Here is a 112,988-nt window from a genome sequence, read left to right on the forward strand (position 1 = left end):
TTCGCCGAGCAGCACGAGAAGCAGCTGCAGGCGACGCTTCTGCCCGCCGGACAGGTCGCGCACCGGTGTCGAGAGCTCCGAGGAGCGGAAACCGAGGCGCTCGAGCAGCTGCGTCGGGGTGAGCTCCTTGCCGCCCGTGACGTACGACGTCTTCTGCAGGGAGAGCACGTCCCGCACCCGCTCGTTCGCGAACTGGTCGAGCTCGGTCAGGCGCTGGCTGAGCTGCGCGACCTGAACGGTCTTTCCGCGCTTGACCCGCCCGGACGTCGGTTCTATGGTTCCCGACACCAGTCCGAGCAGCGTCGACTTGCCGACCCCGTTGGGACCCAGGATGCCGGTGCGCTCGCCCGGCGCGATGCGCCACTCGACGTCCTTCAGCACGGTCACCGGGTTGCCGTCGCCCGCCGCCGCGCCCCCGCCCGCCGTGCCGCCCGCCGCCGCGGAGCCCGCGGCCCCTGCCCCGGCGGTCCCCGAGCCTGTCGAGGGGTAGGTGACCCCGGCATCCAGCAGGTCGACGACGTCTTTGCCCAGCCGCGCCGTGGCGAGCTTGGCCAGTTCCACGTTGTCGCGCGGCGGCGGCTCGTCCGCGATCAGCTGCGTGGCGGCGTCGATGCGGAACTTCGGCTTGGACGTGCGCGCCGGCGCGCCCCGTTGCAGCCAGGCCAGCTCCTTGCGCAGGATGTTGCGACGCTTGCTCTCGGCGACAGCCGACTGGCGCTGGCGCTCCACGCGCTGCAGAACATACGCCGCATAGCCGCCCTCGAAGGGGTCGACGGTGCCGTCGTGCACCTCCCACATGCGGGTGCAGACGGCATCGAGGAACCACCGGTCGTGCGTGACGAGGAGCAGCCCACCGGTACCGCGGGGCCACCGGGCGGCGAGGTGCTCCGCGAGCCAGGCGATGCCCTCCACGTCGAGGTGGTTCGTCGGTTCGTCCAGCGCCACGACATCCCACTCGCCGACGAGCAGACGCGCGAGGCCGACGCGCCGACGCTGCCCCCCGCTGAGGCCCGTCACGACCGTGTCGAGCGGCACATCGCGCAGCAGCCCGTCGAGGACGTCCCGCACGCGGGCATCGCCGAGCCACTCGTGCTCCGGCCGATCGCCCACGATAGCGTGCCGCACGGTCTCGTCCTCCGGCAGGTCGTCGTCCTGCGCGAGCATCCCGACGCGCACGCCGCCTCGCAGTGTCACGCGCCCCTCGTCGGGATCCATCCGGCCCGTCAGCACCTTCATGAGCGTCGATTTGCCGTCGCCGTTGCGGCCCACGATGCCGATGCGGTCGCCGCCGTCGATGCCGACCGTGACGTCGTCGAGGACGACTTTCGCGGGGAATTCGACGTGCAGATGCTCTCCGCCGAGGAGGTGGGCCATCCCTCCAGCTTAAGGCGCGCGTCAGCAAGCCGGGGGTGTGGGGCGGAGCCCCGCAAAGGGGCGCGCGTCAGCAAGCCGGGGGTGTGGGGCGGAGCCCCACAGAGGGGCGCGCGCCCGGATCCTCCTGCTCAGGCGTCGAAGCCGAGGCTGAGCTTGCGCAGCAGTCCGGCGAGACGCTCTCGATCCGAACGGGAGAGGGTTGCGAGCAGCACGGCCTCCGCGTCGACCAGGCGCGTGATGGCCGCATCGACGCGCAGGCGGCCGTCCGCCGTGAGGATGACGAGGATGCTGCGCCCGTCGTCCGGGTCGGCTTCCCGCCGCACGAGCCGGCGCGCGACCAGGCGATCGATGCGGTTCGTCATCGTGCCGCTCGAGACGAGCGTCTGCTGCAGCAGCTGCTTGGGGCTCAGCTGGAAAGGCTCGCCGGCGCGGCGAAGAGCCGACAGCACATCCCACTCCCACGGCTCGAGGTCGCTGCGGCGGAACGCCTCGCGGCGCGATCGATCGAGGTGGCGCGACAGCCGGTCCACCCGGGAGAGCACCTCCAGGGGCGAGAAGTCGAGGTCGGGGCGCTGCGCGCTCCACGCACCGACGATGCGGTCGACCTCGTCGGTCGGCCGAACGCGGTCTGCCTCGGCATCCGTCATGATCGGCACTCTATCGAAGCACCGGTCGGCTCCGGTCACAGGCGCTCTCGCGCCGGATGAAAGACGTCGGCAGCGTAACCGCCGTTCCGGTGCCGCCGGCGATGACCTCCAGCGGCAGGAAAACGAACACGGAGCGGGAAGCGCACGCGTGGCCGTCTGGCAGACTTGTCAGGCGGCCGCGCCATGCCCGGAGCGGCCCGTCATCCGCCGTGGTGTAATGGCAGCACGACAGCCTTTGGAGCTGTTAGGTCTAGGTTCGAATCCTGGCGGCGGAGCGTGACCGACATCGACATCGACGACCACCTCGCCATCGTGATCCTGGCCGCCGGCCAGGGGACCCGGATGAAATCCGCCCTGCCCAAGGTGCTGCACCGCATCGGCGGCCGCCCACTCGTGGGTCACGTCATCCACACCGCCCAGTCGCTCGGCGCCGGGCACATCCGCGTGGTGGTGCGGCACGAACGCGACGCCGTCGTCGAGGCGATCCACTCCGACGCCCCGCACGTGGACGTCGTCGACCAGGACGACATCCCCGGCACCGGCCGAGCCGTGCAGGTCGCCCTCGCGCAGCTGCCCGAGGGTTACGACGGAGACGTGCTGGTGCTCAGCGGCGACGTTCCGCTGCTCTCGGCGGAGACCCTCTCCCAGCTGGTGGCGGCGCACCGCGCCACCGGCGCCGCGGCGACGCTGCTGAGCGCGCTCCTGGATGACCCGACGGGCTACGGGCGCGTCATCCGCGGAGCCGACGGCGGCGTCGAGCGCATCGTCGAGCAGAAGGACGCATCGGACGACGAGGCATCCGTGCATGAGATCAACGCCGGCGTCTACGTCTTCCGGGCTCCGCAGCTGCGGGCGCACCTCGAGCTCGTCGGCACCGCCAACGCGCAGGGCGAGCGCTACCTGACCGACGTCATCGCGCTCCTGCGCGACTCGCGTCACGACGTGGCCGCGACGACCGCGCCGGATCCGCGCGTCGCGCTCGGGGTCAACGACCGCGTGCAGCTGGCCGAGGCGGCCGGCATCCTGAACGAGCGGATCGTGCGCCGGTGGCAGCTCGAGGGCGTCACGATCCTCGACCCCGCCAGCACGTGGATCGATGACACGGTGACGCTCGCCCGGGACGTGACCGTGCTGCCCAACACCCAGCTCCTGCGCGCGACCACGGTCGCCGAGGGCGCTACGATCGGCCCCGACACGACGCTGGTCGATTGCGAGGTGGGGGAGGGGGCGAGCGTCAAGCGCGCCGACGCCACCCTCGCCGTCATCGGCGCGGGCGCCACCGTCGGCCCGTTCGCGTACCTGCGACCCGGCACCTACCTCGGCGTGGACGGCAAGATCGGCACGTTCGTGGAGACCAAGAACACCACGATCGGCGTCGGCAGCAAGGTGCCGCATCTCTCCTACGTCGGCGACACAACGATCGGCGAGGGCGTCAACCTCGGCGCCGGCGCGATCACCGCCAACTACGACGACATCGCCAAGCACCGCACGGAGATCGGCGACCAGGTGCACTCCGGGTCGCACAACGTCTTCGTCGCTCCCGTTAGGGTAGGAGCCGGGGCCAAGACCGGCGCCGGCGCCGTCATCCGCAAGGATGTGCCGCCAGGGGCGCTCGCGCTCTCGGTCGCCCCCCAGCGCAACATCGAGGGCTGGGTCGCGAAGAACCGACCGGGCACGGCTGCGGCCGAGGCCGCAGAGAAGGCGAGCAATGGCGAAGAAGGCGAAGCGCGGTAAGGCGGACAAGGGCGAGCCCCACACCATCGTCGCCCGGACGAAGAAGAAGCTCGTCATCGTCGCGGGGCGCTCGCACCCCGAACTGGCGGCCAGTGTCGCGAAGGCGCTCGACACCGAGGTGCTGCCCACCGAGCACCGCACCTTCGCCAGCGGCGAGATCTACACCCGCTTCAGCGAAAGCGTCCGCGGCTGCGACGTCTTCGTCTTCCAGACCTTCAACGGACCGCTGAACGAGTGGATCATGGAGCTGCTGATCATGCTCGATGCCCTCAAGCGCGCCTCGGCGAAGCGCGTCACCGTCGTCGCTCCGTACTACCCGTACTCCCGCCAGGACAAGAAGGGCCGGGGCCGCGAGCCGATCAGCGCCCGCCTCATCGCGGACCTCATGAAGACCGCCGGTGCGGACCGGGTCATGAGCGTCGACCTGCACGCCGCCCAGATCCAGGGCTTCTTCGACGGCCCTGTCGACCACCTCTTCGCCCAGCCGGTGCTGCTGGAGTACTTCGAGCGCAAGATCATCGAGGACCGGGAGCTGCTCACGGTGGTCTCTCCGGACATGGGCCGCGTGCGCGTAGCGGACAACTGGTCCGACAAGCTCGGCGCCCCGCTGGCGATCATCCACAAGCGACGCGATCCGAAGGTCGCGAATCAGGTCACGGTGCACGAGATCGTCGGTCAGGTCGACGGGCGCGTCTGCCTGCTCGTCGATGACATGATCGACACCGGGGGCACGATCGTGAAGGCGGCCGAGGCCCTCAAGCGCAGCGGCGCCAAGCGCGTCATCGTCGCCGCCACCCATCCGATCTTCAGCGACCCCGCGCCCACGATCCTCGACAACGCCGCGATCGACGAGGTCGTCGTCACCGACACGCTTCCGGTGCCCGAGCACCGCCGCTTCCCGGGGCTCACGGTGCTGCCCATCGCCCCTCTCCTCGCCCGCGCCATCTACGAGGTCTTCGAGGACGGTTCCGTAACGAGCATGTTCGACGGCGCGGCCTGACCCCCGTCCTCGCCGTCGAGGTGCTGAAGGCCCTTCGTCGACGGGGCGAGCTCAAAGCAGGTTCATAGGCGAAACAGGGCTCGGAGCCTCGGTGGCCTCAGTAGCGTGGGAGTTACGCCGCCGCGAATCCGCAGTCGCGTGAGGCACGACGAAGGAGGACCCCATGATCCGCGCCGCCGCCCCCCGCTCGCCCCGCAGCACAGCCGTCCGCTCCGGCGCCGCCCTCGCCGGTGTCGCGGGCATACTCATCCTCGCCGGCTGCGGCGCCTCGACGCCCGAGACCGGCGGTTCGGGATCCGGCGCAGACACGGCCGATGGAGCCACTGCGGGCGGCTCGTACACCGACGGCACCTACACCGCCGACGGTTCGTACCAGACCCCCGAGTCGATCGAGACGATCGAGGTGACGGTGACGCTCGCCGGAGGCGTGATCGAAGACGTCGAGGTGGTCGGCAATCCGACCAAGCCGGAATCCGAGGAGTACCAGGGTCGCTTCATCGGCGGCATCGCGGATGAGGTCGTCGGCCGAAGCATCGACGAGATCGAGGTCAGCCGCGTGGCCGGATCGTCGCTGACCAGCGGCGGGTTCAACGAGGCGATCGAGCAGATCAAGACCGACGCCGCTTCCTGACGTCCCGCCCATCGTGAATCAGCCGACCGCGTCGCACTCGTGGCGCTTCGAGGCCATCGGCACGCCGTGGGAGATACAGACGTCGTCGCCGCTGGATCGTGCGGCGCGCGCGGCGGTGGACGGGCTCATCGACCGTTTCGATCGGGAGTGGTCGCGGTTCCGCACCGATTCGCTCGTGGCGCTCCTCGCGCAGGGCGAGCGGAGTGTGCCCGTGCCCCCGGATGCCGGCGACATGCTGTCGACGTACGCCGCCCTCTCGCACGCCACCTCCGGGGCCGTGAATCCGCTCGTCGGGGAGTCGCTCGCGCACCTGGGCTACGGACGCGGCTATCGGCTGACGGCCGAGGCTCCGGTGCCCGCACCGACACGGTGGCAGGACGTCGTGTTCTGGGACGCCGACCGCCTCTGGATGCGGGAGCCGTCCACGCTCGATGTGGGTGCCCTGGGCAAGGGGCGACTCGTGGACCGCGTGCTGTCGGTGGTGCAGGCCCACGCGAGCGGCGACATCGTCGTCGACGCGAGCGGCGACCTCGCGGTGCGCGGTGCTCCGGTGCGCATCGGGCTCGAGCATCCGTACGACGCGGCCCGCGCGATCGGGGTGGCGACGATCCAGGATGCCGCGCTGTGCGCGTCGGCGACGAACCGGCGGGCGTGGGGCGACGGACTCCACCACGTGCTCGATGCGCGGACGGGCACGCCGATCCAGACCGTCGCCGCGACGTGGGCGATCGGGCCGGACGCGATGCGCGCCGACGGGATCGCCACCGCCCTCTTCTTCGACGGCGGCCCCGAGCTCGCCTTCCGATGGGGGATCCAGTGGGTGCGGATGCTGACCGACGGCCGGGTCGAGTACTCCCCGGGCAGCGCAGTGGAGCTCTTCTCGCGCGCTAGCGTGGACTCATGAGCGACTCCTCGTCTGCCGGCCGGGTGGTGGCCGTCGCGCGCGATGACACCCACCGCTTCAGCAAGCCGACCCGAGACGCCATCACGCTTGTCGCGGGGTTCGGGGTAGAGGGCGACGCCCACGCCGGCGCGACGGTGCGGCATCGGTCGCGGGTGCGCCGCGACGCCGAGCAGCCGAACCTGCGCCAGGTGCACCTGATGCACGCCGAGCTCTTCGACGACATGGCCGAGCGCGGCCATTTCATCGATCCCGGTCAGCTCGGCGAGAACGTGACGACCGAGGGAGTCGACCTCCTCGCCCTGCCGCGCGGCAGCCGCCTGCACCTCGGGGAGGACGCCGTCATCGAGGTCACGGGGCTGCGCAATCCCTGCACCCAGATCAACGGGCTCTCACCCGGGCTGATGAAGGAGCTGATCTCCGTCGACGAGGCGGGCGAGGTGGTGCGACTGGCCGGAATCATGGCGGTGGTCCTGCACGGTGGTGTCGTGCGGCCGGGCGACGGCATCCGCGTCTCGCTCCCCGTGGGCGAGTACGTGCCGCTCGGGCCGGTGTGATGTGATCTCCACGCTCACCGCCGGCTGGAGCCGTGTGCTGCAGTTTCTCGGCCAGGTCTCGATGTACCGGCTGGTGCTGCTCTCGCTCGGCACGTTGACCGCCATCGCATTCGTGGTGTCGTTCTTCGGGGTGCTCGTACCCGGCCCGCTGGAGATCGTCGCGACGCTCGCCGTGCTGACCGCTGTATGCGTCGGAGTCGATGCGATCGCGCACCGCGTGATGAGACTGTCGCACCGCATCGAGTCCTCGCTCATCACCGCGGCCATCCTGCTCTTCGTGCTGCGCCCGAGCATCGAGATCGCCGACATGCTGGGCCTCGCCTTCGCGGGCGCCGTGGCCTCGCTGTCGAAGTACGTGCTCGCCTGGCGCGGGCGGCACATCTTCAACCCCGCGGCCTTCGGCGCCGCCGTGCTGACGATCTCGGGACTCGGAGCATCGGCCTGGTGGGTCGGCAGCCCGTTCCTGGCGGCGCCGGTGCTGCTGCTGGGCCTGGCCGTCGTGCTGCGCACCGAGAGGCTCCGCATCATCACGCTGTTCGTCCTGATCGCCGTCGCCGTGACGGTCCTTCGGCTCTCGGTGCAGGCCCAGCAGGCCCAGTTCGAGGTGACGACGGGCGAACTGCTCTCCCTCGCGCTCTGGCAGTCGCCGATCCTCTTCCTCGGAGCTTTCATGCTCTCGGAGCCGCTCACGATGCCGCCGCGGCGATGGCAGCAGATGGCGGTTGCCAGCCTCGTCGGTGTGTTGGTGGGCTGGCCGATCGACGTCGGACCCTTCACGCTCGGGCAGGAACGCGCCCTGCTGATCGGCAATCTGCTCGCCTTCGCCTTCGCGCTGCGCACGGCCGTTCGGCTCACACTCGCCCGTCGTGCCGCGCCGACGCCGACGGTGCAGGAACTGGAGTTCACCACGAAGCGGCCGCTGCGCTTCGTGCCCGGACAGTACCTCGAGCTCGAGGTGCCGCACCGCCGCCCCGACGCGCGCGGCACGCGCCGCGAGTTCAGCATCGCCTCCGCCCCCGAAGACCTCCCGACGCTGCGCATCGCGTTCCGCGAGGGCGGAGCGAAGCATCCATCCAGTTACAAGAAGGCGCTCGCCGCGATGAGCCCGGGCGATGCCCTCGCCGTCACGGGCGTCTGGGGCGACTTCCTCCTGCCCAGCAACCCCACCGCGCCGGTGCTCATGGTCGCGGCCGGGATCGGCGTGACGCCGTTCGTCTCCCAGCTTCGGCACGTGCGGCTCGCCGAGGAGGACCGGGACATCGTGCTCGTCTACGTGGCATCCGAGGCCGCCGAGCTCGCTTTCCGGGAGGACATCGAGGCATCCGGCATCCCGGTCATCGTCTTCACCCGCGATCAGCCGCAGAACATGCCCTCGAACTGGCATTGGGCGCGCGGAGTGCGCCTCGATGCGGAAGGTGTCGAGCGTGTCGTCCCCGATCTGTCAGCGCGGCACGCCTACATCTCCGGTCCGCCGGGGCTCATCGCGGAGCTCGCACCCGCGCTCGAGAAGGCCCGTTCGCTGACCACCGACGCCTTCGCCGGGTACTGAGCCCGGGGCTCAGGCGAGCTCAGGCGGGCTCGGCCGCGGCAGCGGGGGACGCCGGCACGGGGGCGTGCGGCCGCGCCGGCAGACGCAGCGTGAAGGTGGTGTCGCCCGGCTTGCTGTCGACCTCGACGGTTCCGTGGTGCGCCGTCACGATGGCCTGGGCGATCGACAGACCGAGCCCCGTCCCCCCGGTCTGCCGGGCGCGCGAGCGGTCGGCGCGGGCGAAGCGCTCGAAGAGCTCCGGCTGCAGTGCGGGGTCGATTCCCGGCCCGTCGTCGTGCACGCTCAGCACGGCATCCTTCCCCTCCGGGAACACCGTGACCGTCACTTCGGTGCCCGCCGGCGTGTGAGTGCGTGCGTTTGCCAGCAGGTTGGCCACGACCTGATGCAGCCGCGACGCGTCGCCGGCGATCACGACGGGCTCCTCTGCGACCTCGACACGCCACACGTGGTCGGGACCGGCGGGGCGTGCATCGGCCACCGCCTCGAGCGCCAGCTGGGTGAGATCGACCGAACCGTACACGAGGTCCTGACCCTCATCCAGTCGGGCGAGCAGCAGCAGGTCCTCGACGAGACGGGTCATCCGGATGGACTGCGCCTGGATCCGCTCGAGCGCGGACTCGCTTCCCTCGAACACCGGGTGCTGGCCGCCGCCGGAGGGCACCGGTCCCTGAGCCTGTCGAAGGGCGCGGAGGGACAGCTCCGAGTACCCGCGGATCGAGGCCAGGGGAGTCCGCAGCTCGTGACTCGCATCGGCGACGAACTGCCGCATCCGCTCCTCGTTGCGCTGACGTGCGTGCAGGGAGGAATCGACGTGGTCGAGCAATGTGTTCAGCGCCGCGCCGACCTGCCCGATCTCCGTGCGCGCATCGGCCTGTTCGTCCGGCACGCGCTCCGAAATCGAGACCGCGCCGTGGTCCATCGGCATGCTCGCCACCCGCGTGGCGGTGTCGGCGACGGCGCGCAGGGGACGCAGGCCGACCCGGATGACGAGGGCCGTCGCCCCGGCGAGCACAAAGAGCCCACCCGCTGTCAGCAGGCCGATGGTGGTGAGCGTGCGGGCGATGGCCTGTTCGACCTCGGTGCGGGGCAGACCGACGACGGCGACCGAGTTCTCCACCGCCGAGCCGCGCACGAGGTACGAGCCGACGCCATCGATCTGAACGGTGGCCGGACCCGGCCCTCGGCGCTCGAGATCGTCGGCGAGATCCTGGAGCTGCGTGTCGGTCAGCGCCGTCACGGATCCGTTCTGCTCGACATAGGCGCCACTGGCCGGCGCGAGACGCGATCCGATGACGAGCAGGAAGCCCGGCTGCTGAGGAGAGGCTCGGAGAATGGATGCCGCGTCGATGTCCGCTCCCTCGAGCCCGCCGGGCGGTTGCCCTGACAGCGCGAAGCGCGCTGCCGACCGCAGCTGGTCATCCAGCCGCCCCTCGAGCACCGCCCCCAGGATCGCGCTCATGGTGACCGCGACGATCACGAGGATCGCCGACACGATGCCGATGACCGTGACCATCAGCCGGGTCTGCAGCGTCCAGGCCGGGCGCCGCCGCTTCGCCTCGGTCCCGCTCACGCGGGCGCCTTGATCATGTAGCCGACGCCGCGCACGGTCGAGATCAGCGGCTCCCGGCCCTGATCGATCTTCTTGCGCAGGTACGAGATGTAGAGCTCGACGACGCTCGAGCGGCCGCCGAAGTCGTAGTTCCACACCCGATCGAGGATCTGCGCCTTGGAGACGACACGACGCTGGTTGCGCATCAGGAAGCGGAGCAGCTCGAATTCCGTGGCGGTCAGCTCGATGGAGGTGCCGCCTCGCTCCACCTCGTGGCTGTCCTCGTTCAACGTCAGGTCTCCGACGCGCAGGATCGGCTCGGCGTCGCTCGAGAAGGCCGACCCGGCGCGTCGCATGAGACCGCGCAGTCTGGCGACGACCTCCTCCAGGCTGAACGGCTTGGTGACGTAGTCGTCGCCGCCGGCCGTGAGACCGGCGACGCGGTCGCTGACGGCATCCTTCGCGGTCAGGAAGAGCACGGGCACGTCATTGCCGGAATGCCGCAGGCGCTGCAGCACCGCCATCCCGTCGAGGTCCGGCATCATGATGTCCAGCACCAGGGCGTCCGGGGCGAACTCGCGCGCGGACTGCAGCGCCTCGAAGCCCGACCCGGCGGTTCGCACCTCCCAGCCCTCCATGCGCAGCGCCATCGACAGCAGGTCGGTCAGCATCTGCTCGTCGTCGACCACGAGCACGCGCAGGGGAGAGCCGTCAGGGCGGTGCAATGCGGGAGAGGTCGCCATGAGTCCAGTGTGGCGGCCCAACCTATGAGCCTGCTATGGGAACGGCTATGTGTTCGCTGTAGGTCAGGACGGGGTTGTGCGCGACATCACGCGCCGAGGGCGAAGGCCGCGAGCCGGTCGGACAGTGCGTCGAACTGGTCGTCGACCTGCTGGCCGTCCGGCGTGGCCTCGTAATGGGCGAGGATGCGGCGGGCGCCCTCGTCGAAGGTGATCGTCGTCCGGAACTCCGGCACGAGCGCCCGCACCTTCGCGTTGTCGAAGACCATGGAGTGCGCCTTGTCGCCGAGCAGTCCGGGTCCGAGATCGGGGCTCATCCGGGCGATCGTCTCGGACGCGACGTGCACGAGCTCCGGGGAGGTCACGCCGGCGGCATCCGCCAGCCAGCCGTAGATCTGGTTCCAGGTCGGCGCGTGCGTCCCGGTGATGTGGAAGGTCTCGCCGATCGCGGCGGGGTTGCCGAGCAGTCCGGTGAAGGCGACGGCGAAGTCATCGCTGTGCGTGAGGGTCCAGAGGCTGGTGCCGTCGCCGTGCACGATCACGGGCTTGCCGGCCCGCATGCGGGCGATATCCGTCCAGCCGCCGAGGTTGGGCCACAGCGTGTGATCGTAGGTGTGCGACGGCCGGACGATCGTGATGGGGAAGCCGCGCTCGCGGTACGCCCCCACGAGCAGGTCCTCGCAGGCGATCTTGTCGCGGGAGTACTGCCAGAACGGGTTGCGCAGCGGTGTGGACTCGGTGACAGGCAGACGCGTCGGGGGCGTCTGGTACGCCGATGCCGAGCTGATGAAGATGTACTGCCCGCAGCGGCCCTCGAAGAGCCCGAGGTCGGTCTGGATGTGTCCCGGGGTGAAGGCGAGGAACTCCGCCACCACGTCGAAGTGCGCATCGCCGAGGGCGGCGCGAACCGATTCCGGTGTGCGGATGTCGCCGACGGCCTCGCGCACGCCGTCCGGGAGGGCTCGTCGCGCCGAGCCGCGGTTTAGCACCGTCACATCGTGTCCCATGGCCAGGGCGCGGGCGACGCACGCCGTGCTGATCACTCCGGTGCCGCCGATGAACAGGATTCGAAGACTCGTCACCCTTCCGACCCTAATGCCGTCAGACCCTCACCTAGGGTGGGCTCATGCCATTGGTCGACGCCGCCGTCTATGTCGAGGGACGGCGAGAGTCGGACGGCTCGATCGCGGACGTCATCACCCAGGCTCGGACACGCGGTGGAATGGCCTGGATCGGACTGTACCGACCGAACGAGTCCGAGATGCGCCAGCTGGCGCTCCTGCTCGATTTGCATCCGCTCGCGGTCGAGGACACGCTCAAGGGGCATCAGCGCGCCAAGCTCGAGCGCTATGGAGACAAGACGTTCCTCGTGCTGCAGCCGGCGCGCTACCTCGACGAATCCGAGACCGTGGAGTTCGGCGAAGTGCACCTGTTCATCGGGCTGGACTTCGTCATCACCGTGCGGCACGCGGAGAATCCGGATCTCGCTGCCGTCCGGCGTCGGCTGGAGGCCACCCCCGAGGTGCTCGCCCAGGGGCCGTACGCGGTCGCCTGGGCGATCTGCGACGACGTCGTCGACCAGTACGCACCCGTCGTGGCAGGGCTGGAGAACGATATCGACGAGATCGAGGACGAGCTCTTCTCCGGCGACCCCAACGTCTCGAAGCGCATCTTCGGGCTGCAGCGGGAGGTGATCGACCTGCAGCACGCCACGGTGCCGCTCGTGGACATGTTCGATCGCATGCAGCAGATCGTGACGGCATCCACGGGCAAGGCGGAGGCGCCGGCCTTCCGGGATGTCGATGACCACGCCAAGCGCGTGGTCGACAGGGTGGACACGTTCCGGGCGACCCTCGGCAGCGCGCTCACCGTGCACGCGACCCTCGTCGAGCAGCAGAGCAACGAGGAGATGCGGCGGATGACCGAGTTCGGGCTCGAGCAGAACGATCAGGTGAAGAAGGTCTCCAGCTGGGCGGCCATCCTGTTCGCGCCGACCCTGGTGGGAACTATCTACGGCATGAACTTCGACAACATGCCGGAGCTGCACTGGCAGTTCGGGTACGCCCTGGCCTTGACGCTGATGGCCGCGACGAGCATCACGCTCTATCTCGTGTTCAAGCGGAAGGGCTGGCTGTAGCCGCCACACCGGTGCGCGATGTCGGTCGGCTGCGGTAGTTTCTGCGCCATGCGAATCGATGTGCTTCGAGCGGGAATGACGGGGCGCGTGACCGCGCCGGAAGACGACGGGTGGGATGCCGCACGGCTGTTCCACTCGGGGATCGGGGAGCCGGCGGTCATCGTGCGGCCTGGATCGGTGCAGGACGTCGTGGCGGCCGTCCGCTGGGCGGCCGAAGAGGGCCAGCCGATCAACGTGCGCGGCGGCGGGCACAGCGCGTGGGGCACGCTGCCGGGCGGACTTACCGTCGACCTCGCTGAGCTGAACGGCGTGGACGTGGAGGGAACCGTCGTTCGCGTCGGCGGTGGCGCGACGTGGGGAGCGGTGGCGGCCACCCTCGCGGAGCACGGGCTGGGCATCAGCTCCGGCGACACCGCGTCCGTGGGCGTCGGCGGGCTGACCCTCGGCGGGGGAATCGGCTGGATGGTGCGCGCGTGGGGGCTCGCCGCCGATCAACTCCTCGGCGTGCAGCTCGTCACGCCGGCGGGAGAGCTTGCAGAAGTCTCCGCGGCGAGCCACCCCGAGCTCTTCTGGGCGCTGCGCGGCGGCGGCGGAAACTTCGGCGTCGTGACGCGGTTCGATTTCCGTGCGCACGCTCTGCCGGGTGTGGTCTTCGCGGAGCTGTCCGTGCCCGGCGATGTGCGGCCCGTGCTGCGAGCGCTTCGCGACACCCTTCGCCACGCGCCGCGTGAACTCACCGTCACCTACATGGATGTGCCGGCGATGGATCCGAGCGCGCCGGCGGGGGCCACGATCACGGCGTGCTGGATCGGAGAGGACGTCGACGCGGCCCTCGCGGCCCTCGGCTCGCTCCTCGCCGTGGATGGCGTCTCGGTCACCGATGTGGGTGCGCGTTCCTATCCCGACGTGCTGATGGACATGCCGCCATTCGACCCGGACCAGCCCATGCCGGGGTTCATCGGCGGCAACACGCTCCTCGTCGAGCCGGACGACGACGTGCTCGATGCGCTCGCTTCCTTCCGCGAGGCGCACGAGGCGTCGGTGCTCTTCCTGAGGTCCCTGGGGGGTGCCTTCGGCGACGTCGGTCCGGACGAGTCGGCCTTTCCGGCCCGGAACGCGACGTGGTTCGCGATGGCAGGGGTCTTCGACCTGCCGGGCACGACCGACGAGCAGCGTGCGGCGATCCACGCCGAGTGGTCCGCCATCGCCGCGCGCGGCGCCGGCGTGTACGGCAACTTCACGCAGGAAGTCGACGGCTCGGTAGTCGGGCGGATCTTCTCGCGCGAGTCGATGGCACGCCTCGGCGAGGTGAAGCGGGAGTGGGACCCCCGCAACCTGTTCTCACGCAATCACAACGTGATGCCCGTCTGAACGACGAAATGCCGCCGGGCGAACCCGGCGGCATGTCGAGACCCGAGCGGGTCAGTGCGTGTCTTCGGCCTCGATCTCGGTGCGATCGCCCGACCACAGGGTGTGGAAAGTGCCCGGCTTGTCGATGCGCTTGTAGGTGTGCGCCCCGAAGAAGTCGCGCTGCCCCTGCACCAGGGCGGCCGGCAGGCGGTCGGCTCGCAGACCGTCGTAGTACGACAGCGACGACGAGAACGCGGGGGCGGGGATGCCGGCGCCCGCCGCGATGGAGACCACGCCGCGCCACGCGTCCTGCGCGCGGTCCAGCGCCTCGACGAAGTACGGGGCGGTGAGCAGCACCGGAAGATCGGGGGTCTCGGCGTATGCGTCCGCGATGCGGTTGAGGAACTGCGCGCGGATGATGCAGCCGCCGCGCCAGATCTTCGAGATGGCGCCGAGGTCGATGTTCCAGTCGTATTGAGCGGCGCCCGCCCGGATCTCGTCGAAGCCCTGCGAGTACGCGACGATCTTGGAGGCGTACAGCGCGAGGCGCACGTCCTCGATGAAGGCGTCGGGGTTGTCCACCGCGAAGGCGGCGTCGGTCCCCGGACCCGCCGAGGGGCCCGGCAGGTCGCTCGAGACGGCGCGCTGCTCCGGGTGCGATGACAGCGAGCGAGCGAAGACGGCCTCGGCGATCCCCGAGACAGGCACCCCCAGGTCGAGGGCCGTCTGCACCGTCCACGCGCCGGTGCCCTTGGCGCCGGCCTGATCGAGGATGACGTCCACCAGCGGCTCGCCGGTTTCGGCATCCACCTGGCGCAGCACCTCGGCCGTGATCTCGATGAGGTACGACTCCAGCTCGCCCTTGTTCCAGTCGGCGAACACATCGGCGATTTCGGCCGGGCTCTTTCCCGTGCCGCGGCGGATGAGGTCGTACGCCTCGGCGATCAGCTGCATGTCGGCGTACTCGATGCCGTTGTGCACCATCTTGACGAAGTGACCGGCGCCGTCGTGGCCCACGTGGGTGACGCATGGCTCGCCCTCGGCGATCGCCGCGATCGAGCGCAGGATCGGGCCGAGCGTGACCCACGACTCGTCGGAGCCACCGGGCATGATCGACGGTCCGAGCAGTGCTCCCTCTTCGCCACCCGAGATGCCCGCGCCGACGAAGTTGATCCCCGTCTCGCGCACCGCCTTCTCGCGACGGATCGTGTCGGTGAAGAGCGCATTGCCGCCGTCGACGATGATGTCACCCGGTTCGAAGACGTCCACGAGCGCGTCGATCACGGCATCCGTCGGTCTACCGGCCTTGACCATGATGACGGCGGTGCGGGGCTTCTGCAGGGACGCAGCGAATTCGTCGTAGCTCGGAGTCGGGATGAAGCCGGCTTCCGGATGCTCCCCGACCAGGTGCTCGGTCTTGACGTAGCTGCGGTTGTAGATGGCGACGGTGTTGCCCTCTCGGCTCGCGAGGTTGCGTGCGAGATTCGATCCCATCACCGCGAGGCCGACGACCCCGATGTTGGCGACGGCGCTCGGCGTGGCGACCGGTCCGGTTGCATCCGGAGCCGGACGGGGCACCTCTTCGGGGGCCGGAGCACCCTCGTGGACGGGGGCCGAACCCGGGGTGTCGTCCCGGTCGCCGGAGACTTTCGTCCCCGCGGTGGGGTCATCCGTCGGCTCGTCGGTGGCAAGGTCGTTCTCGGGCACGGTCTACTCCTCGGATCGTCGCAGGGGGCGCTCCCAGGCTATCGCGTCGGCTGATAGCGGCCCCGCGGTGTGACGTTCCCGGTCCGTGCGCCGGAGTCAGTCCTTGCGGTACGCCGACCGGCCCATCTCCCAGAAGGCGAGGGTGGTCAGCACCGCCCCGGCCACGGCGAGGCCGCCGATTCCCCAGGCGATCAGATTCGCGATGAAGGCGCCGTCGAGCATGAGTCCTCCGGAGGTCGAGTGCGTGTGGCTCCACCGTACAGCCCTCGGGCGGGGAGGACCCGGTCACCCCGTGTATCGGCCGGTGTCCTCGCCGAACGGGGGAGTCGGGTAGACTGGTGGATCGACCCTCGGCGAGGGATGCGGCATACGACCAGCGCGTCGGCTCCGGCATCCGTTATCGACGCGGTGATGTGGGCTCCCCGGCTTTCCTCACGCGTCTGCGTTCGAGTCGAAAACCAGAGACCACCGTGCGACCCGATCCTCGTCGCACGCCCAGAAGGAGAACCCCCATGTCTGACGACAACAAGGTCCAGGCCGAGCTTCGCGAGAACTTCGGCAAGGGCTACGCCCGCCGCCTCCGTGCCGCCGGCAAGATCCCCGCCGTGATCTACGGCCACGGCACCGACCCCAAGCACGTCGCGCTTCCCGGTCACCAGGTGTCGCTGCTGATCCGCCGCGCCAACGCGCTGCTCGAACTCGACGTCGCCGGCACGCCGGAGCTCGCGCTGGTGAAGGACGTGCAGAAGGACCCCGTGCACCAGATCATCGAGCACATCGACCTCCTCGTCGTGAAGAAGGGCGAGAAGATCCAGGTCGACATCCCCGTCTCGCTGATCGGCGAGCCCGCCCCCGGCACGATTGCGGCACAGGACGCCAACACCGTGCTGCTCGAGGTCGAGGCCACCCACATCCCGGAGCGCATCGAGCTCGACGTCGAGGGCCTCGAGGACGGCACGCACATCACCGCCGCCGACCTCAAGCTGCCCCAGGGCGCTTCGCTCATCGTCGACCCGGAGACGCTGATCGTCGCGATCTCGATCCCGACCGACACGCTCGCCGCCGAGGACGAGATCGCCGAGGCCGATGCGGCCGTCGCCGCCGAGCAGGCCGAGGAGTCTGAAGAGGCGCGGGAGTCGTCCGAGTAATCAGGCGACCCGAACGACAGCCCGCTCCCGCATTAGTGTGGGGGCGGGCTTCGTTCTGGCGTGCCCGCACGGGCTCCCGCATCCGCCCTCCCCATCCCCCTCTCTCGATCGAAAGGCGCGCACGTGGCTGAGACGTGGCTCGTGGTCGGCCTCGGCAACCCGGGCCCCCGCTATGCAGCCACCCGGCACAACGTGGGCCAGCTCGTGGTCGACGAGCTCGCCGCCCGCCGGGGCGAGGTGTTCAAGGCGCACAAGACGAACGCGCGGGTCGTGGAGACCTGGCTGCGTCCCGGCACCCAGAAGATGGTGCTGGCCAAGCCGAACTCGTTCATGAACGTGTCGGGAGGTCCGGTCGCCGGCCTGGAGCGGTTCTACGGCGTCGCGCCGGAGCGCATCGTGGTCGTGCACGACGAGCTCGACATCCCGTTCGACACCATCAAGCTCAAGGTGGGCGGTGGACCCGGTGGGCACAACGGCGTGCGGGACGTCGCGAAGGCGCTCGGGACGCCCGAGTTCGCCCGTGTGCGCGTCGGGGTCGGCAGGCCGACGGGCCGCCAGGATCCGGCGGACTGGGTGCTCGATCCCTTCAGCGCCGCGGAGCGGGCGACCTTGCCCGTGCTCGTGGCGGAGGCGGCGGACGCCGTGGAGCAGCTGATCGGCGAGGGTCTGGTCGAGGCGCAGCAGCGCTTCCATGCGCCGCGGGCCTGAGGCGCCTTCGCGCGGATGCGTCAGCTGTGCACCGCGTTCAGGCTCGCTGGGGTCGGAGGTGCCGGGAGGTGTCCGATGAGCCCGTCGCGCCACTCGAGCCACATCTGTCCTGAGCGCGGCACGAGGCGCGGCCCCCGAGGCGATCGGAGGGAGGCGCCTCTGTCCGAAGTGAGCCATAGACTCGTCCGGTGACTGTCTCGGGAATCGTGCGCGGGCTGGAGCGCGCCGAGTCCTTCCGCGACGCCCTGGCCGCGGCATCCGTCGACGCGGAGTTCTCGCTGGTCGATGGGCTGGACGCACCGCTGCTGGCCGCGCTGCTGTCCCGGCGGGCGCAGGCCGGCCGGCCGCCCGCGCTGCTGGCGGTGACGCCGACGGGTCGCCGTGCCGAGTCGCTCGGACCTGCGCTCGCCGCACTCATCCCCGGGGCCACCCTCCTGCACTTCCCCGCGTGGGAGACGCTGCCCCACGAACGACTCAGCCCCAGTGCGGAGACGGTCGGGCGACGCCTCGCGGCGCTTCGCGCCATCGGCTCGTGGGACGGGCGGACGCCGCTGGTCATCACCGCCTCCGTGCGCTCCGCGCTGCAGCCCCTCGCCGCGGGCCTTGCCGCGATCGAGCCGATCGCCCTGTCGGTGGGCGGGCGCGGGCACGATCTCGCCCAGGTCTCGGACCGGCTGGTCGAGCTGGCATATGCCCGCGTCGACATGGTGTCCCGGCGCGGTGAGTTCGCCGTACGCGGCGGCATCCTCGACGTCTTCCCCCCGACGGCGGATCACCCGTACCGGGTGGAGTTCTTCGGCGACGAGGTCGACCAGATCCGGGCGTTCCAGGTCGCCGATCAGCGATCGCTGCCCGGCGACATCCCGGCTGTCGAGCTGGCCCCCAGCCGCGAGCTGCTGCTCACCCCCGAGGTCCGCCAGCGGGCGCGCGAGCTGCGCGACGAGTTCCCCGCCATCTCCGGCATGCTGGAGCGGATGAGCGAGGGCATCGCCGTCGAGGGGATGGAGTCGCTGACTCCCGCCGTCGGCGGCCCACTCGTGTCGCTCGCCGATTACCTGCCAGAGGGATCGGCGGTGGCGCTCGTCGACCCCGAGCGCTCCGTGACGAGGGCGATCACCCTGGGCGACACCAATCGCGAGTTCCTCGAGGCGGCGTGGAGCGCCGCGACCTCCGGCGCCAGGGCCCCGATCGACCTGGGCGCCGGCGACTTCCTCACGATCCCGCGGCTGCGGGACGACGCTCACGAGCGCGGCGCGGTCTGGTGGACGTTGAACCCCTTCGACAGCGGCGCGGCCGACATCCCGCAGACGCCCGGTGAGGCGGCCGCCGTGCGTGTACCGGGGTCGGCCGTGCCGTCGTTCCACGGCAACGTCGACGGTGCCACGGCCCATGTGGGCGAGCTGCTCGGCCGCGGGTGGAGCGTCGTGGTCGCGGCATCCGGAGCGGGCCTCGTCGAGCGCGCCCGCGACGTGCTCTCGGAGCGGGGCTTCGCCGCACGCATCGAGGATGGGCTGGAAGCGGCCCCCGAGGCCGGTGTCGCCGTGGTGGTGCAGTGCACCATCGAGCAGGGCTTCGAGGTCGAGGATGCCCGCTTGGCGGTGCTCACCGAGGCCGAGTTCTACGGCCGGACGATCGGCGGCGACAACCGGGTCATCAAGAAGCTCGCGTCGCGCCGGCGGAACGTCGTCGATCCGCTTCAGCTCAAGTCCGGCGACTTCGTGGTGCATGCCACTCACGGCATCGGGCGGTTCGTCGAGATGACGCAGCGCGAGGTCTCCACCGGTGGTCGGAACGCGGTGAAGACCGTTCGCGATTACCTCGTGATCGAGTACGCGCCGTCAAAGCGCGGCTATCCGGGCGACAAGCTGTTCGTGCCCACCGATCAACTCGACCTGCTCTCGAAGTACGTCGGCGGCGAGGCGCCGGTGCTCTCGAAGATGGGCGGCAGCGATTGGGCCCAGGCGAAGGGGCGCGCGCGCAAGGCGGTCCGCGACATCGCCGTCGAGCTGGTGAAGCTGTATTCGGCGCGCATGGCGGCGAAGGGTCACGCATTCGGCCCCGATACGCCGTGGCAGCGCGAGCTCGAAGAGGCGTTCCCGTTCGCCGAGACGCCCGATCAGCTGCAGACGATCGACGAGATCAAAGCCGACATGGAACGGCCGATCCCGATGGACCGCCTGCTCTCCGGCGACGTCGGGTTCGGCAAGACCGAGGTCGCCGTGCGGGCTGCGTTCAAGGCCATCCAGGACGGCAAGCAGGTGGCGATGCTCGTGCCCACCACGCTGCTCGTGAAGCAGCACGTCGAGACCTTCACCGAACGCTTCGCCGGGTTCCCGGTCAAGGTGAAGGCGCTCTCGCGGTTCCAGACCGACAAGGAGGCCCGCGACACGATCAACGGGCTGGCCGACGGCACCGTCGACATGGTGATCGGCACGCACCGCATCCTCACCGAGGGCATCGCGTTCCGCGACCTCGGGCTGATGATCATCGACGAGGAGCAGCGCTTTGGAGTCGAGCACAAGGATGCGCTCAAGAAGCTCAAGACGAACGTCGACATCCTGGCGATGAGCGCGACCCCCATCCCTCGCACGCTCGAGATGGCGGTCACCGGCATCCGGGAGATGTCGACGCTGCAGACTCCTCCGGAGGACCGGCATCCGATCCTCTCGTTCGTGGGCCCCAACAACGACAAGCAGATCGCCGCCGCGATCCGGCGCGAGCTGCTTCGGGAGGGCCAGATCTTCTTCGTGCACAACCGCGTGCTGTCGATCCAGCGCGTCGCCGCGCACATCGCGGAGCTGGTGCCCGAGGCGCGCATCGCCGTCGCGCACGGCCAGATGGGGGAGCACGCCCTCGAGCAGGTCGTCGACGACTTCTGGGAGCGCAAATTCGACGTGCTGGTCTGCACGACCATCGTCGAGACCGGGCTCGACATCTCCAACGCGAACACCATCATCATCGACCGCGCCGACAAGTACGGGCTCGCCCAGCTGCATCAGCTGCGCGGACGGGTGGGGCGCGCGAGGGAGCGGGCGTACGCGTACTTCGTGTACGACGAGAACAAGCCGCTGTCCGAGACCGCGGCCGACCGGCTGCAGACCATCGCGGTGAACAACGACCTGGGTTCGGGGATGCAGGTGGCGCTCAAGGACCTCGAGCTGCGGGGTGCGGGCAACCTGCTGGGTGCCGAGCAGGCGGGTCACATCGCCGGGGTGGGCTTCGACCTCTACCTGCGGATGATCGGCGAAGCGGTGGCGACGTTCCGCGGCGAGGATGTCGAGGGGACCACCGAGCTGCGGCTCGAGCTGCCCGTCGACGCGAGGATTCCCGAGACGTACATCGACAGCGAGCGGCTGCGCCTGGAGGCGTACCAGAAGCTGTCCGCTGCGGCATCCGCCACCGCCAAGGATGACGCGATCGACGCCGTCATCGACGAGCTCACCGACCGCTACGGTGACCCGCCGGTCGAGGTGGACGGCCTGATCGCCGTCGCCCGGCTGCGGCGAAGGGCAGCCCGGGCAGGTCTCTCCGACGTCGTCGCGATGGGGCGCAACCTGCGCGTGGCGCCGGCGCCGCTCTCCGACTCCATGCGGGTGCGCCTGCAGCGGTTGCACCCGACGGCGAAGCTGCTGGCCGGCGGCGACGCGCTGGTGGTGCCGATGCCGCAGGCGGGCGGCGAGCCGCTCGGCGACGCGGAGCTGATCGCGTGGGTCGCGCAGTTCCTGGACCAGCTCTTCCCGGAGCCGGTTTCCGAGCCCGCGGCCGGAGGAGACGCGACGCGTTCGGCGTCGTGATGCTCGGTCCGGCCGGCCCACCGTGTCCGCTGGTGCGGCGTCGGTGGCCCAGAACCCGCCGGAGGCCCTAAGGTCTGCTCATGGGCGCAGGCGGGAGCCGCAGCAGGCTCGATGAGGCAATGAGGGCCTTCACGAGCAACTGGCGCAACCCGAACCTGCGGCGCGCCCAGCTGAGCTTCCTTGGGGCATGGACCGCCGAGTGGGCCTTCACCGTCGCGCTCGGCATCGTCGCCTACAACGACGGCGGGGCGGTCGCCCTCGGGTTGGTGGGTCTCCTGCGCATGGTTCCCTCGGCCCTGCTCGCACCGCTGCTCTCCCCGTTCGCCGACCGGGGACGGCGCGAGCGCGTGCTCGTCGTGGTCTCGACATTGCGTGGGCTCGTCACGGCGGTCGCCGCTGTGACGGTCGCGCTGTCGGGTCCGGTGCTGGTGGTGTATGCGCTCGCGGTCCTCTCCACGATCGCGGCCACGCTCTTCCGGCCCGCGCACTCCGCGCTTCTGCCGACGCTGTGCCGCACAGGGCATGAGCTGGCCAGCGCGAACGTCGTCCGTGGGCTCCTCGACTCCGTGGCTACGCTGGTCGGACCGCTGCTGGCGGCGGTTCTCCTGGCGCTCACCGACGTGTCCGTCGTCTTCGCGGTCGCCGCAGCCTCCTCGTTCTGGGCGGCCGCGCTGCTGCTGCGCGTCCGATACGACGCTCCGCCACGGCCGGCGGCTCCTCGTCGTCCCGATCTGGTCAAGGAATCGGTCGAAGGCATTCGTGCGGTCACGCAGAATCGCGATCTGCTGCTGATTCTCGGCCTTGCGGCGGCGCAGTCACTGACACGCGGAGCCCTGACGGTGTTCTCGGTGGTGGTCGCGATCGAGTTGCTCGGCACGGGCGATCCCGGTGTGGGCGCCCTCATGGCAGCGGTCGGGGTGGGAGCCGTCGTCGGCTCGCTCGCCGCGTCGTTCCTGGTGGGAACGGCCCGGTTGGGCAGGTGGTTCGCGCTGGGAGTGGCACTGTGGGGCCTGCCTCTGGCGCTCATCGGCGTCTTCCCGCAGGAGACGGCGGCACTGTGCCTGCTGGCCTTCGTGGGGCTCGGCAACGCCCTGATCGACGTGGCGGGGTTCACCCTCATCGGCAGACTGGCGCCGGACGCGGTCCTGGCTCGCGTTTTCGGGGTGTTGGAGAGCATGGTCGCCGTCTCCATCGGCGTCGGGGCCATCCTCGCCTCGACGGTGATCGAGTGGTTCGGGATAGAGGCCGCGCTGATCTCCATCGGACTGGTGTGCCCTCTGCTCGCCGTGGCCGCTCTGGGGCGCCTTCGTCGCATGGACGGCTCCGTCGACGCACTCGATCTCGACATCGCGCTGCTGCGGCAGGTGTCGATGTTCGCGCCCCTGCCGCTGCCTGCCATCGAACAGCTGGCGCGGGGGCTCGAATCGGTGCAGGTGCCCGCGGGAGAGGCGGTGGTGACGCAGGGTGACATCGGCGACCGGTACTACGTGATCGAGTCGGGGGAGGCGGATGTCATCGGCGACGGCCGGGTCGTGGTGACGCTGGGGCCGGGGGAAGGCTTCGGCGAGATCGCCCTGATCCGCCGCACCCGGCGGACGGCCACCGTGCGCGCCAGCACTGCTCTCCAGCTGCGGGCGATCGGCTCTGAGAGATTCGTCTCCGTCGTGCTCGGGTACACACCGAGCGCGCAGGCCGCGGCGACGGGAGTCGATCACCAGCTCGGCCGGTACACACCGGAAGAGCCGTTCGACGATCTGCCGAGCCCGTCGCCGTGAGCGCCCGGCCTGTTGAGTTGCACCGGCGGAGATGGGATTGTGAGGCATGACGTCCGAGCGTGCCGCCCTGTTGATCGCCGACATCGGGGGCTACACCGAGTACATGAGCACCCACCGCATGAGCCTCGCTCACGCCGAGGTCAACACCGCGCGGATCCTCGACAAGATGATCGCGGCGGCTCGGGGGTACGACCTCGTCGAGATCGAGGGGGACGCCGCCTTCCTCTCGCGGAGAGTCGATACGCGCGACGCCGACGCCACCATCGCAGGCATCCTGCGAACTGCCGTCGCCATGCATCAGGCCTTCCACCTGGAGCGCGAGTACGTCGCCAAGAATCTCTGCCCGTGCGGCGGCTGCAAGGAAGCCGGCAACCTGAAACTGAAATTCGTCGCGCACGTCGGCGACGTCGCGACCCAGACGATCCGTGGCCGGATGAAGCTGGTCGGCATCGACGTCATCCACGTGCACCGGCTGCTGAAGAATTCCGTGCCGATACCCGAGTACGTCCTGCTGTCCGAGGAGCTCTACAGCACCGACCCGTCGGCTCTACCGGGGCCCGTGCACGAGATCTCTCCCGACCTTGAGGGGATCGGCCCGGTACGGGCCTACTTCGTCGACGTGGGGGACCTCGACCCGCTGCCTCCGGCGCGCCGGCCACCCTGGCGGGCCCGACTGGCAAGCACGTTCGCGGCGGTCGGCCAGGGGCTCCCCTACATGCTGGGCCTGAAGCAGGCTCGCAAAGTGCGTTACGCCCGTTGAGGAGGAACACGTGGAGTTCGAGCACCTCGGGGCGAGACCCCGCATCCACCGGGACGCGGTCGTCGCGGAGACGGCCGTCGTGAGCGGCGACGTGACGATCGGCGCCGACTGTCAGCTGCTGCACGGAGCCGTGGTGACGGCGGAGGGCGGGCCCATCATCCTGGGCCAGAACGTCATCGTCATGGAGAACGCCGTCATCCGGGGGAGCGCGGCCAACCCGGTGCACATCGGGGACCACACCCTGATCGGGCCCGGGGCCACGGTGAGCGGTGCGACGGTCGGTGACGAGGTGTTCCTCGCCACCGGCACCCGCGTCTTCAACGGAGCCCGCATCGGCGACCGGTGCGAGGTGCGCATCAACGCGGTCGTGCACCTGCGAACCGTGCTTGCGGCGGAGACCGTGGTGCCGATCGGATGGGTGGCGGTCGGCGACCCCGCGCAGCTGCTCTCCCCCGACCGGCACGAGGACATCTGGGCGGCCCAGAAGGAACTCGACTTCCCGGGGTACGTCTTCGGCATCGACCGGGACACCCCCGACCTCATGGTGCAGCTCACCGAGCGGTACGGCCGGAGCCTCGCGCGCCACGCGAACGATCATCAGATCGGCTGACGCGCCGGGTCGGGCGCGGAACTCCCGCCACTCCCGCCCGCAACACTGCGGGTCGGCGCCGACATTGCGTCTTCGCGCCGACACAGCGTCTTCGCGCCGAGACTGCGGCCCGCGGCCGCAGACTCGGCGCGCAAGCGCAGTCTCAGGCCCAGACGGTGCTGCAGTCGCGGCATCCGAACTCGATGCGCTCGACCCAGCCGGAGTCCTCCGACCGGAGCTCGGTCCGGCGATCGAACTCGACCGCGAACCACCGGGGCTCGATGGCCCGCACATCGAACGAGCCGCACTGGGGGCACTTCTCGGCTGCCACCATGGATCTGGTGTTCATGAGGGTCACGGTAGCCCTGCGCGGCGGCATCGGCCGCAGCGACGCGCGTGTCAGCCGGTGTTCTGCAGGCCCGCGGCCACGCCGCTGACCGAGAGCAGGAGCAGGCGCTGCTGCTCCGGGTCGGGCGTCTCGGCGCCGGGGGGTGCGTCGCGCAGGGCCCGCAGCGCCCGCAGCTGCAGCAGCGACAGGGCGTCGACGTAGGGGCTCCGCATCTTCACCGCTCGCTGCAGGATCGGGCGGTTGGACAGCACGCCGTCGCTCCCGGTGACCCGCAGCACCCACGAGTGCGTCAGAGCCATCTCGTGCAGCACGATCTCGGCGAGGTCGTCCCGGTCTCCCAGTTCCAGGTACTTGCGCGCGATCCGGGCGTCCGCCTTGGCGAGACTCATCGCGACGTTGTCCACCATCGCGTGCAGCAGCGGCCACTCGCGGTACGCCTCCCGCAGCAGCTCTTCGTCGCCGACCGCCTCGAGGGCGCTGCCGAGACCGAACCATCCGGCGAGGTTGATGCGCGCCTGCGTCCAGGCGAAGACCCACGGGATGGCCCGCAGATCCTCCAGCGATTCGACCGACAGCCCTCGGCGCGCGGGGCGGGATCCGAGCGCCAGCAGGCCGACCTCTTCCATCGGCGTCACCGTCGCGAACCACGGTGCGAAGCCGGGCGCCTTGACAAGTGAGAAGAACCGATCCCGGGATGCCGCATCCATCGTGGCCGCGATGTCCGCGTATCGCTCGGCGGCGGCGCTGTTGCGCCGCTCGATGCCCGGGGAGGAGGCGAGCAGCGTGGCGGCCGCCACCTGATCGATGTGCCGCATGGCGATGGCGGGATCTCCGTACCGGGCGAAGATCACCTCGCCCTGCTCGGTGAGCTTGAAACGGCCATCGACCGAGTGCGGCGGCTGCGCCAGGATGGCGGAGTTCGCGGGCCCTCCGCCGCGGCCGAGCGCCCCGCCGCGGCCGTGGAACAGAGTGAGCTCGATGCCCGCCTCCCGCGCCCACGCCGAGATCGCGGCCTGGGCCTCGTAGAGGGCCAGGTTCGCCGCGACGGGCCCGACGTCCTTCGACGAGTCGGAGTAGCCGAGCATGACCTCCATGCGGCGGCCGGTCTGCGCGAGGCGCGCCGCGACGGCCGGGTGCTCGACGACCTCGGCGAGGATGCCGGGCGCGGCCTGCAGGTCGGCGAACGTCTCGAAGAGCGGAATGACATCGAGCACGGGTGCGCGACCGCCGGATGCCGCCGCGAACTCGGCCAAGCGGTACACGGCGGCGAGGTCCTCGGCCGACCGCGTGAACGACACGATGTAGCGCCCCGCGGCGCGGGGGCCGAACCGCTTCTGCACGAACGCGACCGCGCGGAACACGTCGAGCACCTCGGTCGAGAGCTCGCTCGTCTGCCCTGCCTCGAGCTCGGCGATCACTCGAGCGTGCACGCTGGAGTGCTGGCGCACCTCGAGCTCGGTGAGGTGGAAGCCGAAGGACTGCACCTGCCAGATCAGCTGCTGAAGCGTGCCGTAGGCCTGCCGAGGAGCCGCGGCCGCGACGAGGGACTCCTGAACGATGCGCAGCTCGGCCAGCAGCTCGTCGGGGTCGCCGTAGGCGTGGTCCGCATCGCGGGCGCGGGTGGCGGCGATGCGGCGGGCGACCAGCAGCATGATGCGACGGTGCGGCTCAGCGGGAGAGCGTTTCGCGATCTCGGCCGCCGCGTCCTCGTCGACCGCGGCGAGCCGCTCCCACAGCCCCAGCAGACCGGGACTCGGCGGTGTCGTGACGGCATCGAGCGTCAGGGTGCGGCCGATGCGCTCCGCCGTGCGCTCGAGTCCGATCAGCACGTGTTCCGAGGCGATCCCGGCGGCCTTGCGGGTGACGGATGCCGTGACGAAGGGATTCCCGTCCCGGTCGCCGCCCACCCAGGAGCCGACCCGCACGAAGGGCTGCACGACCGGGGCGCGCTGGCCCGCGGCAACACCCTGGAGGGCGTCATCCACCCGTCGATAGACATGCGGCACCGCCGTGAAGAGCGTCTCGTCGAACACGGCCATCACCGCGCGCACCTCGTCGGTGGGCGACGGCTTCTCCTGACGAAGCGGCGCGGTGCGCCAGAGCGTGTCGATCTCCTCGAGCATCCGCCGGCGAGCGCGGCGCTCATCGGCGCCGCCTCGTACGGCGGTGTTGTGCTCCGCGAGCAGGGCCGCGAGGCGGCGGATCGTGGTCGAGATCGCACGCCGGCGCGCCTCCGTGGGGTGCGCGGTGAAGACGGGGTGGAAGCGCAGCCCCTGAAGGCGCTGCAGGGCCGTGTCATCGCCCACCTCGGCCGCCAGCCGCACGAAGGCCGCCGCGACGGAGTCGGTGGCGTCCTCCTTCTCCGGCCTCCCGTCCCGTTCGCGGAGGATCCGCACCCGCTGGCTCTCCTCCGCGAGGTTGACCAGGTGGAAGTAGCACGTGAATGCGCGCGCGACCTCGTCCGCGCGCTGCACCGTGAACGACTCCGCGACGCCGACCGCCCGCTCGAACGCCTCCGGCGACTCGTCGGTGTACGCGTCGATCGTCGCGGTCCGCAGGCGCTCCACGTCCTCGAAGAGGCCGGGGGACCCGCTCTCCCGCAGCACCTGACCGAGCAGTGACCCGAGCATCCGCACATCGGATCGCATGGACTCCGGAAGTTCCTGTCCTGCCTCGAAGCGGCCGACGAGGTCGATGGCTTCGGTCTGTGTGAATTCTCGCACGCTTTCACGGTAGTCGTGCGGTGTTTCCGTCACGTCACGTGTTTCACGGCGGCAGCGAGCCCTCTCGCTACGATGGACAGCGCCCACGAAAGGACCCGATGTCCCTCCTTCGATCCGCGCGGTTCCCCGCGATGGTCCTCCTCGCGGCCGCAGTGCTCGGACTGCTGATCGCGAACAGCCCGCTCGGCGCACCTGTCGAAGAATTCATGCACGCCTACGTCGGCATCCCGGGCGTGTTCCAGCTCTCGATCGACCATTGGATCGCGGACGGCCTGCTCGCCGTCTTCTTCTTCGTCGTCGCCGTCGAACTCCAGTACGAACTCACGCGAGGCGAGCTGAACAGCCTCCGCAAGGCCCTTCAGCCGGCGATCGCCGCCGCGGGCGGGGTGATCGTCCCGATCGCCATCTACCTCCTGATCGCCGGCGGCACCGACGTCTCGCAAGGATGGCCCGTGCCGACCGCGACCGACATCGCCTTCGCGCTGGGCGTGCTCGCCGTCTTCGGCAAGGGTCTGCCATCCGGTCTGCGCGTGTTCCTGCTCGCGCTCGCGATCCTCGACGACATCGTGGGGATCATCTTCATCGCGGTGCTCTTCGCCACCGACGTCGACTTCGGCCTGCTCTTCGCGGCGCTCCTGGCCGTCGTCGCCTTCGCCATCCTCAGCCGGCAGCTCGACACCCGGGCACGGGTGCCGATCGCGGTCGTGCTCGTCCTGCTCGCGATCTTGACCTGGGTGCTCATCTACCAGTCGGGCGTGCACGCCACCATCGCCGGGGTGCTCCTCGGCCTCGCCATGGCGCAGGGCCCGGCGATGCGCACGCGGCACGAGATGGAACCGTGGATCAACGGGGTGGTGCTGCCGATCTTCGCGTTCTCCGCGGCCCTCGTGGTGATCCCGCAGGTGTCGCCGGCGGACCTGTCCCCGGCGCTCTGGGGGATCCTGATCGCGCTGCCGGTCGGAAAGGTGATCGGGATCGCCGGGGCCGGGTGGCTGTCGCTGCGTATCGGAAACAGGGGCGCGGCCCCGCACCTCGCGTTCGGCGACCTGCTGGCCGCGGGCGCGCTGGGCGGCATCGGATTCACCGTGTCGCTGCTGCTCGGCGAACTCGCGTTCGGCGGCGATCCCGTCGTGCGAGATCAGGCGACCCTCGGCGTGCTCGGCGGGTCGCTCATCTCCCTGATCCTCGCCGGCATCCTGGTCACATGGCGTTCGCGGGTCTATGCCCGAGGGGAGAGGACGGAGGTGGCGTCTTGACCGATCCGAGTGCGGTGCAGTCCGCGATCGACACCATGCACGTGGTGCGGGATCGCTGCGTGTGGACGCAGCAGATCACCCACCGGGACCTCGTCCCGTATCTCGTCGAGGAGAGTGCCGAGCTGATCGACGCGGTCGAGGGCGGGAGCCGCTCGGAACTGCGAGAGGAGCTCGGCGACCTGCTCTGGCAGGTGCTCTTCCATGCCGAGATCGCCTCGCGCGACGAGATCGAGCCGTTCGACATCCAGGATGTCGCCGCCGGGCTGACCGAGAAGATGGTGCGGCGGCATCCGCACGTCTTCGGCGACGCGGCGGCGCGCACGCCCGAGGAGGTGCTCGTGCACTGGAACGCGGCGAAGGCGGCGGAGAAGCACCAGCGTCAGAGCGTGCTCGACGGCGTTTCGCACGCGATGCCGGCATTGGCTCTGGCGCAGAAGGTGCTCGGCAAGGCCGCGAGTGTGGGGGTGGATGTCGAACCCGCAGCGCCGCCGCGATCCGAGGAGGAGCTCGGCGACGCGCTGCTGGCCCTCGTCGCGGCCGCGCGGGCGAGCGGAATGGATGCCGAGCGCGCGCTGCGCACGCGCGTTCGGACGCTCGAGGCCGACATCCGCTCGTCGGAGACCCGCGGCGCCGAATGACGTCCGCCGCGGGAGCCTCCCCGCGGATGGGAGACTGGAGCACGTGGCAACCGTGACCCCGCCGCGCGGCATGCGCGACTTCCTCCCCGCCGAGAAGGCCCGCCGCGAACGCGTGCTCGCCGTCATCCGCGATCGCTACCGCGCCCACGGGTTCGACGAGATCGAGACCCCCGTGATGGAGGACTACGCGCGACTGCACTCGGGCATCGGCGGTGACAACGAGAAGCTCGCCTACAACATTCTCAAGCGCGGGCTCGACACGGACGCCATCCGAGCGGCGGCCGAGGATCCTTCGGCCCTCACCGACCTCGGCCTGCGCTACGACCTCACCGTGCCGCTCGCGCGCTTCTACGCGAGCCACCGGGGCGAGCTGCCCGGTGTCTTCCGCGCGATCCAGGTGGCGCCGGTGTGGCGCGCGGAGCGCCCGCAGAAAGGCCGCTACCGCCAGTTCGTGCAGTGCGACATCGACATCATCGGCGATGCCTCGTCGCGGGCTGAGGCCGAGCTCATCGCGGCCACCCTCGATGCCGTCGACGCCCTCGGCCTGGATGGTGCCTCGGTGCGCATCAATGACCGACGGGCACTCGAGTGGATGCTCGAGAGCTTCGGCTTCGCTGCGGATGAGCGCCCCGGTGTGCTGATCACGATCGACAAGCTGGACAAGATCGGGCACGACGGAGTGGTCGCCGAGCTGCGGGAGCGGGGCGCCTCGCCCGGCGCCGTCGACGCGTTCGAGGCGTTCACCCGCCGCCCCATGACCCTGGAGTACCACCCGTACGGCGAGCGCCAGATCCGCAAGGCGCTTCCGCAGGGGATCCCGGCGGAGATCGTCGACCACCTGGTGGGCATCGGCGAGGCCGTCGCAGCGGCACGGCCGTCCGCCGGGTCCGTGGGCCTGTCGGACGGCGACGGCATCCCTCTCGTCTTCGACCCCTTCCTCGTTCGCGGCATGGGCTACTACACCGGCACGATCTTCGAGCTGGCACACCCGAGCGTGTCGTACTCGCTGGGCGGCGGCGGTCGCTACGACGGGATGATCGGTCGGTTCCTCGGCTCGGACGTTCCCGCCGTGGGGTTCTCGCTCGGGTTCGAGCGTCTCGTCGACCTGCTCGATGCGGGCGCCGAAGCCGCCGGCGACGCCGTCGTGCTGGTGTACGACCGCGACGTGCCGGTGGCCGAGCTGATGACGCACAAGGCACGTCTCGTGGCAGGCGGCTCGCGGGTGCGCGTGGAGCCGCGCACGAAGAACCTGAAGGCGCTGCTCGAGCGGGCGGCATCCGATGGATACTCGTCGTTCGGCACGCTGAGCGCCGGCACCGACGCGGTCGAAGTGCGGCCCCTCGCCTGACTGAACCGCCGAGGTCGTGGCGCGGGCGCTGACCCGGCCCTTCTCGCGCACGTAGACCGCGCGGCGGACGCGGGCGACCACGTCCCCGTCGCGGTCTGTGATCTCCGTCTCGTACAACGTCGCTCTTCATGGAGAGGGCCCCAAAACTGTTCTACTTGTTATAGAATAGTGGCGTGCTCATTCGCATCGACCCCGACAGCGACGTCGCCCTCTTCGCGCAGGTCGCCGCCTCCGTCAGGGCGGATGCCGCGGCCGGCCGAATGCGCCCGGGTGACCGCCTCCCGGCCGCCCGAGAGGTCGCCGGAGCGCTCGGCATCAATCTGCACACGGTCCTGCGCGCTTACCAGGAGCTGCGCGACGAAGGGCTCGTGGACATGCGCCGAGGGCGCGGCGCCGTCTTGACGGAGGCGGCCATCCCCCTCGCCGAGCTGCACCGCGAGATCCTCGCCCTCGCGATCCACGCGCACGCCCTCGGCCTCGCCCCCGACACCCTCGCCTCACTCGTCCTGCAGACCGCCAGAGAAGGAGCCCGCCCGTGACGACCGACCACCGTCCCGACCGCAACGCCGACCGAGCGGCCGGCCGCTTCGCGCTGGTCGCCGTGCTCCTGCCGGCATTGTCGATCATCGCCGCGCTCGTCATCCAGCTCGCAGCCCTCCCCTCGCTGCCCGATCCTGCGGCGACGCACTGGGGTGCCTCGGGCGGCCCGGACGGCTTCGGTCCCAGCTGGATCTTCCCGCTGCTGACGGTTCTGCTCGGGCTCGGCGTACCGGCATTGATCGCCGCCGCCTTGCTGCCGGGACTCCGCCGCGGCGAGCGTGGACCGACCTACCGATTCATGGGGGCATTCGCGCTGGGTCTGGCGGTGTTTCTGGCGGTGGGCCTCACGGGTGCGGTGCTCATGCAGGCCGGCCTCGCGGACGCCGCGGATGCTCCGGCGGTCTGGCCGGCGCTGCTCTTGGCGGCCGGTCTGGGAGCGCTCGCTGGCATCGCCGGCTGGTTCCTGCAGCCGCACCAGGAATGGCCGCTCCCACGCGGGACGCTCTCGACCCTCGACCTCGCACCGGGGGAACGCGCCGTGTGGCTGTCCACGACGTCGCTCAGCCTGGGTGCGGCGGCCGGCATCGGGCTGGCCGTCGTCGCCCTCGTCGGCACCGCGGTGGTGGTCTGGCTCTCCGGAGGGGTGCTGGTCGCTGTCGTGGTGACTCTCGCCGCGGCGCTCGTCGCAGGGCTCGCCGCGACTACCATCGCGTTCCACCTGCGCGTCGATGACGCGGGACTCACCGCCCGCTCGGCGCTGGGGTGGCCCGTGTTCCGCGTGCCGCTGACGGACATCGCCTCCGCGTCGGCAGTGCAGGTCAATCCGATGGGCGAGTTCGGCGGATGGGGACTGCGCTTCGCCCCCGGCCGCTTCGGCATCGTGCTGCGGGCGGGCGAAGGGGTCGAGATACTGCGCGCCAACGGCAAGCGGGTCGTGGTGACGGCCGACGATGCGACGACCGGTGCCGCCCTCCTGCAGACTCTGGCGAGCCAGCGGGCTTGACGCCGAACCTCCTCACGGGTTGGCTGGCCGCATGGCCGAGCCCACCCCCGAGAACTGGCAGCGCGCAGACGAGTACCTCGCCGACACGCTGGTCGGCCACGACCCGGCGCTCGAAGCCGTGCTCGCCTCGCAACGGCGGCAGGGGCTCCCCTCCATCGAGGTGGCGCCGGTATCCGGCAAGCTGCTGAACCTCCTCGTGCGCATCTCCGGGGCGCGGCGCGTGCTCGAGATCGGGACGCTCGGCGGCTACTCCACGATCTGGATGGCGCGAGGAGTGGGCGCGGAGGGCCAGGTCGTCACGATCGAGGCGGAACCCCGCAACGCCGAGATCGCCCGGGGGAACGTCGACGCCGCCGGGGTGGGCCAGCGCGTCGACATCCTCATCGGCCGAGCGGCGGAGGTGCTGCCCTCGCTGGAGGGCACGGCACCCTTCGACTTCGTCTTCGTCGACGCCGACAAGGAGTCGAACACGGTGTACCTGGACTGGGCGGCCCGACTCGGGCGGGCGGGCACGGTGATCGTGCTCGACAACGTGGGGCGGGCGGGCGAGATCGCGAACAGCGGGTCGACCGACTCGATGGTGCGCGGCACGCGCGACGCTCTCGAGATGCTCGGGTCCGATCCGCGGTTCGACGCCACGGCGCTGCAGACGGTCGGCGTCAAGGGGTGGGACGGCGTGGCGGTCGCGCTGGTCGTGTGACGGCGCCGCCGCGCGACACGTGGTCGCCTCGAGCCCCATGCCGCGGCATCCGCGTCGCTAGACTGGCCGCGGATCGACGACGCTCCACGCACCATCCACTGAGCAAGGAGTTTTCCCCGTGGCATTGATCGAGGCAGTAGGCGCACGCGAGATCCTGGATTCGCGCGGTAACCCGACGGTCGAAGTGGAGGTGCTCCTCGACGACGGAATCGTGCAGCGGGCCGCCGTCCCCTCCGGCGCGTCGACCGGGGCCTTCGAGGCCTACGAGCTGCGGGACGGAGACAAGACCCGCTACAGCGGCAAGGGCGTGCTGAAGGCCGTCGCCGCGGTGATCGACGAGCTCGGCCCCGCACTCGAGGGCATCGAGGCGAGCGAGCAGCGTATCGTCGACGAGATCCTCGTCGAGGTCGACGGCACCGAGAACAAGGGGCGCGTCGGCGCCAACGCCATCCTCGGCGTGAGCCTGGCCGTCGCCAAGGCGGCCGCCGACTCCGCCGATCTGCCGCTGTTCCGCTACCTGGGCGGGCCCAACGCACACGTGCTCCCCGTGCCGCTGTTCAACGTCATCAACGGCGGCTCGCACGCCGACAACGGCATCGACATGCAGGAGTTCTTCCTCGCGCCGATCGGGGCCGAGACGTTCGCCGAGTCGCTCCGCTGGGGCACCGAGGTCTACCACGTGCTGAAGGGCGAGCTGCTGAGCGCCGGCTACGCCACCGGCCTGGGCGACGAGGGCGGCTTCGCCCCCGACCTGAAGAGCAACCGCGAGGGCCTCGACTTCCTCATCCGGGCCATCGAGAAGGCCGGCTTCACGCCCGGCACCGAGATCGCGCTGGGCATGGATGTCGCAGCCACCGAGTTCTTCAAGGACGGCTCGTACGTCTTCGAGGGCAAGAACTGGACCGCCGAGCAGCTCACCGACTACTACGTCGAACTGGCGAACGCCTACCCGATCATCACCATCGAGGACGCCCTCGCCGAAGACGACTGGGACAGCTGGAAGCACCTGACCGAGAAGCTCGGATCGAAGATCCAGCTCGTCGGCGACGACCTGTTCGTCACCAACCCGGTACGCCTCGCGGACGGCATCAAGCGGGGCGTCGCCAACTCGCTCCTCGTGAAGGTCAACCAGATCGGCACGCTGTCCGAGACGCTGGATGCCGTGGACCTGGCCCACCGCTCCGGCTACACGACGATGTTCTCGCACCGCTCGGGTGAGACCGAGGACACCACGATCGCCGATCTGGCCGTCGCGACGAACTCGGGTCAGATCAAGAGCGGCGCGCCCGCTCGGAGCGAGCGCGTCGCGAAATACAATCAACTCCTGCGCATCGAAGAGGAACTGGGAGACGCCGCGGTGTTCGCCGGGCGTTCCGCCTTCAAGCGCTACGAGGGCTGAGCTCGCACACGCATTCCGAGAGGGGGGAGTCATGGCCAAGACCACGGCTCCCCCCTCCGCTGTGTCCGGCGGTTCGCGGACGCCGGGACGGGCACCCGGCGCGGAGCGCCGTCAGGTCGATGTGCGCGCGTGGCTCGGCGGCATCCGGCTGTCCGGCTTCATGGTGATCATGCTGGGACTGGTCGTGCTCGCGACGTTCGTGCTGGTGCCGACGTTCGGCACGTACCTCGACCAGCAGCAGCAGATCGAGGCGCTCGAGCAGTCGGTGCAGGGGAGCCGCGAGGAGGTTGCCGAGCTCGAAGCCGAGAGCGACCGCTGGAAGGATCCGGCGTACATCACCACGCAGGCCAGGGAGCGTCTCTATTACGTGCGTCCGGGAGAGGTCGTCTACCTCGTCGACAACGACCTCGAGGCGGCACTCGTGCCGCAGGAACCCGATCCCATCAGCGACGAGGTCGCCGAGACGCGCACCGACTGGATGGCGCAGCTCGTGCGGTCCGTGACGTCGGCGGGCATGGCGGATGTGATCCGCGCACCGACGATCGGGGTGCCGGACCCCGCACCGAGCACGACACCCGCGCCCTGACCCAGCGGCATCTCAGCGGGCGCCGGTAGCCTTAAGACGTGACGACCCCTCCCTTCGCGCGACCGAGCGCCCGCGATCTCGACGTCGTCTCCGCTCAGCTGGGGCGCCCCGCCCGCGGCGTGATCGGCATAGCCGCCCGGTGCGCGTGCGGCAACCCCACGGTGGTCGCCACCTCTCCGCGTCTGCCCGACGGCACGCCGTTCCCGACCTTCTACTACCTGACCCACCCGGCGGCGGCGGCGGCGATGTCGGCGCTCGAGGCCACGCAGGTGATGAACGAGTTCAACGACGAGCTCGGTGACGACGAAGACCTCCGCGCCGCCTACGCCCGGGCCCACGACGCCTACCTCCGCGACCGCGCCGGATTCGGCGAGGTGCCGGAGATCGACGGCATCTCGGCCGGCGGCATGCCGAACCGGGTGAAGTGCCTGCACGCGCTGGCGGGACACGCGCTTGCGGCCGGTCCCGGCGTCAACCCGATCGGCGATGCGGCGCTCGTCCGCGGAACCTGGTCGCCGCAGCGCTGCGAATGCGCAGAGCCGGGGTCGGCCGGATGACCCGGGTCCTGCGCGCGGCCGTCGTAGCGGTGGCCGCCGCCGCGATGTTCGTGCTGACCGCCGCGGCACCGCCGCCGCCCGTGCCCGAGGACCCGAACGATCCGGTGCGCAAGGCGGAGTACTGGCTCGATTCCTACGGCATCCGGAACGCGTGGCAGACGACGCGCGGCGCCGGCGTGCGCATAGCCGTCATCGACACCGGCATCGCCAAGGGACCCATCGAGTTCGAGGGCGCCGTCGTCGGCGGCACCGACGTCTCCGGGATCGGCTCCGACGACGGGCGCACACCTATCGGCGCGGTGGATCGCAGCCACGGCAGCTGGGTCGGCTCCCTCGCCGCGGGGCGCGGCAACGGCACCGGCGGCGGCATGATCGGCGTGGCGCCCGAGGCCGATCTGCTGTCCGTCTCGGTCGGGTTCGGCGCATCGGCGCCGGTGGGCTTCAGCGAGCAGATCGCGGATGCCGTCGTGTGGGCCGTCGACAACGGCGCCGACGTCATCAACCTGTCCCTGACGACCAACACCCTCGACTGGGACGAGAGCTGGGACGACGCGTTCCTGTACGCGTTCGAGAAGGACGTCGTGGTCGTGGTCGCCGCCGGCAACCGGGGGAGCGGCACGACGGCGGTCGGCGCGCCTGCCACCATCCCGGGCGTGCTTACGGTCGCGGGGGTCGATCCGACCGGCGCAGCGAGCCTGGAGGCGTCGACCCAGGGAATCGTGATCGGCGTGTCGGCTCCGAGCGAGGGGCTCCTCGGCGTCTCGGCTGACGGGCGCCTCGTCACCTGGAGCGGTACGAGCGGTGCGGCGCCGATCGTCGCGGGGATCGCGGCGCTCGTGCGAGCCGCGCATCCCTCCCTGGATGCGTCGAATGTGATCAACAGGATCATCGCCACCGCTCGTCCGGCCGCCGGCTCCACCACGGTTCCCGACCCGCTGTACGGCTACGGCCTGGTGGATGCGGGGGCCGCCGTCACGGCCGACGTGCCGCGCGTCGACGAGAACCCCATGGGCAGCCTCGCCGAGTGGGTCCGCCTCTACCGCCGCGCCGACTCCGCTCCGCAGGCTGCGCCGTCGGCGGCGCCGGTGGAGGTGCCGCCGCTTCCCGCGCCCGACCCGCCGTCGGAGGACGCATCCGCGCTTCTGCCGTCCGAGGACACCCTGCTCTACGGGACGCTGCCTCTGCTCGCCCTCACGGTGCCTGCTATCCTTATCGGGCTCGGCGTCACCGCTGCTGCCCGGCGCATTCGATTGGCGCGCGCAACCCGCACGCCGAGCCAAGATCCTCTCAAGGAGTAGCCTCACCGTGCCCAAGATCCTCATTGTCGGTGGCGGATATGCCGGTTTCTACACCGCGTGGAAGCTCGAGAAGCACCTGCGCAAGGGTGAAGCCGAAGTCACGATCGTCGACCCGCTGCCTTACATGACCTACCAGCCGTTCCTCCCCGAGGTCGCCGCCGGTTCCATCGAGGCGCGCCATTCCGTGGTCGCCCTCCGCCGTCACCTGAAGAGGACGACGGTCATCACCGCCAAGGTGACCGGCATCGACCACGCGCACAAGACGGCCACCATCACGCCGCCCGATGGCGCGCCGTGGCAGCAGGAGTACGACCACATCGTCGTCACCGCCGGCGCCGTGTCGCGCACCTTCCCCATTCCCGGCATCGCCGACAACGCGATCGGGCTGAAGACGATCGAGGAGGCCGTCGCGATCCGAGACCGCCTGCTGACCAACTTCGACCGGGCGGCCCTGCTTCCCCCGGGACCCGAGCGCGACCGCCTGCTGACCGTCGTCGTGGTCGGCGGCGGCTTCGCCGGCATCGAGGTCTTCGCAGAGCTGCGCTCCTTCGCCTCTGGGCTTCTCAAGCACTACCCGCAGCTCACCTTCGAGGACACGCACTTCCACCTCATCGAGGCGATGGGCCGCATCATGCCCGAGGTCTCGCTGAAGACGAGCGAGTGGGTGCTGAAGGACCTCGCCAAGCGCGGCGCCTACATCCACCTCGACACGCAGGTGCAGGGTGCGATCGACGGCAACATCGAGCTGTCGACGGGTGAGACGATCCCGAGCGACCTGATCATCTGGACCGCCGGTGTCATGGCCAACCCCACGGTGGTGCGCGGGGGCGACCTTCCCGTCGAAGAGCGGGGTCGCATCGCCACCCGTGCCGACCTGCGCGTCGGCACCGAGGACGAGATCGTCGAGGGGGCGTGGGCCGCCGGTGACGTCTCCGCCGTTCCCGACCTGTCCGGAGGCGGCGTCGGCGGGTACTGCGTGCCCAACGCGCAGCACGCGGTCCGCCAGGCGAAGCTGCTCGCGAAGAACCTCACTGCGGTGCTTCGCGGCGAACTTCCCCGCGAGTACGTGCACAAGAACATCGGCGCCGTCGCCGGCCTCGGTCTCTATGACGGCGTGTTCCAGTCCGGCAACCTCGCGCTCAAGGGCCTTATCGCCTGGGTGGCGCACCGCGGCTACCACGGTCTCGCGATGCCCACGTGGGAGCGCAAGTTCCGGGTGCTGTCGGGCTGGTGGAACAACCTCTGGCTCGGCCGCGACATCGTGACGCTGCAGGCCGTGCAGAACCCGCGCTACGTCTTCGAGGAATTCGCGGCGCGCCCGCGCCCCGCGCAGCCGAAGGTTCCGGAGGCGCCCGAGGAGGCGCCCAAGACCGAGGCGCCCGTCAAGCAGACCGCGGCGGCCCGCTAGACCGGGCCTCAGGTCGGGCCCCCGTAGCCCAACCGGCAGAGGCAGGCGACTTAAACTCGCTTCAGTCCGGGTTCGAATCCCGGCGGGGGTACCCCCGGATCACGGCCCGTCGGCGGTGATGGATGGCGTCGGCGCACGCTTCGGTCGGCGCGTGCAGTCGCCGGTCCTCGCGCGGCCCTAGGCTGGGCTCCGTGCTCGATCTGACCGCCCCCGCCACCGCCGCCCCGGTTCCTGGATGGAGCGACCCGGCGGCGTGGTGGGGCCGGCTGACGACGGCCACCAGCGCCCTGTCCGCGCCCGTCGCGGTCATCGACAACGATGCCCTGCGGAACAACGCGCTCGACCTGCTGGTGCGGGCCGGCGGCGTGCCGATCCGGGTGGCCAGCAAGTCGATCCGGGTGCGCGAGGTGCTGGATGCCACGCTGCGTCTGCCCGGCTATCGCGGCATCCTCGCCTTCACGCTCCCGGAGGCGCTCTGGCTTGCGGAGACCTACGAAGACATCGTGGTGGGATACCCGACGGCCGACCGCGCGGCACTCGCACGGCTCCTCATCCACGACCGCGCGGCGGCACGGGTGACCCTGATGATCGATGACCTCGCGCAGCTCGATCTGATCGACGCGATCGCGGCGCCGGGACGGCGCGCGAACGTGCGGGTCGCGATCGATGCCGACGCCTCGTGGCGCGCTCCCGGTCTCGGGCACATCGGCGTGCGCCGCTCGCCGCTGTTCACTCCTGGCGAGGTCGCCGCGTTCGCGCGCCGCGTCGTCGACCGCCCAGGCTTCACGCTGGTCGGCCTGATGATGTACGAGGCCCAGATCGCCGGTCAGCCCGACGACACCGGTTCCGGCGATGGCGTGATCCGCTGGATGCAGCGCCGCTCGCGCGAGGAGCTGCTCACGCGCCGGTCCGCCATCGTCGAAGGCGTCCGCCGCATCGCTCCCCTCGAGTTCGTCAACGGCGGCGGCACCGGCTCCCTGGAGTACACGGCCGGAGACCCCGCCGTCACCGAGCTCACCGCCGGCAGCGGACTGCTGGGCGGACATCTCTTCGACGGCTACCGTGCGTTCGATCCCGCTCCGGCCGCGGCTTTCGCACTCGATGTCGTCCGAAAGCCCCTGCCCGACGTGGCGACGGTGCTGGGCGGCGGATGGATCGCCTCCGGGCCCCCCGTGGCGTCGCGCCAGCCGCTTCCGGTCTGGCCGGCCGGCCTCCAGACGCTGCCCCGAGAGGGTGCCGGCGAAGTGCAGACACCGCTGCAGGGGCCGGCGGCGCGACGCCTCGCGGTGGGGGACAGGGTCTGGTTCCGTCACGCAAAGAGCGGGGAGCTGTCAGAACGCGTCGACGCCTTTCACCTCGTCGAAGGCGATCACGTCGTGCGAGAGCTTCCCACCTACCGCGGCGAAGGGCGGGCGTTCCTGTGACGCGCCCCGGCGGCACGTGGGAGAACTGGGGTCGCACCGCGAAGGTGAGGCCGCGGAGCGTGGAGACGCCGGCGACCGTCGACGCGGTGCAGCGGGCGGTGCAGGCCGCGGGTGCACGCGGTACCCGGCTGAAGGCCGTCGGCGCCGGTCACAGCTTCACCGGCATCGCGTTGGCACCGGGAGTCCTCCTCGACCTCTCGGACCTTACTGGGCTGGTGGAGGTTGATACGGAGCGCTTGCGCGTCCGCCTGCTCGCGGGAACCCGCCTGCACCGGATTCCTGCTCTGCTGGCGCCACACGGCCTCGCGATGCCCAACCTCGGTGATATCGACCGCCAATCGATCTCCGGGGCCATCTCCACGGGCACGCACGGCACGGGCGCCCGGTTCGGCGGCATCAGCACCCAGGTCGTCGGTGCGACGCTGGTGACGGCGGATGCCGCGCTCCTGACGGTCGATGAGACCCAGAACGCCGATCTGCTGCCCGCGGTCGCTCTCGGGCTCGGCGCCCTCGGCATCCTGGTCGATGTCACCCTGCAGTGCGTGCCGGCCTTCGTGCTGCACGCCGTGGAGCACCCGGAACCGCTCGACGACGTGCTCGCGAACATGCTCTCGCGCGCGGCCCAGGCCGATCACTTCGAGTTCTACTGGTTCCCGCACACCGACGTCGCCCTGACGAAGACGAACACCCGCCTTCCGGAGAGCGCCGTGCGGCTGCCTCTTCCGCGCGTCGGCCGATGGATCGACGAGGCGGTGCTCTCCAACGGGCTGTACCGGGTCGCCTGCGGGCTCGGAGCGGTCGCGCCGTTCATCGTCCCCCCCTTCAGCCGCCTCGCCGTGCGGCTCACCGGGGACCGTGAGTACACCGATGTCTCCACGCGGGTCTTCACCCAGAGCCGCACCGTGCGCTTCCGCGAGATGGAATACGCGCTGCCGGTCGAGAACGTGGGCGCAGCGTTCACCGAGATGCGTGCGCTCATCAGCCGACGAGGGTGGAAGATCTCCTTCCCGGTCGAGGTGCGCTTCGCCGCCGCGGACGACTTGTGGCTCTCAACGGCGCACGGTCGCGCCACGGCGTACATCGCGGTGCACCGCTACTGGCGGGAGAACCCCACCGAGTACTTCGAAGCGGTGGAGCGGATCATGCTCGCACATGACGGGCGCCCGCACTGGGGCAAGATGCACACTCTGGATGCCGAGGCGCTGCGCACGCGATATCCCAGGTTCGACGACTTCGTCGCGCTGCGCGATCGGCTCGACCCGTCGCGCATGTTCGCGAATCACTACCTCGAACGGGTGCTGGGGCGGTGACGGCCCGGCTCTGCCGCTGAGAAGCACCCGCGCATCCGGTGCCTCGCAGAGAGCCGCGGCTAGGATGATGAGGATCATCTCGAAGGGAGTCCGTGGCTATGTGGGAATGGCTCATTCCGGTTCTTATCGTGGTCGCGCTCGTCGTGATCGCCGGCGTTTACCTGTGGGCGACGTACAACTCGCTCGTGCAGCTCAACGTCCGGGTCGACGAGGCCTGGAGCGATATCAGCGTGCAGATGAAGCGAAGAGCCGACCTGATCCCGCAGCTCATAGAAACGGTCAAGGGCTACGCGGCCCATGAGAAGGCGGTCTTCGAGAACGTCACGCGAGCCCGAGCAGAGACCCTGACCGCCGCCGGACCCGCCGAAGCCGGCGTGGCGGAGGGACACCTGCAGCAAGCGCTGAAGAGCCTCTTCGCGGTGGCCGAGGCGTATCCGCAGCTGCAGGCGAGCCAGAACTTCCTGCAGCTGCAGCACTCGATCGTCGACACCGAAGACAAGATCCAGGCGTCCCGCCGTTTCTACAACGGCGGCGTACGAGAGCTGAACACGAAGATCAAGATCTTTCCGAACAACCTCTTCGCCCGCAATCTCGGGTTCCAGGAACGCGAGTTCTTCGAGGTCATCGACGGCGCGGCGATCTCCGAACCCCCGCGCGTGCAGTTCTGATCCGCGCGCACGCCGGCCTCAGCGCACGGCGAGCACCAGCTCGTCGCCACGGAAGGCGATGCTGCCGTACAGCACCCAATCGTCGGCCCGGTAGGTGAATTCGCCGGCAGTTCCGGCGTGTGTCGTGCCCGTCGCTGTGACCACGAGGACGCCTCCCGTCGCGGCGAAGGACCCGTCTGCCGGGGCGAGGGCGACGGCCGGGCGCCGCTCGATGCGGTAGGTGAGGTTCTCGAGCGTGGCGAGGTCGGCCGCCCACGGGATCCGGATGCCGCAGGCGTCCGGCACGACCGCCCCCGGAGCGGTGCACTCATCGAGGTACGGGTCGAGCTGGGCCTGCACCTGCGCGGCGGCGTTCTCCGTGAGGGTCGCATCCACCGCGACCGAGGCCGGCTCTTCGTTGCTCACGACGACCTCGGTGCCGCCGTCGAGTACGGCCCGGGGTGCGGGGGAGACCGGATAGACCGCCGGCAGGAGCAACACCTCGCCGACGGGAACAAGCGCGTCGCCCACCCATACGGAGTCGCCGATCCCCGTCGCCACCTCGAGCACCGCCAGGTAGTCCGTCGCCACCGTCCACCGGCCACTCCGAAGCGCCATGCCGAAGAAGACGGTGTGCCGCTCACCGGCGAATTCCATGCTCGACCGCACGCCGGTGAAGCCCTCCGACGGGGTGATCTCCTCCACCTCCGGCGCGGTGCCGTACGCGGCCCCGGCGAACGCGTCGGCCAGCGTGGCTTCGGTCGAAGCGTCGAGCCCCGAGTCCGACATCGCGGCGATGGCGGGGTAGTCCCCCTCGGCGAGCGCCGTCAGATAGTCCTCCGCCGCGTCCTCCACACTGGGCGGCCGGGTCAGCGCCCAGATCAGCACGCCGACGAGGACGACGCCGACGAGCACCGCGAGGGCGATCAGGGGGCCCCGGCGCTTCACGTCACCCGCTCGAGGTCCTCGGCTTGCGCGTCCCCGTCGCGCGCGGCGGGGGGCTCGGCGATCACCCGTTCGTGACGGTGCGCGTCCGGCATGACCCGCGCGAGGTCGGCGACGGCGTTGCCCCACGCGGAGATCGACACGTGCTCCAGGCCCTGCCACGCGGCGGCCGTGCGCAACTCGGCGGCGAGCCGCTCAGCGCGACCTTCGGGCGCTCCGTTCTCCCACCACGCGGACTGCACCAGAAGGGTCGATGTGGCCCGGTCGGCCTTGAGGTCGACGCGGCCCACGATGTCGTCGCCGACGAGCACCGGCAGCGAGTAGTAGCCGAACGCGCGCTGCGGGGCGGGGGTGTAGATCTCGATGCGGTATTGGAAGTCGAACAGGCGCTCCGCACGATCCCGGAACCACACGACGGGGTCGAACGGGCTCAGGATGGCGCCGGCATCCACCGAACGCGGCACCACGGCATCCGTGTGCAGCCACGCCGGAAGCGGGCGCGCACCACGGTCCCAGCCGAGCACCCGGACCGGCCGGAGGGCGCCCTCGTCGACCAGGTCGCCGATCGCGGACATCACCGCCTTGCGGTCGCGGATGCGGTAGTAATCGGCCAGATCCGAGGCGGAAGCGACGCCGTACGACCGCGCGGCGCGGCGCACCAGCTCGCGGATCGCATCCTCCCGCGGCACGGGACTCGCCAGTACCTGGGCGGGGATGACCTGCTCGGCGAGTGCGTAGCGTCGCTCGAAACCCCGCCGGCCCGCGATCGAGACCTCGCCGAACATCCACAGGTACTCGAGCGCGTGCTTGACCACGTCCCAATCCCACCACGGGCCCCGGCGGCCCCGCTGTGCGTCGGCCTCGATCTCGGCGGGCCGCAGCGGCCCCCGTGCCGCCAGCTCCGCCCGCACCCATTCGATCGTCGAGGCGTTGCGGGCGAACCACCCATCAGGACTCGTGCCGTACTTGGCGCGCATCTCGTCCATCCGGAATCGCCAGAGCGCCCAGTCCTCGATCGGGATGAACGTCGCCACGTGCGCGATGTACTCGACGTACGGGCCGCGGAGACCGAACAGAAGCCGGTCGAGGGCGGCGGTGTCGTACGCGCCCATGCGTGCGAAGTACGGCATGTAGTGCGAGCGGGCGAACACGTTCACCGAGTCGATCTGCGTGACGCCCATGCGCGCGGCCGCGAGGTTCAGCTGGCGGGTGCCGACCGTCTCCGGACGCGGCCGGGCGAACCCCTGAGCGGCCAGCGCGACGCGCCGTGCCTCCGCCCGGCTGAGCGTGTCTTTCACGCGGGCCAGCCTAGCCGTGGGGTCTGACACGCGGCGTGTGCGGGGCTCCGCCCCACACCCCTGGCTTGCTGGCGCGCGCCCTCCTGTGGGGCTCCGCCCCACACCCCTGGCTTGCTGGCGCGCGCCCTAGACTGAGGCGGGTGACCGACGACAAGCCCCGCGGCAGCTTCCTCGACAACCTGCGCAGCCGCACGGTCACGACCGACATCGCCCCCGGCATCCCGCGGGGCCTTCGGGTCGCGACCGCCTACGCATGGCGCTTCCTGGTCGTCGCCGCGGCGATCGGCGTCGGCGTCTGGCTCGTCATCCAGCTGAAGCTTCTCGTCATCCCGCTGCTCGTCGCCATCCTCGTTGCGGCGCTGCTCTGGCCGGCCTTCTCGTGGATGCTGCGCCATCGGGTGCCTCGGTGGCTCGCCATCGTGATCTCTCTGATCGGCACCATCGCGATCATCGGCGGCCTGGTGTGGCTGGTGGTGTGGCAGGTGTCGCGGCAGTGGGGCTCGGTGCAGGAACGCACGGTCGAGGCCGTCGAGCAGTTCCGGCAGTACCTCATCGACGGGCCGATGCACCTCTCCTCGGCCCAGATCGACGACCTCCTCGACCAGGGGCTGGCGCTGGTGCAGGAGCAGGCCCAGCTGCTCTGGTCGGGGGCGCTCGCCGTCGGTTCGACCGTCGGCCACGTTCTGGTCGGCGCGCTCCTCGCGGTCTTCATCCTCCTGTGCATCCTCGCCGACGGCCCCGCCATCTGGCGGTGGACCGTGCGGCTCTTCCCGCGCGACGCGCGCCCCGCAGTGGACGGCTCCGCGCGCAACGGCTGGGTGACCGTGGTCAACTTCGCCCGCACCCAGCTGCTCGTCGCGTCGATCGACGCCGTCGGCATCGGCCTGGGCGCCTTCCTTCTCGGCGTGCCGCTCGCCATCCCGATCGCCGTGCTCGTGTTCCTCGGGGCCTTCGTGCCGATCGTCGGCGCCGTCGTGACCGGTACGGTGGCGGTCTTCCTGGCCCTGATCTACAACGGCCCCTGGATCGCGCTGTGGATGCTCGTCGTCGTGCTCGGCGTGCAGCAGATCGAGGGCCACGTGCTTCAGCCGCTGCTGATGGGCTCGGCCGTCAAGGTGCACCCCCTTGCGGTCGTGCTCGTGGTCGCCGGCGGCGCGATGATCGCCGGCATCCCCGGTGCGCTCTTCGCCGTGCCGCTCGCCGCCTTCGTCAACGTCGTCGCGGTGTCGCTGACGACCGGGTCGTGGCGCACCGGGGCGAGACCATCATCCGACGACCTGATCTGGAGCACCGTCCCCCGAGCCCCGAGGCGGGTAGCACAATGAGGCCCACCCTGCACGACTTCGAAGAAGCCGCCGCCGGACTCGAAGGAGTCATCAGCCACACGCCCCTCGACAAGTCGCAGCATCTCAGCGACCTGCTCGGCGTGCCGGTCTACCTGAAGCTCGAAAACCTGCAGCGCACCGGATCCTTCAAGATACGCGGCGCATTCCACCGGCTCTCCCGCCTCACCGAGGCCGAGCGGGCGCGCGGGGTCGTCGCGGCCTCGGCGGGCAATCACGCGCAGGGCGTCGCGCTCGCGGCGCAGCAGCTCGGCATCCCGGCGACGATCTTCATGCCCCTCGGAGTCCCGGTGCCCAAGCTTCTGGCGACCCGCGGCTACGGCGCCGAGGTGGTGCTCGAGGGGGCGACGGTCGAGACGCCGCTGCGCCTCGCCGCGGAGTTCGCCGAGCGCACGGGCGCGGTACTGATCCACCCCTTCGACCATCTCGACATCATCACAGGCCAGGGCACGCTCGGTCTGGAGCTGTACGACGAGTGCCCCGACCTCGAGACGATCGTGATGGGCATCGGCGGCGGCGGACTCATCGCCGGTGTGGCCGCGGCTGTGAAGGCCAAAGCGGCGGAGGAGGGCCGCACGGTGCGCGTCATCGGCGTGCAGGCCGAGAACTCGGCGGCATATCCCTCCTCGCTCGCCGCCCGGCGGCCGCTGCAGGTGCAGACCCGTCCCACGATCGCCGACGGCATCGCGGTCGCACGACCGGGCGACCTTCCCTTCGCCCTGATCAGCGAACTGGTCGACGAGGTGGTCACGGTCACCGAAGACGACATGGCACGCGCGCTGCTCGTGCTGCTCGAGCGGGCCAAGCAGGTCGTGGAGCCTGCGGGAGCCGTGGGGGTCGCGGCCATGCTGGCGGGCAAGGTGCACGCGAGCGGCCCGACGATCACGGTGCTCTCCGGCGGCAACATCGACCCGCTGCTGCTGCAGCGCGTCGTGGCGCACGGGCTCTCGGCATCCGGTCGGTACATGACGCTGCGCATCCCACTGCCGGACCGCCCGGGCATGCTCGCGCGGGTCGCCGAACTGGTCGCCGGGGCCGGGGCCAACGTCACCGAGGTTCTGCACACCCGGCACGGGCAGGGGATGCAGATCAGCGAGGTCGTGCTGCAGATCAGCGTCGAGACGCGGGGCGAGGAGCACCGGGCGCTGGTCATCAGCACACTGGACGAGGCCGGATTCAGCCCGAGCGTCGTCGCGGACTGACCGTGCCCGCCGCCGGGCGGGCCCCTACTGTCCCGAGTACGTCTCGACCTTGACGACCTCGACCGTGATCGCGCGTCCGTTCGGCGCGGTGTAGCTCGCGCTCTCGCCCTCCTTGAGGCCGAGGATGGCAGCGCCCAGGGGGCTCGCCTCGCTGTACACGTCCAGCTCGGAGTCCACAGCGATCTCGCGGTTGCCGAGCAGGAAGACCTCTTCGCCGCCTGCGACGATCGCGGTGACGACGGTGCCGGATTCGACCACACCGTGGCTCGCCGGCGCCTCGCTGACGGTCGCCGTCTTGAGCAGGTGCTGCAGCGTGCGGATGCGCGCCTCCTGCTTGCCCTGCTCGTCCTTGGCGGCGTGGTAGCCGCCGTTCTCCTTGAGGTCGCCCTCCTCGCGAGCGGAGGCGATGCGGGCGGCGATGTCCTCGCGGCCGGTCGTCGAGAGGTACTGAAGCTCGGAATGCAGACGGTCGAACGCCTCCTGCGTGAGGAACGTGACCGGGGCGTCGTCTACCACGGGATCTCCTTGAATCTGAAGGGCGGGCGAGCGATCCCGGACGTGTCGGTGATGTGCCGGCGCGGGTACCGCCTCAGTGCCGCCTATGTACAGAGACGCCCCGGCTCCCGCCAGGGCGTCGATGAATGCAGTGAGACCAGACTACGTGACCCAGCAGGAGTCGACCAAACCCGTCGTCGCCCGCGCGACCGTGGGAATCGTCTCCTGGTAGGCCTTCGCCGCGCCGTCGGACGCGGGGAATTCCAGAACCCGCCAGCCGACGACGCCGAAGTCCTCGTCCAGTGCCTCCAGTGCGCAGGCGAAACTCGCGCCGGCCGGGGGAGTCACCTGGAAGAGCACCGTGACCCTGCGGTCATCGACGATCTCGTGCCCCGTTCCGTCGAAGCCGACGGCGTCGACCGTGTTGCCCACCGTGGCCCAGGCGAGGGCGCCGATGGATGCCGCGGCCAGCGCTCCGATCACGATCCAGGTCGCGCGACGGCGCCCGGGCCGCGTGCGGCCGTAGCGCTCATCGAGCTCTTCCTTCGTCGTCATCGGGTTCCCTCGAGTGGTTAGGCTGGAATCCAGGCTATGCGCTGCGGCGCGGAACGAAGGACTCGATGCACGTACTGGCCGCGGCGCTCGGAGGGCTGCAGACGGCCGTCGCCGCTGCCACGCCCATTCCGGCTCCGACCGTCGATCCCCAGCTGGTCACACCCGGCCCATGGGGCTTCGCGGCGATCGTCTTCATCGCGCTCGCCGTGGTCTTCCTGGTGTGGGACATGCAGCGCCGCGTCCGCCGGACGCGGTATCGCGAGGAGATCAACGACGAGCTCGATGCCGAAGAGGCGGCGGAGAAGCAGGGCGAGGCGGCGGCAAGGGCGTCCGAGGTCGACGACGAATCGATCGACCCGGGCAGTCCCCGCGGCTGAGATCAGGCGGGCAGGCCGAGCGACGGTGAGTACGGGTCGAGCGCGATGAGCAGGCACGCCGCCCAGTGGCAGAGGAATGCCAGCATCGTGCAGACGTGGAAGATCTCGTGGAATCCGAAGTGCCCCGGCCACGGGTTCGGTCGCTTCATCGCGTAGACGATCGCGCCGCCGGTGTAGAGCAGGCCGCCGATGATCACGAGGAACATCATCGCGGCATTGGCGCGGAAGAGGTCGGGCAGGTACATCACGGCTGCCCAGCCGAGCGCGAGGTAGAGCGCGACGTAGAGCCACCGCGGCGCGCCGATCCAGAAGACGCGGAACAGGATGCCGAGCAGGGCGCCCGACCACACGACGATCAGCAGGATCGTGCCCTGCCCCGGCGGCAGGGCCAGCACGGCGATGGGCGTGTAGGTACCGGCGATCAGCAGCAGGATGTTGGCGTGGTCGATCCGTTTCAGGACGGCCTTGGTCTTGGGGCTCCAGTCGAAGCGGTGATAGAGCGCAGAGTTGCCGAAGAGCAGCAGCGATGACGCCATGAACACGACGCAGGCCCACTTGGCGGCCGCACCGTCGGCGGACAGGACGAGCACGATGCCCGTGACGATCGCGACCGGGAACATCGCCGCGTGGATCCAGCCTCGCCATGACGGCTTGATCTCGACATGGGCGTCGACGGTCGCAGCCTCCATGAGCGGAAGCTCGGGCACATCGGGCACTCGGCTCTTCGCGCGGCGGGTCACCCCTCGAGCGTAGGCCCTGCCATATGTCCGGGGGGTTACATGCGCCCGGCATCCCCGTCGCCGGAAGGGTAGCGTAGGGGCGTGAACCGAGCCGCATCGAATGAGGGACGCGGTCCTCTCTACCGGCTCTACATCAACAGGCTGCGGCGGCGCATCCCCGCGGAGGGCGTTCCCCAGCACGTCGCCATGATGATCGACGGGAACCGGCGATGGGCCAGGCAGCTCGGCTACTCGACACCGGCCCACGGGCACCGGGCCGGAGCGGCGAAGATGCGCGAGTTCCTGGAGTGGTGCGACGACGTGGGCGTCCGCGTCGTGTCGCTCTATCTGCTCTCCAACGACAACCTGCGCAAACGCGACTCGCAGGAGCTGAACGACCTCGTCGAGATCATCGCCGAGCTCACCGACGAGCTGTCCACCGGGCGTGACTGGCGCGTGCAGCACGTCGGGCGGCGGGATCGGCTGCCACCGCAGCTCGCCCGCGTGCTCGCGAACGCGGAGGAGCGGACGCGCGGCCACCACGGACTGCATGTGAACCTCGCGGTCGGCTACGGCGGGCGCAACGAGATCGTGGATGCCGTCCGCAGCATCATCGCGAAGCACGATCGCGACGGCGGCACGCTCGAGGAGCTCGCCGCCAGTCTCACCCCCGAGACGATCGGGGAGCATCTCTACACGGGGGGTCAGCCGGACCCGGACCTGGTCATCCGCACCTCCGGCGAGCAGCGCCTCTCGGACTTCCTGCTCTGGCAGAGCGCCCACAGCGAGTTCTACTTCGTCGAGGCGCTCGGACCCGACCTGCGCGAGGTCGACTTCCTTCGTGCGATCCGCGACTTCGCGTCCCGCGATCGCCGCTACGGCAGCTGAGTCCGCCGTCAGCGCGGTCGCGGGAGAACTGCAATGATGACACGGTGACCACGATGGAGGCGTACCAGTCCTCGTTCGACGGAGAACCCGGATACCTGGACTGGGCGGCCTTCGGCCCGCTCTCGCCCGGGGTGCGCAGCGAGGTGCACGCGGATGCCGAGCTTCTCGGCTCCGGGCGTTCGTCGAGCATCGACCTCGTCGCCGAACACGCCCGCGAGGCGCGACAGCTCGTCGCCGAACTGGTGGGCGGCGACGAAGGGCAGGTGACCCTCCAGCCATCCACTTCGTACGGGCTCATGCACGCGGTCTTCGGGCTCTCGGGCACGGTGATCGCGTCGACCGCCGAGTTCCCGAGCATCACGGTGTCGCTCACCCGTGCCGCCGAGGCCTTCGGCCGGGTCACACCCCGATGGGTCACGCCGGAATCCGGCGCGGTGACACCGGAGGCCGTGCGCGACGCTCTCGATGACGACGTCACCGCCGTGATGGTGAGCCTCGTGGATTTCCGCACGGGCTATCGTGCCGACCTCGGTGCGCTGCGTGAGGTGATCGGACCGGACCGGCTGCTGATCGTCGATGCGATCCAGGGCTTCGGTGTGGTGGATGCCGAGTACGCCGCCGCGGACGTCGTCTGCAGCAACGGCTACAAGTGGCTCCGCGCGGGGCGGGGAACCGGCTTCGCCTGGTTCGGAGACCGCGCGCTCGAGCGCATCGCTCCCGTCCTGTCCGGATTCGCCGGCGTGGAGGGCGGCCTGCCGATGGACGAGGTGCCGCGCCCCGCGGCATCCGCGAAGGCCTTCACCGTCAGCAACCCGGACGCGCTGGCGGCCGCTCGGCTCGCGACCGGGCTGCGAGAGGTGCGCGATGCGGGCGTCGCCCGCATCGAGTCCGAGCTCGTTGCCCGCACGCGGGACGTCATTCAATCGGCGGATCGCTTCGAGATCCCTGTCGCGACGCCCCGCGAGGCGGAGCGTCGCGCCGGTATCGTGGCGCTCGCGCCGCCCGCCGCCGATGTCGCGCCGCTGGGCGCGGCTCTCGCCAACCACGGCCTCACCGTGACGGCCCGCGGCGGGCTCATCCGCGTGGCCCCGCACGTGGGAACCGGTGCCGAGACGCTGCGTCTGTTCGGCGACGCGCTCGCCGCGTTCGCTCAGAGCCGCGTCTGGTGACACCTCGGCGCCGCTGCAGCTCCCAGGAATTAACCCGCCTGTAACCCGGGCAGGCGTGTCGAGCACACGCCCGTGACATCGCGGACGTACGTTCATCTCATCGGGCAAGGTGCCCGGTCGGGTCGGCCTTCAGGATTGCGACTCGCTGCCATGGTCGACTCGAGGACTGCCGGGATCCGTCCCGGGTCGGGAGTGGGTTGTGACCACACGAGCACCAGAGCAGCCAGGCCGCCGGGCCGCCAACAGTGAGAGCACGTTGGAGCGGGAGGCATCCGACACGGATCTCCGCACCTACGTGCTCGACACGTCGGTGCTGCTATCGGATCCCAGGGCGTTCTTCCGTTTCGCCGAGCACTCCGTCGTCATCCCGGTGGTGGTGATCTCGGAGCTGGAGGGCAAGCGTCACGACCCGGAGATCGGCTACTTCGCCCGGCAGGCGCTGCGCCACCTCGATGAGCTGCGGATCGAACACGGGCGTCTCGATTTCGCCGTTCCGGTCGGCGAGGGCGGAACGCTCCGCGTCGAGCTGAACAACACCGACGGAAGCGTGCTGCCATCCGGCATCCGTCTGGGGGACAACGACAGCCGCATCCTGGCGGTGGCGATGCACCTCGCCCAGGACGGGCAGGACGTCACGATCGTCTCCAAGGATCTGCCGATGCGGGTGAAGGCGGCGTCGCTCGGTCTGAGCGCCGAGGAATATCTCGCCGAGCAGGCGGTGGATTCCGGCTGGACCGGCATCGCCACCATCGGCGTCTCGGGTGACGATCTCAGTGACCTGTACGAGAGCGACGTCGCCGCGAGCGACGACGTGCGCGGCCTCCCCATCAACACCGGCCTCATCATCCAGTCCGAGCGGGGATCGGCGCTCGGCCGTATCACGAGCCCGGGGGAGTACCGGCTCGTGCGTGGGGATCGCGAGATCTTCGGCATGCACGGACGCTCCGCCGAGCAGAGGATCGCGATCGACCTGCTGCTCGACCCCGACGTCGGCATCGTCTCCCTCGGCGGGCGCGCCGGAACCGGAAAGTCGGCGCTGGCGCTGTGCGCGGGTCTCGAGTCCGTGCTGGAGCGGCAGCAGCAGCGGAAGATCATCGTCTTCCGCCCCCTCTTCGCGGTCGGAGGCCAGGAGCTCGGCTACCTTCCGGGTGATCAGGGCGAGAAGATGGGCCCGTGGGGCCAGGCGATCTTCGACACTCTCGGATCGGTGGTCTCGGCGAACGTCGTCGAGGAGATCGTCGCGCGAGGACTGCTCGAGGTGCTGCCGCTCACCCACATCCGTGGCCGGTCGCTGCACGATGCGTTCGTTATCGTCGATGAGGCCCAGTCGCTCGAGCGCAACGTGCTCCTCACCGTGCTGAGCCGCATCGGCCAGAACTCGCGGGTTGTGCTGACGCACGACGTGGGACAGCGCGACAACCTCCGTGTCGGACGGCATGACGGCGTGGCTTCGGTGATCGAGACCCTCAAGGGTCACTCCCTCTTCGGCCACGTGACGCTGATGCGGTCGGAGCGATCCGCGATCGCGGCGCTCGTGACGGAACTGCTGGAGGCAGGAGAGCTGGCGTGAGGGCCGATGAGGCGGCCCCATCCGCCTCGGTCTGGTGAGAGTGAGGGGCATGAGAAAAATCTCATGCCCCTCACCTCTGGCTCTCACTCCGGCACCGCACACTTGCTAGAATAGTTAGCGATTTGCTGCACGCGCGCGTGTACGGTTCAAACGATGGGGGATGGCGTGGCACGCAGGGCGGTGCTGTCGGGTGGCGCGGCAACCGTCGTGGTCGCCATGGCCTTCGTCGGTGCAGTGTCCACCGCCCACGCGATCACGCTCAAGGACTCGTCGGGTGTCCCTGCCGGCAGGCCGGTCGTCGTCCCCTTCAACGGATCCACGGTGGACCAGGAGCGAGTTCCGCGCCTCGCGCCGCGGGTGCCGGAGGTCGTGCCGGCTCCCGACCCGTTGGACATCGCGGCTTCGCGCGCCACTGACACGACCCCGATCGCTCCCGTGGCGCAGCCCGTGGATGAAGCCGAGCCGGTGGTCACGAACGACACGCCCGGTGACGTCCCGGTCGAGGCCGAGCGTCGCTCGAACGTCGCAGAAGAGCTTCGCTCCAAGGTGGATGCCGAACTCCGCTCGAAGGTCGAGGCGGAACTCCGCTCCAGGCTCGAGGCGGAACTCCGATCGAAAGACGTGAATCCCGCCCAGTCCGACGTGCCCGACTTCGGTCGCCACGTCGACCCACAGACCCCCGCGAAAGCGGGTTCCCCATCCGGACATGATTCCCCCAAGTCGTGGTCCGGATTGAAGAAGGAAAAATCGCCGGTCGTTCCCGACCCTCGCGATTGAAGTGCCCGGAGTCCCCCAGCTCCGAGCCTCCCCAGCCCCCGGTGTCCCCCAGCGCCGGGGGCTTCTTCATGCCCGGGGACAGAAACCGCTCGAAGCGCGAGCGCCGGCTCAGACCCAGCGGTATCCCGCACCGCGGACGGTTTCGATGCGCTCGGTGCCGAACTTGCCCCGCAGGTACCGCACGTAGACATCGACGACGTTCGAGCCCGGGTCGAAGTCCATTCCCCAGACGCGGCTGAGCAGCTGCTCGCGGCTCAGCACCTGGCCGGGGTGGCGCAAGAACTGCTCCGCCAGTGCGAACTCGCGGGCGGAGAGGTCGACACCGCGCCCCCCGATCTCCGCGCGTCGCGTGAGGACGCTGAGGGTGACGTCACCGTAGACGATCGTGGTCAGGTCGCCGCTGGTCATCCTCTCCCGCAGGCGCGAGCGGATGCGGGCGAGAAGCTCGTCGAACTTGAAGGGCTTGGCCATGTAGTCGTTCGCCCCGGCATCCAGCCCGTCCACGGTGTCGCGCGTTCCGGTCCGAGCGGTGAGCATGATGATCGGGAGGGCGGAGCCCTGGCCTCGCAGCTGCGTGAGGACCTCGAAGCCGTCCATGCCCGGCAGCCCGACATCGAGCAGAAGCAGGTCCACGTCCTCGTCGAGTGCCAGTTCGAGGGCATCCAGCCCGTTCTCGACGACGGTCGTGACATAGCCCGCGGCCTCGAGCCCGCGCGCGATGAAGGCCGAGATCCGCGGTTCGTCCTCGGCGATGAGTATCCGGGTCATCCCGTGGCCTCTCGTTGCATCACGACATCGCCCGCACGCACCGGGGCAGGCAGTTCGGTCGGCGAGCCCTGTCGGAGCGGAAGATGGATCGTGAAAGTCACTCCGCCCCCTGGGGTGTCGGTGACGGTGATGTGTCCATCATGCGCCTTCGTGATCGCGTCGACGATAGCGAGCCCCAACCCGGAGCCGCCGACGGATCGTCGCTCGTGGGCGCGGTCGAAGCGCCGGAAGATGCGGTGGCGCGCGGCCGGCGGGATGCCGGGCCCGTGGTCGCGCACCCACAGGTGCACACCCGCCGCGTCTGAGCTGCTGCCCAGTTCGATGGGGGATCCGGGAGGCGAGTACTTGGCGGCGTTGTCGGCGAGCTGCAGCCAGGCCTGCAGCAGCCGGTCATCGTCGCCCTCCACGGTGCCGTCGCCGGCCGCCTCCACCGACCACTCGTGGTCGGGGATGACCGCGACGAGCTCGGCGACCCGGGCGGTGAGGCCCGCGACCTCGATCGTGACCATCGAGAACTGGTCGCCCTCGACGGTGGCCAGCATGTCGATGTCATCGACGAGCCGCGTCATGCGGTCGAGTTCCGCGATGCCGATGTCCCGGGTGAGGGCGACGTCGTCCGAGTCGCCGGGGTCCATCATCTCCAGATGTCCTCGCACGATCGTGATGGGCGTCTTCAGCTCGTGGCGCACGTCATCCAGCAGCTGCCGTTGCACATCGACCGAGCCCTCGAGCCGGTCGAGCATCGAGTTGACCGTCCGCGTGACGTCGGAGATGTCGTCGTTTCCGCCGGTCGGGATGCGCGCCCCGAGTTCGGTGAGCGTGATGGAATCGGCCGTCTCCTGCAGGCGCCGGATGGGCGAGAGCAGTCGGCCCACGACGAACCACCCCACGATGCCCGTTGCGGCGATCGTCGCCAGCGCGGCGATGGCATAGGTCAGGATCGAGGTGTCGACCGCGTTCAGCTCGGCATCCAGATCGATCGCTCGCAGGTAGATGCCCTTGCTCTCGTCACCCTCCATCGAGACCGGGACGGCGATGTAGCGCAGGGCGCCCTCGTCGGTCACGGAGGTGCCGATGAGGCTCGCGTCGGATCCCTTCGTCTCCTCCACGACGCGGTCGATCAGCTGATCGTTGTCGGAGATGTCGAAGCCCGACAGTGTCTCAGGGCGATAGCGGGGAACCCCGTCGAGGATCGCGACCGACGCCTCGTTGAGTCCGGGCACCAGACGGGCGACGGCCGCCCGGAGGTACTCGTTGACGGATCCGAAGTCCGCCGGGCGAAGCTCCTCCCGTGCGGTGGCGGGCGCCTGCGACGCATCGGGTGCAGGAATCGGCTCCACGTCGGTCATGGCGGCGACCGTCACGAGGCTCGCCACCTGGGACTCCAAGCGGTCGTCGATCTCGTTGATGACCCGCTCACGCTCGGCCACGAATGTGATGCCCCCGGCGATGACGAGTCCCACGCACGCCACTGAGAGTATTGCCCCCAGTATTCGCGTGCGTGCCGAGAAGGATCTCGACGTGCTGCTCATCGTCTGATTATGGCCCCGTCGGCCGAGAATCCGCCCAGATCGGGTATCATCCGGCGTGCGTCATCGACAAGAGGTCGAGCTTCTCATCGAGCTGCTGCAGCGTCAGCTCGCCGCGGTCGATGTATCCGAGGTCGAGAACCGCCTCGCGGATCGTGATGCCCTCGGCGACGGAGTGCTTCGCGATCTTCGCCGCGGCCTCGTACCCGATGAGCTTGTTCAGGGGCGTGACGATCGAGGGCGACATGCCCGCGAAGGCGGCTGCGCGCTCCAGGTTCGCCTCCAGGCCGGAGATGGTCTTGTCGGCCAGTACGCGCACCGTGTTGGCCAGGAGGCGGATCGATTCGAGCAGCGCCGTGCCCATCACCGGGATGGCGACGTTCAGCTCGAACGCTCCGGATGCGCCGGCCCAGGCGATGGTGGCATCGTTCCCGATGACGCGGGCGCACACCATCAGCGTCGCCTCCGGCACCACGGGATTGACCTTGCCGGGCATGATCGAGGAGCCAGGCTGCAGGTCGGGGATGTGCAGCTCACCGAGGCCCGTGTTCGGCCCGGAGCCCATCCACCGAATGTCGTTGTTGATCTTGGTCAGCGAGACCGCGATCGTGCGGAGGGCCCCGGATGCCTCGACGAGGGCGTCGCGGTTCGCCTGTGCCTCGAAGTGGTCCTTCGCCTCGGTGATCGGCAGTTCGGTCTCGGCCACGAGCAGTTCGATGACCCTCTGGGGGAAGCCGAGCGGCGTGTTGATGCCCGTGCCGACGGCCGTGCCGCCGAGCGGCACCTCCGCGACGCGTGGCAGCACGGACTGGACCCGCTCGATGCCCAGGCGCATCTGTCGCGCATAGCCGCCGAACTCCTGTCCGAGCGTGACCGGGGTCGCGTCCATGAGGTGCGTGCGGCCCGACTTGACGGCATCCTTCCACAGCTCCGCCTTCTCCTCGAGGGCGACCGCGAGGTGATCGAGGGCCGGGATGAGGTCGTCGATGAGCTCCTGCGTGACCGCGACGTGCACCGACGTCGGGAAGACGTCGTTGGAGGACTGCGAGGCGTTCACGTGGTCGTTGGGGTGCACCGGCGAACCGAGGCGACGCGTCGCGAGGGTCGCGAGCACCTCGTTCATGTTCATGTTCGACGAGGTGCCGCTGCCCGTCTGATACACGTCGATCGGGAAGTGGGCGAAGTACTCGCCCGTGATGACGTCGTCCGCGGCCGCGGCGATCGCGTCCGCGATGTCGCCCTGCAGTGTTCCGAGCTCCTTGTTGGCCAGCGCCGCGGACTTCTTGATGCGCGCCAGCGCCACCAGCTGCGCAGGGTCCAGGCTGTCACCCGAGATCGGGAAGTTCTCGACCGCCCGCTGCGTCTGCGCCCCGTAGAGGGCGGATGCCGGCACCCGGACCTCGCCCATGGTGTCGTGCTCGATGCGGTACTCGGTGTCAGTCACGTCGTCGTTCCTCTGCCTGGTGTGTACGGGTGTGCGATGTCGGGTCTGCTGTCGTGCTGTGGCGAGCCTTCGAGGCCTCAGGCGTCGCCGTCCGTGGCGGGTCCGACGATCACGTCGGGCGCCACCGTTCCCTGCGAGAGGCGATAGTTCGCGCCGACGATGGCGAGCTCGCCCGCCGCGATCGCGTCACCGATCAGCTCGGACTTCTCGAGCAGCTCGGCGACCGTGTCGCGGAGGTGCTCCCGCCCGACGAGTTCTGCGTCGACGGACTGCGGGTCGACGGCGCCGTCGCCTACCACACGGTGCACCGCCGGGATGATCGGCTCGATGAGGCGCACGATGTGCGGTGGCAGCGGGGTGGCATCGGCGCCCTGCGACGCGATGGCGGCCGCGACCGCACCGCACTCATCGTGGCCGAGCACGACGATCAGCGACACCTTCAGCACGGCCACGGCGTACTCCAGGCTTCCGATGACCGAGTCGGAGATCACCTGACCCGCGTTGCGGACGACGAACAGGTCGCCGAGCCCCTTGTCGAAGATGATCTCGGCAGCGAGGCGGGAATCGGAGCAGCCGAACAGAGCAGCGCGGGGCGTCTGCGCGATGGCCACCTCGTTGCGGTGCTCGACATCCTGACGGGGGTGGCGCGGTTCGCCGGCGACGAAGCGCGCGTTGCCGCGCACCATCTCGCCCCACACCTTGGCGGGAGTCGGTCGATCGGTCACTGAGGTGCCTCCTGGAGTGCGCGGATCTGGTCGGTGAGGCCCCCTGCGACCAGCGCGGTCGTCTCCGGGCTGGCCGACCCGTACAGCAGCACATGGTCCGGGCCCGCCTGGATGCCCAGTGCGTACGACACGTTGGCGTTGCGCGACGGCTGCGCGATCTCGTACGTGTCCCACGTGAGCCCGTCGATCGTGGCGGTGCCCGTCGGCGCCGCGCCCCGCAGCACCTGTGCCGCCCACGTCTCGCCCGCATCGAACCCCTGCGCCAAGCGCAGAAAGCTGTTCTCATCGGGCACGTAGATGACTTCCCATGCCGCGATCGCGTCGGCCTCGACCTGTGCGCCGTTCACTCGCCACGTCTCCGGCACGTCGGCCACGAGCACCGCGCGGTCGTATGTCTCTTCCACACCCTGCGCGACGGCTGCGACATCGATGGGCGGCCGCGGCGCCGGCTCACCTCGGGGCACGGCGAGGATGATCACGAGCACGACGGCGAGGGTGGCGAGCATGGCGGCGATCAGGTTGCGGGTCGTCTGGCTCGCCCGGTAGGCGCGTGATCGCTCCGCCTTGTCGGCCGCCACATCGTCGGGGGACTGGGCCGGGATGTCGCGACTGGCGGCGCGCGCCATCACGTCGACGCCCCGTCATCCGCGGCGCCTCGCGCGGCATCGAGACGCTGCTTCGCACCGCGCAGCCACTCCTCGCAGCGCGCGGCCAGGGCCTCGCCCCGCTCCCACAGCGCGAGGGAGTGCTCGAGCGTGGGGGCGCCCTGCTCCAGTTCCGCGACGACCTTCACCAGTTCGTCGCGCGCCTGCTCGAACGAGAGGGTCGCGACATCCGGGGCGGCGGGCCGCTCCGCGGGAGAGCCCTGGCCGGCCGGGGGCGCGGTCTGCGTCATGTCATCCATCCTAAATCCGGGCTCCGGCATCGCCCGACTCGGCGATCTCGCCCTCGGAGCGTGCGGCGAGCGATCCGCGCTCGAGCGTCACCACGAGCGGCGTGCCGGCCGGCGCCTGGTCCGCGTCTCGCACGATCACCCCGCCGGCGATGTGGGCGATCGCGTACCCGCGCGCCAGAGTGGCAGCGGGGGAGAGCGCCCTGAGCGAGGCCTGAAGCTCGAGAGTGCGCCGGTGCCCGTGCTCGATCTGCCGTCCGATGCGCTCGCGGCCACGAGACACCAGCAGCCACACCTCCTGCGAACGGCCGTCGATCATGCTCTCCGGCGCTCGCAGCACCGGCCGTGAGCGCAGCTGCTCCAGTCTCTCCACGTCGTTCGTGACGCGATGAACGAGCCGGGTAGTGAGGCGGGAGCGCAGCTGGCGCACGAGGGTCAGCTGCTCCGCCACATCGGGCACGACGCGCTTGGCAGCGTCGGTCGGGGTGGATGCACGCAGGTCGGCGACGTCATCCAGCAGCGGCCGGTCGTTCTCGTGTCCGATCGCACTGACGATGGGGGTGGATGCCGCGGCCACGGCGCGCAGCAGACGCTCGTCGCTGAATCCGAGCAGGGTCTGCGGGTCGCCGCCGCCGCGCGCGATCACGATGACATCGACCTCGGGGTCGGCATCCAGTCGCCTCAGGGCGGCGAGGGTCTCGGGAACGCACCGATCCCCCTGCACGGCCGCGTACTCCGTGCGGAAGCGCACCTGAGGCCAGCGGAGCTCGGCGTTGCGGTGCACGTCCTTTTCGGCATCCGAGCGCTCTCCGGTGATGAGCCCGATCCGGCGCGGCAGGAACGGCAGAGACTTCTTGCGGGAGGAGTCGAAGAGCCCCTCCTGCCGCAGCTGCACGCGCAGGCGCTCGAGCTTCTCGAGCTGGTCGCCGAGGCCGACGTGGCGGAGCGACGAGACCTGGAAGCTGAAGTCGCCGGCCTTGACGAAGTAGTCCGCCTTGACGCACGCGATCACGTGGTCGCCGACCTTGAGGTCGGCGGGCATCCGCATGCGGGCGCTCGACCAGACGCGCACGGAGATCGTGGCGTCGGTCGCGAGGTCCTTGATGCGACCGTACACCGCGTTGCCCCGCACGTTCCACGCGGTGATCTCACCCTCGACCCAGACGGCGCCCCAACGGGCGACGAAGTCGCGGATCGATTCGTTCAATCGCGACACGGAGGTGGGCGCCTGGGGGGTGGAATCCCGCGGCGCCACCGAGTCGGGCGGCGGCGGCGCATCGGGGGAGGCGGCGGCCTGGAAGGTCGTCATCGCATCCTCACGTCGTGTGTTCGCTGCCGGGACTCGGCTTGTATCCAGGGGGTCCCACGTAGAATCGACACGTGACCACTCCTGCCGTCCGCTTGCCCGTGCCCCGCATACCGGGGCGGCGTGGACGCCTCCAGGATATCCCGGTCGCCGGACACAAGCGGGTGCTGCTCGCGGCGCCGCGCGGTTACTGCGCCGGCGTCGACCGCGCGGTGATCGCCGTCGAGAAGGCCCTGGAGCGCTACGGCGCGCCCGTCTACGTGCGCAAGCAGATCGTGCACAACATCCACGTGGTGAGCGAGCTGGAGGCAGCGGGGGCCATCTTCGTCGAAGAGGTCGACGAGGTTCCGCCGGGCGCACACGTCGTCTTCAGCGCGCACGGAGTGTCGCCGGCTGTCGTGGCCGCGGCATCCGATCGGGGCCTGCAGGCCATCGACGCGACCTGCCCCCTGGTGACCAAGGTGCACCGCGAAGCGGTGCGCTTCGCACGCGACGACTTCGAGATCCTGCTGATCGGCCACAAGGACCACGAGGAGGTCGAGGGCACGGCGGGCGAGGCGCCGGAGCATGTGACCATCGTGAACTCACCCGACGAGGCCGACACGATCCAGGTGCGCGACCCGTCCAAGGTCGTCTGGCTCTCCCAGACCACCCTGTCCGTCGACGAGACGATGGACACCGTCCGTCGACTTCGGGCGCGCTTCCCCCAGCTGCAGGATCCGCCGTCGGACGACATCTGCTACGCCACGCAGAACCGCCAGGTCGCGATCAAGAAGGTCGCCAAGGGCGCCGACCTTGTGATCGTGGTCGGCTCGGCCAACTCGTCCAACAGCGTGCGACTCGTGGAGGTCGCCCTGGAGTACGGCGCCAAGGCCGCGTATCGCATCGACTACGCCGACGAGATGCGCCAGGAGTGGTTCGACGGCGTCGAGACCGTGGGCGTCACCAGCGGCGCATCCGTGCCGGAGGTGCTCGTCGCCCAGGTGCTCGAGGAGCTGTCGGGCGCGGGATACCGGGACGTCGAAGAGGTCAAGACGGCCGAGGAGGACCTGATCTTCTCCCTTCCGAAAGAGCTGCGTCAGGATGCCGCCGGCAATCGCGACGAGCGGGCACTCGGCGGACGGGTGCAGGCGTGAGCGAGCCGACGGAGGGCAGGCCGGCGGCATCCGCCGACAAGACGCCCGCCGCGCCGTCCGTGGCCGTCGAACGCACCGATGCCCGCCCCGACCGCCCGCTGTACGGGGAGTACGCCACTCCTGAGGAGCAGCGGGCTCGCATCCGCCAGCCGGATGCGACGTGGGCGCTCGAGAATGGTCAAGCGGTGGTCCCGGAGTCACCGGGCCCGAGCCGACCGGCGGCCTCCGCTCCCGAAAAGTCGCCTCCGGTTTCGGCTGCACAGCCGGCGAAGCGACGTGGCGGGCTCGCCGATCGCGTGATCACCATCGCCCTGCTCGGCTACGGGCTGTTCGCGGTGCTGTCTTCGTTCGTCGCGCTCACCGACTTCCCCACGTTCGCAAACATGTGGATGGAGACCGTCGGGATCGACGGCGAGTTCACCAACTTCGCCCAGGGGCGGCTCTGGGGCACGATCGCCGCCGCCGTGTTCGCGATCGGCTGGCTGATCACGGCCGTTCTCTCGTGGCGGATGCTGCGGCGGGGGCGCATCACGTTCTGGGTGCCGATCGTCGGCGCGGTGGTCAGCTACCTCGCCGTCACCGCGCTGCTGCTGGTGCCGCTGCTCGGCGACCCGGCCATCGCCGAGTACCTCACGCGCGTCGGGAGCTGAGCTCCGGCTCGGCCCGAACGACGGATGCCCCGGCCATTTCGGCCGGGGCATCCGTCGTTTCGGCGCTGCGACCGGGTGTCTCTCGAGGTCAGCTCTGCGACTTGCCCGCCGAGCCGAGCTGGCGGGTCGCGTCGGCGACGCGCGCGGCCATCGCCGTCTCGGCGACCTTGCCCCAGGCGCGCGGGTCGTAGGCCTTCTTGTTGCCGACCTCACCGTCGACCTTCAGCACGCCGTCGTAGTTGCTGAACATGTAGCCGGCGACCGCGCGCGTGAAGGCGTACTGCGTGTCGGTGTCGATGTTCATCTTGATCACACCGTTCTGCACGGCGAGAGCGATCTCCTCGTCGGTCGAGCCGCTGCCACCGTGGAAGACCAGGTCGAGGGGCTTCGGGCCGGTGCCGAAGCGCGACGCGATGCCCTCCTGGATCTCGCCGAGCAGCTCCGGGCGCAGCTTGACGTTTCCCGGCTTGTAGACCCCGTGCACGTTGCCGAACGTGAGCGCGGCGATCCAGCGCCCGTTCTCGCCGAGGCCGAGGCCCTCGACCGCCTTGGTGACATCGGCGACCGTCGTGTAGAGGGCCTCGTTCGAGCCCTCGTGCTGCACGCCGTCCTCCTCGCCACCGACGACGCCGATCTCGACCTCGAGGATCGCGTTGATGGCCTTCAGACGGGGGAGCAGCTCCTGCGCGATCTGCACGTTCTCATCGAGCGGCACCGCGGAGCCGTCCCACATGTGCGACTGGAAGATGGGGTGGCCGCCGTCCGCGACGACCTTCTCCGACTCGGCGATCAGGGGGAGCACGAAATCCTCGAGGGCCGGCTTCGGGCAGTGGTCGGTGTGCAGCGCGACGGTGATCGGGTAGCTCTTCGCGACCTCGTGCACGAACTTCGCGAACGCCAGCGCGCCCGTGGCCCGGCCCTTGACGGTGTGACCGGCGAAGTAGTCCGCGCCGCCCGTGGTGACCTGGATGATGCCGTCCGATCCGGCTTCGGTGAGACCCTGCAGGATCGCGTTGACGCTCTGGGAGCTCGACGCGTTGAAGGCCGGGTATGCGAACCCACCGGCCTTCGCGCGGTCCAGCATCTCGGCGTACTGCTCTGGGGTTGCGACGGGCATGACGGCTCCTTGGTCGTGGGCACGATGATCGGTGCGGGGACGTGTGCTGTCACTCTATCGAAGGCCGAGCGAGCGGTCAGGTGGCAGCGGGCCCGCCGACCAGGCGGAGCCGGGGATGACCGTCTTGTTAAGAATCGCCAAAGCTTCACGCCCGCGGCCCCTCGAAACCGGGGGTTGTCACAGGCCCGTCGCTAGGCTGAGCACATGGTCAGCATCACCGGCGACATGAGTCCCCTGCACCCCGATCGAAACCTCGCTCTCGAGCTCGTGCGGGCGACGGAGGCCGCGGCCATCCGCGCCGTGCCGTTCGTCGGCCGAGGCGCGAAGGAAGCGGCGGACGGCGCTGCCGTCGACGCGATGCGAGCCTTCCTCAGCACCGTGAACTTCGATGGCGTCATCGTCATCGGGGAGGGGGAGAAGGACGAGGCCCCCATGCTGTTCAACGGGGAGCACGTCGGCAACGGACGTGGCCCCGCCTGCGACATCGCCGTGGATCCGATCGACGGCACGTCGCTGACGGCCGCCGGGCGGCAGAACGCGCTTTCGGTCATCGCCGTCTCCGACCGCGGCTCGATGCTCGACGCGTCGACGGTGTTCTACATGGACAAGCTCGTCACGGGCCCCGCCGGCGTCGGCGTCGTCGACATCCGCCTGCCGATCGGCGAGAACATCCGGCTGCTCGCCAAGGCGCTGGGCAAGCCGATCGACGAGATCGTCGTCTCGGTGCTGAACCGTCCGAGGCACGAGAAGCTGATCGCCGACATCCGCGAAGCGGGGGCGGGCACCCGGCTCATGTCGGATGGCGATGTGGCCGGCGGCATCAACGCGGCTCGCCACAACGCCAAGACCGACATGTGCGTCGGCGTCGGCGGCAGCCCGGAGGGCATCGTCACGGCGTGTGCGATCAAGGCGCTCGGCGGCCACATCCAGGGCATCCTCTGGCCGCAGACCGACGATGAGACTCAGCGGGGCATCGATGCCGGTCTGAAGATGGACCACGTCTACGAGGCCGAGGAACTGGTCACCGGAAAGAACACGATCTTCGTCGCGACCGGCGTGACCGATGGACAGCTCGTCGCCGGCGTGACGCGGCAGGGCGACTATCTCTACACCGAAAGCGTCGTGCTGCGCAGTGCGTCGGGCACCCTGCGTCGGATCACGTCGGAGCACCTGACGTCCAAGTGGCTGTAGCCCCGGCACTTCCGACTCGAGTGCGCTGACGCTCGGCGACTCGCGTCGTGCCGGTCGCGCCGCCCTCGGGCTGGCACAATGGATGCTGGACGGCGGCCATTCACGGCGCCGAGGAGGCGAGCGGCACATGAGCGCACAGGGACCCACCGGTTCATCGCCGGCCGGCGACTCTCAGCCCTCGGCTCTCCCGAATGCCGGGTCGACGAATCCGGGGTCGATGCCCCGGGTTCCCGTGACCACGGGGTCGATCCCGACGTCCGGATCGATTCCCACCACCGGCGCTCACCGGATCATCGTCGACCCATCGCGTCGTGCCGACGTGCTGTTCCGCGTGCGGCGGGACGATGACCACGAGGTCAGCGCGTGGTGGATGATCGGCGCGTTCCTCGCGGTCTCCACCGCGGTGATCGTGCTGCTGAGCTTCGTACCCGGCGGCACGTGATCTGCCACCCGGGCGTCACTGATCCAGGCGTGACCGGAGCGTCCCCACGTCGGCTGTGATCGCCGGGGCCGACGCGTCGTCGAGCCGTTCCTGGCCTTCGGCCACCTCGGGAACGTCGAGGGCTTCGAGCAGCTCGACGGCCGAGAGCCGACGGGGCACCGAGTGGATGACTGAAGGCTCGGCGACGGCGTCGAGCTTCGTCTGGTCGATGCCGGGGAAACGCCGAGCCGTCACGAGCACGCGGGACTCGAGCGTGCCCGCGAACTTGTTGTAGCTGTCGACGGTGCGTTCGATGGCACGCCGCAGATCGTCGGCGTGACGCGCCAGCCCACCGAGCCGGTCGTAGAGCTGGTTGCCCAGATCGAAGAGCAGGCGCGCCTCGTCGGACACGTCCTGCTGCGTCCACGTATAGGCGACCGTCTTGAGGACGGCCCAGAGGTTGACGGGGGAGGCCAGCGCAACGCGCTTGCCGAAGGCGTGGTCGAGCAGCGTCGGATCCTCCTCCAGGGCCGCGGAGAGGAGCGATTCGCTCGGCACGAAGCAGATGACGAACTCGGGGCTCGAGCTGAGCCCGGCCCAATACGCCTTCTTGGCGAGCGCATCCACGTGGGCCCGCACGGCGCGCACGTGCCGCTGCAGCAGGTCCTTGCGCCTCGCGCCCTCGTCGCCGGTCGCCGTGAGCGGGATCGCGGTCGCTTCGAGGTAGGCGTCGAGGGGCACCTTGGCGTCGACGGCCAGGGCCTTGTCGCCCGGAAGCCGGATGATCATGTCCGGCCGGCCGGCGCCGGCATCCGAGGAGATCGCCGTCTGCACGTCGAAGTCCACGTATCGGGTGAGTCCGGCCGCTTCGACCACTCGCCGCAGCTGCGTCTCGCCCCAGACCCCGCGTGTGGTGTTGGAGCGGAGTGCGCTCGCCAGCGACTCGGTCGTTGCCCGCAGGGACTCATCCGACTCGTGCGCACGACGGAGCTGCTCGGCGAGCGACCCGAACTGCGCCTGCCGGTCCCGTTCGAGCTCCGACACCTTCTGCTGCATCGACAGGAGCGTCTCGCGCACGGGGGAGAGCGCGGTGAGCACCGCGGCTTCACGGCGCTCTCGCTCGTGATGCACGGCCTGGTCGGCGCGCGCGCGGTCGATCATCTCGCGGTACTCGTCGTTGCGGAGGTCAAGCTGTTCGCGCAGGCCCATGGCCGCCGATTCGGCCGCCGCCACGCGCGCGAGCAGATCGGATGCGGTGCGCGCTCCGGCCGAGGCGGCGCGCGCCGCGTGCGCGCACCAGCCGGCGAGGCCGCCGGCCGCGAGGCAGGCGACGGCCAGAAGCGATGCGGTCACGGGATCCATGGCTCCATCATGCCGAGGGCTTCGGACATTGCCGCGGAGGTACGGGCAGCGCAAGCGTGAACGCGGCTCAGGCGACCGCGGCGAGGGCCTCGACCACGGACGGCACGGGCACGCTGTCGGGGCCCGCGATGCGCGACACCCGCACGCCCGTCATCTCCGCCAGGGACGAGACATCCATCGCTCCGGCCCGCCGGGCGGCGTCGATCACGATGTGGGCGCACGCGAGCGCATCCGCGCTCGCGTCGTGGTGCGAAAAGGGGCCGAAGCCCGCCTCCTGGGCGACGAACGGCAGGCGGTACGACGGCAGAGCGTAGGTCTTGCGGGCGACCTGCAGGCTGCAGAGGTACCGGTACGGCGGACACACGTCGCCGGTGGCCGCGCACGCCCGGCCCAGCACGCCCATGTCGAAGCCGGCGTTGTGCGCGACGAGCACATCGGCGCCGGCGAACCCGCACAGGTCGTCGAGCTGAGCGCTCCAGCCCTTGGCGGACGCGACGTCCGTCTTGCGGATGCCGTGTATGCCCGTGTTGAACGGGTGGAAGTCGTCGTGCCCCGAGGGCGGCTGGATGAGCCACCCGGCCGTCGCGACGACGCGGCCGCCTCGCACCCTGGCCAGTCCCACCGCGCACGCCGATGCCGTGCTGGAGTTCGCCGTCTCGAAGTCGATCGCGGTGAAATCCAAGGGCACGTGGTCAGCCTTCCTCCGGCTCCGCGAGCGCCGGCGTAGGCGCGCCGCGCTCGTCGTAGGCTCGGAACATGGCAGGTCGCGAGGAGATGTCCACGTCGTTCGGTGCCGCGGCCGGGGCCTACGAGTCCGGACGGCCGGAGTATCCCGCCGAGGCGGTCGAATGGATGCTGGAGCCGGTGGCATCCCATGAGCGCCGCCTGCGCGTGGCCGATGTCGGTGCCGGCACGGGCAAGCTGACCAGGGCCGTCGCCGCCACCGGGGCCGAGGTCGTCGCGATCGATCCCGACGCGGTCATGCTCGCGACCCTCCGCGATGCCGTTCCCGGCGTGCCGACGTTCCTCGGCACGGCGGAGGCGCTGCCGCTCCCGGACGCCGGCCTCGACGCGATCGTGTTCGGTCAGGCGTGGCACTGGGTGGAGCCGGTCGCCGGGTCCCGGGAGGTCGGCCGCGCGCTGCGCTCCGGCGGCGTTCTCGGCCTCATCTGGAATGTGCGCGACGAGGCCCAGGGGTGGGTGCGCCGCCTCACGAAGATCATGCACGGCAGTTCCGCGGAGGAGATGCTCTCCGCGGGGGATCCGCCGATCGCCGCACCGTTCGATCGGATCGAGAGCAGGGAATGGCGGTGGACACGTCCCATGACCCGTGAGGCGCTGCTGGCCATGGCGCGCTCGCGCAGCTACATCATCACGGCGGCGCCGGAGGATCGCGCAGCGATCGAGACCGGACTGGCCCGACTGTTCGACGAGCTCGGCCTGCGGGGCGACGCGAGCATCGACCTGCCGTACGTCACGCGCGCCTACCGCGCTCTGCGCCCGTGACAGACGCCGCATCCTTCGACGGGGTCGCGGGCGTCTGCGAGGTGGCGGCCGTCGTATCCACGGCAAGCGGTCGACTGGCTGGGCCGCGGCGGCAGCCACAGACCGAAGGGCCGACGATCGCGATGCCGTACGTCACGGCGTCGTTCCGCTACGTCTGTCCCTGACGGCGGCGGGCGGGGCCGGGTCACGACGGCTGTCGCACGTAGACTTGACGCCCGTGGCTCTCACTATCGGCATCGTCGGCCTGCCCAACGTCGGCAAGTCCACCCTCTTCAACGCACTCACCAAGAACGACGTGCTCGCGGCGAACTACCCGTTCGCGACGATCGAGCCGAACGTCGGTGTCGTGAGCCTGCCCGACCCCCGGCTCGAGAAGCTGGCCGAGGTGTTCCACTCGGAGCGGATCCTGCCGGCCACCGTGTCGTTCGTCGACATCGCCGGCATCGTGCGCGGCGCGAGCGAGGGCGAGGGCCTGGGCAACCAGTTCCTCGCCAACATCCGCGAGGCCGACGCGATCGCCCAGGTCGTGCGGGGCTTCACGGACGACGACGTGGTGCACGTCGAGGGCGCCGTGAACCCGAAGGACGACCTCGAGACCATCAACGCCGAGCTCATGCTCGCCGACCTGCAGACGCTCGAGAAGGCCGTGCCGCGCATCGAGAAGGAAGTCAAGACCAAGAAGGCCGAACCGGCCGCGCTGGAGGCGGCGAAGGCCGCGCAGGACGCGCTGGAGCGCGGCATCCTGCTGTCATCGTCCGGCATCGACCTCGCGCCGATCCGCGAGCTGGGCCTGCTGACCGCGAAGCCCTACATCTACGTCTTCAACGTCGACGAGGCGGTGTTGACGGATGACGCGGCCAAGGTCGCGCTCGAGGAGCTGGTCGCTCCCGCTCACGCCGTCTTCCTGGACGCCAAGATCGAGTCGGAGCTCATCGACCTCGACCCCGCCGACGCCGCCGAGCTGCTCGCCTCGACGGGCCAGGACGAATCAGGGCTCAACCAGCTCGCACGCATCGGCTTCGACACCCTCGGACTGCAGACCTACCTCACGGCGGGGCCCAAGGAGGCTCGCGCCTGGACGATCGGCAAGGGCTGGAAGGCTCCGCAGGCCGCCGGTGTGATCCACACCGACTTCGAGAAGGGCTTCATCAAGGCCGAGGTCATCTCGTTCAACGACCTCGTCGACGCCGGCTCCGTCCTGGAGGCCCGCCACCGCGGCAAGGCCCGGCTCGAGGGCAAGGAGTACGTCATGAAGGACGGCGACGTGGTGGAGTTCCGCTTCAACGTGTAGATCTGGCGATGCCCGATAGCTCAAACTCGCGGGAGCCGCGAGCGGCGGTGGACGCCGTTAGTTCACGCCGAGGGGATAGCGGGCGAGCGCGCAACGTACATCCACGATGACGATGTGTCTCCCGCGAGTATCCAGGCGGCGAGCATCGTGCCGTTCAATGGCTCATGAAGGGTCCAGTCGCGCGTGCATCGGGAGGAGATCCCGTCTCGGGAGGAGGAATACACGAGGATCCTCCCTCCCCAAGCGGAATCTCCTCCGGAAGCGCGCGACACGCGAACGATTCCGAGCGAGCGGAGCGGTACAAACGCGCCGACGCCCCGGTCGCTTGGTAGCGGAGTCGGAAACCACAGGTTGCCCTTCGGTGAAGAAGGCCGTGGCGGATTCGCCCGGATGGGTGCACCCTGGAGGCCAGAAGTGTGATCGGGTGATCCGGCGCATCAGCCGGCCCGACCCACTCGGTGGGACTCATCATGAAGAAGCGCATCGCATTCGCCTGTCTCGTCGCCCTCGTCGCCGCGTCCACCTCGGTGTTCGTCACCGCGACCCCGGCGATGGCCGCGACCGTCACGGTCACCACGACATCTGACGTCGTGGACGGCGGCGATGGCCTCGTCTCGCTGCGCGAGGCGGTGACCCAGGCGAATGCGGCCGTCGACCCGACCATCATCGAACTCGCCGCATCCAGCACGTACACGCTGACGCTGTGCGGCGCCGACGAGGATGCGAATGCCGGAGGCGACCTCGACCACACGGGCACGGAGTCCCTCACGCTGGCCGGACACGGGTCGATCATCGAGCAGACCTGTGCGGGCGAGCGGGTTCTCGACCAGCTCGACAGCGCCCCGCAGGTCGCGGTCAGCGACGTCACGATCACCGGTGGTGACAACTTCAGCGGTGCCGCGATGCGCTTCAACTCGGATGTCGAGCTGACGGGCGTGACCGTTTCCGGCAACGATGCGGGAACCGGAGCGGTGCTGGACAGCGGTGACGTCATCGCCGGATCCGGCATCGCGCTCGTCGACTCCACGCTCGGCCCGAACACGGGCACCGGCATCCGGATCTCCTTCGGCAGCATCTCGGTCGACGGATCGACCATCACGCAGAACACCGGCAGAGGGATCGGCGCGGTCGACGGCGCCGTCAGCATCCTCGACTCCACGATCAACGACAACGGTCAGGGTGGCGTGTCCACGACCGGCCAGGGGGAGGGCGTGCTCACGTTCGTCAACTCCTCCGCGGTCGGCAACGGGGGGACCGGGGTGGGCTGCTCCGCATGTGGCGACCTCGTCATCACCGATTCCACGATCACCGGGAATGCGCCCTCCGGATCGACCACCGGTGGGGGCATCGCGTGGAGCGTCGACCAGGACGAGCCTGGGGAGGGGCGAACGGCCACGATCACCGACACGACCGTCGCGGGTAACACGCGCAGCGGCCCCGGCGGAGGGATGGTCGTCTCCATCGTCGAGTTGACGGACGACCCGCCTCCGGCGCAGATCGTTCTCACCGGTTCGACGTTCAGCGCCAACTCGGCGGCCGGCGTGGAGGGTCGAGGTGGCGGGATATACGCCGCAACGGGCGAAGTCCGCATCGACAACTCGACGTTCTCGGGCAACTCCGCGGCGGTGACCGGTGGCGCGATCTATGCCAGCACCGGCGATGTCTTCCTGCGGCACGCGACCGTGGTCGGCAACAGCGCGCCCACGGGCGCGAACGTCGGCACCGGGGAAGACCTCCAGAGCTTCGCATCGATCGTTGCCGGGGCCACGGGCGGGGGTACCGACTGCGCGATCGCCGGAACCACGATCTCGTCGGGATTCAACGTCGGCGGCGACACCTCGTGCGCGTTCGTCGCCGGCCCCGGCGATCAGACGAACGTCGGAGACCCGCAGCTCGGGCCCCTGACCGACAACGGAGGCCCGACCCAGACGAGGGTCCCTCTGGACACCAGTCCCGCCGCAGGCGCCGTGCCCGCCGCCGCGTGCACGGTTCTCACCGCGGACCAGCGCGGTGTCATCCGGCCGGTCGGAAGCAACTGCGAGGCCGGTTCCGTGGAGATCGCAGAGGTGGTCGCCCCTGCATGCACCCAAACCGGAACCAGCGGTTCCGATGTCCTCATCGGTGGGGACGGGGCCGACGTTCTCTGTGGTCTGGGCGGCCGGGATGTGCTTCTCGGTGGACGGGGCCCGGACCATCTGATCGGCGGCAGCGGTGACGACCTGTTGTCGGGCGGTTCAGGAAATGACGAGCTGGACGGTGAAGACGGCCGCGATGTGCTGATCGGCGGTCCCGGCAGCGACGATCTGGACGGTGGTCCCGGAAACGACTTCTGCGTGGATGCGGGGGACGGGCAGCCCTTCTCTTGTTGAACAGGGACATCCCTGGAGGGTCAGCGTGGGGCATCCCGATTGAGCTCCGCCGCCACCTCGACCAGGTGGGGGATGGCGCGATCGATCGAGTCCATGGTCGCCGTGAGCGAGATCCGGAAGTGATGCGGTTGGTCGAAGAGCGCTCCCGGCATCACGTAGACGCCACGCGCTTCGAGCGCGTCGCAGAAGGATCGCGCATCGCCGCCCGGCGCTCTTCCCCAGAGATAGAAGGTCCCCTCCGGGCGGGTGACCTCGACTCCGGCATCCACAAGGGCGCCGTACATCCGATCGCGCTTGCGTGCGAGTTCGGCCATGTCGATCGAAAGCGTCTCCAGCGCCGGCACCGAATACTGCATGACCGCATCGGGGAATCCCCAGCCGATCGCGAGGCCCAGCGGAAAGAGGGCGTCGCGGAGCTCGCCCCGCGCCTCGGTGGGAATGAGTGGGGAGAGTGCGAGGTAGCCGAGCCGCTGACCCGGAGCCAGGAGCACCTTCCCGTAGCTGTAGTCGATGACCGTCCACGGATACGACGCAGCCGGCGAGGCGAAATCCACGCCGTCGAAGCGGATCCGCCGGTACGGCTCGTCGGAGAGGAGCCATATCCGGCGTCCATGGGTGCGGGACGCCTCTTCCAGCACCTCGGCAAGCGCCTCCCATGCCGACCTCGGATAGACGCGACCGGTGGGATTGGCCGGTGAGTTGACGACCACGATGCTCGTGCGCGGAGTGATCGCCCGGGCGATCGCGTCGATATCGAGGTCGAAGCTCACCGGGTCCAGTGCCGCCCGCACGGGGATGAGGTTCGCGGCACGCAGCATCGGCTCGTAGCAGAACCAGCCGGGGACGGGGATCACGACCTCGTCGCCCGCGTCTGCGAACAGGGCGAAGGCGAGCGAGATCGCCCCGAACGCGCCCTGGGTCATCGCGATGTCCTCAGGTTCGAAGGCCAGCCCGAGCTCGTCGCGCAGACCCGCAGCGACGACCTCCTGCGCGCTGCGCTCGCTGCTCTTGTAGGCGAACCAGTCCACCGACCGGGGATCGACCTGGGCACGCATCGCGTCCGAGAGCCCTGGTAGAGCCAGCTCGTGGGGATTGCCGAAGGTGAAATCCAGGGCGTCGTCATCGTCCGCGAGCCCCTGGATCCGTCCGAAGAACGCGGTGACCTTGTCCACCGCCGCCTTCGCCTCGGTTGCACGTGCCGATATCACCACAGGAATCACCCCAGCCTCGCGTCGTCGCCCTGTCAGCTTCCCAAGTCGGGCCAGGTGCGTCAATCGGCACCGCCACGGCCGGTGTCGGTGACGACTGCGATCATCGCCCGCATGGATATCTCACTTCTCTCTCCGGCGGGTCTCGTCTCCAGTCCTGCGTTCAGCCACGTGGCCATCGTGCCGCCGCACGCGACCATGATCTACGTGGGTGGCCAGAACGGTGTCGATGACACCGGATCGCTCGTCTCCGACGACATCGCCGAGCAATCGGTCCGTGCGGTGGAAAACGCCAGAGCGGCGCTCGAAGCCGCCGGAGCCTCCCTCGCCGACGTCTTCTCGTGGACGGTGCTGATCGACACGAGCGCCGACCTCGGCGCCGCGTACGGCGCCATCGCACCGCGACTGGCACGCGAAGGCGCCCCGCCGCTGGTGACCGCCGCGCGCGTAGCGGGCCTCGGCGTCCCGGGGGCGCTGATCGAGGTGAGCGCGATCGCCGCCATCACGACCGACTGACGGCGTCTCGTCCCCGTTGTGGTCGGCCTCACGGAGGTGTCGGCGCTCCAGCGCGCCTACGGCCGTCGTGGCGTCGAGATCACCCCTCGTGCGGTCGATATCGGCGCGATATTCTGGGTGCGGAGGTGTTCGCCATGCAAGCCACTGTGGGGGACCGAGTCCGCATACACGGACGCACCGTCGGCGCCGCCGAGCGCGAGGGCGAGGTCATCGACGTGCGCGGGAGCAAGGAGAGCCCGCTGCTCGTCGTGCGGTACGACGACGGCCATGAGACCATCCTGGCGCCGGGGGCGGACTGCGAACTCGTGCACGCGGACTGACGGATTCGCTCGCTCGGCCCGACACAAGCCGGCGCGGTCATGGGCGCGGTCGATTGTCACGCGCCCCGCGAGGCGAGGTCGGCGAGCACCGCCCGAGCCGCGCGTTCACCTGACACCAGCGCTCCCTGGATGGAGGGGGTATCGCGGTGATCGCCCGCGACATAGACGCCATCGCCCTGCCGCGTGGGGCTGATGGTTTGAAGCGGCGGCGGTTGGGCGGGCAGGGCGTCGTGAATGTCGTCGCGGCGGAGCAGCTGCCAGTCGTCGGCCGCGGTGCCCCACAGTTCGCCGATGTGACGACGCACGTCGGCTTCCTGCGGAGCGGAGCCCGGATCGGTGCGGGCTCGCGAGGACAGCAGGCAGGTCGCGGAGATGAGGTGCCTCCCGGCCGGGGCGTATGAGGGTGCGGTGTGCGACATCACAACGGCGTTGACCACGGGACCCGCTCGGCGGCCGTCGACGGCGAGCATGCCGGATGCCGTGGGCGCGGCGTCGGCTGCGAACCACCACGTCTGGAGCCCTCTGGTCGTGGGACGCGGAAGCTCCGTCAGGTCCGCGACCCGGTCGGGGCCGACGGCGACCACCACGGCGCGCGCGGCGATCGCATCCGCACCCTCGACGTCGATATGCGCGATGCCGTCTCGTCTCCCCACACCTCCTGCCCGCATCCCGAGTCGGATGTCGGCTCCCGCCATGGCAGCCGTCCGGGCGAGCTGCGCCGGCACGGCGGCGATTCCCTGCTCCGGCACCCCCGGAGCGCCCAACACGAACATCCGGATCAGGAGGCGGGTGAAACTGTCGGAGGTCTCTCCACGATCCTCGGCCAGCACTCCGGCGAGGAACGGCTCCAGCACCTCCCTCCGGAGAGGTCCTCGAAGGCCGACGCGGTCCCAGCCTTCGCGCAGTGTGCGATCCGCCCCCCTGATCACCGCCCGAGGCGAGAGGAGCACGGGCAGGACCCAGCGGGCGAGCGCGGCGGCATCCATCGGCCCGAGCAGGCCGCTTCGAACCGTGGCCGGCAGACCGGACGGGCGACGAAGGGGATCGCTCAGTTCGACGAGGCCCTTCTCGCGCCGGACCGCGACGCCGACGGGGAACGACCGCAGTCGCAGCTCGTCGACATCCACCCACCGTTTGACGGCCGGGTAGGCCGGGTTCAGCAGTTGGAAGCCGCGGTCGAGGAGAAAGCCATCGACGGCGTCCGTACGCTGACGTCCGCCGACGACCTCCTCCGCCTCCAGTACGACGACATCGTGGCCGGCCTGCGCGACTCGCGCGGCGCACCGCAGGCCCGCCAGCCCCGCACCGAGAACGACGACGTCGTGAGCCTCCACGCTTCCACGATAGGTGCCCCTTGAACAGGCGGGACGGGGGCGACCCGCCGATACCGAGTGCACACGCCGTGCGCAAGCCCCTGCGGAACGTGCGGACGGACGTGTTCAGTGTCGGCATGAACAAGAGGACATCAACTCCTGGCAAGCCCATCACGCCCCGCATGCACGGCATCATCGACTACGGTCTCGCCGCCGGTAACCTCGTGCTGCCGGGTCTGCTCAAGCTGCGCCCGTCGCTGATCGGCGTGTTCGCCGCCTTCGGCGTCATCCAGGGCGCACTCAACTCGGTCACGACCCAGCCACTGGCCGTGCAGAAGGTCGTGCCCTTCAAGGTGCACGGCACGATCGACAAGAGCAGTGTGCCGCTGTACCTGCTGGCCCCGCTGGCCGCGGGCGTGGTGCGCGACAAGCGCGGGCGCTGGTACTGGCTGGGTCTCGGCGCTGCACTGATCACCGTGTACAACCTCACCGACTGGAACGCGAAGAAGACCGATCGCTGAGGGCGCCCGGGCGAGAGAACGGGGTTTCGTCGCGAAGCACTTGACGTGGCCGAGCGCAACCCCCTCTCGCCGCTCGGCGACGGTTCGTAGCGTGCTGCCACCACATCCCGAAAAGGAGGATTGAAATGGCCCGTGGAACCGTGAAGTACAACCCCTTCTCCGAACTCAAGGCGCTCCAGCGCTCGTTCTTCGGCGAGGATTTCCTGTCACCGCTTCGGGGCGCGGTCGTGCCCACGACCGATGTCTACACCGAGGGCGATCAGCGGATGGTGGTCGAGGCGCACCTGCCCAATTTCGCCCTCGACGACATCGACATCAGCGTCGACGAAGCCGCGCTGGTGATCCGGGCCGAGCGGCGCGAGCGCGACGAAGAAGCCGAGAAGCGCTATCTGGTGCGCGAGAGCAGCATGAGCTTCTACCGGCGCATCGTGCTGCCCGAGCGCGCGGACGAGCAGGCCATCTCCGCCGACTTCCGCGAGGGCGTGCTCAGGGTGACGGTGCCCTTCGTGGAGGCGCCGTCTCCGCGGCGTGTCCCGATCAGCACCGAATCTCCGCAAGAGGGCCAGGCCTCACAGGGTGCGCAGCAGCGCGCGGAACAGGGCGCGCAACCGGGTGACACGGCACCGCTCGGCGAAGTCGGCTACGGAGCGGGCCCCGCGCCGGATTCGGCGTCCGGCTCGCCGGGAACGGCACCGTCTACGGGGCCCTGACGTACCCGCCACCTCCCTCGTCCCCGTCACCTCGAGCCCACATCGTCTCAGATGCTCCGAGCGCGAGCGGAAGTTCGCCGGCCGACGCGGAACGACGCACGTGTCGGCTCCCTCTGCACGTGTCGGATCCCTCCGCACGTGTCGGCTCCCTGTGCCATCCTGAGCCGATGACATCCGGACAGCGCCGCATCGGCGCCATCTTCATTCCCGACCTGCCCCCGGAAGACCTGCGCGCCGCTGTGGAGGCGGCCGAGGACGCCGGCGTGTCCGAGCTGTGGCTGTGGGAAGACTGCTTCCGCGAAGCCGGGTTCTCGAGCGCCGCTGCGGCCCTCGCCTGGACGGAGCGGCTCCAGGTCGGGATCGGCATCGCCCCGATGCCGCTGCGCAATGTCGCGATCACCGCGATGGAGATCGCGACGATCGAGCGGATGTTCCCCGGCCGCCTGCTGCCGGGTGTCGGGCACGGCGTGCTGTCGTGGATGGGGCAGGTCGGCGCCCGGGTGGCATCGCCGCTGACGCTGATGCGCGAGTACGCGCCCGCGCTGCGTGCGCTCCTCCGGGGTGAGACGCTGTCGACCCAGGGCCGCTACGTGCGACTCGACGACGTGCGTCTGGACTGGCCGCCCACGTCGCCGCCGGCCGTCTACGCGGCGGGTGAGGGTCCCAAGACGCTGCGTCTCTCCGGCGAGGTCGCCGACGGCACCATCCTGACGGGCGGAACGAGTCCGGCCCGCGTCGCCGAAGCGGTCGCGCTCATCGGCGAGGGTGCCAGTGCCGCGGGACGAACCGGCGCGCAGCCGGTCGTCGTCTACGTCGCGGTCGCGTTCGGGACGGATGCCGGTGCGCGCGTGACAGCACAGCTGGAGCGCTGGGACATGGCCGGACAGACCGACCGCATCCTGTCCGGCACGGCGGCCGCGGTGGCGGCGGGCCTCGAGGAGTTCTACGACGCCGGCGCGGACGCGGTGATCCTGCAGCCGCTGGCGGACGAGTCCGACCTCGCCCCCTTCATGCGCCAGGTCGCGGAGGTCGCCGGCCGCGTGCTCTGAGCCGGCGCCTTACTCGAATCAGCACCCACCGCGCGCCTCGGCTCGGCGGTGTCCGGCTGCGAGTTGCCCGTGCGTCCCGCGGGGGCTCAGTCACTCCTCGCGAACAGCCCGGCGGAACCGAGGATCCGCTCCGGGGTGACTCGGATCACGACGCGACGTGGGTTCACCCGGGGCTGGCGGTAGCGGGCGGCGTACAGGCTCACGGCGAGTGCCACGGAGTCGGCATCCCTTTCGATCACGCCCACGCCGCCGATGCTCAGCCATTGCGGACCGGACACCTGCGCGACGGTCGCCCGCCCGTCGCGCTCCACGTTGCGCACCTTCTGGCTGCCGTCGCTCGTGATGATGCGCACGAACCCGTCCACGAAGGTGTAGCCGACGGCGACGACGTGGATGCCGCCCGACGGGCCGATCGTGGAGAGGGTCGCCAGATGGCGGTCGGCGACGAACCGCTGGCCGTCGAGGGTGAGGGATGCCGGAGTGCCCATCCCTCGTGTCTACCCGACGCCTCGTTCAGCGAACAGCTGGTCGAGCACGTGTCGCGCCAGTTCGGCCTGGCCGGGTGGCTTGTTCGTGATCATGATGAGGGCCTTCCAGAGTGCCCAGCCGCGTCCCCGGGCCCAGGTCGCGTCGTCGACGTCGTATTCGCGACGGAACACCTCGCGCGCCTCTCCCGAGAGGAATGTCCAGACGAGGACGGTGTCGCACGCCGGGTCTCCCACGCCGGCGCAGCCGAAGTCGATCACCGCGGTGAGCGCACCGTCCTCCACCAGCAGGTTGTTCACGGACACGTCCCCGTGGAACCACACCGGCGCGCCGGTGAAGACCCCATCCAGCGCGTCGCGCCAGATGCCGACCGCGAGGTCGCGTTCCCGCCCATGCACCCGCATGAGCAGGTCCCGCGTCTCGGAATCGAAGTGCTCCAGCGGAGCGCCGCGGAAGGCGCTGTGCGGCCCAGGACCCGGCGCGCCGGTCGTGTCGGCCGACCGGAGGGCGACGAGGAACGCCGCGAGGTCCGCCGCGAAGCGCACCGGGTTCTCGACGACCGTGCGCGATGCCGGCACTCCGGGGAGCCAGCCGTAGACGGACCACGGTGCCGGAAAGCGTTCGGTGGGCCTGCCCACGCCGCGCACGACCGGGATCGGGAGTGGAACGGACCCCGCGAGGCGCGGCAGCCACGCCTGCTCCTTCGCAACCTGGGGCACGTAGCCGGCTGCGCTGGGAAGTCGGACGCTGAGGTCGTCGCCGAGCCGGTAGATACGGTGGTCGTTGCCTCCGCGTTCGACGAATCGGAGCGGGAGGGCGCTCCACTGCGGGAACTGCTCGTCCAGCAGGCTGCGAATGAGCGGCTCATCGATCATGGCGGCGTCGATCCGTCCGGCGTCGCTGCTCGTGGCGTTCCGGTGGTCCGAGGTCACCGCCCCACGCTACCGTCGCCGGCGCTCGCCGGGCCCTCGCACGCGCGAAAGGCTGCGATTTACACTGGGGCAATGGCGAGAGGCGAAGTGTTCCCGATCATCAACTGTGCCGATCTCGTCGGTACCCGCGGATGGTACGAACGGGTCTTCGCCGGCGACCTGGCCTACCGGTTTCCCGACGAGGGCGAACCGGTGTACCTGACGCTGCGGATCGGCTCCGGCCAGGTGGCGCTCGCGCAGGGCACGAGCGAGGCGATGTACGGGGCGACTCCGCTGCCCGCCACCGGGCATGCCGTCGATGTCTGCATCTACGTCCCCGATCTCGACGCCGCAGTGGCGGCCGCATCCGGTGCCGTCGCGGTTCCCCCGGCTGACATGCCGTGGGGCGAGCGCGTGGCCTACCTGACGGATCCGGAAGGCACCATGCTGCTCGTGATCCAGGACGAGGCGTGAACAGTGATCGGTGCGACACACCACTGGTGCACTTGTGCCACGTGACCTGTAATGGGGGTGGGAACGAAAGGGGGCATCGTGGCTGCTGAACGCGGCGAGAGGCCGATCGAGGAACTCGGCACTGCCGAGTGCTGGGGGCTGCTCGAGAGCGTCAGCCTCGGCCGCCTGGCGGTGACCGGTCTGGACGGCGCGCCCGACGTCTTCCCCCTGAACTACACCGTCCACAACGGGTCGCTGTACGCGCGGTCCGCACACGGCGCCAAGGTGCTGGACATCGCGATCCGGCCGGCCGCTGCCCTCGAGATCGACGGAGAAGACGACGCCTCGCACTGGAGCGTCGTCGTCCGAGGCGCCGCGGCACGCGTGGAGCACGACGCTGAGATCCGCGATTCCGGAGTCCTCCGGCTGGATTCCGCGAACCCTGCGAGCAAGCCCCACGTCATCCGGCTCACTCCGAGCACGGTCACGGGGCGACGGTTCCGCAAGGGTACGCACAACGCACCGCAGAGCGCAGCGGCGACGGCCGAACGCGAGGTTGCGGAGGCGCCCGCCCCCGACGAGAAGCGGTCCCCGCCGAGGCGTGGCGACCGACCGACGCCCATTCCGCACTTCGCCCCCGACAAGGACGACAGCCCGAATGCCTGAGGCGCCGGAGGTCCACGAGCTGGCAGCCTTCCTCACCGCGCGCACGAGCGGGCGCGGGATCCGCGGCTTCGACATCGCGCTCGGCAAGATGCTGAAGGCGGGTGACCCTTCAGCGGTCATCGGATGCCGCGTGGCGGCCGTGACCCGGATTGCGAAGATGATCGACGTGGTTGTGACCGATCCGGCGGGCACGACGTGGCACGTCGTCGTGCACTTCGGTCACGATGGCTGGTTGCTCTGGCACGACGCGGTTCCCGACGGGATGGCACGCGCCGGCGACGCGACCCTCATGGCCCGCATCCGCCTCGACGACGGGGCGGGCTTCGATCTGACGGATGCCGGTCAGTGGAAATCGCTCACGGTGCACATCGTCCCGCACACCGCCGACATCCCGGCAGTCGCGAAACTCGGTCCTGATCCCCTCGACCCGGCCTTCGACCTCGTCGAGTTCGCTGCGATCCTCGCCGGCCGCAAGAAGCAGATCAAGGCACTGCTGCAGGATCAGGCCGCACTCGCCGGCATCGGAAACGCCTACTCCGACGAGATCCTGCATGCGGCGGGACTCTCGCCCGTGGTGCACGCGTCGGCGCTGTCGCAAGACGAGGTCGGGCGCCTCTTCGGCGCGATGAGGACGATTCTCGCGGAGTCGACGGCGGCCCGGCGGGGAGTTGCGCCGGAAGATCTCAAGGCGACCAAGCACGCCGCGCTCCGCGTGCACCGCCGGACGGGACAGCCCTGCCCCGTCTGCGGCGATGTCATCCGCGAGCTCACGTTCTCCGGCGCCGCCGCCCAGTACTGCCCCACGTGCCAGACCGAAGGCGTGGCACTGGACTGACCCCCCGGGCCTGTGCTCAGGGCTTCTGCTCGGCGTGCGCGCCCTCGGCGATTTCCTCGACCACCTTCGCGTTGAAGGCGGGCAGGTCGCGCGGCGTCCGGCTGGAGACGAGACCGTGGTCGACGACGACCTCCTCGTCGACCCAATCGGCCCCGGCGTTGCGGAGGTCGGTCTTGAGGCTGGGGTAGCTGGTGATCCTGCGCCCGTCCACGACCCCGGCCTCGATCAGGATCCACGCACCGTGGCAGATCACGCCGACCGGCTTGTGCTGCTCGAAGAAGGCGCGGGCGAAGGCGACGGATGCCTCGTCCATGCGCAGATGGTCGGCGTTGACGACGCCGCCGGGCAGCACGAGGGCGTGGAACGCCGAGGCATCGGCATCGGCCGGAGCGGCATCCACGGCATGCTTGTGGCCGTTCTTGCCGGTGATCTCATCGGCTGTGGGAGAGATGAGGCGCGCGGACGCGCCGGCGGAGGTGATCGCGCCCCATGGTGAGGTCAACTCGCTGTCTTCGAAGCCGTCGGTCGCGAGAAACGCGACGGTCTTTCCATTGAGTTCGGTCATGCACCGACGGTAATCCGGGGGTCGCTGGGCGATCAGGGGCTTGACAGTGCGGAAGGGCCGACCCACGACGAAGGGTGCTCAGGCGCCGGTGCCCCAGCCGCTGTCGCCGGGTTTCTCGTCACCCCACGTGGCCGTGAGCGTTTCGCCGGCTTCGACGGTCAGATCGATGAGCCGGGTCAACAGCTGCGGCAGGCTGGTGGAACGCAGCAGCTCGAGCTGGTCCATGTCACCGAGGGGTGCGATCCCCGCAAGCTGCCACGAAGCCACGGCGGGGTCGTCATCGACCGCGACATCCGGGCTCCACCGATGCTCGACGAATTCGGCCGCGCGGGCGATCGTTCGACGCACGATCGACTCCGCCTGGGTGAGGAGCGGCAGGTACTCATCCTTCCACTCGAGGTCGGCCAGTTCCGTGACCTCCGCCTGCGGGAAGGGACCGTCGTCCACCCAGCGGTCCACCGCGATGCGGGTCGTGCCGGACCCGATCACGGCCACCGCCCCGTCCGTGGTGCCGAGCTCCTCGATCCGCGCGACGGTGCCGATGTCGAACCGCCGGTCGCCGCCGCCCACCTCGGAGCCGCGCTCGATCAGCACGACGCCGAACTCGCCCGGCTCGTCCTGAAGCACGGCGGACAGCATCGCGAGATACCGCTCTTCGAAGACCCGGAGCGCGATCGGCATGTGGGGGAACAGCACCGACCCCAGCGGGAACATCGCCATCGTCGTCACCCAGCCAGTGAATCACGCGCGACCGGCATCGGGGCCGACGCAGGGGACTTCCCAGCCCACCCGAAGCCGTCATCGCGACCCCCGGGTATCCTGGACTCATGACGACGACTTCGACCGAGACGCCCGCCACGCCGCTTCAGCCTGCGCCGAGTGCGCTCAACCTGCTCAAGACGGAGTCGAACGAGGCGTCGTGCTGCGGCGGTTCATCCTGCTGCGCGACGAACTGACCTCACGCCCTCGTCGGGCTCAGCAGAGCCGCGGCAACGTCCTCATCGAGTTCGGGCACGTCCTCTACGGGAACCGCCAGAGCCTGTAACACCCTGCTCAGGAAGTTCCGCGCACCCGCAGCCATCGCGATGTCCACGATGTCGCGATCACTGAAGCCGTGGTCGCGGAGCACCTGCGAGTCGGCGTCGGTCATAGCGGAAGCATCCACCGACATCCGTTCGGCGAACGCCATCATCGCGACCTCCGCGTCGCTGAGCCCGGCCGACGTGTAGTCGGCGGCGACACGCACGAGCTGCGCCTCATCGAGCACGCCGGCCCGCAGTGTCTTTCTCCCGTGCGCGAGCAGACAATGCGGAGATCGGAGGGTGCGCGCCGCCGCGAGCGTCACCAGCTCGTAATTGCGCAGACCGAGGGTCGACACCAGCGAGCCGGTGAGCTGCTCGAAGGCGAGGTCGGCGTCCGGATTCATCGCCATCACTCTGGTGTGGCTGTAGACGAACCCGTCGGTCGCGAGGTCCTCCGCATACTTCTCGGCGGCGAATCCCGACACGTCGCCGGGGTGAGGTGGATGCACGATCATGACCTGATCCTGTCGGCACGAAGCCCGTGGCGCCAGTGGATCAATGCCCGATCGGCGCGCCGATGGAGTCGGCGGGCTTGCGGACGAGGAACGCTCCGACAATGGCCGGAAGCGAGATGATGGCCGCCGTCATGAACGCGGCCCGGACCCCGGCGGCACCGGCGGCGAGCGCGGTGGCTCCCTCGGCGACGGCGCCGGCGGAGACGCCGGAGAGGATCGCGACCATGAGCGCGATGCCGGCAGCGCCGGCCACCTGCTGCACCGTACCGAGCACGGCGCTGCCGTAGGAGTAGAAGCGCGGGGTCAGCGATCCGAGCGATGCCGTGAAGAGCGGCGTGAACGAGAGCGCGAGCCCTACCGACAGCACCGTCTGAGCGATCGCCACGACCCAGATCGGAGTCGACTCCCCGAGCGTGGTGTAGAACCACAGCACGCTGCTCGAGATGATCGAGCCGGGGATCAGCAGCACCCGCGTGCCCCGGTTGTCGTAGATGCGGCCGACGATCGGGCCGAGGAGCCCCATGATGAGCGCGCCGGGCAGGACGATGAGGCCGGTGACGAGCGCTGTGATGCCGAGCACGTTCTGCAGATAGAGCGGCAGCACCGTGATGGCGCCGAAGAACGACATCGACACGAGGAGCATCTGAACGATGGAGATCGAGAAGTTGGTCGACCGGAACACCCGCAGGTCGAGCAGCGCGTCATCCTTTCGCTGCAGCAGCAGCTGGCGCCAGACGAACAGCCCCAGCGCGAGAACGCCGACGGCCAGTGACGCGACGAGCGTCGTGGCCGACATCGCGGCCGCGGCGGAGTCGGTGGTCTCGGCGCCCGCGCCGATCTGGCTGAGCCCGAACACGAGCCCGCCGAAGCCGAACGCGGAGAGGATGACCGACAGGACGTCGATCGGAGCCTTCGTGGTCTCCCCGAGGTTGACCATCCAGCGCGCACCGGCGGCGAGAGCGGTCAAGGCGATGGGGAGAATCAGCCCGAAGATCCAGCGCCAGCCCACCGTGTCGAGCAGGAGGCCGGAAACCGTCGGCCCGATCGCCGGGGCGAGCGAGATCACCACGCTGACGCGGCCCATCATCCGTCCCCGCTGCTGCGGCGGCACGAGCGTCATGAGGGTCGTCATGAGCAGCGGCATCATGATCGCCGTGCCGGATGCCTGCACGACGCGCGCGACGAGCAGCATAGGGAAACCCGGCGAGAGGAAGGCCAGCAGGGTTCCGAGCGAGAAGAGCGACATCGCCGCGATGAACACCGCGCGCGTGGTGAAGCGCTGCAGCAGGAAGCCGGTGATGGGGATGACCACCGCCATCGTGAGCATGAACGCCGTCGTCAGCCATTGCGCCGCGAGGGCGGTGATGCCGAGGTCGGTGATGAGGTGCGGGATCGCCACGCCCATCGTCGTCTCGTTGAGGATCGCGACGAAGGCGGCGCCCAGCAGCAGCCAGATGACACGGGTCTCGCGAGACGTGAGCCCGACGGACGAGACGTTCTGCGGTGCGGAGACCCGGATGGTGTCGGTATCGGCGGTCATCTGATGGAACTCCTCGGGGCTTGACGGCGAAGGCCACCCGAGGATGGCGTCAACCGAGGCTAACCGCGAGCGCCGACATCGCATTCCCGGTTCGGCGTGCGAATATTCCTGCATGCCGCCGATGCGCCGCCTTCCCCGTGATGTGGTGTGGCGCTGGACGGCGGCCGGAGTGGCCGGGGTCGCCGTGGGCATCGCCCTGGCCCCGCTTCTGGGCGTCGCGGCCGGGCTGCTCGCCGGCTGGGGCGCGGCGGCGGTGACCGTCGTCGTCGCCGTGCTCGCCTACACGTGGCCCATGGATGCGCAGCGCACCCGCGACCACGCCAGCCGCGAAGACCCGGGTCGCCGCGTCGCCCGGCTGGTCTCGATCGCGGGAAGCGTCGCCAGCCTCGGCGCCGTGGCCGTCGTGCTGTTCCAGACGGGAACGGCGCCCCTGGGGGAGTCGGCCATCCTCGCCGCCATCGCGGTGTTCAGCGTCGCGGCATCCTGGTTCCTGATCCAGACGAATTACATGCTCCGCTACGCCCACGAGTACTTCGAGGAGCCGGCGGGGGGCATCGACTTCCACGGTGCGCAAGCGCCGATGTACACCGACTTCATCTACTTCGCGGTGGGACTGGGGATGACGTACCAGGTGGCAGACACCAACGTGACGAGCAACCGCATCCGGCGCATCGTGATCGGTCAGACCGTTCTGGCGTGGGTGTTCGCCACGGTGATCATCGCGAACGTGATCAACCTCGTGGTCGGGATCGCCTCGGTCTAGCTGCCCTCGTGCGAGCGGCGCTCGTCCTTCTCGTGCTGCCTCTTGCGGTATGCGTCGGTCTCGAACGCGCTGCCCGGGGCCTCCGTCGGCCCGGCGTCGAGCTGCTTCCCCTCGAGATCGCCGAAAGTCGGGTCGATGAGCTCCTCCGTGGTGTGCGACTTGAGCTCGTCGATCTCTGCTCGCAGCTGCGCCAGGTCGTCACCGTTGTGGGGCGGGGAGTCGGGGGTGGAGGTCATGGCCCCCACCATACTCGTCCCGCTGTCCCGGCCCGTGGTTAGGCTCGTAGCGTGAGCATGGGCGGAGGTGGCGGACCACGAGGCGGAGGCTTCCGCGGCGTCGACATCGAGGCGCAAAAGAAGCTGAACGCCGAGGCCCCACGCATCCCGAATCTCGGGCCGCGGGTGGTGGCGCTGTTCCGTCCGTACCGGATCCAGATCGCCTGCACGGCGATCCTCGTCATCGCCGGCGCGGCGATCGCGGTCATCCCGCCGCTGCTCGTGCAGCGCATCTTCGACGACGCCCTGTTCCCGACCGACGGGTCCGCCCCCGACCTGGCGCTGCTCGCGCGCCTCGTGGGGCTCATGGTGCTGCTGTTCGTGGTGGGCGCCGGCCTCGGGATCGTGCAGACCTGGCTGACGTCCACGGTCGGGAACAAGGTCACCGGCGACCTGCGCGTCCGGCTCTTCGAGCACCTGCAGGCGATGGAGCTGAGCTTCTTCACCCGCACGAAGACCGGAGTCATCCAGTCCCGCCTGCAGAACGACGTCGGCGGAGTCGCGGGCGTACTGACGAACACCGTGACCAGCATCCTGGGCAACGTCGTCACGGTGATCGCCTCGCTCGTCGCGATGATCATCATCGACTGGCGCCTCACCATCATCGCGATCGTCATCATGCCGGTGCTGGTGGTCGTGCAGCGCCGGGTCGGGCAGGTCCGCGCGAGGATCGCAGGGGAGACGCAGGAGTCGCTCTCGGAACTGACCGCGATCACGCAGGAGACTCTGAGCGTCTCGGGCATCCTGCTCTCGAAGTCCTTCAACCGGCAGCGCACCGAGTCCGCGCGCTACCGCACCGAGAACGTCAACCAGGTCGGCCTGCAGGTGCGCTGGGCGATGAGCGGCCAGTGGTTCTTCGGCGTCGTGCATGTGCTGATCGCGAGCGTCCCGGCGGTCATCTACCTCGTGTCGGGGTACCTGATCAGCGGCGGGACCGACGCCATCACTGCCGGTACGATCGTGGCCTTCACGACGGTTCAGGCGCGGCTGCTGCAGCCCCTCCTCGGCCTCATGCGCGTCGCGCTCGACATCCAGACGTCCTCGGCGCTGTTCGCGCGCATCTTCGAGTATCTCGACCTGGTCCCGGCGATCCGCGATTCGCCCGACGCGACGAGCGTCGACCGGGCGCCGGGCCCGGTGGGTCGCATCGAGTTCCGCGACGTCGTGTTCCGCTATCCGGATGCCACCGCCGACTCGCGCCCCACGCTTCAAGGCGTCTCGTTCACCGCGGAGCCGGGCCAGCACGTCGCCTTCGTCGGTCCGAGCGGCGCCGGCAAGACGACCGTCATCTACCTCACGCCCCGCATGTACGAGGCCTCAGAGGGAACGGTCCTGTTCGCCGGCGAGGACGTGCGCAACCTGACCCAGGAGTCGATCATCGATCACGTCGGGATCGTCAGCCAGGAGACGTATCTTTTCCACGCCACCATCCGCGAGAACCTGCGCTACGCCAAGCCGGACGCCGGCGACGAGGAGCTGGAGGCCGCCTGCCGGGCGGCGAACATCCACCACATCATCGAGGGCTTCGAGCACGGCTACGACACGGTGGTCGGTGAGCGCGGCTACCGCCTCTCGGGCGGCGAGAAGCAGCGCATCGCGATCGCCCGGGTGCTGCTGAAGGATCCGCCGGTGCTGCTCCTGGATGAGGCCACGAGCGCGTTGGACACGGTGTCGGAACGGGTCGTGCAGGAGGCGCTCGACGCGGCGGCGCGGGGGCGCACCACCCTCTCCATCGCCCACCGGCTCTCCACGATCATCGGCGCCGACGTCATCCATGTCGTCGACGCGGGGCGCATCGTCGAGAGCGGAACCCACTCCGAACTCATCGAGGCCGGCGGCCTCTACTCGGAGCTGGCGGCCGAGCAGCTGGCAGCGTCCCGCATCCTCGAGGTGGAGGAATCCGAGCCGCCCGCCGACCACCCCGACCGGCGCGCGGATCGGCCCCCGGCAGACGGACGTCCACTGACCCTCGACGCTCCCGTCGGCGAGCGGGACTGGCCGCAGCTCGAGGAGCTCGGCGAGGCGCCGGTTCCCGAAGCCCGCTGAGCGGCGGATGCCCTTGGCGTTCCGCATTCAGGCTGCATCGGCGTCGCGCGCTCGAAGGGCCGCCCGCACTGCACTCTTGCCCCACTCAGCCTGCGTGCGGCACGCGTCTTGGGCCAAGACCGCCGCCGTCTCGAACTGACCGAGGGGCCACGGGAGCCCGAAGACGTCGTCCACAGGGTCGATTCCGCGCGAGGTACGTGACTACCAGAGCCGGGCGGCGGCGACGGCGGTCGCGGAGGCCTCGGTCAGTTCCGCGCGCTCGGCCCCGGCCGCGTCCCAGATGTCGCGGGTGAAGGATCCGAGGGCGCTGCGGTAGGCATCCTCCGAATGCTGTGCGGCGATGCCGGCGAGGCGCGGCACGTCCATCCCCAGGATCTGCCGGCGGCGGGCGGCCGCCGCCGCGGCATGGCCGCCGTCCTCCAGAACGGCCAGACCGGCCGCCATGGCCTCGAGGCACTCGCGCAGCACCGGCAGGGCCGCCTCCCGCTGGGTGATGGATGAGCCGTCGGCGCGGACGCGCCAGAGCACGACGACGTCGGGCACGACGTCGAAGGACGCCGCGCCGGAGTACATCCGCTGCGCGACGACCTGATCCTCGTAGAGCTTGCCCTCGGGAAAGCGCAGGCGGGTCCGGTGCCAGAACGACGCCCGGCTGACCTTCGACCAGGCGACGATGTTCGAGGAGGCGTCGGGGTGCGCGTCGATCGTCGTGCCCCGGCGCTCGGGACTCGTGGCGGACGACACCCACGGCTGCACCTCGCCCTCGACGTACTCGTCGCCATCCGGGCGCAGGCGAACGTAGGCGCCGGCGGCGAAGTCGCTGCCCGATTCGCGGAGCGTGTCGACGAGCCGCTCGAGGGCGCCGGGTCGCAGCACATCATCCGCGTCGAGGAAGGCCACGAACTCCGTGTCGACGAGATCGAGGCCCGCGTTGCGCGCCGCCCCCAGGCCCCTCCGACGATCCTGCGTCACCACCCGGAAGCGGGGGTCGGCTGCAGCGGCCGCGGCGAAGATCGCCCCGGTCGCATCGTGAGATGCGTCATCGATTAGAACCGCCGTCCAGTCGGTCAGCGTCTGGGCGCGGAGGGAGTCCAATGCCTCCTGCGCGTAGGGTGCGACATCGAACCCCGGCACGATCACGGTGACGGTGGCGGGTGTACGGCTCATCGGGTCGATTGTACGGCGGCCACCGACGCGGCGACGGCGTCCGCCACCGCATCGAGCGGCTTCGACGCCGCATGCGCGAGCGTGAAGCGCACGGCGGTCTGGGCGACTTCCGGTTCGATGCCCATGGCCACCAGCACGTGCGACGGCTCGTCGCTGCCCGCCGCGCAGGCCGACCCGCTCGAGGACACGATGCCGCGGCGCTCCAGCTCGAGCAGCACGGCCTCGCCGCTGGTGCCCGCGAAGGTGAAGCTCGCGGTGCCCGGGAGCCGATGCACCGGATGCCCCGTCAGCGTCGCACTCGGCACGCGATCGAGCACGCGCGCGACGAAGTCCTCCCGCAACCGGGTGACACGGGCGAACGCCTCCTCGCGTTCGGCCTCGGCGAGGTCGAGGGCGGTAGCCAGTGCCACGGCGCCGGCGACGTGCTCGGTGCCGCTGCGCCGGCCGCGCTCCTGTCCGCCGCCGTGCAGAAGCGGTTCGAGGGGGACGCGGCCACGCACGACGAGCGCGCCGGTGCCCTTCGGAGCGCCGATCTTGTGGCCGGCGATGGAGATGGCGTCCGCGCCAGAGCCGGCCAGGCGAAGCCATCCGGCCGCCTGCACCGCGTCCACGTGCACCGGGATGCGGCGCTCGCGCGCGAGGGTCGCGATCGCACCCACATCCTGGATCGTCCCTACCTCGTTGTTCGCGTAGCCCACGCTGACCAGCGCGGTGTCCTCGCGAAGGGCGGCGCCGATGGCGGCCGGATCGACCGTGCCCGTGCCGTCCACCGGAACGCGTGACACGTCAAAGCCGTGCACCCGCTCGAGATAGTCCGCCGACTCCAGGATCGATTCGTGCTCGATCGGCGTCGTGACGAGGTGTCTGCGATCGCGGCCGAGCTGTGCGGCGATCGCGATTCCCTTGATCGCGAGGTTGTTCGCCTCGGTGCCCCCGGAGGTGAAGATCACATCGCTCTGGCGCATCCCGAAGACCGCCGCGACCCGCCCACGCGCATCCGCCAGCGCCTGCGCTGCTCTCTCGCCGAGGGTGTGGTGGCTCGACGGGTTGCCGTACACGCCGGTCAGGTACGGAAGCATCGCCTCGAGCGCCTCCGGGCGCACCGGTGTCGTCGCGGCGTTGTCGAGGTACAACGTGGCTTCACCCGGGTGAGGCGTGCCGTTGGAGAGGTCGGACGATGTCCCGTGCGCGTGGATGCTCATCTTCGGCTCAGCGCGCGTGGATCCGGATGTCGAGGGCGAGGTCCAGCGCGGGCGCGGAGTGCGTCAGGGCACCGACGGAGATCACGTCGACGCCGGTCTCGGCGATCGCCCGCACCGTGGCGAGGGAGACACCGCCGCTGGCTTCGACGGTGGCACGACCCCCGACCTGCTCGACGCCCCGGCGCAGGTCATCGAGCGAGAAGTTGTCGAGCATGATGGTTCCGATCCCCGCCGCGAGCACCGCCTCGATCTGATCGAGGCGGTCGACTTCCACCTCGACGTGCGTGGTGTGGGAGAGGCGGGCGATGGCCCCCTGCAGCGCCGCGGTGACCGACACGCCCTTCTGCGCGAGCACGGCCAGATGGTTGTCCTTGGCCATCACGGCATCCGAGAGGGAGTGCCGGTGATTGTGGCCCCCGCCGTTCATCACCGCGTGCCTCTCGAAGGCGCGCAGTCCCGGGGTGGTCTTGCGGGTGTCCGCGACGCGGGCGCCCGTGTGCGCGACCTCGGCCACGTAGCGGGAGGTGAGCGTGGCGATGCCCGACATGCGCTGCACGAAGTTGAGACCGACGCGCTCACCCGTGAGCACCCCGCGCGCCGGGCCGGCCACGATGGCGAGGGTCGATCCCGCTGCGAACCACTCGCCGTCCTCCACGAGCGGCTCGACCGTGATCCGCGGGTCCGTCAGCCGGAACGCGGCCGCGAACACCTCGCCGCCGGAGAACACCCCGGATTCGCGGCCGACGAGCTCGGCGCGCGCCTGCGCATCCGGCGTGATGAGCGTCTCGCTCGTGATGTCACCCCACGGGGCGTCCTCTTCGAGCGCCGCCGCGACCGCGCGATCGATCGTGGTGCGGGTCAGCACGCCGACGCTCCGACGGTGCTCGATTCGTGAACGGTGGATTCGGCGGCGCGACGCTGTTCGGCGTCGACGAGGTCGGTCACGATGTCGTCGGAACCCACCCCGTCGGAGCGGAAGTGCGCACCGACGGAGACGCGGCGGGCGCGCGCCGCCGCGACCAGCGCGGTCGCGACCTGCAGCAGGTTCTCGTCCTCGAACTCGGCCTCGGTGACGGGGATCCGGGGCGTCGCGCTCCACGCGGCGAGGATGCGCGCCGCGTGTGCCAGACCGGTCTTGTCGCGCACCAGTCCCGCGTCCTCCCACATCAGGGCCTGCAGCGCGTCGCGCGAGAACGGCGGCACACCGCCAGCCCCGTCCCGCGATCCTCCGGTCCTCTCGTCTCGACGCTCCGCGGAGCCGGCAGCAACGGGAAGCGACTGCTCGGCGGCCGGTTCGGCGTAGGCCGCGGGCACGGGTGCCGCGGGCCAGTCTCCTCCCGTCGCGTCGGCGGCCAGCACCGAACCCGCCCGAGCGCCGAACACGGCGCCCTCCAGCAGAGAGTTCGAGGCGAGCCGGTTCGCGCCGTGCACCCCGGTCCTGGCGACCTCGCCCACGGCGTACAGCCCCGGGATGCTCGTGCGGCCGTGCAGGTCAGTGGTGATCCCGCCCATGAGATAGTGCGCGGCCGGGGTGACGGGGATGGGCCGGCGCGACCAGTCGAGGCCTCGCTCACGCACGGCGGCGTCGATCGTCGGGAACCTGCTCGCCAGGAATTCGGCGCCGAGTGCCGTCGCGTCCAGGTGCACCGGCCGGCCGCCCTGAAGGTCCATCTGGTGTGCGATCGCCCTGGCGACCACATCCCGTGGCGCCAGTTCGCCATCCGGATGCGCGTCGAACGCGAACCTCCGGCCGTTCTCATCGATCAGCGTCGCGCCTTCGCCCCGGACGGCCTCCGACACGAGGAACGCTTCGCCGGCAGCCAGCACGGTGGGGTGGAACTGGAAGAACTCCAGGTCGGTGACGGCAGCGCCGGCGCGCAGCGCCGCCGCGATCCCGTCACCTGTCGCCACCACCGGGTTCGTGGTGTGGGCGTAGAGCTGGCCGGCCCCGCCCGTCGCGAGCACCACGGCATCGGCGTCCAGAACCATCCGGCGCGTGTTCCCGGTCCCGCCACCGACGCCGCCCGTAGGCGCGGATGGCTCCTCCACCAGCAGGTCCACGCCCGTGACGCGGCCGCCCTCGCACACCAGGTCGACGAGGAAGGCGTGCTCGATCACCCGGGCGCCGCTGGCCCGCAGCCGCGCCACGAGTGCCTTCTCGATGGCTGTGCCCGTGGCATCCCCGCCCGCATGCAGAATGCGCGGATAGGAGTGCGCCGCCTCGAGACCCTTGAGAAAGGCGCCGTCCTCGTCGCGATCGAACGCGACACCCAGACCGATGAGCTCCCGGATGCGTGCGGGGCCCTCATCGACAAGGACTCGCACGGCCTCGGGGTCGGCGAGGCCGGCGCCCGCCCGCAGGGTGTCGGCGATGTGATCCCCGATGCGGTCGTCGGCGAACATCACGCCCGCGATGCCGCCCTGGGCGTAGCGGGTGTTGGCGTGTTCGAGCACGTCCTTGGTGACGAGGGTCACACGCACCCCGGCCGCGACCGCATGGAGGGCGACCGTCAGTCCGGCGATGCCGCTCCCGACGAGAACGGCATGCACGGCGCCCCGCTGCACGTCGGCGGCGCTCCCGCTCGTTCCGGCCGCCGTCACGACAGGCTCTCGGCCACGAGCGCGGGTGCCTCGGGCGGCTTCGCCGCGAGCATCCGTTCCAGCGCGAGCCGCGCGGGCTCCGCCACATCCAGGGGCACCGAGACGCGGTTCAGCACTTCGCCGCCGACGAGACCCTCGAGCACCCATGCCAGGTAGCCGGGGTGGATGCGGTACATCGTCGAGCAGGGGCAGACCACCGGATCCAGGCAGAAGATCGTGTGCTGCGGGTTGTCGGCGGCGAGGCGCTGCACGAGGTTGACCTCGGTGCCGACAGCGAAGGTCGTGGGCTCGGTCGCCGCCTCGATCGCCTTGCGGATGTAGTCCGTCGAGCCGGCCTCGTCCGCGGCATCCACCACCGGCATGGGGCATTCGGGGTGCACGATCACGCGCACGCCCGGGAACTCCGCGCGCGCCTTCTCGATCTGGTCGACGGTGAAGCGGCGGTGCACCGAGCAGAACCCGTGCCAGAGAAGAACGCGGCTGTCCTCGACGGCGGAGAGGTCGTTGCCACCCAGCGGCTTGTTCGGGTTCCACATCGGCATCTGCTCCAGCGGCACGCCCATGGCCTTCGCCGTGTTGCGCCCCAGGTGCTGGTCGGGGAAGAACAACACGCGCTCGCCGCGCTGGAAGGCCCACTCGAGCACGGTCTTCGCGTTCGAGGAGGTGCAGACGATGCCTCCGTGGCGCCCGCAGAACCCCTTGAGGTCGGCGGCGGAATTCATGTACGTGACGGGGATGACCGGCACCCGGCCGTCGGGGCCCGGCTGATCGAGCGGCCCGAAGACCTCCTCGAGCTGCTCCCAGCACTCCTCGACCTGGTCGATGTTGGCCATGTCGGCCATCGAGCAGCCCGCGGCGAGGTTGGGCAGGATCACGGACTGCTCGGGCGTGGAGAGCAGGTCGGCGGTCTCGGCCATGAAGTGCACGCCGCAGAAGACGATGGCCTCGGCATCCGATCGCGCCTTCGCGGCGTTGGCGAGCTGGAACGAGTCGCCCACGTAGTCGGCGTGTCGCACGACCTCTTCGCGCTGGTAGAAGTGGCCGAGGATCACGACCCGGTCGCCGAGCGTCGCCTTGGCCGCGCGGATGCGGGCGTCCAGCTCCTCCTCGGAGGCGTCGCGGTACTCGACCGGCAGCTCGCCCTGCCGCGGCGATCCGGTCGGGATGACGTCGCCCATCGATGCGCCCGGTCCGTAGCCGGGGCGTGTGTCGAAGTTCCACGGGCCGGCGGCGAGGTCGGTGTTGCACGTCTCGGCGTTGGAGCGGCCCGTCGTAATGAGACGGAGGGCGTGGTCGACCGAGGGGTCGGCCACCGTGGATGGGTGCAGGGTCATTTCGGGCTCGATCCGGTCAGGGGCCCGCGATCGGCGAGCTCGACGTCCTGGTTGTAGCGGTAGAGGCGGGCGGGCCGGTGGCTGCCCGTGCGAAAGTGCTCGGTCGGGATGAGGGTGCCCGAGGCCTCCGCCTGGCGGCGGAAGTTCGCGGGGTCCAGGCGCCGGCCGAGGATCGACTCGTAGACCTCGCGCAGCTCGGCGAGGGTGAACTCGTCGGCGAGCAGGCCGTGCGCGATGCGGCTGTAGCCGACCTTGTTGCGCAGGCGCCACAGGGCGTAGTCGACGATCGCGTTGTGGTCGAACGCGAGACGCGGGAGGGATGCCGCGTCGAACCACTCGACGTTCTCGTCGGCGAAGGCCGGTGCGTCGTCGGCGTGGACGCCGATGATCTCGTCGGGGCGCAGGAGCGCCCAGTAGATGATCGACACGACGCGGGTGGGGGAGCGGTCGACATCGCCGAAGGCGTAGAGCTGCTCGAGATAGGTCGGGGCGAGCCCGGTGGTCTCGGCGAGCGTGCGGGATGCCGCGGCATCCAGCCCCTCGGCGGGGTCGAGCCATCCCCCGGGCAGGGCCCAGAGACCCTCGAACGGGTCGCGGGTGCGGCGCACGAGGGGGAGGACGATCGACGCGCCGTCCGCGCGGGGCCGCAGGCTGAAGATGACGGTCGACACGGCCACGCGCGTCACGTCGTCCGCGGCCGGTGCCGTGTCGGTGGATGCTTCGAGAACGCTCGTTCGTGTCATCATGACTCTAACCCTTTCATCCGCCATCTTATAGTCATCCCGACATGAAGTGCAAACCGCGGAACGCGGCCGGGAGTCCTCCCAGGTCAGCCGCTTAGGATCGCTCCGACCAGGGGAGGGGAACACCGGTGGCCGCCGTCGATATCGTCGTGCTCGCGATCCTCGTGATGGCCGTGATCATCGGCGTCATGCGCGGACTGCTGGCGAGCGTGGGCTCCCTCGTCGGGCTCGCCGTCGGTGGCCTCGCCGCGTACTGGGCGGTTCCGTTGGTCAACGCCGCGATTCCGGATGCCGCATGGCGGGGGGCCGCCGTCCTGGCCGTGGCGGTCGGACTTCTCCTGATCGGATCCGCGGTGGGCTCCGCGATCGGGATGGCTCTGCGGCGCGGCGTCGACAAGACGAAGCTGCGCGGGCTCGAGCGTCTCCTGGGCGGAGCGGTCAGCCTGACGGTCGCGGCCCTCGCGGTCTCCCTTGCAGGGCAGAGTCTGGCGGCGACGGGCATGCCCTTCGTCGCCTCATCCGTGTCGTCGTCGCGCATCCTCACCGCCATCCAAGACCTCACGCCGCGGCCCCTCGCCGCGACGATGGCCCAGCTTCGCGGCGCCGCCGAGGAGGGCATCCCTCGGCTCGGACAGCTGCTGGCCCCGCAGCTCGCGCCGAGCATCCCGGATGTCGCGCTCGACGAACCAGCGCTCACCGCCGCCGCGCAGTCCGTCGCCCGCGTGTCGGGCGTCGCGTTCGCGTGCGGCATCACCGCCAGCGGCTCGGGGTTCGTCGTGGCGCCGGATCGCGTGATGACGAATGCGCATGTGGTGGCCGGCGTCGACCGCCCGGTCGTCGAGCTGCCTGGTCGAGAGGCGCGGGAGGGCCGGGTCGTCTACTTCGACCCCGTAGACGACATCGCCGTGGTGGCCGTGGACGGCCTGGATGCGACACCGCTCGACGTGGTGCCGACCCTCGGGGTCGGATCGGAGGCGGTCGTGCAGGGCTACCCGTACGGCGGTCCGTTCACGACGGGCGCCGCGCGGGTGCTCTCGGTCGGAATGGCCGACGTCCCCGACGTCTACGACGAATCGAGCTCCGCGCGGGAGGTCTACGCGCTCGCCGCGCAGGTGCGTCCTGGCAACTCGGGCGGTCCGCTGCTCTCCACGACCGGCCAGGTCGCCGGCCTCGTGTTCGCGCGCGCCGAGGGCGACGACGATCTCGGCTACGCCATGACACCGACGGAGATGTCGCCCGTCGTCGACCGGCTCGCCGAGCTGGACGCCGCGGTCGCCTCCGGCACCTGCAGCGGCTGAGCTCCATTCGCGGATGGTGCCCGTTTTCTCGCGCGCGCCCGATATGCTGGCCTCGCAACTGAAGACAGGCCGCACGACCCTCGCGGGAGAGCCCCGGCAGAACCTTGCCGGGCACCGAAGGAGCAAGCCTCCCCGCCAATCTCTCAGGTCCGCGTACCGCGCGGGGTCCGGCCACTCTGAAAAGCGGTCCTCGTGGACCCGCCGACGGTGAAAGCCGCAGCATCCGATCAGTGCAGTGGATGCCGCGTCGAAGCTCTCAGGCCCATGACAGAGGGGGAGTTCGCCGGCGTCACCCGACGCCAGCCCGGACGAGCACCGGAGAACTCATGACAGACCCCGCGATCCCGCCCCGCAACACCCCTCTGCGTGCGACGCACGAGGCGCTCGGTGCTTCGTTCACCGACTTCGGCGGGTGGCTCATGCCGGTTCGCTACACCTCCGACCTGGCCGAGCACCACGCCGTGCGCACCGCAGCCGGCATCTTCGACATCTCGCACATGGCGGAATTCCTGGTGGAGGGCCACGAGGCCGGCGTCTTCCTCGACTACGCGCTCGCCGGTCGGCTCTCGGCGATTCCCGTGTGGAAGGCCAAGTACAGCCTGCTGCTCGCGCAGTCGGGCGGAATCATCGACGACCTCGTCGTCTACCGCCTCGGTGCGCATCGGTTCTTCGTGGTCGCCAACGCCGGCAATCACGATGCCGTCGCCGACGCCCTCGCCACCAGGGTGTCGGGCTTCGAGGCGACCGTCGTGGACGCGAGCGAGGACTACGCGCTGATCGCCGTCCAGGGTCCGATCGCCCGCGCGGTGCTCGAGGCGACGCCTGGGATCACGGACCTCGGACGCCCCCTCGCCGAGCTGCCGTACTACGCCGCCACCGACGCGTTCTTCGACGGAGAGCCGCTGCTCGTCGCCCGCACGGGGTACACCGGCGAGGACGGCTTCGAACTGTATGTCTCCGCATCCGCCGCCGCGGGCCTCTGGGACGCCCTGCTCGCCGCGGGCTCCCCGCTCGGACTGGTGCCCGCCGGGCTCGCCGCCCGCGACACCCTGCGCCTCGAGGCGGGAATGCCGCTCTACGGCCACGAGCTCTCGCTCGACATCGTTCCGGCACAGGCCGGCCTCGGCCGCGTCGTCGCCGCGGACAAGAACGAGTTCGTCGGGCGCAAGGCCGTGCTCGCCGCTGTTCCCGCCGATGCGCCCGTGCTCGTCGGCCTCGTCTCGGAGGGCAAGCGGGCCGGTCGCGCGGGGTACGAAGTCTTCCGCGGGGAGGAGCGCGTGGGCGAGATCACGAGCGGCGCGCTCAGCCCCACCTTGCAGCATCCGATCGCCATGGCCTTCGTCTCGCCGTCCGCGGCCGCCGAGGGCACCGCACTCACCATCGACGTACGCGGAACGCGAATCCCCGCGACCGTGACCGCCCTGCCCTTCTACCGGAGGAAGAAATGACCGATCTCAACGCTCTCAAGTACACCGCCGAGCACGAGTGGATCGCCCTCGAGGGCGATCTGGCCACGGTCGGCATCACCGATTTCGCGGCCGACAAGCTCGGCGACGTCGTCTTCGTCGAGCTGCCGGCTGTCGATTCGGGCGTGAGCGCGGGGCAGGTCGTCGGTGAGATCGAGTCGACGAAGTCGGTCGGGGAGCTCTACGCGCCCCTCACCGGCGATGTCGTGGCGGCCAACGACGCCGTGGTCGATGACCCCTCCCTCGTGAACTCAGATCCGTACGGAGACGGGTGGCTGGTGAAGATCCGCGTCGACGCGTCCGCCGCGGCCGAGCTGCTCGACCGCGAGGCGTACGTCGCGCTCACGGGTGGCGCCGAATGACGGGGACGGCGCGCGAGGCGCTCGGAGGATTCGCCGCGCGGCACATCGGGACGGATGCCGCGGCGCAGCGGGCGATGCTCGACGTGCTCGGGTACGAGAGCGTCGACGCGCTCGTCGAGCGGGCGGTGCCCGCATCCATCCACGTGCAGCCGCGCACGACTTCCGACATCCCGCCGGCCGCAACGGAGGCCGAGGCGCTCGCGGAGCTGCGCGAGCTCGCCTCGCAGAACCGCACGGCACGCCCGATGATCGGTCTGGGCTACTACGACACGATCACGCCGTCGGTCATCGCCCGCAACGTGTTCGAGAACCCGTCCTGGTACACGGCGTACACCCCGTACCAGCCCGAGATCTCGCAGGGCCGGCTCGAGGCGCTCATCAACTTCCAGACGATGGTCACCGACCTGACCGGGCTGGCCACGGCGAACGCCTCCATGCTCGACGAGTCGACGGCGGTCGTCGAGGGGATGCTGCTCGCGCGGCGGGCGTCGAAGTCCCCGTCGAACGTCTTCGCGGTGGATGCCGATGCGCTGCCGCAGACCAAGGCGCTGCTGCGCTCGCGCGCATCCGCCGTCGGCATCCAGCTCGTCGAGATCGACTTCGCCCGCGGAGGCACGCTTCAGGGCTCGATCGGCGAGCCTGTGGAACCATTCGGCGTCTTCCTCCAGTACCCCGGGGCGACGGGACGCGTATGGGATCCGTCCGGGGTCATCGACGCGACGCACGTCGCGGGGGGCCTCGCCGTCGTCGCCGCGGATCTGCTGGCGCTCACGCTTCTGACGTCGCCCGGGTCGCTCGGCGCCGACGTGGCCGTGGGCACCACCCAGCGGTTCGGAGTGCCGCTCGGCTTCGGCGGCCCCCACGCCGGTTATATGGCGGTGCGCCAAGGTCTCGAGCGCCAGCTGCCGGGTCGCCTCGTCGGGGTGTCCCAGGATGCCGCCGGCCACCCCGCGTACCGGCTCTCGCTGCAGACGCGCGAGCAGCACATCCGTCGCGAGAAGGCGACATCCAACATCTGCACGGCGCAGGTGCTGCTCGCGGTGATGGCGGCGATGTATGCCGTGTACCACGGGCCGTCCGGCCTGCGCTCGATCGCAGAGGACGTCTCCCGCAAGGCGGAGGCGCTCGCCGACCGGCTGCGGTCGTACGGGCTCTCCCTCGTCTCCGACTCGTTCTTCGACACGCTCCGCGTCGTGACCCCCGGTCCCTCGGCGCAGGTCATCGAACGAGCCCGTTCGCGCGGCTACCAGCTCTTCTGGGCGGATGACGCGACCGTCGGCGTCTCGGTCGATGAGACCACGACGGCCGACGACCTCGCCGCGATCGCCTGGGCGTTCGGTCTGCCGTCCGCCGACGAGCGCGGCGTGCGGGACGTGCCGTTCGCGGGACTCTCGCCGCTCGCCGGGGTCCCTTCCCGTCTGGCCCGCGAGGACGAGTACCTCACGCATCCGGTGTTCAACACGCACCGGAGCGAGACCGCGATGATGCGCTACCTGAAGACCCTGGCCGACCGCGACTATGCGCTGGACCGCGGGATGATCCCGCTCGGCTCGTGCACGATGAAGCTCAACGCGGCGACCGAGATGGCCGCCGTTTCGTGGCCCGAATTCTCCCGCGTGCACCCGTTCGCGCCGGAGGCCGATGTGCACGGCTACCTGGCCATGATCGAGCAGCTCGAGGCGTGGCTCGCCGAGGTCACCGGATACGACTCCGTGTCGCTGCAGCCCAACGCCGGGTCGCAGGGCGAACTCGCCGGGCTGCTCGCGATCCGCGGCTGGCACCTGGCCAACGGCGACACGGAGCGCACGGTGTGCCTGATCCCGTCATCCGCGCACGGCACGAACGCGGCATCCGCGGTGCTCGCCGGGATGAAGGTCGTCGTCGTCGCGTGCGATGAGGCCGGCAACGTCGACCTCGAAGACCTGCGGGGGAAGATCGCGGCGCACGCGGCGCAGCTGTCGGCGCTGATGATCACGTACCCGTCGACGCACGGGGTCTACGAGCACGACGTGCTCGAGATCACCGAGGCGGTGCACGACGCGGGCGGCCAGGTGTACGTCGACGGCGCCAATCTCAACGCGCTGCTCGGGTTCGCGCGGTTCGGGGATCTCGGCGGCGACGTGTCGCACCTCAACCTGCACAAGACCTTCGCGATCCCGCACGGCGGTGGGGGACCCGGTGTCGGGCCGGTCGCGGCCAAAGCGCACCTCGCGCCGTTCCTGCCCGGGCATCCGTTCGCGCAGCGCTCGGACCACGGGGTGTACACGCATGACGGCGGTGCTGTCTCGGCGGCGCCGTTCGGCTCGGCCGGCATCCTTCCCATCTCGTGGGCGTACATGCGGATGATGGGCGCAGAAGGGCTGCGCGACGCCACCGGCGCCGCCGTGCTCTCGGCGAACTACGTGGCCGCGCGGCTGCGGGAGCACTACCCGGTGCTGTACACGGGCGAGGACGGCCTCGTCGCGCACGAGTGCATCCTGGACCTCCGGCCGCTGAGGGAGCAGACGGGCGTGACGGTGGACGACGTCGCCAAGCGCCTGATCGACTTCGGCTTCCACGCGCCGACGATGTCGTTCCCCGTCGCGGGCACCCTCATGGTGGAGCCGACGGAGTCCGAGGACCTGGCGGAGCTCGATCGCTTCGTCGAGGCCATGGTCGCGATCCGCGAGGAGGCGCTGGCCGTCGCGGCGGGGGAGTGGCCCGCGGACGACAACCCCCTCGTGAATGCCCCGCACACGGCGGAGTCGGTGATCGCAGGGGAATGGACGCACCCGTACACCCGCGAGAAGGCCGTGTACCCGGTGCACTCGCTTGTGCGCAACAAGTACTGGGCGCCGGTGCGCCGGATCGACCAGGCCTACGGTGACCGCAATCTCGTGTGCGCGTGCCCGCCCATCGAGGCGTTCGCCTAGCCGGGCCCCGCGGGCGCGCCCCGGCGCGGCCGCTTCGAGAAATCATTCCCGGTGCGAAACGGCGGCTACGCGCCGAGACTGCTCGCACCGCCCGCAGTCTCGGCGCGGGGCTGCGGTCTCGCCCGGCGTGTGTCGGGCACGCCGCGGGCGTCAGCGCGGCGCGCCAGTCAGCGCCCGACGGAGGGATCCGAGGAGAGCCAGGTGCGCGGGCTCCTGAGGCTTCAGTCCGGCATCCAGCAGGATGCCGCGGAGCTCGCCCGGATGCTGGAGCTCGGACCAGCCCCACCGGGCGAATCCCCGCAGCACCCGTCGAAGCGAGTCCTCACGGCGCTTCTCATTGAAAGCGAGAAGGCTCGGGTCACCGAATCGACCGTCGTACTTGCTTCGACCATCGGCCTCACCGGCGATCGCCTCGCGGCGCCAGAGAAAGTCCAGTCGGCGCTCGCGGCCATCCGGCGTGGTGAGTACGTGCTGAAGTTCGGGCGAAGCGAAGCCAAGCCAGTCGATTGCGGCTCTGCTCACCGACTCGAGAGGGGTCTCGGCCAGCGGGTTCGCCGCAACGATGGCCCGCTCACCGTGTCGCCGTCCGCGACTGCTCGCGCGCCGCAGGTTCGCCTCGCGGAGCCGCTCGCACGTCAGCGAGCGATCCGAGCGCAGAACCGCGTCCGAAACGGCTATCGCAACGGCAGGATGACGGGCGCGCGCGATGTCGACGGCGGTCTCTTCCGGCGTCGTTACCATGATGCCGTCAACGTGCAGCACATCGCGAAGATCTACTGTGGTGTGCTCGCGAACGCCCGCCTGGGCACGGGAGGTGCCGAGTGGGTCCCTCAGGACGTGGACCTCAGGCGGGTGCCCGAAGACCGGCAGACCGAGAAGCGCCGCGGCGGACTCGTGGCTGAAGACGGCATCCGGCCGTAGGAGCGCAGTAGCGTGGACACGCGTGAGATAGCGGCTCCACGGCGGCAGGTCGTGCCACTCCGCCGCATCGGCGTACACGCCTCGTGCGATGCGCACGAGCGCTCCATTATCGGCCGCCCGGTCGAGTCGGACGAGTGCGGTGGACTGCCGCAGGAGCACGATCGGGCTCACGTTGAGACGCGTGTTCGTTTCGGGGGTGGCCGTCAGCAGCATCCACTCACAATCGACGAGCCCGATGCGGTGCGCTGGCTGGAACTGAATCTTTGTGGGTGGTCGCACTCTCATTGGCGCTGTGCAGGAATCGCCGGCCCCTCGTCCTCCGACCCCTCTCCCCTGGCGACACTGCATCTACGCGCCGAGGGTGCGTACAACCCCTGCCGTTTCGGCGCCGGGACGCAGTCTCGCGGGCGGACGGGGGTGCGTCGTGGCTCCGGCGGAGGCGTCGGCCGGGGGCGCGCCCGCCAACGCCGGCGAAGCGCTCGCGGCATGGCGAAGGGCGCGTCAGGCGGAGGTCGGCGACGGCGTCGGGGTCGGCGACGGCGTTGGACTGACCGGGGGCCCGAAGACGCCCGGCCACAGCGCTGCGGCGAGCGGGTAGCCCACGAAGGCCACGACATCCAGCACGGTGTGTGCGAGAACCAGCGGCATCACCCGGCCCCAGCGCCGGTAGCACCAGCCGAACAGGATGCCCATCGCGATGTTCCCGACGATCGCGCCGAACCCCTGATAGGCGTGATAGGCGCCTCGCAGCGCGGCGGTCGAGAGGATGATCGTCCACCAGCCCCATCCGAGCCGGTGCAGGCGGTCGAAGAGGTACCCGATGAAGATGACCTCCTCGGTGAGCCCCGCCCGCACCGCGGCGAGCAGCAGCAGGGGGATCGTCCACCACGACGGGTCGAGCGGCGAGGCGCGCACCGCCACCGTCAGATCGAGCGCGCGCCCCAGCGCATAGAGCCCGAGGCCCGGGATGCCGATCACCGCCGCGAGCAGCAGGGCACGCAGGATGTCGGAGCCGACGTGCCGGAAATCCAGCCCGATCCGGTGCAGCGCGTTGTTTCCCGGCTCCCACAGGAGGAACACCGCCAGTGCGACCCCCATCAGTCCGAAACCCCACCCGAGCACCTGATAGGTGATGTCCCAGAACGCGGCCGCATCCTGCGGCTGGTTGAGCTGGGTCTCCTGATTCGCCAGCGATCCGCTCTCGACGAGGGTGCGGATGAGGGAGAGTACCGAGTAGACCGCGGATCTGCCGACCGTGAGACCCAGTACCAGCGCGATCTCCCACCAGAGGCGGGTGCGCGAGTAGCCGGATGCCGCGACTTCAGTGGGATTCCGCACATCTGCAGGGGGCTCAGAGGCAGTCATTTTGTCAGAATGTCACACTCCGGTCGCATTGAGTTAAGGCTATGTAACGTTTTCGCGGGATGTTTTGACCAAGAGTTACCCCGCGCTTAGTGTTTCCCTATCCGCGCCCCGCTCCAACCTCGGTTTCGGCGTGTGCGCACCATCCCTTGCACAGGAGGAAACACGTGTCTGACAAGACATGGCGCAAGCGCGCCCTTGTGGTCGCGGCGGGGGTCGGCGTCTCAGCCGTCGTCCTGTCCGGCTGCACCAGCCCCGGAGGCACTGACAGCGAAGAGGCGGCACCGGAAGTCGTCGACACCCAGATCATCCTCGCGGAGACGAACGAGACCACGAGCTTCAACCCCGCGACCCCCCAGAGCAACCTCGACATCAACGGCAAGCTCTGGTACGCGACCCACGAGACGTTCGCCTACATAAACGACGACATGGAGGCCGTTCCGAACGAGTCGTTCGGAACCATGGAGAAGGTCTCTGACGACCCGCTGACCGTGCAGTACACGCTGAGCGACACGGCGAAGTGGTCTGACGGCACTCCGGTCACGACCGATGACCTGCTCCTCGGCTGGGCCTCCGGATCGGGTTACTTCGATGACGCCACCGTCGACGAAGAAGGCACGGTCCTCAGCGGCACCCAGTACTTCACCATCGCGGGTTCGACCAGCGGTCTTTCCGACACCGAGTTCCCCGAGGTCAGCGAAGACAAGAAGTCGCTGACCCTCGTCTACGACACCCCGTACGTGGACTGGAACCTCCAGTGGCTGTTCGACCAGGACGGCAACCCGCTGCCGATGCACATCGTGGCGGAGAAGGCCGGCGTGACGACGGAGGAGTTCATCGAGGCCATGCAGTCGACCCCCCGGGGCGACCCCGCGGCTCCGGTCGAGCCGAACGCGACCATCAAGGCCGTCGCAGACACGTGGAACACCGCCTTCGACGTGACCTCGCTGCCCGACGACGAGACGCTGTACCTCTCGAACGGCCCGTTCATCGTCGACTCGTGGGAGCCCACGCAGTCCATGACCCTCAAGATCAACGAGGCCTACGAAGGCGAGCGCGACCCCGCCTACTCCACGCTGGTCTTCCGGTTCGTGGGTGACTCGCAGGCGCAGGTGACGGCCCTCCAGAACGGCGAGGTCGACATCATCAACCCGCAGGCCGGCGGCGACACGCTGCAGCTGCTGGAGAGCATCGAGGGGATCCAGATCCTCACTGGGCCTCAGCTGTCCTATGACCACGTCGACCTGTCGCACAGGGGTGAGTGGGCAGACCCCGCCGTCCGCGAGGCGTTCATGAAGATCATCCCGCGCCAGCAGATCGTCGACACCGTGGTGAAGCCGATCAACCCCGACGCAGAGGTGCTCAACTCGCAGACCTACGTGACCTCGCAGACCGACCCCTACGAGAAGACGATCCAGACCAACGGATCCGACGCGTACGCAGAGGTCGACGTCGAGGGCGCCAAGGCGCTGCTCGCCGGTCGCACCCCCACGGCGCGAATCCTCTACAACATCAACAACCCGAACCGTGTCGCCGCTTTCGAGGCCATCCAGGCCACGGCGACCGAGGCGGGATTCGTGGTGGAGGACATCGGCCGCGAGGACTGGAGCGCGCAGCTGGAGAGCGACATCTATGATGTGTCGATCTTCGGCTGGATCTCGCCCGGTGTCGGCAACGAGGACATCCCGCAGATCTTCGCCTCCGACGGCGGCTCGAACTTCACGGGCGTCAACGTCCCGGAGATCGATGAGCTGGCAGCGCAGATCCAGACGATGACCGAGGAGGCTGACGTCGAGGAGGCCCGCATCAAGGTCGACCAGCTCCTGTTCGAGGACTACTACGGCCTGCCGATCTTCCAGAGCCCCGGTGTCGAGGCTCACACCGACCGCATCTCGGGTGTGACCTTCATGGCCAACCAGACCGGACCGATCTGGAACTTCTGGGAGTGGACCGCGGAAGACGCCGCAGCTGAGTAGTCAGCGGCTCGTCTGACGCACGTACACAGCGTGGGGCGTCGGGTTACTCACCCGACGCCCCACACATGTGCCCATCACCTTCGCATCGGCGACCGCCGCCCGGCTACTGCCTGGGGCGGCGGACATACGGCTGATACCTTTTGTCCATGAAGGGGCAACCCAGTGCTTAGTTTCGTCCTGCGGCGCATCGGGGTCTCGATCCTCATACTGATCGCCGCGTCGTTCATCATGTACACCCTGGTGGCGCTCGCGAAAGATCCGCTCACGGACCTGTACGCCTCGAACAGCCCGAACAAGGATGCGCTGATCGCGCAGCGCGTCGAGTGGCTGAATCTCGATCAGCCCATCCCGGTCCGGTGGCTCGGCTGGCTCGCCGGTGCGGCCCGATGCGTCATTCCGTTCGGGGGCTGCGACCTCGGCGTGACGATTCAGAATCAGCCGGTCAACATCCTTCTCGGCCGCGCGATGTCCGCTACCCTTCAACTCGTCACGGCGGCGACCATCCTGGCCATCGTCCTCGGCATCACGGTCGGCATCATCTCCGCGCTCCGCCAGTACAGCGCGGTCGACTACAGCTTCACCTTCGCGAGCTTCTTCCTCTACTCGCTGCCCTCCTTCCTGATGGGCGTCCTTCTCAAGGTCTTCGTGGCCCTCGGATTCAACAACTGGTTGCGTGATCCCGTCTTCAGCTGGGCGGTGATCATAGTGTTCTCGCTCATCTCCGGTATCTTCTGGCAAGTCTTGATCGGGGGCCCGAGGCAGCGCCGCCTCGTCGTCTTCGCTGCCTCTGTCCTCGTGACGGGCCTGATGCTGTACGGCATGTCGGTGACGGAGTGGTTCCTGGATCCGTCGCTCGGTCCCGTTCTCGCCCCTCTGCTGATCGCCGCCTTCGGCGCCGCGATGGTGCTGCTCATCGCCGGCGTGAGGGCGCGCTACGCGTGGCGGACGGCGGGTGCCACGGCAGTCGTCGTCATCGTCGCCTACTTCCTCCTGCAGCCCTTCCTGACGTCGTTCGAGCTGTGGGGCGTGATCATCCTGTTCTGTCTCGCCGGCGCAGCGGGTGGAGTCGCGGGCTTCGTCCTCGGCGAGTTCGACAAGGGCCCGGCTATCCGGATCGGCGTGCTCACCGGCGTTCTCGGCATGGGGGTGATCATCGTCGACGAGTACATGCGCAACTGGAACTCCTACATCAACAACCCGCGCATCAACGGCCGCCCCATCCCGACAGTGGGCTCGCAGACCCCGAATCTGCAGGGGGACTTCTGGATCCAGAGCACCGACACGCTGACGCACCTCCTGCTTCCAACGATCAGCCTCATGCTCATCTCCTTCGCGGGCTACACCCGCTACGCTCGCGGCGGCATGCTCGAGACCCTCAACCAGGACTACATCCGCACTGCGCGCGCCAAGGGTCTTCCGGAGCGCACCGTCGTGGTTCGCCACGCGTTCCGCAATTCGCTCATCCCCATCACGACCATCGTCGCGGCAGACGTGGGCGCCCTGATCGGAGGTGCCATCATCACCGAACGCATCTTCGCCTTCAGCGGCATGGGGGCGCTGTTCAACAGCGGACTCAACAACTCGGATCCGAACCCGGTCATGGCGTACTTCGTCGTCATCGCCATCTTCGCGATCACGTTCAACTTCCTCGCAGACCTCGCGTACTCTGCGCTCGACCCGAGAGTGAGGGTCAAGTGATGACCATCCCCATGGGCGCCAACTTCGAGGCCCCCGCCGAGCCGGGTGCCGACCCTACGACCGTCCTGACCTCCGACGAGAAGGGATTGAGCCAGGGGAGGCTGATCCTCAGGCGGTTCCTGCAGCACAAGCCGGCGCTCGTCAGCATCGTGCTGTTCGTGCTGATCGTCGGCTTCGCCATCTCGGCGACGGGCATCTTCGGCATCCCCGGATGGTGGCAGTGGGATTACACCTCGCTGCTTCCCATTCAGGACAACGGGAAGCCGACCCTGACCCTCTGGCCGTTCGCGCTCGGCGACCATCCGTTCGGCCAGAACAACGTGGGCAAGGACTACTTCGCGATGGTCATGCGCGGCCTCGTGAACTCGGCGTACATCATGTTCATCATCGGCGGCATCGCGACCTTCATCGGGGTGGTGGTCGGTGCGATCGCGGGGTACTACCGCGGTTGGGTGGACGCCGTGCTGATGAGGCTCACCGACATCGTCATCGTCATCCCCATCATCGTCATCGGCGCCGTCGTCGGCTCGGCCGTCGGTGGCCTCGGCCCGCTCGTGCTGGCGATCTTCCTCGGCTTCTTCGCGTGGACCGGCATCGCGCGCCTCGTGCGGGCGGAGTTCCTCTCGCTGCGCGAGCGTGAGTTCGTCGAAGCCGCACGAGTCGCCGGAGCATCCGACCTTCGCATCATCTTCAAGCACATCCTTCCGAACGCCATGGGTGTCGTGATCGTCGCGGCGACGCTTCTGATCGCCGCCGCGATCATCCTGGAGACGTCGCTCTCCTTCCTCGGCTACGGCGTCCGCAGCCCGGAGGTATCCCTCGGCCTGCTCATCAGCCAGAACGAAGGGGCGTTCCAGACCCGTCCGTGGCTCTTCTGGTGGCCTGCCGTGTTCATCGTGATTCTGTCGCTGCTCGTCAACTTCGTGGGAGACGGTCTCCGCGACGCGTTCGACCCGCGTCAGAAGCGGGTCCGCTTCAACAAGGTGAAGGACCTTCCCGAGGATGCGGTCGTGGAGACCGGGACGACGGCCGACGTGCCCGAGGGGCTTGTCGTGACCACGCGCGGGGAGGCGCTGAACGACGGGGTCTCCAGCGACGAGCCGGAGGGCCCCACCTCCCGCGGGGAGTTGCGACGATGACGGGCGCTGGGCTTTCGCAGCCCGACTCAGCCGGATGCGGCCAGCGCCCAGACGGTCACCGCGAGCAGCACCGCGGCCGCGATGAGGACCGGGATGTCCCACCGACGGCGGACGTTGAACTCGTCGGCGAGACCGACGGTGATGAGGCCCGCATCGATCCGGCGTCGCCACTCCTCCCTCACGAGCATCGCTGCATCGCCCGAGTCACTGCCCATCAGGTCGCCCGTGCGGGGCATGCTGCCCACTGCCCTGCCTTCGCGGTTGAGGGGACGTCGGCTGATGATCCGGGACGTCATGATGCCGGGGGCCGGCGCCGACCACGCCGAGAAGCGCTGACCGGGCGTCAGAAGCGTCAGGGCGTGTTTGGTGTCGATGTGGATGAGTGCCTCCCACGGGATGTCCACGGTGTGCGTGACGTTGCGCACGTGCACGCCCGCCGCACCGACACCGACTCCCGGTCGCCACAGCGCGGCCCACGACAGGAAAGCGGCCAGCGCCGCCGCCGGGTACACCCATGTCAGGCTGGGCTCGCCGCCCCACGCCGCGAGGGCCGCGACGATCGCCGCCACCGCCCAGACCAGGATCGCCATGATCCGGTTGAAGCGGGAATGCAGCAGTCTGTTCGCGGGATCCACGCACCCATTCTCACCCCCCTTCAGATCAGGAACAGCCGATGAGCCAGCTACGGACCCGCGAATCGTTCGACGGTCACCTCCTCGAGGTCAGTGGACTCTCCGTCGACTTCGCCGTCGACAACTACTGGGTGCCGGCCGCGAAGGATCTCAACTACTTCGTCGACGGGGGCAAGGCGCTCGCGATCGTCGGCGAGTCGGGGTCCGGCAAGAGCGCCAGTTCGATGGCGATGCTCGGCCTGCTGCCCGCGAACGCTCGTATCGGCGGAAGCGTCAAGCTCGCCGGCCGGGAGATCATCGGGCTCAAGAAGGATCAGCTCCGCCGGGTGCGAGGCGGCGAGATCGCCGTCATCTTCCAGGAGCCGATGACCGCCCTCAACCCCGTGTACACCGTCGGGTCACAGATCATCGAGACTCTGCGTATCCACTTCGGCATCACTCCGAGCGCGGCCCGAGCGCGTGCATTGGAGCTGCTCGATCTCGTCGAGCTGCCCGACCCGCTCAAGGCATTCAACTCCTACCCCCACCAGCTCTCGGGCGGACAGCGTCAGCGCGCCATGATCGCGCAGTCGATCTCGTGCGACCCGTGGCTGTTGATCGCCGACGAGCCGACAACGGCTCTGGATGTCACGGTGCAGGCCGAGATCCTCGACCTGATGCGCGACCTTCGGCACCGGCTCGATTCGGCAATCCTGCTGATCACGCACGACATGGGCGTCGTCGCGGACCTCGCTGACGACATCGTTGTGATGCGCAAGGGCCGGATCGTCGAGCGCGGCACCGTCGAGGGAGTATTCGCGAATCCGCAGCATCCCTATACTCGCCAGCTGCTGGCCGCAGTGCCGCGGATCGGGCAGGTCGGCGACGAGGCGATCGACACGACGGCCGCGCTGGCCGGCGACACGACCGAGCTCCGGCTCGCAGAAGTGGCCGCGCGCCAAGACTTCGCTCGCCGGGAAACGCTGACCGACCCGGTCCTCTCGTTCGAGGACGTCGCCATCGACTACCCGAAGCGAGGGCGCGTTCCCGCGTTCCGTGCGGTCGAGCACGCGACCTTCTCGATCTTCCCCGGCGAGGTCACGGGCCTCGTCGGAGAGTCGGGGTCGGGCAAGACCACGGTCGGACGTGCCGCGATCGGCCTGCTGCCCATCGCCGACGGGCGAGCCACGGTCGTCGGCAGCGACATTTCGAAGGCCGACCGCCGGATGCTCCACAGGGTGCACAAGGACGTCGGCATCGTCTTCCAGGATCCGTCGTCATCCCTCAACCCCCGCCTGCCCATCGGCGCGTCCATCGGCGAGCCGATGCTGCTCGCCGGGGAGGCCAAGGGCCGCGACCTCGACAAGCGCGTGCAGGATCTGCTCGACGCCGTCGAACTGCCGCGGTCGTACCGCAACCGCTACCCGCACGAACTCTCGGGCGGCCAGAAGCAGCGGGTCGGCATCGCCCGCGCGCTCTCGCTCGAGCCGAAGCTGCTGATCGCCGACGAGCCGACATCCGCTCTCGATGTGTCTGTGCAGGCGACGGTGCTCGAGCTGATGCGTCGCCTTCAGGCCGACATGGGGTTCGCGTGTCTGTTCATCAGCCACGACCTGGCCGTCGTCGACTCGCTCGCCGACCGGATCATCGTGATGCATCACGGCAAGATCGTCGAGCAGGGTGCGACCGGGCAGATCCTGCGGGCGCCGAAAGAGGCCTACACCCAGCGGCTCATCGCCGCGGTGCCCGTGCCCGATCCCGGCGAACAGCGCGTGCGCCGCGAGGCGCGGGCGTTGCTGCTGGGCGCCGAAACGGGGGAGTAGCACCGGCGCGGTAGAATGGATGGGCCCGACTCCGGGCCCTCCACTTTCTGCAAGGACTTTCTTCATGGCGCGCGCCCTCCGTCCGGACCTCCGAAACGTCGCGATCGTCGCGCACGTCGACCACGGCAAGACGACGCTCGTCGACGCCATGCTCCGCCAGACCAACTCCTTCGGCTCGCACGAGCACATGGAGGAGCGCGCCATGGACTCCAACGACCTCGAGCGCGAAAAGGGCATCACGATCCTCGCCAAGAACACGGCGATCACCTACGAGGGCGCGCACGCCGGCGACAGCCCCGTCACGATCAACGTCATCGACACCCCGGGTCACGCGGACTTCGGCGGAGAGGTCGAACGCGGTCTCTCCATGGTCGACGGCGTCGTCCTGCTCGTCGACGCGAGCGAAGGCCCGCTGCCCCAGACCCGCTTCGTGCTGCGCAAGGCGCTGGAGGCGAAGCTCCCGGTCATCCTGCTGGTGAACAAGACCGATCGACCGGATGCCCGGATCGCCGAGGTCGAAGAGGAGAGCCACGACCTGCTGCTCGGCCTCGCCAGCGACCTCGTCGACGACGTGCCCGACCTCGATGTCGACGCGCTGCTGGATGTGCCGGTCGTGTACGCGAGCGGCCGCGCCGGCATCGCGTCGCGCACCCGGCCCGAGAACGGCACCCTGCCCGAGGGTGAGAACCTCGAGCCGCTGTTCGAGGCGATCCTCGAGCACGTGCCCGCCCCGGCCTACGACGACGACGCACCCCTGCAGGCATGGGTCACGAACCTCGACTCGAGCCCGTTCCTCGGCCGCCTCGCGCTGCTGCGCGTCTTCAACGGCACCCTGAAGAAGGGCCAGACGGTCGCCTGGGTCCGCCACGACGGCACCACCAGCAGCGCACGGATCACCGAATTGCTGAAGACTCGCGCACTCGACCGCTACCCCGCCGAGAGCGCCGGCCCGGGCGACATCGTCGCGATCGCCGGCTTCCCCGACATCACGATCGGCGAGACGATCGCCGATCCCGAGGACGTGCGGCCGCTGCCGCAGATCCACGTCGATGACCCCGCGATCTCGATGACGATCGGCACCAACACTTCGCCGCTGGCCGGCAAGGTCAAGGGCCACAAGCTGACCGCGCGCATGGTGAAGGACCGCCTCGACCGCGAGCTCGTCGGAAACGTCTCGCTCAAGGTCGTCGACATCGGCCGTCCCGACGCGTGGGAGGTGCAGGGCCGCGGTGAGCTGGCCCTCGCCATCCTCGTGGAGAACATGCGCCGCGAGGGCTTCGAACTGACCGTCGGCAAGCCGCAGGTGGTCACGCGTCGTGTCGACGGCGAGCTGCAGGAGCCGTTCGAGCACCTCACGATCGACGCCCCCGAGGAGTATCTCGGGGCCATCACCCAGCTTCTCGCGACCCGTCGCGGCCGCATGGAGGGCATGACGAACCACGGCACCGGCTGGGTGCGCATGGAGTTCGTCGTCCCTTCGCGCGGGCTCATCGGCTTCCGCACCGAGTTCCTCACCACCACGCGCGGCACCGGCATCGCAAACGCCATCTCGCACGGCTACGAGCCCTGGGCCGGCAGCATCGTCACCCGCCAGAACGGCTCCATCGTCGCCGACCGCAGCGGCGTCGTGACGCCGTTCGCGATCATCGCGCTTCAGGAGCGGATGTCGTTCTTCGTGCAGCCGACGCAGGAGGTGTACGAGGGCATGGTCATCGGTGAGAACTCGCGCAACGACGACATGGACGTGAACATCACCAAGGAGAAGAAGCTGACGAACATGCGTCAGTCGACGTCGGACACCTTCGAGTCGATGACCCCTCCTCGTCAGCTCTCGCTCGAGGAGAGCCTCGAGTTCGCCCGCGAGGACGAGTGCGTCGAGGTCACGCCCGAGATCGTCCGCATCCGCAAGGTGAACCTGGATGCCACCGAGCGCGCCCGCGCGACGGCCCGCCTCAAGCGTCAGGACGCGAACGCCTGAAGCCCCGCGCGAGCGGTCCAGAGGTCCCCAGGCGGCCCGCCGGCCGCGTCCCCGGCCCTGGGTAGGCTTCGTCGGGTGACGCACGAGCCCGATGTCGAGGCGCGCCGCGCCCGGCGGCAGGGCGTCGCGGTGGCGCTCGCGACGAGCGCGTACGGCATATCGTTCGGCGCGCTGGCCGTGGCATCCGGACTCGACGTCTGGCAGACGTGCGTCCTCAGCCTCGTGATGTTCACCGGCGGGTCGCAGTTCGCCTTCATCGGCGTGATGGCATCGGGCGGGCTCTCCGCGGCGCCGGCGGCGATCGCGTCTGCGGCGCTTCTCGGCGTGCGCAACGTGGCGTACGGCATGCGGATGTCGCCGGTCATCGGCCCCGGCTGGCCCAAGCGGCTGGCCGCCGCGCACTTCACGATCGACGAGTCGACGGCCGTCTCCCTCGCCCAGACCTCCCCGCGCGCCCGCACCCTGGGGTTCTGGGTCACGGGGGTCGCGATCTACATCGGCTGGAACGCGACGACCCTGGCCGGCGCGCTCCTCGGCGATGTACTGGGGGATCCGCGGGCGTATGGACTGGATGCCGCGGCCGCAGCCGCCTTCCTGGCACTGCTGTGGCCGCGGCTCCGCTCACGCCAGGCGATCGCCGTCGGTGCGGCGGCCGCCGTCGTGGCCGCCTGCCTCACGCCGTGGCTCATGCCCGGCCTGCCCGTGCTGATCGCCGCCCTGGTGGCCGTGGCAGTCGGCTGGTTCAACTGGCTGGGCCGTCCCGCCCCCGAGAACGGCGCCCAGCGCGCGGGGAGAACGCCATGACGATGTGGAACGCGGTGCTGCTCGCCGCCATCGCCTGCGTGCTGCTGAAGATGCTGGGGTACCTGACGCCCCCGCATTGGCTCGACGCTCCACGACCCGCGCGCATCAGCGATCTGCTGACCGTCGCCCTGCTCGGAGCCCTCGTCGCGGTGCAGACGCTGGGCGACGGCATGGCGATCGTCGTTGATGCCCGGGTTCCCGCCGTTCTCGTGGCCGGGGTGCTGCTCTGGTTGCGCGCCTCCTTTCTCGTGGTGGTCCTCTCGGCAGCGCTGGTCGCGGCCCTGCTGCGCCTGCTCGGCTGGGCCGCCTGACCGGCGCGGGTAGACTCGCCGGATGCGCTCCAGGTGGCTCTCGCGAGCGGTTACGTGGCTGCTGGCCTTCCTGGTCGGCGGCGTCTACTCGCTGGCGGGGACGATCGCGCACGCCTACATGCTCGGCTGGTTCCCTCTGGGCCTCGTGCTCGCCGTTCTCGGCAGCGCAGCGCTGCTGATCGCCGTGCGCGCGCTCACCTCCGATCGCTGGGCGACCCTGGCCACCGGCCTCGGCATGATGACGACGCTGGTGGTCATCTCGGGACGCGGTCCTGGCGGCTCCGTGGTCGTGCCTCAGGAGGGTCCAGGAACGATCTGGACGATCGCTCTCGCCCTCTGTGTGACCATCGTGGTGGCGTGGCCCGACACGTCGCGCATCCCCGGCCGCGCGCCGTCGGCACAGCCGCCGACCCCCCTCGGGTCAGACTCTGCTTCTCACGGCGCGACGTAGACTGGTTCGGTGACCTATGTGATCGCCCTGCCCTGCGTCGATGTGAAGGACCGGGCGTGCATCGACGAGTGCCCGGTGGACTGCATCTACGAGGGCGATCGATCGCTGTACATCCACCCGGACGAGTGCGTGGACTGCGGCGCCTGCGAACCGGTCTGCCCCGTCGAGGCGATCTACTACGAGGACGATCTCCCCGAGGAGTGGTCGGACTACTACAAGGCAAACGTCGAGTTC

General features: G+C 69.8%; 108 protein-coding genes, 2 tRNA genes and 1 riboswitch (2 of these 111 only partly in view). Of the genes, 68 read left to right on the forward strand and 42 right to left on the reverse strand.

Annotated features, from left to right (window positions below; translation table 11 throughout):
* Together ACLQ2Q_RS08785 and ACLQ2Q_RS08790 are read right to left on the reverse strand one after the other, a co-directional pair.
* A protein-coding gene (locus ACLQ2Q_RS08785; protein ID WP_425820073.1) for an ABC-F family ATP-binding cassette domain-containing protein crosses the window boundary here: on the reverse strand, positions 1-1,374 show its 5' portion. Its footprint begins 507 nt before the window's first position; only the first 1,374 of its 1,881 coding nucleotides appear in the window; its start codon is at positions 1,372-1,374; the stop codon falls past the left edge of the window.
* Between the two features lie 128 nt (positions 1,375-1,502).
* Entirely contained in the window at positions 1,503-2,021 is a 519-nt protein-coding gene (locus tag ACLQ2Q_RS08790; protein ID WP_425820074.1) for a MarR family winged helix-turn-helix transcriptional regulator, read from the reverse strand.
* Between the two features lie 203 nt (positions 2,022-2,224).
* Between ACLQ2Q_RS08790 and ACLQ2Q_RS08795 the strand changes: the two genes are divergently transcribed.
* The 7 genes from ACLQ2Q_RS08795 (at position 2,225) to ACLQ2Q_RS08825 (ending at position 8,393) form a co-directional block, all read left to right on the forward strand.
* Positions 2,225-2,296 (forward strand) — tRNA-Gln (locus tag ACLQ2Q_RS08795).
* Between the two features lie 67 nt (positions 2,297-2,363).
* Positions 2,364-3,755: a bifunctional UDP-N-acetylglucosamine diphosphorylase/glucosamine-1-phosphate N-acetyltransferase GlmU gene (gene glmU / locus ACLQ2Q_RS08800; RefSeq protein ID WP_425820561.1), complete on the forward strand. Its 1,392-nt coding sequence runs from the start codon at positions 2,364-2,366 to the stop codon at positions 3,753-3,755.
* Positions 3,730-4,755, forward strand: a complete 1,026-nt coding sequence (locus ACLQ2Q_RS08805) for a ribose-phosphate diphosphokinase (RefSeq protein WP_425820075.1) — start codon at positions 3,730-3,732, stop codon at positions 4,753-4,755. The genes glmU and ACLQ2Q_RS08805 overlap by 26 nt, the downstream gene beginning before the upstream one ends.
* Before the next feature lie 163 nt (positions 4,756-4,918).
* Positions 4,919-5,386, forward strand: coding sequence for an FMN-binding protein (locus tag ACLQ2Q_RS08810; protein ID WP_425820076.1), 468 nt, complete (start codon positions 4,919-4,921; stop codon positions 5,384-5,386).
* Positions 5,387-5,399: 13 nt separating this feature from the next.
* Complete coding sequence (locus tag ACLQ2Q_RS08815) at positions 5,400-6,290, forward strand: FAD:protein FMN transferase (RefSeq protein ID WP_425820077.1); 891 nt, start codon at positions 5,400-5,402, stop codon at positions 6,288-6,290.
* On the forward strand, positions 6,287-6,844 hold the full coding sequence (locus ACLQ2Q_RS08820; RefSeq protein WP_425820078.1) for an MOSC domain-containing protein: 558 nt from the start codon (positions 6,287-6,289) through the stop codon (positions 6,842-6,844). The genes ACLQ2Q_RS08815 and ACLQ2Q_RS08820 overlap by 4 nt, the downstream gene beginning before the upstream one ends.
* A gap of 1 nt (position 6,845) precedes the next feature.
* Positions 6,846-8,393 (forward strand): FAD-dependent oxidoreductase, encoded by a 1,548-nt coding sequence (locus ACLQ2Q_RS08825; protein ID WP_425820079.1) that lies wholly within the window; start codon positions 6,846-6,848, stop codon positions 8,391-8,393.
* A 19-nt stretch (positions 8,394-8,412) separates the two neighbouring features.
* Here ACLQ2Q_RS08825 and ACLQ2Q_RS08830 read toward each other — a convergent pair whose 3' ends face one another.
* The 3 genes from ACLQ2Q_RS08830 to ACLQ2Q_RS08840 form a co-directional block, all read right to left on the reverse strand.
* The gene (locus ACLQ2Q_RS08830) at positions 8,413-9,963 is read right to left on the reverse strand and encodes a sensor histidine kinase (RefSeq protein WP_425820080.1); all 1,551 of its coding nucleotides are present in this window, start codon (positions 9,961-9,963) and stop codon (positions 8,413-8,415) included.
* Complete coding sequence (locus tag ACLQ2Q_RS08835; protein WP_425820081.1) at positions 9,960-10,685, reverse strand: response regulator transcription factor; 726 nt, start codon at positions 10,683-10,685, stop codon at positions 9,960-9,962. Before ACLQ2Q_RS08835 ends, ACLQ2Q_RS08830 begins: the two co-directional genes overlap by 4 nt.
* A gap of 86 nt (positions 10,686-10,771) precedes the next feature.
* Entirely contained in the window at positions 10,772-11,764 is a 993-nt protein-coding gene (locus ACLQ2Q_RS08840; RefSeq protein WP_425820082.1) for an SDR family oxidoreductase, read from the reverse strand.
* 44 nt (positions 11,765-11,808) lie between these two features.
* On the opposite strand from ACLQ2Q_RS08840, the gene ACLQ2Q_RS08845 reads away from it, so the two are divergent.
* Entirely contained in the window at positions 11,809-12,819 is a 1,011-nt protein-coding gene (locus ACLQ2Q_RS08845; protein ID WP_425820083.1) for a magnesium and cobalt transport protein CorA, read from the forward strand.
* A 48-nt stretch (positions 12,820-12,867) separates the two neighbouring features.
* On the forward strand, positions 12,868-14,190 hold the full coding sequence (locus ACLQ2Q_RS08850; protein WP_425820084.1) for an FAD-binding oxidoreductase: 1,323 nt from the start codon (positions 12,868-12,870) through the stop codon (positions 14,188-14,190).
* Between the two features lie 51 nt (positions 14,191-14,241).
* Here the strand turns inward: ACLQ2Q_RS08850 and gndA are convergent, their stop codons facing one another.
* On the reverse strand, positions 14,242-15,747 hold the full coding sequence (gene gndA, locus ACLQ2Q_RS08855) for an NADP-dependent phosphogluconate dehydrogenase (RefSeq protein ID WP_425820562.1): 1,506 nt from the start codon (positions 15,745-15,747) through the stop codon (positions 14,242-14,244).
* 225 nt (positions 15,748-15,972) lie between these two features.
* Positions 15,973-16,098: a hypothetical protein gene (locus ACLQ2Q_RS08860; RefSeq protein WP_425820085.1), complete on the reverse strand. Its 126-nt coding sequence runs from the start codon at positions 16,096-16,098 to the stop codon at positions 15,973-15,975.
* A gap of 290 nt (positions 16,099-16,388) precedes the next feature.
* Between ACLQ2Q_RS08860 and ACLQ2Q_RS08865 the strand changes: the two genes are divergently transcribed.
* The 6 genes from ACLQ2Q_RS08865 (at position 16,389) to ACLQ2Q_RS08890 (ending at position 24,671) form a co-directional block, all read left to right on the forward strand.
* Positions 16,389-17,024, forward strand: coding sequence for a 50S ribosomal protein L25/general stress protein Ctc (locus tag ACLQ2Q_RS08865; RefSeq protein ID WP_425820086.1), 636 nt, complete (start codon positions 16,389-16,391; stop codon positions 17,022-17,024).
* A 123-nt stretch (positions 17,025-17,147) separates the two neighbouring features.
* Positions 17,148-17,732 (forward strand): aminoacyl-tRNA hydrolase, encoded by a 585-nt coding sequence (pth, locus tag ACLQ2Q_RS08870; protein WP_425820087.1) that lies wholly within the window; start codon positions 17,148-17,150, stop codon positions 17,730-17,732.
* Between the two features lie 188 nt (positions 17,733-17,920).
* Positions 17,921-21,526: a transcription-repair coupling factor gene (mfd, locus tag ACLQ2Q_RS08875; RefSeq protein ID WP_425820088.1), complete on the forward strand. Its 3,606-nt coding sequence runs from the start codon at positions 17,921-17,923 to the stop codon at positions 21,524-21,526.
* An 80-nt stretch (positions 21,527-21,606) separates the two neighbouring features.
* Positions 21,607-23,301: an MFS transporter gene (locus ACLQ2Q_RS08880; RefSeq protein WP_425820089.1), complete on the forward strand. Its 1,695-nt coding sequence runs from the start codon at positions 21,607-21,609 to the stop codon at positions 23,299-23,301.
* A 46-nt stretch (positions 23,302-23,347) separates the two neighbouring features.
* A complete protein-coding gene (locus ACLQ2Q_RS08885; RefSeq protein WP_425820090.1) occupies positions 23,348-24,061 on the forward strand; it encodes a DUF2652 domain-containing protein in 714 nt (237 codons plus the stop codon).
* 10 nt (positions 24,062-24,071) lie between these two features.
* Complete coding sequence (locus ACLQ2Q_RS08890) at positions 24,072-24,671, forward strand: gamma carbonic anhydrase family protein (protein WP_425820091.1); 600 nt, start codon at positions 24,072-24,074, stop codon at positions 24,669-24,671.
* Positions 24,672-24,813: 142 nt separating this feature from the next.
* Here the strand turns inward: ACLQ2Q_RS08890 and ACLQ2Q_RS08895 are convergent, their stop codons facing one another.
* Both ACLQ2Q_RS08895 and ACLQ2Q_RS08900 read right to left on the reverse strand, forming a co-directional pair.
* Positions 24,814-24,999, reverse strand: a complete 186-nt coding sequence (locus ACLQ2Q_RS08895; protein ID WP_425820092.1) for a hypothetical protein — start codon at positions 24,997-24,999, stop codon at positions 24,814-24,816.
* A gap of 50 nt (positions 25,000-25,049) precedes the next feature.
* A complete protein-coding gene (locus ACLQ2Q_RS08900; RefSeq protein ID WP_425820093.1) occupies positions 25,050-27,722 on the reverse strand; it encodes a phosphoenolpyruvate carboxylase in 2,673 nt (890 codons plus the stop codon).
* A 98-nt stretch (positions 27,723-27,820) separates the two neighbouring features.
* Here ACLQ2Q_RS08900 and ACLQ2Q_RS08905 point away from each other — a divergent pair, with 98 nt between their 5' ends.
* From ACLQ2Q_RS08905 to ACLQ2Q_RS08975, 15 genes are all read left to right on the forward strand, one after another.
* The gene (locus ACLQ2Q_RS08905) at positions 27,821-28,978 is read left to right on the forward strand and encodes a Na+/H+ antiporter NhaA (protein ID WP_425820094.1); all 1,158 of its coding nucleotides are present in this window, start codon (positions 27,821-27,823) and stop codon (positions 28,976-28,978) included.
* A 35-nt stretch (positions 28,979-29,013) separates the two neighbouring features.
* Entirely contained in the window at positions 29,014-29,616 is a 603-nt protein-coding gene (locus ACLQ2Q_RS08910) for a MazG family protein (protein ID WP_425820563.1), read from the forward strand.
* A 70-nt stretch (positions 29,617-29,686) separates the two neighbouring features.
* On the forward strand, positions 29,687-30,964 hold the full coding sequence (locus ACLQ2Q_RS08915) for a histidine--tRNA ligase (protein WP_425820564.1): 1,278 nt from the start codon (positions 29,687-29,689) through the stop codon (positions 30,962-30,964).
* 173 nt (positions 30,965-31,137) lie between these two features.
* Positions 31,138-31,503 carry a GntR family transcriptional regulator gene (locus tag ACLQ2Q_RS08920; RefSeq protein ID WP_425820095.1) on the forward strand — a complete coding sequence of 122 codons (366 nt, stop codon included), beginning with the start codon at positions 31,138-31,140 and terminating at the stop codon, positions 31,501-31,503.
* The gene (locus ACLQ2Q_RS08925) at positions 31,500-32,507 is read left to right on the forward strand and encodes a DUF1648 domain-containing protein (RefSeq protein WP_425820096.1); all 1,008 of its coding nucleotides are present in this window, start codon (positions 31,500-31,502) and stop codon (positions 32,505-32,507) included. Before ACLQ2Q_RS08920 ends, ACLQ2Q_RS08925 begins: the two co-directional genes overlap by 4 nt.
* Before the next feature lie 31 nt (positions 32,508-32,538).
* Positions 32,539-33,207 carry an O-methyltransferase gene (locus tag ACLQ2Q_RS08930; protein WP_425820097.1) on the forward strand — a complete coding sequence of 223 codons (669 nt, stop codon included), beginning with the start codon at positions 32,539-32,541 and terminating at the stop codon, positions 33,205-33,207.
* Positions 33,208-33,325: 118 nt separating this feature from the next.
* Positions 33,326-34,606, forward strand: a complete 1,281-nt coding sequence (gene eno, locus ACLQ2Q_RS08935; protein ID WP_425820098.1) for a phosphopyruvate hydratase — start codon at positions 33,326-33,328, stop codon at positions 34,604-34,606.
* A gap of 31 nt (positions 34,607-34,637) precedes the next feature.
* Entirely contained in the window at positions 34,638-35,192 is a 555-nt protein-coding gene (locus tag ACLQ2Q_RS08940; protein WP_425820099.1) for an FtsB family cell division protein, read from the forward strand.
* Between the two features lie 38 nt (positions 35,193-35,230).
* Positions 35,231-35,749 (forward strand): DUF501 domain-containing protein, encoded by a 519-nt coding sequence (locus ACLQ2Q_RS08945; protein ID WP_425820100.1) that lies wholly within the window; start codon positions 35,231-35,233, stop codon positions 35,747-35,749.
* Entirely contained in the window at positions 35,746-37,047 is a 1,302-nt protein-coding gene (locus tag ACLQ2Q_RS08950; protein WP_425820101.1) for a S8 family serine peptidase, read from the forward strand. Before ACLQ2Q_RS08945 ends, ACLQ2Q_RS08950 begins: the two co-directional genes overlap by 4 nt.
* A gap of 7 nt (positions 37,048-37,054) precedes the next feature.
* Entirely contained in the window at positions 37,055-38,455 is a 1,401-nt protein-coding gene (locus ACLQ2Q_RS08955) for an NAD(P)/FAD-dependent oxidoreductase (RefSeq protein WP_425820102.1), read from the forward strand.
* A 17-nt stretch (positions 38,456-38,472) separates the two neighbouring features.
* Positions 38,473-38,546, forward strand: a tRNA-Leu gene (locus ACLQ2Q_RS08960).
* Between the two features lie 100 nt (positions 38,547-38,646).
* Complete coding sequence (locus ACLQ2Q_RS08965) at positions 38,647-39,879, forward strand: alanine racemase (RefSeq protein WP_425820103.1); 1,233 nt, start codon at positions 38,647-38,649, stop codon at positions 39,877-39,879.
* Positions 39,876-41,189, forward strand: coding sequence for a D-arabinono-1,4-lactone oxidase (locus ACLQ2Q_RS08970; protein WP_425820104.1), 1,314 nt, complete (start codon positions 39,876-39,878; stop codon positions 41,187-41,189). The genes ACLQ2Q_RS08965 and ACLQ2Q_RS08970 overlap by 4 nt, the downstream gene beginning before the upstream one ends.
* Positions 41,190-41,287: 98 nt before the next feature.
* Complete coding sequence (locus ACLQ2Q_RS08975; RefSeq protein ID WP_425820565.1) at positions 41,288-41,857, forward strand: LemA family protein; 570 nt, start codon at positions 41,288-41,290, stop codon at positions 41,855-41,857.
* 18 nt (positions 41,858-41,875) lie between these two features.
* Here ACLQ2Q_RS08975 and ACLQ2Q_RS08980 read toward each other — a convergent pair whose 3' ends face one another.
* Together ACLQ2Q_RS08980 and ACLQ2Q_RS08985 are read right to left on the reverse strand one after the other, a co-directional pair.
* A complete protein-coding gene (locus ACLQ2Q_RS08980; protein WP_425820105.1) occupies positions 41,876-42,784 on the reverse strand; it encodes a hypothetical protein in 909 nt (302 codons plus the stop codon).
* Positions 42,781-44,079 (reverse strand): winged helix-turn-helix domain-containing protein, encoded by a 1,299-nt coding sequence (locus ACLQ2Q_RS08985; protein WP_425820106.1) that lies wholly within the window; start codon positions 44,077-44,079, stop codon positions 42,781-42,783. Before ACLQ2Q_RS08985 ends, ACLQ2Q_RS08980 begins: the two co-directional genes overlap by 4 nt.
* Positions 44,080-44,219: 140 nt before the next feature.
* Here ACLQ2Q_RS08985 and ACLQ2Q_RS08990 point away from each other — a divergent pair, with 140 nt between their 5' ends.
* Together ACLQ2Q_RS08990 and ilvA are read left to right on the forward strand one after the other, a co-directional pair.
* Positions 44,220-45,404, forward strand: a complete 1,185-nt coding sequence (locus ACLQ2Q_RS08990; protein ID WP_425820107.1) for an AI-2E family transporter — start codon at positions 44,220-44,222, stop codon at positions 45,402-45,404.
* The gene (gene ilvA / locus ACLQ2Q_RS08995) at positions 45,401-46,624 is read left to right on the forward strand and encodes a threonine ammonia-lyase (RefSeq protein ID WP_425820108.1); all 1,224 of its coding nucleotides are present in this window, start codon (positions 45,401-45,403) and stop codon (positions 46,622-46,624) included. Before ACLQ2Q_RS08990 ends, ilvA begins: the two co-directional genes overlap by 4 nt.
* Before the next feature lie 24 nt (positions 46,625-46,648).
* Here ilvA and greA read toward each other — a convergent pair whose 3' ends face one another.
* Positions 46,649-47,140, reverse strand: a complete 492-nt coding sequence (gene greA, locus ACLQ2Q_RS09000) for a transcription elongation factor GreA (protein WP_425820109.1) — start codon at positions 47,138-47,140, stop codon at positions 46,649-46,651.
* Between the two features lie 141 nt (positions 47,141-47,281).
* Positions 47,282-47,674 carry a DUF4307 domain-containing protein gene (locus ACLQ2Q_RS09005; protein ID WP_425820110.1) on the reverse strand — a complete coding sequence of 131 codons (393 nt, stop codon included), beginning with the start codon at positions 47,672-47,674 and terminating at the stop codon, positions 47,282-47,284.
* 65 nt (positions 47,675-47,739) lie between these two features.
* Here ACLQ2Q_RS09005 and ACLQ2Q_RS09010 point away from each other — a divergent pair, with 65 nt between their 5' ends.
* Positions 47,740-48,051: a hypothetical protein gene (locus ACLQ2Q_RS09010; RefSeq protein ID WP_425820111.1), complete on the forward strand. Its 312-nt coding sequence runs from the start codon at positions 47,740-47,742 to the stop codon at positions 48,049-48,051.
* 2 nt (positions 48,052-48,053) lie between these two features.
* Here ACLQ2Q_RS09010 and trhA read toward each other — a convergent pair whose 3' ends face one another.
* Positions 48,054-48,740, reverse strand: a complete 687-nt coding sequence (gene trhA / locus ACLQ2Q_RS09015) for a PAQR family membrane homeostasis protein TrhA (protein ID WP_425820566.1) — start codon at positions 48,738-48,740, stop codon at positions 48,054-48,056.
* Between the two features lie 132 nt (positions 48,741-48,872).
* Between trhA and ACLQ2Q_RS09020 the strand changes: the two genes are divergently transcribed.
* From ACLQ2Q_RS09020 to ACLQ2Q_RS09035, 4 genes are all read left to right on the forward strand, one after another.
* Positions 48,873-49,658 carry an isoprenyl transferase gene (locus ACLQ2Q_RS09020; RefSeq protein WP_425820112.1) on the forward strand — a complete coding sequence of 262 codons (786 nt, stop codon included), beginning with the start codon at positions 48,873-48,875 and terminating at the stop codon, positions 49,656-49,658.
* Positions 49,659-49,711: 53 nt separating this feature from the next.
* Entirely contained in the window at positions 49,712-50,827 is a 1,116-nt protein-coding gene (locus ACLQ2Q_RS09025; protein WP_425820567.1) for an aminotransferase class V-fold PLP-dependent enzyme, read from the forward strand.
* 199 nt (positions 50,828-51,026) lie between these two features.
* Positions 51,027-52,397: a PhoH family protein gene (locus ACLQ2Q_RS09030; protein ID WP_425820113.1), complete on the forward strand. Its 1,371-nt coding sequence runs from the start codon at positions 51,027-51,029 to the stop codon at positions 52,395-52,397.
* Between the two features lie 153 nt (positions 52,398-52,550).
* Positions 52,551-53,174, forward strand: a complete 624-nt coding sequence (locus ACLQ2Q_RS09035; protein ID WP_425820114.1) for a hypothetical protein — start codon at positions 52,551-52,553, stop codon at positions 53,172-53,174.
* 108 nt (positions 53,175-53,282) lie between these two features.
* On the opposite strand, the gene ACLQ2Q_RS09040 is transcribed toward ACLQ2Q_RS09035, so the two are convergent.
* The 7 genes from ACLQ2Q_RS09040 to xseA all read right to left on the reverse strand — a co-directional run bounded on the left by ACLQ2Q_RS09040 (position 53,283) and on the right by xseA (position 59,841).
* Positions 53,283-53,942 (reverse strand): response regulator transcription factor, encoded by a 660-nt coding sequence (locus tag ACLQ2Q_RS09040; protein ID WP_425820115.1) that lies wholly within the window; start codon positions 53,940-53,942, stop codon positions 53,283-53,285.
* On the reverse strand, positions 53,939-55,405 hold the full coding sequence (locus tag ACLQ2Q_RS09045; protein WP_425820116.1) for a sensor histidine kinase: 1,467 nt from the start codon (positions 55,403-55,405) through the stop codon (positions 53,939-53,941). The genes ACLQ2Q_RS09040 and ACLQ2Q_RS09045 overlap by 4 nt, the downstream gene beginning before the upstream one ends.
* Positions 55,406-55,520: 115 nt before the next feature.
* A complete protein-coding gene (locus ACLQ2Q_RS09050; protein ID WP_425820117.1) occupies positions 55,521-56,915 on the reverse strand; it encodes a class II fumarate hydratase in 1,395 nt (464 codons plus the stop codon).
* A 77-nt stretch (positions 56,916-56,992) separates the two neighbouring features.
* Positions 56,993-57,601, reverse strand: a complete 609-nt coding sequence (locus tag ACLQ2Q_RS09055) for a carbonic anhydrase (RefSeq protein ID WP_425820568.1) — start codon at positions 57,599-57,601, stop codon at positions 56,993-56,995.
* A 35-nt stretch (positions 57,602-57,636) separates the two neighbouring features.
* Positions 57,637-58,266, reverse strand: a complete 630-nt coding sequence (locus tag ACLQ2Q_RS09060) for a DUF4245 family protein (protein WP_425820569.1) — start codon at positions 58,264-58,266, stop codon at positions 57,637-57,639.
* Positions 58,266-58,535 (reverse strand): exodeoxyribonuclease VII small subunit, encoded by a 270-nt coding sequence (locus ACLQ2Q_RS09065; RefSeq protein ID WP_425820118.1) that lies wholly within the window; start codon positions 58,533-58,535, stop codon positions 58,266-58,268. Before ACLQ2Q_RS09065 ends, ACLQ2Q_RS09060 begins: the two co-directional genes overlap by 1 nt.
* A gap of 10 nt (positions 58,536-58,545) precedes the next feature.
* A complete protein-coding gene (xseA, locus tag ACLQ2Q_RS09070) occupies positions 58,546-59,841 on the reverse strand; it encodes an exodeoxyribonuclease VII large subunit (RefSeq protein WP_425820119.1) in 1,296 nt (431 codons plus the stop codon).
* Positions 59,842-59,939: 98 nt separating this feature from the next.
* Here xseA and ACLQ2Q_RS09075 point away from each other — a divergent pair, with 98 nt between their 5' ends.
* Together ACLQ2Q_RS09075 and ACLQ2Q_RS09080 are read left to right on the forward strand one after the other, a co-directional pair.
* Positions 59,940-60,974, forward strand: coding sequence for a 4-hydroxy-3-methylbut-2-enyl diphosphate reductase (locus ACLQ2Q_RS09075; RefSeq protein WP_425820570.1), 1,035 nt, complete (start codon positions 59,940-59,942; stop codon positions 60,972-60,974).
* A complete protein-coding gene (locus tag ACLQ2Q_RS09080) occupies positions 60,971-61,624 on the forward strand; it encodes a DUF6264 family protein (protein WP_425820120.1) in 654 nt (217 codons plus the stop codon). Before ACLQ2Q_RS09075 ends, ACLQ2Q_RS09080 begins: the two co-directional genes overlap by 4 nt.
* A gap of 88 nt (positions 61,625-61,712) precedes the next feature.
* On the opposite strand, the gene fbaA is transcribed toward ACLQ2Q_RS09080, so the two are convergent.
* Positions 61,713-62,741, reverse strand: coding sequence for a class II fructose-bisphosphate aldolase (gene fbaA / locus ACLQ2Q_RS09085; RefSeq protein ID WP_425820121.1), 1,029 nt, complete (start codon positions 62,739-62,741; stop codon positions 61,713-61,715).
* 204 nt (positions 62,742-62,945) lie between these two features.
* Here fbaA and glpX point away from each other — a divergent pair, with 204 nt between their 5' ends.
* Both glpX and ACLQ2Q_RS09095 read left to right on the forward strand, forming a co-directional pair.
* Positions 62,946-63,932, forward strand: coding sequence for a class II fructose-bisphosphatase (glpX, locus tag ACLQ2Q_RS09090; RefSeq protein WP_425820122.1), 987 nt, complete (start codon positions 62,946-62,948; stop codon positions 63,930-63,932).
* 127 nt (positions 63,933-64,059) lie between these two features.
* On the forward strand, positions 64,060-64,374 hold the full coding sequence (locus tag ACLQ2Q_RS09095) for a hypothetical protein (protein WP_425820123.1): 315 nt from the start codon (positions 64,060-64,062) through the stop codon (positions 64,372-64,374).
* Positions 64,375-64,389: 15 nt separating this feature from the next.
* On the opposite strand, the gene ACLQ2Q_RS09100 is transcribed toward ACLQ2Q_RS09095, so the two are convergent.
* Both ACLQ2Q_RS09100 and ACLQ2Q_RS09105 read right to left on the reverse strand, forming a co-directional pair.
* Positions 64,390-65,715, reverse strand: a complete 1,326-nt coding sequence (locus ACLQ2Q_RS09100) for a DNA recombination protein RmuC (protein ID WP_425820124.1) — start codon at positions 65,713-65,715, stop codon at positions 64,390-64,392.
* Positions 65,716-65,782: 67 nt separating this feature from the next.
* Complete coding sequence (locus tag ACLQ2Q_RS09105) at positions 65,783-66,403, reverse strand: 3'-5' exonuclease (RefSeq protein WP_425820125.1); 621 nt, start codon at positions 66,401-66,403, stop codon at positions 65,783-65,785.
* Between the two features lie 68 nt (positions 66,404-66,471).
* Between ACLQ2Q_RS09105 and ACLQ2Q_RS09110 the strand changes: the two genes are divergently transcribed.
* The 3 genes from ACLQ2Q_RS09110 to ACLQ2Q_RS09120 all read left to right on the forward strand — a co-directional run bounded on the left by ACLQ2Q_RS09110 (position 66,472) and on the right by ACLQ2Q_RS09120 (position 70,881).
* Positions 66,472-67,221 carry a class I SAM-dependent methyltransferase gene (locus ACLQ2Q_RS09110; RefSeq protein ID WP_425820126.1) on the forward strand — a complete coding sequence of 250 codons (750 nt, stop codon included), beginning with the start codon at positions 66,472-66,474 and terminating at the stop codon, positions 67,219-67,221.
* 217 nt (positions 67,222-67,438) lie between these two features.
* Positions 67,439-68,512 carry a redox-regulated ATPase YchF gene (gene ychF, locus ACLQ2Q_RS09115; protein WP_425820127.1) on the forward strand — a complete coding sequence of 358 codons (1,074 nt, stop codon included), beginning with the start codon at positions 67,439-67,441 and terminating at the stop codon, positions 68,510-68,512.
* A gap of 470 nt (positions 68,513-68,982) precedes the next feature.
* A complete protein-coding gene (locus ACLQ2Q_RS09120) occupies positions 68,983-70,881 on the forward strand; it encodes a choice-of-anchor Q domain-containing protein (protein WP_425820128.1) in 1,899 nt (632 codons plus the stop codon).
* Positions 70,882-70,901: 20 nt separating this feature from the next.
* On the opposite strand, the gene ACLQ2Q_RS09125 is transcribed toward ACLQ2Q_RS09120, so the two are convergent.
* Positions 70,902-72,053, reverse strand: a complete 1,152-nt coding sequence (locus ACLQ2Q_RS09125) for an aminotransferase class I/II-fold pyridoxal phosphate-dependent enzyme (protein ID WP_425820129.1) — start codon at positions 72,051-72,053, stop codon at positions 70,902-70,904.
* Positions 72,054-72,203: 150 nt separating this feature from the next.
* On the opposite strand from ACLQ2Q_RS09125, the gene ACLQ2Q_RS09130 reads away from it, so the two are divergent.
* Both ACLQ2Q_RS09130 and ACLQ2Q_RS09135 read left to right on the forward strand, forming a co-directional pair.
* Complete coding sequence (locus ACLQ2Q_RS09130) at positions 72,204-72,605, forward strand: RidA family protein (RefSeq protein ID WP_425820130.1); 402 nt, start codon at positions 72,204-72,206, stop codon at positions 72,603-72,605.
* A 134-nt stretch (positions 72,606-72,739) separates the two neighbouring features.
* On the forward strand, positions 72,740-72,925 hold the full coding sequence (locus ACLQ2Q_RS09135) for a DUF1918 domain-containing protein (RefSeq protein ID WP_425820131.1): 186 nt from the start codon (positions 72,740-72,742) through the stop codon (positions 72,923-72,925).
* A 56-nt stretch (positions 72,926-72,981) separates the two neighbouring features.
* On the opposite strand, the gene ACLQ2Q_RS09140 is transcribed toward ACLQ2Q_RS09135, so the two are convergent.
* Positions 72,982-74,259, reverse strand: a complete 1,278-nt coding sequence (locus tag ACLQ2Q_RS09140) for an FAD-dependent oxidoreductase (protein ID WP_425820132.1) — start codon at positions 74,257-74,259, stop codon at positions 72,982-72,984.
* 116 nt (positions 74,260-74,375) lie between these two features.
* On the opposite strand from ACLQ2Q_RS09140, the gene ACLQ2Q_RS09145 reads away from it, so the two are divergent.
* The 3 genes from ACLQ2Q_RS09145 (at position 74,376) to ACLQ2Q_RS09155 (ending at position 76,518) form a co-directional block, all read left to right on the forward strand.
* The gene (locus ACLQ2Q_RS09145; RefSeq protein WP_425820133.1) at positions 74,376-74,759 is read left to right on the forward strand and encodes a hypothetical protein; all 384 of its coding nucleotides are present in this window, start codon (positions 74,376-74,378) and stop codon (positions 74,757-74,759) included.
* 125 nt (positions 74,760-74,884) lie between these two features.
* On the forward strand, positions 74,885-75,469 hold the full coding sequence (locus tag ACLQ2Q_RS09150) for an Hsp20/alpha crystallin family protein (RefSeq protein ID WP_425820134.1): 585 nt from the start codon (positions 74,885-74,887) through the stop codon (positions 75,467-75,469).
* A gap of 167 nt (positions 75,470-75,636) precedes the next feature.
* Positions 75,637-76,518 (forward strand): LLM class flavin-dependent oxidoreductase, encoded by an 882-nt coding sequence (locus ACLQ2Q_RS09155; RefSeq protein WP_425820135.1) that lies wholly within the window; start codon positions 75,637-75,639, stop codon positions 76,516-76,518.
* A gap of 86 nt (positions 76,519-76,604) precedes the next feature.
* Here the strand turns inward: ACLQ2Q_RS09155 and ACLQ2Q_RS09160 are convergent, their stop codons facing one another.
* Both ACLQ2Q_RS09160 and ACLQ2Q_RS09165 read right to left on the reverse strand, forming a co-directional pair.
* Positions 76,605-77,006, reverse strand: coding sequence for a PPOX class F420-dependent oxidoreductase (locus ACLQ2Q_RS09160; protein WP_425820136.1), 402 nt, complete (start codon positions 77,004-77,006; stop codon positions 76,605-76,607).
* A 9-nt stretch (positions 77,007-77,015) separates the two neighbouring features.
* The gene (locus tag ACLQ2Q_RS09165) at positions 77,016-77,936 is read right to left on the reverse strand and encodes an aminoglycoside phosphotransferase family protein (protein WP_425820137.1); all 921 of its coding nucleotides are present in this window, start codon (positions 77,934-77,936) and stop codon (positions 77,016-77,018) included.
* Between the two features lie 72 nt (positions 77,937-78,008).
* Between ACLQ2Q_RS09165 and ACLQ2Q_RS09170 the strand changes: the two genes are divergently transcribed.
* The 3 genes from ACLQ2Q_RS09170 (at position 78,009) to ACLQ2Q_RS09180 (ending at position 79,869) form a co-directional block, all read left to right on the forward strand.
* The gene (locus ACLQ2Q_RS09170; RefSeq protein ID WP_425820138.1) at positions 78,009-78,389 is read left to right on the forward strand and encodes a VOC family protein; all 381 of its coding nucleotides are present in this window, start codon (positions 78,009-78,011) and stop codon (positions 78,387-78,389) included.
* A 78-nt stretch (positions 78,390-78,467) separates the two neighbouring features.
* Positions 78,468-79,034 (forward strand): pyridoxamine 5'-phosphate oxidase family protein, encoded by a 567-nt coding sequence (locus ACLQ2Q_RS09175; RefSeq protein ID WP_425820139.1) that lies wholly within the window; start codon positions 78,468-78,470, stop codon positions 79,032-79,034.
* Positions 79,027-79,869: a DNA-formamidopyrimidine glycosylase family protein gene (locus tag ACLQ2Q_RS09180; protein WP_425820140.1), complete on the forward strand. Its 843-nt coding sequence runs from the start codon at positions 79,027-79,029 to the stop codon at positions 79,867-79,869. The genes ACLQ2Q_RS09175 and ACLQ2Q_RS09180 overlap by 8 nt, the downstream gene beginning before the upstream one ends.
* A 16-nt stretch (positions 79,870-79,885) precedes the next feature.
* On the opposite strand, the gene ACLQ2Q_RS09185 is transcribed toward ACLQ2Q_RS09180, so the two are convergent.
* Both ACLQ2Q_RS09185 and ACLQ2Q_RS09190 read right to left on the reverse strand, forming a co-directional pair.
* Entirely contained in the window at positions 79,886-80,434 is a 549-nt protein-coding gene (locus ACLQ2Q_RS09185) for a type 1 glutamine amidotransferase domain-containing protein (RefSeq protein ID WP_425820141.1), read from the reverse strand.
* Positions 80,435-80,512: 78 nt separating this feature from the next.
* Positions 80,513-81,154: an LON peptidase substrate-binding domain-containing protein gene (locus ACLQ2Q_RS09190; RefSeq protein ID WP_425820571.1), complete on the reverse strand. Its 642-nt coding sequence runs from the start codon at positions 81,152-81,154 to the stop codon at positions 80,513-80,515.
* A 107-nt stretch (positions 81,155-81,261) separates the two neighbouring features.
* On the opposite strand from ACLQ2Q_RS09190, the gene ACLQ2Q_RS09195 reads away from it, so the two are divergent.
* Positions 81,262-81,390, forward strand: coding sequence for a hypothetical protein (locus ACLQ2Q_RS09195; RefSeq protein ID WP_425820142.1), 129 nt, complete (start codon positions 81,262-81,264; stop codon positions 81,388-81,390).
* Between the two features lie 2 nt (positions 81,391-81,392).
* Here ACLQ2Q_RS09195 and ACLQ2Q_RS09200 read toward each other — a convergent pair whose 3' ends face one another.
* Together ACLQ2Q_RS09200 and ACLQ2Q_RS09205 are read right to left on the reverse strand one after the other, a co-directional pair.
* Positions 81,393-81,971, reverse strand: a complete 579-nt coding sequence (locus tag ACLQ2Q_RS09200) for a carboxymuconolactone decarboxylase family protein (protein ID WP_425820143.1) — start codon at positions 81,969-81,971, stop codon at positions 81,393-81,395.
* A 40-nt stretch (positions 81,972-82,011) separates the two neighbouring features.
* Complete coding sequence (locus tag ACLQ2Q_RS09205) at positions 82,012-83,511, reverse strand: MDR family MFS transporter (RefSeq protein ID WP_425820144.1); 1,500 nt, start codon at positions 83,509-83,511, stop codon at positions 82,012-82,014.
* A gap of 112 nt (positions 83,512-83,623) precedes the next feature.
* Between ACLQ2Q_RS09205 and ACLQ2Q_RS09210 the strand changes: the two genes are divergently transcribed.
* The gene (locus ACLQ2Q_RS09210; RefSeq protein ID WP_425820145.1) at positions 83,624-84,274 is read left to right on the forward strand and encodes a DUF1345 domain-containing protein; all 651 of its coding nucleotides are present in this window, start codon (positions 83,624-83,626) and stop codon (positions 84,272-84,274) included.
* Here the strand turns inward: ACLQ2Q_RS09210 and ACLQ2Q_RS09215 are convergent.
* On the reverse strand, positions 84,271-84,510 hold the full coding sequence (locus ACLQ2Q_RS09215) for a hypothetical protein (RefSeq protein ID WP_425820146.1): 240 nt from the start codon (positions 84,508-84,510) through the stop codon (positions 84,271-84,273). The genes ACLQ2Q_RS09210 and ACLQ2Q_RS09215 overlap by 4 nt on opposite strands.
* A 57-nt stretch (positions 84,511-84,567) precedes the next feature.
* Between ACLQ2Q_RS09215 and ACLQ2Q_RS09220 the strand changes: the two genes are divergently transcribed.
* Positions 84,568-86,595: an ABC transporter ATP-binding protein gene (locus tag ACLQ2Q_RS09220; protein ID WP_425820572.1), complete on the forward strand. Its 2,028-nt coding sequence runs from the start codon at positions 84,568-84,570 to the stop codon at positions 86,593-86,595.
* Between the two features lie 201 nt (positions 86,596-86,796).
* Here ACLQ2Q_RS09220 and ACLQ2Q_RS09225 read toward each other — a convergent pair whose 3' ends face one another.
* The 6 genes from ACLQ2Q_RS09225 to ACLQ2Q_RS09250 are packed head-to-tail and all read right to left on the reverse strand — an operon-like array spanning position 86,797 to position 93,642.
* Entirely contained in the window at positions 86,797-87,762 is a 966-nt protein-coding gene (locus ACLQ2Q_RS09225) for a glycosyltransferase family 2 protein (RefSeq protein ID WP_425820147.1), read from the reverse strand.
* Entirely contained in the window at positions 87,759-88,964 is a 1,206-nt protein-coding gene (locus ACLQ2Q_RS09230) for a cysteine desulfurase family protein (RefSeq protein WP_425820148.1), read from the reverse strand. The genes ACLQ2Q_RS09225 and ACLQ2Q_RS09230 overlap by 4 nt, the downstream gene beginning before the upstream one ends.
* A 7-nt stretch (positions 88,965-88,971) precedes the next feature.
* A complete protein-coding gene (nadC, locus tag ACLQ2Q_RS09235; RefSeq protein WP_425820149.1) occupies positions 88,972-89,829 on the reverse strand; it encodes a carboxylating nicotinate-nucleotide diphosphorylase in 858 nt (285 codons plus the stop codon).
* A complete protein-coding gene (nadB, locus tag ACLQ2Q_RS09240) occupies positions 89,823-91,565 on the reverse strand; it encodes an L-aspartate oxidase (RefSeq protein WP_425820150.1) in 1,743 nt (580 codons plus the stop codon). The genes nadC and nadB overlap by 7 nt, the downstream gene beginning before the upstream one ends.
* On the reverse strand, positions 91,562-92,899 hold the full coding sequence (nadA, locus tag ACLQ2Q_RS09245) for a quinolinate synthase NadA (RefSeq protein WP_425820151.1): 1,338 nt from the start codon (positions 92,897-92,899) through the stop codon (positions 91,562-91,564). Before nadA ends, nadB begins: the two co-directional genes overlap by 4 nt.
* Entirely contained in the window at positions 92,896-93,642 is a 747-nt protein-coding gene (locus ACLQ2Q_RS09250; protein ID WP_425820573.1) for an NUDIX hydrolase, read from the reverse strand. The genes nadA and ACLQ2Q_RS09250 overlap by 4 nt, the downstream gene beginning before the upstream one ends.
* A 128-nt stretch (positions 93,643-93,770) precedes the next feature.
* Between ACLQ2Q_RS09250 and ACLQ2Q_RS09255 the strand changes: the two genes are divergently transcribed.
* The 4 genes from ACLQ2Q_RS09255 to gcvP all read left to right on the forward strand — a co-directional run bounded on the left by ACLQ2Q_RS09255 (position 93,771) and on the right by gcvP (position 99,680).
* Positions 93,771-94,940: a MarP family serine protease gene (locus ACLQ2Q_RS09255; RefSeq protein WP_425820152.1), complete on the forward strand. Its 1,170-nt coding sequence runs from the start codon at positions 93,771-93,773 to the stop codon at positions 94,938-94,940.
* Between the two features lie 73 nt (positions 94,941-95,013).
* Positions 95,014-95,109: riboswitch (glycine riboswitch) on the forward strand.
* A gap of 157 nt (positions 95,110-95,266) precedes the next feature.
* Positions 95,267-96,388, forward strand: coding sequence for a glycine cleavage system aminomethyltransferase GcvT (gene gcvT, locus ACLQ2Q_RS09260; protein WP_425820153.1), 1,122 nt, complete (start codon positions 95,267-95,269; stop codon positions 96,386-96,388).
* Positions 96,385-96,768: a glycine cleavage system protein GcvH gene (gene gcvH, locus ACLQ2Q_RS09265; protein ID WP_425820154.1), complete on the forward strand. Its 384-nt coding sequence runs from the start codon at positions 96,385-96,387 to the stop codon at positions 96,766-96,768. Before gcvT ends, gcvH begins: the two co-directional genes overlap by 4 nt.
* Positions 96,765-99,680: an aminomethyl-transferring glycine dehydrogenase gene (gene gcvP, locus ACLQ2Q_RS09270; RefSeq protein WP_425820155.1), complete on the forward strand. Its 2,916-nt coding sequence runs from the start codon at positions 96,765-96,767 to the stop codon at positions 99,678-99,680. The genes gcvH and gcvP overlap by 4 nt, the downstream gene beginning before the upstream one ends.
* A gap of 150 nt (positions 99,681-99,830) precedes the next feature.
* Here gcvP and ACLQ2Q_RS09275 read toward each other — a convergent pair whose 3' ends face one another.
* Positions 99,831-100,814, reverse strand: coding sequence for a type IV toxin-antitoxin system AbiEi family antitoxin domain-containing protein (locus tag ACLQ2Q_RS09275; protein ID WP_425820156.1), 984 nt, complete (start codon positions 100,812-100,814; stop codon positions 99,831-99,833).
* 288 nt (positions 100,815-101,102) lie between these two features.
* Complete coding sequence (locus tag ACLQ2Q_RS09280) at positions 101,103-101,966, reverse strand: CPBP family intramembrane glutamic endopeptidase (protein ID WP_425820157.1); 864 nt, start codon at positions 101,964-101,966, stop codon at positions 101,103-101,105.
* A 164-nt stretch (positions 101,967-102,130) separates the two neighbouring features.
* Here ACLQ2Q_RS09280 and ACLQ2Q_RS09285 point away from each other — a divergent pair, with 164 nt between their 5' ends.
* The 3 genes from ACLQ2Q_RS09285 (at position 102,131) to ACLQ2Q_RS09295 (ending at position 106,776) form a co-directional block, all read left to right on the forward strand.
* Complete coding sequence (locus tag ACLQ2Q_RS09285) at positions 102,131-103,939, forward strand: ABC transporter family substrate-binding protein (protein ID WP_425820158.1); 1,809 nt, start codon at positions 102,131-102,133, stop codon at positions 103,937-103,939.
* A 162-nt stretch (positions 103,940-104,101) separates the two neighbouring features.
* Positions 104,102-105,637 carry an ABC transporter permease gene (locus tag ACLQ2Q_RS09290; RefSeq protein WP_425820159.1) on the forward strand — a complete coding sequence of 512 codons (1,536 nt, stop codon included), beginning with the start codon at positions 104,102-104,104 and terminating at the stop codon, positions 105,635-105,637.
* Positions 105,637-106,776, forward strand: a complete 1,140-nt coding sequence (locus ACLQ2Q_RS09295; protein ID WP_425820160.1) for an ABC transporter permease — start codon at positions 105,637-105,639, stop codon at positions 106,774-106,776. The genes ACLQ2Q_RS09290 and ACLQ2Q_RS09295 overlap by 1 nt, the downstream gene beginning before the upstream one ends.
* A 26-nt stretch (positions 106,777-106,802) precedes the next feature.
* Here the strand turns inward: ACLQ2Q_RS09295 and ACLQ2Q_RS09300 are convergent, their stop codons facing one another.
* On the reverse strand, positions 106,803-107,411 hold the full coding sequence (locus tag ACLQ2Q_RS09300; protein WP_425820161.1) for a PH domain-containing protein: 609 nt from the start codon (positions 107,409-107,411) through the stop codon (positions 106,803-106,805).
* Positions 107,412-107,449: 38 nt separating this feature from the next.
* On the opposite strand from ACLQ2Q_RS09300, the gene ACLQ2Q_RS09305 reads away from it, so the two are divergent.
* The 6 genes from ACLQ2Q_RS09305 to fdxA form a co-directional block, all read left to right on the forward strand.
* A complete protein-coding gene (locus ACLQ2Q_RS09305; protein ID WP_425820162.1) occupies positions 107,450-109,210 on the forward strand; it encodes an ABC transporter ATP-binding protein in 1,761 nt (586 codons plus the stop codon).
* 64 nt (positions 109,211-109,274) lie between these two features.
* Positions 109,275-111,188, forward strand: coding sequence for a translational GTPase TypA (typA, locus tag ACLQ2Q_RS09310; protein ID WP_425820163.1), 1,914 nt, complete (start codon positions 109,275-109,277; stop codon positions 111,186-111,188).
* Between the two features lie 75 nt (positions 111,189-111,263).
* Positions 111,264-111,992, forward strand: a complete 729-nt coding sequence (locus ACLQ2Q_RS09315; protein WP_425820164.1) for an AzlC family ABC transporter permease — start codon at positions 111,264-111,266, stop codon at positions 111,990-111,992.
* A complete protein-coding gene (locus tag ACLQ2Q_RS09320; protein ID WP_425820165.1) occupies positions 111,989-112,303 on the forward strand; it encodes an AzlD domain-containing protein in 315 nt (104 codons plus the stop codon). The genes ACLQ2Q_RS09315 and ACLQ2Q_RS09320 overlap by 4 nt, the downstream gene beginning before the upstream one ends.
* A 22-nt stretch (positions 112,304-112,325) precedes the next feature.
* Positions 112,326-112,754, forward strand: coding sequence for a DUF6113 family protein (locus tag ACLQ2Q_RS09325; RefSeq protein ID WP_425820166.1), 429 nt, complete (start codon positions 112,326-112,328; stop codon positions 112,752-112,754).
* A 9-nt stretch (positions 112,755-112,763) separates the two neighbouring features.
* Positions 112,764-112,988, forward strand: partial view of a ferredoxin gene (gene fdxA, locus ACLQ2Q_RS09330; protein ID WP_425820167.1) — the 5' portion only. Its footprint extends 96 nt past the window's final position; only the first 225 of its 321 coding nucleotides appear in the window; the start codon lies at positions 112,764-112,766; the stop codon falls past the right edge of the window.

The organism is Microbacterium sp. DT81.1, assembly GCF_049844955.1.
In the GTDB taxonomy this organism is placed as follows: domain Bacteria; phylum Actinomycetota; class Actinomycetes; order Actinomycetales; family Microbacteriaceae; genus Microbacterium.

Excerpts from the sequence above, each read along its gene's own strand:
- glmU (WP_425820561.1), top strand. The coding sequence starts at position 2,364 with ATGAAATCCGCCCTGCCCAAGGTGCTGCACCGCATCGGCGGCCGCCCA.
- ACLQ2Q_RS08805 (WP_425820075.1), top strand. The coding sequence starts at position 3,730 with ATGGCGAAGAAGGCGAAGCGCGGTAAGGCGGACAAGGGCGAGCCCCAC.
- ACLQ2Q_RS09005 (WP_425820110.1), bottom strand. The coding sequence starts at position 47,674 with ATGACGACGAAGGAAGAGCTCGATGAGCGCTACGGCCGCACGCGGCCC.
- ACLQ2Q_RS08860 (WP_425820085.1), bottom strand. The coding sequence starts at position 16,098 with ATGCTCGACGGCGCCTTCATCGCGAATCTGATCGCCTGGGGAATCGGC.
- ACLQ2Q_RS09180 (WP_425820140.1), top strand. The coding sequence starts at position 79,027 with ATGCCTGAGGCGCCGGAGGTCCACGAGCTGGCAGCCTTCCTCACCGCG.
- ACLQ2Q_RS09205 (WP_425820144.1), bottom strand. The coding sequence starts at position 83,511 with ATGACCGCCGATACCGACACCATCCGGGTCTCCGCACCGCAGAACGTC.
- ACLQ2Q_RS08905 (WP_425820094.1), top strand. The coding sequence starts at position 27,821 with ATGTCCCTCCTTCGATCCGCGCGGTTCCCCGCGATGGTCCTCCTCGCG.
- ACLQ2Q_RS09055 (WP_425820568.1), bottom strand. The coding sequence starts at position 57,601 with ATGGTGCGCGGCAACGCGCGCTTCGTCGCCGGCGAACCGCGCCACCCC.
- ACLQ2Q_RS09305 (WP_425820162.1), top strand. The coding sequence starts at position 107,450 with ATGAGCCAGCTACGGACCCGCGAATCGTTCGACGGTCACCTCCTCGAG.
- ACLQ2Q_RS09190 (WP_425820571.1), bottom strand. The coding sequence starts at position 81,154 with ATGGCGATGTTCCCGCTGGGGTCGGTGCTGTTCCCCCACATGCCGATC.
- xseA (WP_425820119.1), bottom strand. The coding sequence starts at position 59,841 with ATGACGACCTTCCAGGCCGCCGCCTCCCCCGATGCGCCGCCGCCGCCC.
- ACLQ2Q_RS09160 (WP_425820136.1), bottom strand. The coding sequence starts at position 77,006 with ATGGGCACTCCGGCATCCCTCACCCTCGACGGCCAGCGGTTCGTCGCC.
- ACLQ2Q_RS09320 (WP_425820165.1), top strand. The coding sequence starts at position 111,989 with ATGACGATGTGGAACGCGGTGCTGCTCGCCGCCATCGCCTGCGTGCTG.
- ACLQ2Q_RS09230 (WP_425820148.1), bottom strand. The coding sequence starts at position 88,964 with ATGAGCATCCACGCGCACGGGACATCGTCCGACCTCTCCAACGGCACG.
- ACLQ2Q_RS08810 (WP_425820076.1), top strand. The coding sequence starts at position 4,919 with ATGATCCGCGCCGCCGCCCCCCGCTCGCCCCGCAGCACAGCCGTCCGC.
- nadA (WP_425820151.1), bottom strand. The coding sequence starts at position 92,899 with ATGACCCTGCACCCATCCACGGTGGCCGACCCCTCGGTCGACCACGCC.
- ACLQ2Q_RS09130 (WP_425820130.1), top strand. The coding sequence starts at position 72,204 with ATGGATATCTCACTTCTCTCTCCGGCGGGTCTCGTCTCCAGTCCTGCG.
- ACLQ2Q_RS09155 (WP_425820135.1), top strand. The coding sequence starts at position 75,637 with ATGACATCCGGACAGCGCCGCATCGGCGCCATCTTCATTCCCGACCTG.
- ACLQ2Q_RS08930 (WP_425820097.1), top strand. The coding sequence starts at position 32,539 with ATGGCCGAGCCCACCCCCGAGAACTGGCAGCGCGCAGACGAGTACCTC.
- ACLQ2Q_RS09035 (WP_425820114.1), top strand. The coding sequence starts at position 52,551 with ATGGGGGATGGCGTGGCACGCAGGGCGGTGCTGTCGGGTGGCGCGGCA.
- glpX (WP_425820122.1), top strand. The coding sequence starts at position 62,946 with ATGGTCAGCATCACCGGCGACATGAGTCCCCTGCACCCCGATCGAAAC.
- ACLQ2Q_RS08790 (WP_425820074.1), bottom strand. The coding sequence starts at position 2,021 with ATGACGGATGCCGAGGCAGACCGCGTTCGGCCGACCGACGAGGTCGAC.
- typA (WP_425820163.1), top strand. The coding sequence starts at position 109,275 with ATGGCGCGCGCCCTCCGTCCGGACCTCCGAAACGTCGCGATCGTCGCG.
- ACLQ2Q_RS09095 (WP_425820123.1), top strand. The coding sequence starts at position 64,060 with ATGAGCGCACAGGGACCCACCGGTTCATCGCCGGCCGGCGACTCTCAG.
- ACLQ2Q_RS08975 (WP_425820565.1), top strand. The coding sequence starts at position 41,288 with ATGTGGGAATGGCTCATTCCGGTTCTTATCGTGGTCGCGCTCGTCGTG.
- ACLQ2Q_RS08850 (WP_425820084.1), top strand. The coding sequence starts at position 12,868 with ATGCGAATCGATGTGCTTCGAGCGGGAATGACGGGGCGCGTGACCGCG.
- ACLQ2Q_RS08940 (WP_425820099.1), top strand. The coding sequence starts at position 34,638 with ATGGCCAAGACCACGGCTCCCCCCTCCGCTGTGTCCGGCGGTTCGCGG.
- gcvT (WP_425820153.1), top strand. The coding sequence starts at position 95,267 with ATGACAGACCCCGCGATCCCGCCCCGCAACACCCCTCTGCGTGCGACG.
- ACLQ2Q_RS09215 (WP_425820146.1), bottom strand. The coding sequence starts at position 84,510 with ATGACCTCCACCCCCGACTCCCCGCCCCACAACGGTGACGACCTGGCG.
- ACLQ2Q_RS09060 (WP_425820569.1), bottom strand. The coding sequence starts at position 58,266 with ATGGCGCGCGCCGCCAGTCGCGACATCCCGGCCCAGTCCCCCGACGAT.
- ACLQ2Q_RS09010 (WP_425820111.1), top strand. The coding sequence starts at position 47,740 with ATGCACGTACTGGCCGCGGCGCTCGGAGGGCTGCAGACGGCCGTCGCC.
- ACLQ2Q_RS09220 (WP_425820572.1), top strand. The coding sequence starts at position 84,568 with ATGGGCGGAGGTGGCGGACCACGAGGCGGAGGCTTCCGCGGCGTCGAC.
- ACLQ2Q_RS09225 (WP_425820147.1), bottom strand. The coding sequence starts at position 87,762 with ATGAGCCGTACACCCGCCACCGTCACCGTGATCGTGCCGGGGTTCGAT.
- trhA (WP_425820566.1), bottom strand. The coding sequence starts at position 48,740 with ATGGAGGCTGCGACCGTCGACGCCCATGTCGAGATCAAGCCGTCATGG.
- ACLQ2Q_RS09145 (WP_425820133.1), top strand. The coding sequence starts at position 74,376 with ATGAACAAGAGGACATCAACTCCTGGCAAGCCCATCACGCCCCGCATG.
- ACLQ2Q_RS09025 (WP_425820567.1), top strand. The coding sequence starts at position 49,712 with ATGGAGGCGTACCAGTCCTCGTTCGACGGAGAACCCGGATACCTGGAC.
- ACLQ2Q_RS09295 (WP_425820160.1), top strand. The coding sequence starts at position 105,637 with ATGACCATCCCCATGGGCGCCAACTTCGAGGCCCCCGCCGAGCCGGGT.
- ACLQ2Q_RS09195 (WP_425820142.1), top strand. The coding sequence starts at position 81,262 with ATGACGACGACTTCGACCGAGACGCCCGCCACGCCGCTTCAGCCTGCG.
- ACLQ2Q_RS09135 (WP_425820131.1), top strand. The coding sequence starts at position 72,740 with ATGCAAGCCACTGTGGGGGACCGAGTCCGCATACACGGACGCACCGTC.
- ACLQ2Q_RS08865 (WP_425820086.1), top strand. The coding sequence starts at position 16,389 with ATGTCTGACGACAACAAGGTCCAGGCCGAGCTTCGCGAGAACTTCGGC.
- ACLQ2Q_RS08950 (WP_425820101.1), top strand. The coding sequence starts at position 35,746 with ATGACCCGGGTCCTGCGCGCGGCCGTCGTAGCGGTGGCCGCCGCCGCG.
- ACLQ2Q_RS09100 (WP_425820124.1), bottom strand. The coding sequence starts at position 65,715 with ATGGATCCCGTGACCGCATCGCTTCTGGCCGTCGCCTGCCTCGCGGCC.
- ACLQ2Q_RS09250 (WP_425820573.1), bottom strand. The coding sequence starts at position 93,642 with ATGACACGAACGAGCGTTCTCGAAGCATCCACCGACACGGCACCGGCC.
- ACLQ2Q_RS09110 (WP_425820126.1), top strand. The coding sequence starts at position 66,472 with ATGGCAGGTCGCGAGGAGATGTCCACGTCGTTCGGTGCCGCGGCCGGG.
- ACLQ2Q_RS09275 (WP_425820156.1), bottom strand. The coding sequence starts at position 100,814 with ATGCTGCTGACGGCCACCCCCGAAACGAACACGCGTCTCAACGTGAGC.
- ACLQ2Q_RS08915 (WP_425820564.1), top strand. The coding sequence starts at position 29,687 with ATGCGCGACTTCCTCCCCGCCGAGAAGGCCCGCCGCGAACGCGTGCTC.
- ACLQ2Q_RS09120 (WP_425820128.1), top strand. The coding sequence starts at position 68,983 with ATGAAGAAGCGCATCGCATTCGCCTGTCTCGTCGCCCTCGTCGCCGCG.
- gcvH (WP_425820154.1), top strand. The coding sequence starts at position 96,385 with ATGACCGATCTCAACGCTCTCAAGTACACCGCCGAGCACGAGTGGATC.
- ACLQ2Q_RS09200 (WP_425820143.1), bottom strand. The coding sequence starts at position 81,971 with ATGATCGTGCATCCACCTCACCCCGGCGACGTGTCGGGATTCGCCGCC.
- ACLQ2Q_RS08895 (WP_425820092.1), bottom strand. The coding sequence starts at position 24,999 with ATGAACACCAGATCCATGGTGGCAGCCGAGAAGTGCCCCCAGTGCGGC.
- ACLQ2Q_RS09170 (WP_425820138.1), top strand. The coding sequence starts at position 78,009 with ATGGCGAGAGGCGAAGTGTTCCCGATCATCAACTGTGCCGATCTCGTC.
- ACLQ2Q_RS08910 (WP_425820563.1), top strand. The coding sequence starts at position 29,014 with ATGCACGTGGTGCGGGATCGCTGCGTGTGGACGCAGCAGATCACCCAC.
- ACLQ2Q_RS09040 (WP_425820115.1), bottom strand. The coding sequence starts at position 53,942 with ATGACCCGGATACTCATCGCCGAGGACGAACCGCGGATCTCGGCCTTC.
- ACLQ2Q_RS09065 (WP_425820118.1), bottom strand. The coding sequence starts at position 58,535 with ATGACGCAGACCGCGCCCCCGGCCGGCCAGGGCTCTCCCGCGGAGCGG.
- ACLQ2Q_RS08835 (WP_425820081.1), bottom strand. The coding sequence starts at position 10,685 with ATGGCGACCTCTCCCGCATTGCACCGCCCTGACGGCTCTCCCCTGCGC.
- ACLQ2Q_RS09210 (WP_425820145.1), top strand. The coding sequence starts at position 83,624 with ATGCCGCCGATGCGCCGCCTTCCCCGTGATGTGGTGTGGCGCTGGACG.
- ACLQ2Q_RS09150 (WP_425820134.1), top strand. The coding sequence starts at position 74,885 with ATGGCCCGTGGAACCGTGAAGTACAACCCCTTCTCCGAACTCAAGGCG.
- ACLQ2Q_RS08885 (WP_425820090.1), top strand. The coding sequence starts at position 23,348 with ATGACGTCCGAGCGTGCCGCCCTGTTGATCGCCGACATCGGGGGCTAC.
- ACLQ2Q_RS08880 (WP_425820089.1), top strand. The coding sequence starts at position 21,607 with ATGGGCGCAGGCGGGAGCCGCAGCAGGCTCGATGAGGCAATGAGGGCC.
- ACLQ2Q_RS09280 (WP_425820157.1), bottom strand. The coding sequence starts at position 101,966 with ATGACTGCCTCTGAGCCCCCTGCAGATGTGCGGAATCCCACTGAAGTC.
- ilvA (WP_425820108.1), top strand. The coding sequence starts at position 45,401 with ATGAGGCCCACCCTGCACGACTTCGAAGAAGCCGCCGCCGGACTCGAA.
- ACLQ2Q_RS09185 (WP_425820141.1), bottom strand. The coding sequence starts at position 80,434 with ATGACCGAACTCAATGGAAAGACCGTCGCGTTTCTCGCGACCGACGGC.
- ACLQ2Q_RS08845 (WP_425820083.1), top strand. The coding sequence starts at position 11,809 with ATGCCATTGGTCGACGCCGCCGTCTATGTCGAGGGACGGCGAGAGTCG.
- fbaA (WP_425820121.1), bottom strand. The coding sequence starts at position 62,741 with ATGCCCGTCGCAACCCCAGAGCAGTACGCCGAGATGCTGGACCGCGCG.
- ACLQ2Q_RS08820 (WP_425820078.1), top strand. The coding sequence starts at position 6,287 with ATGAGCGACTCCTCGTCTGCCGGCCGGGTGGTGGCCGTCGCGCGCGAT.
- gcvP (WP_425820155.1), top strand. The coding sequence starts at position 96,765 with ATGACGGGGACGGCGCGCGAGGCGCTCGGAGGATTCGCCGCGCGGCAC.
- ACLQ2Q_RS09325 (WP_425820166.1), top strand. The coding sequence starts at position 112,326 with ATGCGCTCCAGGTGGCTCTCGCGAGCGGTTACGTGGCTGCTGGCCTTC.